The following is a 115,343-nucleotide window of genomic DNA, read 5'->3' on the forward strand; positions in this document are numbered from 1 at the left end:
TGTGGCCATGCGCCCCAATGTAGCGGTCACCGACGGCCCCACCCGCCGCAGCCTCGTCGACCATCCCCCGGCGGGCACGGCGAATATCGCCCTGAGCAGACGTTTTGCATCGATCTGGATCCATGGGCTAGAGTTTCATCTCGGTTCGGAAAGAGCAATCCCCCATAGCTCAATTGGCAGAGCAGCCGACTGTTAATCGGCAGGTTATTGGTTCGAGTCCAATTGGGGGAGCATCAGAAGCCCCGCAGTCGTCTGCGGGGCTTCTTACGTTTCTCCGCCCGATCGCGGGTCGATCGCCCTCACAACGGCTCCGCACGAGGTGCGAGCGCGCGCAGCGCGGCACGCTGAGCCTTGGGGGTGCACCCGAACCATCGCTTGCAGCTTCGGGTGAACGTGCTCTGCTCGGAATACCCGAGTTGCTGCGCGATCTCGGCGACCGACAAGTCGACTCGCGGCAGCAGGTCGATCGCGGTCTCCCGGCGTGAATCGTCCACGAGTTGTTCGAAACTGGTGCCCAGTTCCCGGAGTCGGCGCTGCAGCGTGCGCGGATGCGTCATGAGAGCACCTGCGACCGTCGACAGATCGGCTCGGCCGAGCGGTATCAGTTTCTCGACGAGTTCGTGGACGTGCTCATCGATGTCGAGATGACGATGCTGGCCGCCGAGGAAGCGCTGAGCGAGCGCGTGAGCCTGGTCGTCGCCGCCCTCGATCCGTTGCCGTAGCACGCTCGTCGGGAATGTCAGAGAGTTGAACTCTTCGCCGAAGGACGTCGGCGCCCCGAAATAGTCGAGATAGACGTCGGTGTCGGACATCCGTCGATGCTGGAACGTGACCCGCTCCGGCCGGAAGCGACGACCGGCCAGCATCTCGAACATCCCCAGGATGACCCCGAGCGCCAACTCGTGCAGATGGGCCCGATAGGACAGCCGTGCGAGCGTGATGGTGAAGGTGAACGTCGACGTCCGGCCGGTGGTGAACATGTCCGCTCGGATAGCCGGACTGTAGGTGTGCAGATATTTGATGACCCCCAACAGCCCGGCCTCGACCGTGTCCGCATTGCGAGCGAGCACCGCGATCGGCCCCATCATCTCCAGACTCTGCACACGGGCGACCCGCAGACCGAGATCGGTGATGCCGAGCACCTCCGACGCCCGGCCCACCAGGGCCGTCAACGAGCTGTAGGTGATGAACCGGTTGTAGTCCCCGACGACTCCGGCGGGAACGCCCGCCCACGCCATCAACTCCTCGGCGTCCCCGCCGTGCTGTCCAATCAGTTCCGGGATGTTGATCAGACCAGACGCTCGCACCAGATCACCCATGTCGTCAAGTGTCAAAACATTGTCGCAACATGTCAAGAGTTTCCCTCGGATCGATGTGACGATGGACACGTGAAGCCCAGTCGATCACGACTGTGCAGACACACAGAACCACGAGATCCAGGAGAATCCATGACCACGACATTCGACGTTCCGCTCGCTCTGACCATGCAGACCAACGACACCCCGTGGGCGCGCGACGTCCTCGCTCCGGGCCTGTCGATCCAATTGCCGGTCGCCGACATCGAAGGCGGCTTCCTCGTCGTCAATACGCGCTTCGCGCCCGGTACGGTGCTACCCACCCACCTGCACACCGGAGCCGTCCACGGGTACACGACGAAGGGCAGCTGGCACTACCGTGAGTACGGCGCGGCCTCGATGAACACGCCCGGGTCGTACATCTACGAGCCGGCCGGTTCGACCCACACGCTCGTCGCCAGTACGGAAGAGGTCACCGAAGCGCTCTTCATCATCCACGGAGCGTTCCTCAACTACGACGAGGACGGAAACTACGTCGGCCACTTCGACGCCGCGGTCACTCGCAAGGTGTATGTCGACACGCTCGAACAGCAGGGGGACGAGATCCCCGACTTCGTCATCGGCGGCAACTGCACCTACGGGCGTCGCTGACCGGATCGCCGGGCCGGATCACGAGGAGGAATTGTGACGCACGAGAATATCGCCGCCGCACTCGACCGAGCCGAGCAGTTGTTCGGCGACGCCGAGGCGGTCGTCGACGGCGACCTGCGTTGGACCTATGCGGAGTTGGCCCAGCGAGTGCGATCGTTCGACGGCGCACTGGACGGATTCGGCCTGGCGAAGGGCGACGTCGTGGGAATGCTGGCGCACAACAGTGCAGCTCACGTCGTGGCCTGGCTCGGTGTGCCGCGCAGCGGCCGAGTGCTCAACGAGATCAACACCCGACTCGCGCCCGCCGAGCTCGCATTCATCATCGACGACTCGTCGACGCGGGTGCTCATCGTCGACGATGCGTTCCTGGACGTCGGCCGAACGCTGCTGGCGGAGAGCTCCGACGTGGACCGGCTCGTCTACGCAGGCCGCGGCGAGTGTCCCGACGACTGTGCCAGTCTCGTCGAGATGACTCGATCCGATCGCGAGCCGCGACCGCTCGTCGTCGGCGGCGACGACGTCGCGGGCGTCTTCTACACCGGCGGCACCACGGGCCGGCCGAAGGGAGCACTGCTGAGTCACTCGAACCTGGTGGCCAATGCGAAACACGCGCTGATCAACCTCGGGTACACCGAACACGACCGTTATCTACACGCCGGGCCGATGTTTCATCTCGCGGACGGCGCCTCGACGGTCGCGCTGACCTGGGTCGGCGGCACGCACGTGATCATGCCCGGATTCGCACCGCGCCCGTGGTTGGAACTCGTCGAGGCGGAACGCGTGTCGCGCGCCATGCTGGTCCCGACGATGATCAGCATGCTCCTCGCCGACGGGGTGCCGGACGACATCGACATCAGCTCACTCGACTCCGTGCTCTACGGCGCTTCGCCGATGCCTCAAACGGTCCTCGCCGAGGCGTTCGACAGACTCGGATGCGACCTGTGCCAGGTGTACGGCATGACCGAGGGATCGCCGATCATCACCTTCATGACGCACGAGGACCACCGGCGCGGTCTGACCGACGACGATCCGGTGGCCCGCACCCGCCTTCGCTCCGCCGGACGGCCCGTCGTCGGTGTCGATCTGGAGATCCGGGACGCGGCCGGTGCCTCCGTCCCCGCCGGTCAGGTCGGCGAGATCGTGGTCCGAGGCGCCAACATCATGCTCGGCTACCTCAACCGGCCCGAGGAGACCGCCGAGGTCCTGCCCGGTGACGGGTGGTACCACAGCGGTGACATGGGGTACGTCGACGACGGCGGGTACGTCTTCGTGGTCGACCGCCTGAAGGACATGATCATCAGCGGCGGTGAGAACGTCTATTCCACCGAGGTCGAGAACGCCCTGTACCGTCACCCCGACGTCCAAGAGGTCGCGGTCTTCGGAATTCCGGACCCACGGTGGGGTGAGGCCGTGCACGCGGTCGTTCTGATGCGTTCGGGCAGCGTCACGACGGGAGACGACCTGCGTTCGCACGCTCGCGAGCTGATCGCGGGCTACAAGGTTCCGCGAGTGGTCCATCTGACACCCGATGCTCTGCCTAAATCCGGTGCCGGCAAGATCCTCAAGCGGAACCTGCGAGACCAGTACTCCGGCTCGCACTGATGGGCCACCCGGCACAGCTCACGCAGTCAATGGCCTCGACCTCGCGGTCGAGGCCATTGGTCTTCCCACACGCCACCCGGTGCCGTCGATGGCCCGGCGTCCACTGTTCGGGTGAAATTCCACCGTCGTCGTACCGTTCGTCGAACGATGCGATCGCCCGGTAGTTACCATTTCCCGGGGCTTGTCACACCGTCGATCGCCCCGCCGACCGAAGGTGCCGCCATGATGAACCGTCCGATCCGATGCGCCGCTTCGGTGTTCGCCGCGGCCTTCGCCGCGCTCGGCGTCGCGTCGTGCGGCAGTGACACGGGCACGGCGGCGATGCCGAGCACGGTGACCGTGACCGCGACGACGACCGAAACGATCACCGCGCGGCCGCGGTCCACCGAGCGCGCCGCACCGACGGCGAGCACCACGACCGAGGCCGTCGAGGCGACGACCCGAACGCCCGCTCGGACGACGTCCGCCGACGCGATGAGCGCGTCACGACGCAACGCGGTACAGAAGGGCCGCGACTATCTCGACATGTCGGCGTTCTCGCGACAGGGGCTCATCGAACAGCTCGCCTACGAAGGATTCACTGAGAGCGACGCGACCTTCGCCGTCGACTCTCTGTCCCCGAACTGGACGCAGCAGGCGAAGAAGAAGGCGGCCGAATACATGGAGATGACCGCCTTCTCCCAGCAGGGCCTCGTCGAACAACTCGTCTACGAGGGTTTCAGCCAGGCACAGGCCGAGGCCGGTGCGGCCAGCCAGTTCTGAGACCGTCACGCGCGCGGAGCGATCGGCGCCCCACCGCCGGAACGGATCCACCGGGGACGTGGTCGGCCCGTCGACAACGCCGACATTCCGTGTCGCGACCGTCAGTCCTCGACCGTTCGCGACAGCACCGAGGAAGCGGATCCACCACCGGCGACGTTCGTCCGGCATCGAGTCCGCCCCGGACCCTCGCATGGTCCGACGGCCGCGATCGATCAGGTGATCCCGCCCTCGGTACGCGGCGAGTGACGCCGATCGACGACGATTCCGGTCGACAACCGCGCCACCGCGCCCCTACCCTGGTCACCGTGACCTCACGAATGCAAGGAGTCGTCGGCGCCCATCGCGCCGCATCGAGATGACCGCGCCCCGCAGCCGATCCACGGTGATCGGCCGCTGCAGCGTTCCCTCATCCCCTTGACATCAGAAGGTCATTCGCCATGCGCACCCCCACTCAGAAGCAGATCCTGTCCGCGTTCCGCGGCGCCACCAAGAGCGAGATCTCGAAGGTCACGTTCCCATCCGACTTCGCCGACATCGACTTCAGCCGCCGCGAGTTCTACGGCTGGCGCGACGCGAAGATGCCACGCCGGGCGTATGTCGTCGTCGAACGCGACGACGAGTTCGTCGCCCTGCTCCTCAACCGTTCCGAGGCCAAGCCGCGCCGTCGAGCCATGTGCTCGTGGTGCCGCGACGTCGACATCACCGAGGACGCGCTGCTCTACACGGTGCGCCGCGCCGGAGCACGCGGCCGCAAGGGCGACACGCTCGGCATCCTGGTCTGCGAGGACTTCAACTGTCCGAAGCACGCACGTAAGCTGCCTCCCGCCTATCACAAGGGCACCGACGTCGACGCGATCCGCGAACAGCAGGTCGCCGACATGGAACGGCGTGTGCAGACGTTCGTCTCCGAGGTGCTCTCCACTCAGGAGTGACGCTCTGCCCGCGATCACTGATACGCGAATGTGGTCGCGGGCGGAATCCGTCGCAGGGCGCGCGGCGATCACCGCGCCGCGCGCCCGAGCGGCGTGGTGGTGCGACGAGACGGCATTCCGCCCCTGCTCCCCGAGGGTTGACGCAGCGGAAAACCGGCATCCCCCCAGGGGGATATGCGATACTGGAGGAGCGACACAGAGCCCGTCCGAGAGGAGCACCCGAAATGCCCGACTTCACGCTGTCCGCCACCGTCCCGACGCCGTACGACCAGACCGTCGCCGACGTGCGCTCCGCACTCGCCGACGCAGGTTTCGGCGTCCTGACCGAGATCGACATCAAGGCCACCCTCAAGACCAAGATCGACGTCGACGTCGCGCCGAAGATCATCCTGGGCGCGTGCCGGCCGCAACTGGCCCATGCCGCCCTGACCGCCGACCCACGCGTCGCGTCGTTGCTTCCCTGCAACGTCGTGGTCAGCGCGAACGACGACGGATCGTCACTCGTGGAGATCATGGACCCCGGCGTCATGGAGGAGTTCACCGGAACGGCGGCACTGGGCCCGATCGCGGCGGATGCGCGCACCCGCCTGTCCGGAGTCCTCGACGCCCTGACCTCGACCGCCCGCTAGAGTCGCGACGATGCAACTCCCCGCCGACGACGTCAGACCGATCCTCACCCGCCTGCGCCGCGCGCACGGTCATCTCGCAACGGTGATCCACATGCTGGATGAGGGCGCCGAATGCGAGGACGTCCTGCCCCAACTCGCCGCCGTCGACAAGGCCCTGCGTCGCAGCGGCTACGCGATGGTCGCGACCGGCCTCGAACACTGTCTGACGACCGAACCCGACAACGTCGATCAGGACAAGCTCGAGAGACTGTTCCTCTCGTTCGCGTAGACCCGTCGGAATCCGACTACGGGCGCGATCGACCGAACACGCCCGCGGTATCGGTTCGCGCGCCCCGTCCGACACGGAGCGCGAACCGACGCCCGCGGCGTGAGACTCGAGTCAGCGCGACGAGATCGCGCGATCGCGTCGTTCGGTGGCCAGCATCGCCTCCCGCGCGGCACGCCGACCGGCGCGCGTCGCGCCGAGCGTCGAGGCGCTTCGCCCGTAGCCGACGAGGAACAGTCCCGGCGCCTTGACGACGCTCACATCGTCGTCGGCCATGAGCACACCACCGGTACGTTCCCGAATACCCAGTGGTGCGAGATGTCCGAGCGAGGCGCGGAATCCGGTGGCCCACAGGATCACGTCCACGCGCTCATGAGTGCCGTCGGCGAAGTCGACGCCGTCGTCGGTCAACGCCCGGACCGGTCCGCGCGAGACGAGCACACCCCGGTCGATGGCGTCGAGCACGGCGGGCGAGGTCGGCAGGCCGGTCTCGGCGACGACGCTGCGCGGCCGCAGTCCGGCGCGAGTGCGGGCGGCCACACGCATCTCCACCTCTCGACCGGCGTTCGTGTCGAACGGACAGTCTCGCCACCGCGGCGGCGTCCGCGTGGACCACAGCGTGTCGACGCCGCTCTCGTCGAACAACATGACGAACTGGATCGCCGAGATTCCACCGCCCACCACGAGCACGCGCCGCCCCACGAAGTCGGTCGGCGTCGTGAAGTCTCGGGTGGTGAGCTGACGACCGCCGAAGCGGCCCGGATACCAGGGCACATACGGTCGGTCCCACGTCCCGGTCCCCGACACCACGGCGCCGGCGAGGTACACGCGCGTCGCACCGTCGGGCCCGTCGGCCGTCACTCGGAACCGGGCGTCGCCGTCGTCGACCGTCTCGACCGACCGCACGCGCCACGGCCGCTGCACCTTCAACGACTTCTCGTTCTCGTAGCGGCCGTAATAGCGCTTGACCACCTCCCGCGCCGGCTCCGCCGGATCTGCCGGACCGATTGCCGAATCGGGCAGATCATGCAGTCCGTTGACATGATCGAATGTCAGCGCGTCCCACCGGTGGCTCCATGCACCGCCCGGGGTCGGGTTGGCGTCGAGGACCTCCATGTCCACGCCGGGCGTCAGACCCGCGCGGACGAGGAAGTACGCCGCGGACAAGCCGGCCTGTCCCGCCCCGATCACAACGACCCGTCGGTGTCGCACTGGTGGATTCACGTCGATGACAACTCGCCGACGGGCGCGGTCATTCCTTCACGTCTTGTCGATCACATTCACTGGTGCAATATTTGCACTCGTGCAATACTGCACTAGTGCAAGTTTCTCAGCCATCCCTTCGCGAGCGCCAACGTCTCGAAACGCTGACTCGTCTGCACGATGCGGCCCTCGACCTCGTTCAGGAGAACGGCCTCACCGAGACGACGGTCAGCGCCATCGCCGACCGCGCGGGCGTCTCGCGCCGTACCTTCTTCAACTACTTCGCGTCCAAAGAGGACGCGGTCCTGGGCGCCGGGGCCCCAGCCCTCCCTCCGGACTCCGTCGACCACCTGTTGGACGTCCCGGGCCAGCTCGAACGTGCCGTTCGGATCGTGTTCGCAACCGCGTCGAGCATCCGACACGTCCGGAACAGGCCGGCCGATCGACGCGCTCTCGTGCTCGTTCACCCCGAACTGCAACTCCGTAGCCAGCACCACGCGATCGCAGCCCAAGACCTGATCGCCAAGGCGCTGGCCGAGCGCTACGACGACGGCGACGACCTGGACCGTGCGATGTCGCTCATCATGCTCGCGACCGCGATCATGCGCTTCTCCTACACCCGTGACCCCGATTCGATCGACGACCCGACCCGCCCCGCGGTCGCCGAATCGATCACCGTCTTTCGAAACACCCTCAAGGACCTCACATGACGACCTCCGTAGAGACACGCCCCGCCACGGGCATGTCTCAGAAGAACATCATCCTGCTGTTCATCGGCCTGATGGTCACGATGCTGCTGGCATCGCTCAACCAGACCGTGCTCTCCACCGCGCTCCCGACGATCGTGGGCGAGCTCAACGGCGTCGATCAGATGACATGGGTCATCACCGCCTACATCCTCGCGATGACGATCGTGATGCCCGTCTACGGCCGCATCAGCGACCTGCTGGGACGCAAACCGGTCATCCTGTTCGCCATCACGGTGTTCATCGCCGGATCCGTCGTCGGCGCACTCGCCGGAAACATCATGTGGCTGATCGTCGCCCGTGTCATCCAGGGTCTGGGCGGCGGCGGTCTGATGATCCTCGCGCAGGCGGCCATCGCCGACGTCGTCTCCCCGCGCGATCGCGGGCGTTACATGGGATTCATGGGCGCGGTCTTCGCCGTGGCATCCGTCGCCGGGCCGCTGCTCGGCGGCTGGCTCACCGAGGGACCGGGCTGGCGCTGGGCGTTCTGGCTGAACGTCCCGCTCGGCGCACTCGCCATCGTCGCGACCATCGCCTTCATGCGCATCCCGAAGCCGCAGCACGACGAACGTCCACGCCTGGACTTCGAGGGCATGGCCCTCATCGCACTCGCGACCACGGCGATCGTTCTCATCGGAACCTGGGGCGGCAGCCAGTACGACTGGGTCAGCCCGCAGATCATCGTCCTGATCGTCGCCGCCGTCGTCCTCGCCGTCGCATTCGTGTTCGTCGAGAAGCGCGCTCAGATGCCGATCATCCCGATGCAACTGTTCTCGCGCCGCAACTTCACGCTCACCACGATCGCCGCGCTCATGGTCGGCATCGCGATGTTCGGAACCCTGGGCTACATGCCGACCTACATCCAGATGGTGACCGGCGTCGACGCCACCGTGGCCGGCCTGTACATGACGCCGATGATGGGCGGTCTGCTGGTCACCTCGATCATCTCCGGGCAGATCGTCTCGCGGACCGGCCGCTACAAGGTGTTCACGCTCGCCGGCGCCGTGGTGATCGGCCTGGGTCTGTGGCTCCTGTCGTCGATGCATCCGCAGACGCCGAACTGGCAGATGTGCGTCTACCTGGGGGTGTTCGGCATCGGCATCGGCCTGATCATGCAGATCCTCACCCTGATCGTTCAGAACGAGTTCCCGGGAGCGTTCGTGGGAACCGCCACGGCGGCGAACAACTACTTCCGCCAGGTCGGTGCGACGCTCGGCTCCGCCGTCGTCGGCTCCATCTTCACCTCGCGTCTGATCTCGCTGCTCAGCGACCGCGTCCCGCAGGGCGACGGAGGCGGTCTCGGCGGAGGCGGCGAGAAGAACCTGACGCCGTCGCTGGTCAACTCGTTGCCCGACGCGATCCGAGGCCCGGTCGTCGAGTCGTACAACGACGCGCTGCTGCCGATCTTCCTGTTCTTCGTGCCGCTGGCGGTGATCGCGCTGATCGTCATGGCGTTCGTCGACGAGAAGCCGCTGTCGACCAAGGTCCGCGGCGAAGCGGAGGTCGAAGGACTCGGCGAGGGCCAGGTACTCCCCGAACCGTTCGAGATCTCCGAGCCCGCCACGACGGGAGAGACCGCCGATGAGACGGCGGCCGCGCCCCGCAGGGAGAAGGGCGATCCGGTCGACGCCTGATCGGACCCTGCAGATCGAGCGGAGTCGAGATCCTCACGGGATCTCGACTCCGCTCGTACAGAGGGCTCGATCAGCGTCTCCGCTACGCGACCGCGAGCGCGTCCACCGGCGCGATGGCGACGGCACGGCGGCTCGGCGGCAGCGACGCGGCGATCACCAGGACGACGGTGCAGCCGACGATCGCGAGCAGTGCGGGCAGCGGCAGTCCGATCGCGAATCCGTCGGTCATCCCGCCGACCAGCGACTGCGCTCCCACCGCTCCGAGCACGATCCCGAGCAACAGCCCGAACACGACCGCCGTCCCGGACAGCGCCAACGACTCGAGGGTGATCATCGATCGGATCTGCCTGCCGGTGAAGCCCATCGCCCGCAGCATGCCGATCTCGCGAGTCCGGCCGATCACCGTGAGCGACATCGTGGAGACGAATCCGACCGCGGCGATGATCGCGGAGATCGCGATCATGGCGATCAGCACGGTCGACGTGACCGACAGCACCTGCTCGGCGTGTCGAACATCCGCGGGGGTGAGCCCCTCCCAGCTGTGCACCGATTTCGTGAGCGCCTGCATCCCACCGGCGATCGTCGTCACGAGGGTGACTCCGATGAGCAGACCGATCGTCGATCGGGTGGTGCGCTGCGGATCGCTGACGGCGTTCTTACGGGCGATGACCGCCGACGGAGACCCGCCGACCAGTCGTCCGGCGAACGCGACAAGACCGGGGACGATGCGTCCGGCACCGAGCATGACACCGACGGCCAGCACCGCGGATCCGAAGAATGCGACGACGAAGCCCGACATGCTCGCCTTCTCCCCCAGGTAGCAGGCGCCGATCAACAGCACCACGCCCCCGGCGATGAACGCCGCCGCGGCGAGGTCCCGCAACCACGATCGGACGACACGGGTGGTCCCGGAGACCGCCGCGCCCGACAGCGCCGATCTCGACCCGATGTATGTGGCGCCCACCGCGGTCCCGATCACCGCGAGCACACCGACGAACACCAGCGGAGGCAGGACGTCGTAGTGGGCCACCGGCAGTGTGCCGCGGTGCACGAGGGACACACGAAGCGCCCAGGAACCCGCCACTCCGACGACGACGCCCGCGAGGGCGCCGACCACGGCGACCTTGGCGACCGCGTTGACCAACGAGTCACGCAGCTGCCTGCTGCTGGCGCCGACCAGTCGAAGCAGACTCAGCTCCTTGCGCCGTCCCGCGATCACGGTGTCGACGCCGTTGCTGATCACCACGCCCGCCACGAAGAGTGCGATGAGGATGAACACGCTCGCCACGATGTCGAGCATCAGTCCGACGCTGCCGCCGTTCACGGTCGCCATCGTCCCGAGAATGCTCGACGCGCAGACCAGGGTCGTCGAGTACGTCGCCGACAGCGCACAGACGACGCCGACCGCGGACAGTTCACGCAGAGATCCGACGGTCAGTCGGGAGCTGGTGGCCTTCATGCCGACACCTCCTGCAGATTGATGAGGAGGTCGGAGATCTGCCTCGGATTCAGTCCCCGGTACTCGCCGACGATCCGGCCGTCGGCCAACACCAGGATCCGATCGGCGTACGACGCGGCGACCGGATCGTGCGTGACCATCGCGATCCCCTGGCCGTACTCGCGCGCCGCCGTCGTCAGCAGGGTCAGCACCTCGCGGCCGGTCCGGGTGTCGAGGGCCCCGGTCGGCTCGTCGGCGAGGATGATGGTCGGCCGTCCCGCCAGCGCCCGGACGATCGCCACCCGCTGCTGCTGTCCACCGGACAGCTCCGACGGCAGGTGTCCGAGTCGGTCGCGCAACCCGAGCGCGATCACGAGGTGTTCGATCCACGCCTCCTGATCGGCGGTCGGCTTGCGCCCGGCGAGTACGAACGGCAGGCGGATGTTCTCCTCCGCCGAGAGCGTCGGCACCAGATTGAACGATTGAAACACGAAACCGATGTTGGTACGTCGCAGAATGGTGCGGGCGGTGTCGCCGAGGCCGACGATCGGGTTCTGTCCGAGCCAGATCTGTCCCGACGTCGCCTCGTCGAGACCGGCGACGACGTTCATCAGCGTCGACTTGCCCGATCCGGACGGGCCCATGATCGCGGTGAACTCGCTGCGGCGGATGTCGACGCTGACGTCGCGGAGCGCGTGGATGGGATTGGTCGGGTCCCCGTAGGTTCGGGACACGTTTCGCAGGGTGACCGCGGGAGCGGATACGTTGTTCATGACTGCAACGCTATGGCTCTGACCTGGTCGGACACATCTGTCGCGAGGATGGTCTCGACGTACATCCTGCGATGTACGCGCCCGGACGGTCAGACCAGGTCGTGCTCGTACGCGTACACCACGAGTTGTACGCGGTCGCGCAGCCCGAGCTTGGCGAGGATCCGCGAGATGTGGGTCTTCACCGTCGCCTCCGACAGGAACTCGGCGGCGGCGATCTCCGCATTCGACAGGCCCCGCGCCGCGCACACCAGGATCTCCCGCTCGCGCGGGGTCAGCTCGCCGTACTCCGGACCGGGCCGCGAGGTGCTCCGCGCCCGGTGCCGCTCGAACAGCTGCCGCGTCGCCGAGGCCGCCACCACCTGGTTGCCGTCGGCGACGGCCCGCACCGACGCCAGCAGGAAGTCGGGTTGGGCGTCTTTGAGGACGAAGCCGCTGGCCCCCGCCTCGATGGCCGACGCGGCGGCCTCGTCGACGTCGAAGGTGGTGAGCACCAGGACACGGGGCGCGGCGTCGCCGAGTTCGCGGACCAACGACGCGGTCGCGGTGATGCCGTCCACGCCCGGCATCCGCACGTCCATGAGAATCACGTCCGGCCGATCGCGCGACACCATCTCGTTGAGCCCGAGGGCCGACGAGCACTGTGCGACGACGTCGATGTCGGGTTGGCTCTCCAGGATCATCGCGATGCCGCCGCGGAACAACGGCTGGTCGTCGACGAGGGCCACGCGGATCATGTCCGGGTTCCTTCCGTGTCGGGGATCGTCAGCTGCACGACCCAGGTGTCTCCGGACGGCTCACTCGAGACGGCGCCACCGACGTGCGCCGCGCGTTCGGTCATGCCGATGATGCCGTGACGTGCGCCGCCGGGTGCGAGCGGGGTGTCGGCGACGACGTTGCCGACGGTCAACCGGCATCCGCTCGTCCAATCGTGGTGCACGGTCACCGCGTGCGCGAGGTCGCCGTACTTGAGTGCATTGGTCAGCGATTCGGTCAGCACCGCGTGGGCCACGCGGACGCTCGCTACGGCGACGTCGTCCGCCGAACCGACCTCGGTCTCCTCGATCCGCATGCCCGCCGCACGCATCCGGTCCAGCAGTTGATCCCGGTCGTCGCGGTCGATCTCGCCGGCGGACTCGGTGCTGCGCAGCTGCTCCAGCACCGTCCGGACGTCGGCCAGTGCCTCCCGCGCGGTGTCGGCGATGACGCCGAGCGCATCCCGCGCGGCGTCCGGATTCGCGTCCAGGGTGTACTTCGCTCCCTCGGCCTGCGCGACGACCACCGCCAGCGAGTGCGCCACCACATCGTGCATGTCACGGGCCAGTCGGGAGCGCTCGGCCTGCTCGTCGTACAGGTCGAGGACGCGCCGACGCTCCAGTTCGGATATCGTCTCGCTGACCTCGGCGGCCGCGACGCTCCGACGCTGGTGCCCGACGAAACCCGCGGTCCACCCGCCCAGGACGACGACACCGGTGCCCACCGTGCCGAAGACGGTCGCCCACCCGAGGCCGCCGTCACCGGTCTGAAAGTCGCCGTACGCGTGGGGGAACACGGCGCCGGCGACGAACGAGCCGACCACCGCGACGACGAACGCGCCTCGGCGCACCCGCCGGTCCGGGTGTCCGCCGGCCGTGAAGAACATCGGCGCGTACAGCAGGGACAGCACGGTGATGTGCATGCTCGCGACTTGGATCACGGCCGACGCCACCGCCGTGGTCATCATCACGGTGGGGAGGCGCCGACGCACCAGGAGACCGAGCGCGATGAGCCCGCCGGACACCGCCATCCAGACGGTCTGCCCCTCGCTCGACGCGATGGCCACCAACACGGCCACCGCACCGACTGCGACGTCGAACACGACCGCTGAGCGGCGCAGGCTCGGCGGAGCCAACGGATCTCTCACGTGCCCCGTGTCGGGCTCGAACCGACGAATGACCGCTTTATGAGAGCGGGGCCTTAACCAACTTGGCTAACGGGGCGGAACCAGATTACCGGCACCGGCGTCGCCGCGTTCGTCGGCCCCCGCGTCATCTCACTTCTGCGACATGGCCGCGAAGTCTCGCTCCGACCGACGTTGGGTGTAGCGATACATGCCGCCCACCAGCAGGACGAAGACGATGATGCCGACGATCTGCGCCCCGTCCCCGTAACCGTCGCCGACGATCGAGAGTGGAGCATCCTTGCCGGACGCCGCCACGATCGCCGCGAAGATCACGCCCCAGATGCTCTCACCGACGATCAGACCGGTCGCCAACAGCACGCCGAGCCGTCGCTTGCGTTCGCCATCGACCGCGTCGCGCGCCGCCCACTTGTCGTAGAACACGCCGAGGAACGCGCCGAGCGGGATGATCAGGGTCAACGACATCGGCAGGTAGATGCCCATGCCGACGGCCAGCGGCGGCAGACTGAACCGGGACGTGCTGCGTTTGAGGACCTCGTCGACGAGGATGACGCCGACACCGATCAGCGCGCCGACACCGATGAGCGCCCAGTTGAGGTCTCCGCCGAACACCCCCTTGGCCAGGGTCGACATGAGACCGGCCTGCGGCGCCGCGAGTTCGCCCGGCGCGCCGTCGGGCTTGGTCGCACCGGTGAATCCGAACGCCTTGTTCATCAGACTCAGGATCGGCGGAATGATCGCCGAGCCGAACACCACACCGATGATCAGCGCGACCTGCTGCTTCCACGGCGTGGCGCCGACGAGCTGGCCGGTCTTGAGGTCCTGCAGGTTGTCGTTGGAGATCGTCGCGACGCCGAAGACCACCGCGGCGGTGAACAGGGTGTACGCGATGAGCGCCTGTACCTCGTTCGGATCGTCGGTCGACCCGTGCGTCACCTTGATCAGCAGGGCCGCGCACAGCACCACCAGGATGCCCACTCCGGAGATCGGACTGTTCGACGAGCCGATCAGACCCGCCATGTATCCGCAGACGGCGGCGACGACGAGACCGATCACCAGGACGAACACGATACTGACGATGACGATGCCCGCGAGCGAGTCGGCGATGTGCGAGTCGGCGGCGAAGTCCCACAGCAGCCAACCGATCGGGATCATCGCCAGGATCACGGTGAGGCCGACCCACTGGATCGGGATGTCCCGCTCGGTGACGTCCACCGAGTTGCCGGACTTGCGCGCCTTGGCGCTGGCCATCGCGGCGATGATGCCCTTGAGGATGGGGCCGATGACGGTAGCGAGCGTCCAGACGGCGGCGACGGCGATGGCACCCGCACCGACCATGCGGACGTCGTCGGAGAAGATCTTGTCGACGTAGTCGGCGAGGCCGTCGGTGGGCGCCGAGTTCCACGTGCGGATCGGGAGCAGCACGAAGAACGCGATCACCAGGCCGACGAGCATCGCGATGCCGACGGCCACGCCGACGAGGTGGCCGACGCCCACGAGCGCCAGCGACAGGCTGGCGCCCATCATGGTCGCCCCGGAACCGACCTTGAACGCGACCGACGCCTCGGTCGCCAGGAGTTTGAGCGCGCCGAGTATCGAGAACAGCGCCGAACCCAGCGATCCGACGACGATCGCCCGCATGCCGCCGCGGTTCTGATCGATGCCCCTGTCGTCGACGTCGGACTCGTGATCGGTCGACGCCTCGCCGACCTTGAGCACCTCGGCGGCGGCCACGCCTTCCGGATACGGCAGATCCGATCCGGTGACCAGTGCGCGACGCAGCGGGATCGAATACATGACGCCCAACAGGCCGCCGATCGCACAGACCGCGACGGTGGTCCAGTACGGGAAGCCGCTCCACCAGCCGATCATGATCAGACCGGGCAGCACGAAGACGATCGCCGACAGCGTGCCCGCCGCCGACGCGATGGTCTGCACGATGTTGTTCTCGGTGATCGAATGGTCACGGAAGTAGCGGAGCACCGACATCGAGATGACGGCGGCCGGGATGGCGGTGGCGAACGTCAGGCCCACTTTGAGGCCGAGGTAGACGTTGGCCGCGGTGAACACGAGGGTGATCAGTCCACCGAGGACGACCGAGCGAACGGTGAGTTCGCGCATGGCCGACCGTGCTGCAGAGGGTGCAGACAAAGTTCTTCTCCCAACGGGTAGCGCTCATCGTTCGCGCCGAGGTGCCCGATCGCGAACGAAACACGGTGGATACGTTAATTCCCCGGAGTTCGCGTGCGCAGCCGACACCCGGGTTCGGCAGTTTTTGCCCGATTCCGATCAGCGTCGGGACGACGTCTCAGACACCCGACTCGAATGTCTGCTCCAACAGGCTCCGGCGATACGACTCGAGTGCCACCAGATCGCCGAACAGCGCGTGGTACTCGTCCGGGTCCTTGGCCGCCGACATCCGGCTGACCTTCGACTTGATGTCGGCGATCTGCGAGCCGACCCACACCTCCTGCGACCTGGCCAGGACGCTCGAGATGTACCGGGGGATCTTGTCGTCCTCGACGGGCATCGGCTCCACCGCGAGCTCGGTCACCAGCGGGCTGAAGGCGTCGTCGTCGACGGCGCCGATCACCGCCTCCACCCAGGTGGCGCCGCCGAGTCCGCTGGCCGCTCCCCCGGCTTCGGCGATGGCCTCACGTAGTCGTCGGTACGACGGATCGCTGAAGCACTCGCCGGGCAGCGAGTCGAAGACCGTGCCCGCGACCGCGGGGTACTGCAACGCGGACTTGAGCGCCTCGCGTTGAGCCCACAGGCGCGGGTCGTTCGGCAGCGGTCGAGCCGTCGGCGGAGTCGAGAGCGCCTCGGGGCGGACCCGGCCGCGGGTGGCGCGCCCGTTCTGGCGACCGCGTGTCGACCTGGCCATGCCGCGCACCCGCTGCAGCACCTGACCGACGTCGTCCCAGCCCACCCATCCGGCCAGTTGACGCGCGTACTCGTCACGGAGTGCGACGTCGCGGATCCGCGCGACCACGGGCACGGTGTCGCGCAGGGCCGCCACCCGTCCCTCGGCCGTGTCGAGATCGTGCTTGCGCAGCAGCGCCTTGATCGCGAACTCGAACATCGGGATGCGGCGAGCGATCAGATCGCGGACGGCCGCGTCGCCGGAGCGCTGCCGCAGGTCGCAGGGATCCATGCCGTCGGGTGCCACGGCGACGAAGGTCTGTCCGGCGATCGACTGTTCGCCTTCGAACGCCTTGAGCGCGGCCGCCTGCCCCGCCTCGTCGCCGTCGAAGGTGTAGATCACCTCGCCGCGGAAGTACGAGTCGTCCATCATCAGGCGACGGATCAGGGCCAGATGGTCTTCGCCGAATGCGGTGCCACACGAGGCGACAGCGGTGTGCACACCCGCCACATGCATCGCCATGACGTCGGTGTAGCCCTCGACGACCACCACCTGATGTCCCTTGGCGATCTGCTTCTTGGCCAGGTCGAGCCCGAAGAGCACCTGCGACTTCTTGTACAGCATGGTCTCGGGTGTGTTCATGTACTTGCCGAGCTGATCGTCGTCGAAGAGCTTGCGCGCACCGAACCCGATGACGTCGCCGCCGAGGTTGCGGATAGGCCACAGCAGCCGGCGGTGGAACCGGTCGATCGGACCCTTGCGGCCCATCTTCGACAGTCCGGCCTTCTCGAGTTCGTCGAAGGTGAAGCCCTGCGACTGCAGAGCTCGGGTCATCGTGTCCCAGCCGGCGGGCGCGTAGCCGCAGCCGAACGTCTCGGCGGTGGCCCCGTCGAATCCGCGGCCGGCCAGGAAGTCGCGTGCGACCTGAGCGTCCGGCGTCCGCAACTGCTCGGCGTAGTACCGCTGCGCAGCCGCGTTGGCCGCGACGAGACGGGCGCGTGTGCCGCGGTCGCGATTGGTCGCCGCAGCACCGCCCTCGTAGTTAATCCGGTAGCCGATCCGGTCGGCGAGCTGCTCGACGGCCTCCACGAAACCGATGTGCTCCTGCTTCTGCAGGAACGAATAGACGTCGCCGCCCTCTCCGCAGCCGAAGCAGTGGAAGTGTCCGTGGTTGGGGCGGACGTGGAAAGACGGACTCTTCTCGTCGTGGAACGGGCACAGGCCCTTCATGCTGTCCACGCCCGCACTGCGCAGTGCCACGTAGTCGCCGATGACGTCCTCGATACGCGTCTGCTCACGGATCGCCGTGATGTCGCTATCTGGGATACGTCCTGCCACGACCACCACTCTAGCCTTGCTCCGAATCACTCCGGTCCGTCGCACTCGCGGCGCGAACGCGTTGTGTCGGACCTCGTGTCTACAGTACCTCACAGATCGAACACATGAACGATCCACGGTTGCCGATCGCATCCGGAGATCGCCCGACGAAGGAGGAAGCATGTGTGAATTCGACCCCCGCTGCAGCGGGTCCGATGATCTGATCGGGAATGCCCTCTCCCTGATCGCCCGCGGTTCGTGGGCCGTGACCGGCGTCTACGGCGACGAGACGTCCGCTCCGATCGCGTACACCTCGGGGCTCACCGAACTCGGACGCCCCGAACTCGTGGTGACCGGTGTGGAGCCGGAGTACGCGGGCCCCGTGCTCAACGAGGCGGCGGCACGTGCGGTCCTGACCCCGGACTTCGGCCCCGGCTCTCGGATCGAGCACCTGCGCTCGACCAACGGCTATCCGCTGACCGCGATCGGCGTGATCGACACGTCGGCGCTGCGGATCACCAAGCTGGTGTTCGGCCAGTCGTTCGTCGCGGTCCAACTCGTCTGGCCGGACCGCGACGGCCGTCTGCCCTGGGATCGCGGGTACGACCTCGCTCCGGACGAACAGCCGCTGCTCGGGGTCCCTACTCCCGCAGCAGGAGCCAGATGAGGTAGAGCCCGCCGAGAGTGACCGTCACCGCCCCGACCGGCGGTGACACGTCACCCAGCAGGTGCTGGGCGGTGAGGTCACCGACTGCGAGGACACCCGCTCCGACCAGAGCAGAACCGGTGATGCTCAGGGACGGACTCTTCGTGAGACGGCGTGCGATCTGCGGCGCCGCCAGGGATACGAACGCGATCGGACCGGCGACGGCGGTGACGATCGCGGTGAACACGACGCCCACCAGGACCATCGCGAGCTTCACCCGCTCCACCCGTACACCGAGCGACGCAGCGGTCTCCTCCCCGAGTTCGAAAGCACGGATCGAATGCGCGAGCGGCCCGAGCGCGCACGCGGCGACCGCCGCGATGGCCGTCGTCGCGACCAACGGCGTCCACGTGATCCCGTGGAGACTGCCCGCACCCCAGATCGCGGCGCGCATCGACTCGTCGAGATCGGCGCGAACCGCGAACCACTGGTTGAACGACGACAGGATCGCGCTGATCGCGATGCCGACGATGATCAGGCGAAAGCCCGCCAGGCCTTTTCGGTAGGCGAACAGGAACACCGTCGCCGCGGCGACGACGCTGCCCGCGACCGCACCCGCGGCGAGTTCGCCGAAACCCGCGCCGCCGACCATCAGCACCACGATGACTCCGGTGTAGGCGCCCGCGTTGAGGCCGATGACGTCCGGGCTGCCCAGCGCGTTCCGCGTGAGCGACTGGAACAGCGCACCGCTGATGCCCAGGCATGCGCCGAAGACCACCGCCGCCAGCGCACGGGGAGCCCGCCAGTCGAAGACGAGACGCACCCGTCCCGGCGCATCACCGGTCAGCAGGCCGACGAGGTCCGCCATCGACAGTCCCGTGCGACCGAGCATCATCGACGCGATCACGCACGCACAGATCACCCCGATCACCAGGCAGTAGACGAGGACCGCGCGCGACTTCACAGGTCCGCCCTACGTCGAACCAGCCACACCAGGATCGGCGCGCCGATCAGCGGCATCACCACGCCGACCTGCAGTTCGGCCGGCCATACGACGAGCCGCCCGATGATGTCCGCAAGGAGGAGCAGGCTCGGTCCCACGATCGCCGAGTAGGCGAGTACCCACCGCTGATCGGCGCCCGCGACCAGTCGGACCGCGTGCGGGACCATGAGCCCCACGAACGCGATCGGCCCCGCCGCGGCGGTCGCCGCGCCGCACAGCAGGACCAGTGCGACGAGCCCGGCGACCCGCGCGGTGCCCACGCGCACGCCGATCGATCGTGCGACGTCGTCGCCGAGGGCCAGAGCGTTGAGCGACCGCCCACCGACCACCGCCAGCACGAGCCCGACGGCGATGAACGGCGCGACGAATCCCAGGGTGCCCGGCGGCCGATCGGCGATGGTGCCGACACCCCAGAACCGCACGTGTTCGAAGCGCTCGGGGTTGACCAACGACAAGCTTTGGCTGATGCCGTTGAAGACGGCGGTCACCGCCACGCCGACCAGGGTCAGACGCAATGGGCTGGAGCCTCCCGATCCGCGCGCCGACACCGCCGCGACCAGCAGCGCGGACGCCACAGCGCCGAGCAGCGCCAGCCAGATGAACTGGTCGATCTGAGTGAGGCCGAGATAGGCGACACCGAGCGCGACGGCCAGGCCGGCGCCGGCGTTCACGCCGAGGATGCCCGGGTCGGCGAGCGGGTTGCGGGTGATGGCCTGCATGAGGGCGCCGGCCACGCCGAGCCCGGCGCCCACCAGGACACCGATCAGCGTGCGCGGCACTCGGACGTCGACGACGGTGATGTGGTCGATGCTCCCGTCCGATCCGCGCAATGCGTCCCAGACCGTCGACGGCGGCAGGTGCGCCGATCCGATCGCGAGGCTCAGCACGCACAGCGCCCCGAGGAGAGCCAACGCCACCGCGAGTGCGGCGAACCGTCGAGTGATCACGCCTGCCGCGGATCCGCCCGCAGGGTGATGGCGTCGACACCCCAGCCGAGCGCCACCGAGTCGGCCTGCGCCCATCCGGCCGCCGCGGCGAGCTGGGTGTACCTCTCGGCCGAACGCGGTGCCGCTCCCACGGTCGCGAAGTAGATCAACGCGCGTTCGACCCCGGTGCCGCCGAGTGCGTCTTGCGAGGTCGCCTCGATGAGGACCACCCGGTCGGCGACCTCGTGCAGTCCGCGCAGGAAGTCGACGATCTCGTCGTCGGTGCGGTAGCCGAGGGCGTCCACCGCCACCACCGCGTCGTACTCGCCGACCAGCGGTTCGACGGCACGACCGACGCCGTCTGCGACGACGGCCGCTCCCGGACCACAGAACCCGACGGATCGACCGGCCTCGAACACGGCGAGCCGCCGGATCGCAGGAAGCAGGAAGACTCGACCCGCGCTGCGGTCGACGAGTTCGGCGGACACCCGGGTGTCGTCGTCCGCGACCTCGGCGAACGTCTGTCCGGTGTGCGTCTGCCACGCGGGCCGTCCGGTCGCCACCGCATCGGCGAGGTGCGCCAGGGCGAGGATCTGCTCGGCGTCGACGCCGTCGAACGACTCGGCCGCGTGCTCGTCGGTCACGAGCGTGTCGCCGATCTCGGTGAGTTCGAGAACGCCCGCGCGGTCGGCGACGACACCGCAATCGATCAACACGTCGACCAACGGCCCCTGCTCGGACAGGCTCGCTCGAGTCGGGCGGTCCACGTCGATGTTCTCCAGGAGGCCGCAGCGCAGCGCGGCGCGGACCGCGAACCAGGTGACCGGCGAGGTGACCAACGACGACCTCGGTGCCGACGACTCCTGGTGCGGGACGGCCGACTCGGCCTCGCGCAGGTGCCAGTAGCCGGTGATGTCGACATGGCTCTTCGGGACGCCGAGGCCGCGCGCCGCGTGCTTTCGGACCGGTAACAGCGCGCGGCTCTCCGCACCCGCCCACACGTAGGCGTGCCCGGGCAGCGGGACGACGTCGGCCACCGCTGCGGCCAGCGCCGAGCTGTCGCCGGACGGCGCGAGCACCCAGGTGACCTCGTCGTCCGGACCGAGGGCGAAGTCGCGTCGCGCGCATTCGTCGGAGATCGCCGCGACGATGCGCGCGGGGCCGGCGACGGGACGCTCCGCGAGGAACCGTTCGATCGCCGGTTGCGCGGTCTCGTCGCCGACCAACAGTGTCCAGTCCACGTCGTCCGGGATCACTGTCGATGATTTCGGCCCGACGATCCACAGGTCGTCGCCGGGTCGGGCGTCGCGCGCCCATTTCTCACCTGGACCTGCGGCCGGATCGCCGTCGCTGTGGATCACGAAGTCGAGTGACATCTCGCCGCGGTCTCGGTCGACCTCGATCGGCGTGTAGTCGCGGGTCTGAAGCAGTTCCGACGCCCGCCATCGGATTCCCTGATCGAGTTGGACGGGCAGCACGTCGGTGACGTCGCCCTCGGCCGCGAAGATCACTTTCACGTGATCGTCGAAACCCGGGCTGGCGAACGCGGGCAGCGACAGGCCGTCGCGCTCGAAGGCCCCGAGTTCGGGTCCGCCGAGCCGCACGCGCTGAAGGCGCGGAGTGACTCGACGCGTCCCGAGCACCATCAGTCGCCGCAGCGTCAACGGCAATGGTGTGATCGTGCGCTGAGCCACCGGCTACTGCTTCTTCCCGAACTGCTTCTCGATGATGTCGAGCGTGTCCATCGCCTCGTCGAAGTCGCTGCGCTGGGTCCAGTACGGCAGGTCGTAGGCCTGGTTCTTCTGGAACGACGGCAGTGCCGCCCAGATCGGCTGCTTGCGCATCTGTGCGATCGACGTCACGTCGGCGTTGAACCCGGCCGCGAACAGGGTCGGCTGAGTCAGGACCTGCCCGACCTGTTCGGTCGACAACTCGAAACTGTCCCCGTCCTTGGTGTACGGCTCGTACTTGCCGGAGGCGAACAGCGGCGCGGGTCGGAAGCCGACCTTCGCGAACTCCTTGGGCAGACCGCGATCCTCGATCAGCACGTAGGCTCGCCCGTCGGCGAGCATCGAGAGGAACACCGACTCGCCGGCGGGGACGGTGATGTTGTTCTTCACCTCCGTGATCCGCTTGTCATAGGAGGCGAGCGCGTCGCGGTACACCTGCGGCTCTCCGAACACCTTGTCGGCGATGAACTCGTACTGCGACTGCCATTCGGTGAGATCGTCGCTCACGATGACGGTCGGTGCGATCCGACTCAGCTCGTCGTACGCGGTCGTCGCGTGTTTGAACGGGAATCCCAGACCGCCTGCCACGATGAGGTCGGGCTCCTGCTCGAGAATGGCCTCCATGTCGAAGCCGTCGGCGCTCCACGGCAGGAACACGGTGCCCTGCTCCGTCGCGGCGTCGGCCCACTGCGGCGCGAACTCGCCCTTCTGATCGGTCGACTCGGTGGTGGTCGCGACAACCGGAACGTCCAGGTCGTAGAGATAGCCGGCGAGCGCGTAGTTCAGCACGACGATCCGTTCCGGATTCGCCGGGATCTCGACGTCGCCCTTGATCGTCGGGACGACGCGCGTATCGCCGTCGGACGCGGTGTCGTCGGACGACGAACAGCCGGAGAGAACGAGCACGAGCGCTGCGAGCAGGGCGATGACCGCTGCTCCGGACGCGCGGAGGTGACGCATGAGGAACTCACTTCTCGTCGATAGGTATTAGGCGAGACTAAGCTAATACGTCAGAATGGTCGAGAGAGTCCGAACCTGACACGATCTGGACACCAACCCGACACGACGGACCCGGATCGGCGACGCCGAGGAGGAATCACACATGTACCAGGTGCCGGGTCGGCTCGCGACCACCGTCCCCGAGAACTCGATCCGCTTCTTGGGACACGCCACCCACAGCCATGACGAGCCCCACCTGGTCTACGTGGCGTCGGGGTCGGCACGCTTGACGATCGACGGCGAGCAGGTATGCCTCGACGCCCAGGAATCCGTCTGGCTGGCACCGGGCGTACCGCATTCGGCTCGCTACTCCCCCGGCAGTCTGGTGCTCGGCCCGATGCTGTCGCCGTCGACCCTGCCACCCGAACCGGTGCACCGCCTCGGCCGCGTCGTCGCCCTGACGACGGTCATGACGGCCATCCTCGGTGCGGCGCCGAGCACGCCGGAGGAGATACAGGTGTTCCGCACCGCCCTCGACGACGTGCTGACGCGCCTGAGCGGGCCGTATTTCGCGCTGCCGACGCCGACGCACCCGGTGGCCGCATCCGTGGCTCGAGAACTCGCCCACTCGGCGGAGTCCCTCGACCAGATAGCTGCTCGCCACGGCATAAGCGGGCGGCATCTGCAGCGATTGTTCGTCGCCGAGACCGGCATAGCCTTCCGTCAGTGGCGGGTGCGGGCGCGTCTGAACGTCGCGATCGGTCACCTTCGTGCGGGTCGGTCGCTGACGCGCGCCGCCCATGCCGCCGGCTACGAGACGGCGTCGGGCCTGCGCAAGGCACTGGCCCGGGAGGTGGGCGTCGACGTCGATGACGTACGCGTCTGACCGCGCTACTTCGCCGCCGCCAGTGCGGCGGCCCGCACCGCGACGGCGTTCGCGATGAGGATGTCCGCTGACACCATCCCCGGGAAGTAGTCGGCGAGTGTCGCCCACATGGCGCGGCCCTCGTCGGTCATCCCGCCCTTCTTCAGGCAACCGTGCGCCTGGAGTCGGGCGATCGCGGCGAAGGCCATCGACTGCATCGACAGCAGCATCCACGGGTTGGCACCGGTGTCGACGCCGTCGAGCGCCTCATTGCGGGCAGCGATGAGGTCGTACATCTCCGGGGACGAGCGTCGTACGTCGCGCAGCATCGTGTTGACGTGCTTGGGCGCCTCCAGGCTGATCGGATCGGCCATCCACTCCATGCGGTGATGGAACGCGTCGATCGTCGCGCTGGTGCGCATGTCGAGGTCCAGGACCGGCCCCGGCACGAGCCAGAAGTGTTCGAACAGCATGTCGACCTGTTCGCGCGGCATCGCCTCCACCGCCATCACGTTGCGGTCGAGCACTCCGGTGCGCGGGTCGCTCATACGTCCGGTCGCGAGCAGCCGGAGCAGTTCGTCGCCGCCGCGTGTGGTCAGATACGACTGGATCTCGTCCCGATCCGTCGCGGTCGGGTCGACGATCGCCGACATCGCGATGGTGCAGCCGACGAACGGATTCGGGTGCGATGCGCTGGCGCGGTCACTCGGCGCGAATGCCTGCTCGGCGAGTCCGGATCGGATGAGCAGCGACGGAACGCGGCGCGGGGACACCGGACTGTCGCCGAGCGCGACCAGCGCCGCGGTCGAGTCGGCGGTCAGCATCTCGACGGCGGGCGCCCCGGCAGGCCCGGTCGGCGCCTCCTCCGCCGGGGTCTGGGCCTCGTCGGCCTGCGCCGCGTCGAGGGCCATCCATGCCGCGGTGAGATCGTCGACGACGGGGACGATCGGCGTCGACGGCTCGGGGGCCTGCTCCCGTGCCCCGCGCACGACGCTCGCGATCGGGGTCTCGTCGGTCTCCCCGTCGGCGTCGGCGATGATCGCGACGAGGGTTCCTCGCACCAGTCGCCGAGCGGCGTCGGCGATCTGTCGGGTCGCCAGGGCGAACTCCGTCCCGGCGTGCCCGTCGGACTCCCATTCGCGGAGGATGTCGAGGTCGTCGTCGAGCAGGGCGAACGAGACGTCGGTGGCGCCCGGAACGTGCAATGCGATCCGACGATGGTCGGATGCCTCGACGTCGATCACCGGCAGCGCGGTCTGCCACGCGGCGGGGACACCGGCTCGCTCCATGCGGACCAGTGCGTGCGGGGGCCGCACCACGAGTTCGAGACTGTCGTCGCCGGCCGTCGCGGTCACGATCTTCTCGGCTTCGCCCGGACCGAAGGCGAGGTCGGCGTCGCCGATCTCAAGACCGCCGTCGGCGGTCAGCTCGGTGGTCGACTCCGCGAGACCGTCGGCGGCGGGCAGCCGGACGGCCGGGTCGTGAGCGGCGTCGAGCCCTTCGGCGATGACCGCGACGCGGCGCAGGTCGAGCGCATACGAGTCGCTGACGACGATCTCGTAGGTGCCCAGCAGCGGACCGTCCACTCCGTCGAACGGGTCGGCCGAGGTGATGTAGTCCTCGGCCTGCCACGGATAGTCGACGAGCCAGTCGAGCCGACCCGCGCGGCGGACGCGGACCCGCCAGTGCTTGACGTCGTCGCCCTCGTGGGCGGGCAGGTCCACCAGCGGCCGCTCCCCGTACACGGGATCGCCGTCGCGGGTGGCGATGCCCGGCAGCGGCTCGGGAAGTTCGATGCTCGGGCTCTCGGCGGGACGCACCCGGCGGGTGGTGCCCGGTCGGCCGTCGCGTTTGACGGTCAGTTCACGATGTCCGGACAGATCCAGGATGCGCAGCTGCCATCCGTCCCACGGACCGGCGTGGCTCTCGACGACGTGGACCTTCCTGCGCCCCGTGCCGGTGAACGTCGCATCCTTCGGGACCAGCGCGAGGACTTCACCGGCGGGAAGCGTACGGTGCCGCGACATCACGCGGCCGTCCGGGGCGAACAGCACGATCGGATCGTTCGGCAGCACCACGGGGATCGCGCGACGGGCGCCGTTGTCGAGATTGATCAGAACGCATTCGCGGAGTGCAGACGTCACCGGCACCACGGCGGCCTCGTCGGCGGCGACGAGGACCTGCTCGGGAGCGTCACCGGTCCAGGCACGCCAGCTGGTCGGAGCCGCACCGGACGGGATGACGACGTCGAGGGCGCCTTCGGCCGCGTCGTAGCGCAGCTCCGGGTACGGCGCGACGCACAGTGCGGCCGCCTCCGGGCTGTCGCCGAGGAAGGGGTCGGCGGCGAGTCGTGCGCGCAGGGCCTCCAGGATCGTCGGCGGCAGATCGACGGTCGCCTGGCTCAGATGCTGAACCGACCACGTGTCCGGGTCGGCCACACTCGCCACCAGCACCGCGCAGATGCGAGCGAGAAAGGTGACGGCGATGTCGGGCGCGTGCTCGAGCAGTGCGCGGAACTCCGGCGGGGCCTTCCGCAGACGATGGGAGAAGCCGGGTTCGGTGAGATGGTCGAGGATGACCGTCGCCTGCGGCGCCCGACCCGCCACCACATGCCGTTCGACCACGTCGACGAGCCCGCCGAGCGCGTGCGTCGGAACACCCGCGTGCAGTTCGAGGAGCCACACCAGATCCCGATCACGGAGCGTCTCGATGTCGCGCAGTCCGGCCGCGCGGAACAGGTCGCCGGCGAAGCCGGTGAGCGCGGCTTCGAACGACGGGTCGCGGTCGACTCCGATCGCCTCCGCGAAGCCGTCCCAGAAGTCCGTCTCCTGGTCGCGCAGCGCCGCGTGACCGACGAGGGCCGTGGCGATGAGCGCGGGGTAGCCGGTGATGAGTGCGAAGTGCGCGCCCGCGGGCATCTGCCCCATGAGCGCGCCGAGCCTGCGGTGCACCTCCCGGAAATGCGCCGCGGTCGGATCGGTCTCGATCACGAGCTGCGCCTCGGCGTACCGATTGCGGATCCAAGTCTCGAAGTCGTTGTCCTGCAGGGTCGCCGAACCGGTCATGCGCGCTTGCTCACCACACCTTGTCTCTGGCGTCGCTGGGAGGTGCGACGCCGCCGTGAAGCACATAAGTTACCCCGCAAACCGGGCCGTCCTCGAACCGGGAAGGCACCGGAGTGGGAAGGCTCACGCGGGCTGCGATGCCGTGCCACACTCGAACCCACCATGGACACTTTCTCGCACAACGGACTGACCTTCGACGTGATCGATTCCGGCCCCGTCGACGGCGAGCCGATCGTCCTGCTGCACGGCTTTCCACAGACGGCGACGTCCTGGTCGCGGGTGTCGCCGAAACTGGTCGACCGAGGCTTCCGGACGCTGGCCCCCACACAGCGCGGCTATTCGCCGCGGGCGCGTCCGCGAGGCCGCTGGAACTATCGCATCAGCGAGCTCGCCGCGGACGTCGTCGCCCTGATCGAACGTCTCGGCACGGGTCCGGTGCACGTCGTCGGACACGACTGGGGTGCGGTCGTCGCGTGGTCGGTCGCCGCGGATCGACCCGATCTGGTCCGCACGCTGACAACGGTCTCGGTGCCGCATCCGGGGGCTTTCATTCGATCGTTGTTCCGCAGCAGACAGTGGCTGATGTCCTGGTACATGTACTTCTTTCAGTTGCCGTGGCTGCCCGAGTTCCTGATCACGCGGGCAGGTGATCGGTTGACCCCCGCACTGGCTCGCACCGGCATGAGTGCGGACGAGGCCGCCGTCGTCCGTCGCGAGATCGTCGACGGCGAAGCGCTGACGGGCGGATTGAACTGGTACCGCGCGCTCCTGCTCGGCGGTCCCCGCGGGTTGCGGCGGACGGTGCCCGCTCCGACGACCCATGTCTGGAGCACCGGCGACACCGCGCTGGCCCGATGCGGCGCCGAACTCGCACACGAATACGTCACGGGCGACTACCGCCTCGCGATACTCGACGACGCGTCACACTGGATCCCCGACCAGCATCCGGCCGAACTCGCCAGGATCATCCTGGAGCGGGTGGAATCGGTGTAGCGACCCGGCGCCGCGCGATCGGGCTCAGCCCTGCGGACTCCGCTCGACACCGCAGTCATCCGCGGGTCGCGTCTCGAGGCATTCGGCGAATTCCCGTTGACCGTCGCCCCATTCGGTGTGCGGGCGTTGTCCCGCGTTGACCTGCCAGGTGTATTCGCTGCAGACGAGTTGCGTCCCCGAGGCGTCGTAGGCGAACGCTCCCGTCTGATACCCGTGACAGGGCTGCCCCGCCGCGACACCTGCCTCGGCCAGTGCCGGATTCGGCGCCAGATTCGCATCGCGCGACCACACCGTGCCGTCGGTGCCGGCCAGGCGCGCGCAATAGGCCGTTGCGCCGTCGGCGAACATCGCGGTCGCACCCGTGGAATCGCACCACGAACCTTCGTCGACCACATCGATGTCCGGTGTGGACTCCGCGGTCGTCTCAAGGGTCGGCGGGATGGACGACTCCCCTACAGGAGCACGCCGGGGTTCAGGAGACCGTCGGGGTCGAGCGCCGACTTCAGGAGTGCGGTCAGTTCCATGACGTCGTCGCCGACCTGATCGCGCAGATATCCCTTCTTGAGGCGACCGACGCCGTGCTCGCCGGTGATGGTGCCGCCGAGGGAGATCGCCAGCGCCATGATCTGACCGAAGGCCGCATTGGCGCGAGCGGTCTCATCGGCATCGTTCGGATCGTGGACGATCAGCGGATGCGTGTTCCCGTCGCCCGCATGAGCGATCACGGCGATGACGACACGATTGTCGGCGGCGATCGCCTCGACGCCGTCGATCAGGTCCGGCAACGCGGGCAGCGGGACGCCGACGTCCTCCAGCAGCAGCGAACCCATCCGCTCGACCGCCGGGATCGCGGCACGTCGAGCGTGGGTGAACGCCTCGGATTCGGCGGCATCGGAGGTCGAGAACACCTCGGCCGCCCCGCACGAGGAGAACGCGGCCTCGATCAGCTCCACCTCGGCGGCGCCCGCGGGACCGGGTGCGTCCGACTGCGCCACGAGCATCGCACCGGCCTCCCGATCGAGCCCCATCTTGAGCATGTCCTCGACCGCGTTGATGGACGCCGAGTCCATGAACTCGAGCATGGCGGGACGGATCTGCGAGGTCACTGCCAGCACGGCCTCGCTCGCGGCGCGCACACTCGGAAACGAACCGACCACCGTGCACGCCGACGCCTGCTGCGGAATCAACCGCAGCGTGACCTCGGTGACGATGCCCAGCAGACCTTCGCTTCCGACGAACAACTTCGTCAACGGCAGACCCGCGGAGTCTTTGAGCTGTTTGCCACCGAGCCGCACCGCACGACCGTCCGCCAGGACCACCTGCAGACCGAGGACGTAATCGGTGGTCACCCCGTACTTCACGCAGCAGAGTCCGCCCGCGTTGGTGGCGACGTTGCCGCCGATCGAGCAGATCTCGAACGACGACGGGTCCGGTGGATACCAGAGTCCGTGCTCGGCGGCAGCCGCCTTGACCTCGGCGTTGAGCATGCCGGGCTGAGACACGGCGGTCCGGGTCCCGGTGTCGATCGTCAGGTTCCGCATCTTCTCGGTGGAGATGGTGACGGCGCCGTCGACCGCAGTCGAACCACCGGACAGGCTGGTACCGGCGCCGCGGGTGATGATGGGGACCCGGTGTTCGGCGCACCAGCGCACCGCCGTCTGGACGTCCTCGGTGGTCAGCGGCCGGACCAGTGCGAGCGGTGTGCCCGCATCCGGATCGTTGGCGCGGTCGTATCGATAGGCCGACAGGATGTCGGGATCGGTCACCACCATCCCCGGAGCGAGCGCAGCGGACAGAGTCGACAGGTCGGGGCGCGCAGACATGGAGTCCACGATATGCACGCCGACCACCGCGCGCAGCCGTTGCCTCACATTGCGACTCGCCGTGCGCCGTCGACAACGCCGTTCCCGCGACTCACCGTGTGTTTGAATCGTTACCCGAGAGTCCGGCCGGGGGTGTCGGTCCGAACCGAACGGAGACACACGTGAGATTCCTCAAACGCATGCTGGTCGGACTCGCCGCCGTCGCAACCACCGCGGCGTTGCTGCCCGCGGGTCCGGCCGATGCGGCGCCCCGCGCGACGATCGGCGGCGGCTCGGGCATCGTCATCGCGAACAACGCCCTGTGCACGATGACCGCCGTCGGCCACGATCGCGCCGGACGCCTCGTCGGACTGACCGCGGCGCACTGCGGCGGCGTCGGCAACACGATCCGATCCGAACGCAACCGCGCGGCGGGGGTCATCGGCACCATTGTGACGCGCAGCCCCAGCCTGGACGTCGCGGTGATCCGCTTGGATCCGTCGCGGGTTCACGCCGTCCGCCAGGTCGGCAAGGCACGCATCCACAAGGTCGGCGTCTATCCGCGGCCGCTGTCGAACGTGTGCAAGGCGGGTCGCACCACCGGATTCACCTGCGGACCGACCCTCGTCCACGACGGTCCGGAGACTCTCAGCTACGTCTGCGCCGACCACGGCGACTCCGGGGGCCCGATCATCGTCGCCGGTCGTCTCGTCGGGATGCTGAACGGCGCGTTGCGGATCGCCGGCCCCGGCTCGCCGTCGATCCCCTGCGTCGATCCGGCGATCCCGCTCTACAGCCCGATGATCGCCACGAAGATGACCGACATCCTCCGCCCGCTCAATCAGACGAATTTCGTCGGAGCCGGGTTCCGCGTCCTCTAGGGTCTCCGCGCGATCACCCGATGCGGTCCGGCAGAGGACCGATCGTCTAGTCGGAGAACATGTTCTGGCCCAGCGCGCACGACAGGAATGCGCCGCCACCACGATGCCGAACCACGACGGATCGGGCTGCGCGAGCGCGGGAATGCAGTCGGCGACGAGGCCGTCGTCGTTGTCGGCGTATCGCCGATGCGGCTCGGCGATGAGCGACGTGACTCGGTCGTTGCCGGAAAGCTCCCCGGTGGAGATGCGGCGCGGCACGCCGGTCGAATCGGTTCGGGGGCACTGTAGGCCTTCCGTATCGGTGACTACCGTCCTACATTGTGCCCATGCAGTCGAAGAAGATCAGCACCAACATCCCCGTGACGGACATCGACGAGGCCCGCGAGTTCTACCAGGATTTCCTCGGGCTGCAGACCGAGGAGTTCAACCTGGGCTGGGTGGCCCGGTTCACCGACGTCGAGTCGGGCGCTCACGTCCAACTCGTGACCCGCGACGAGACGGCACCCGTCGACTCGGCCCTCTCGGTCCACGCCGACGACGTCGACGAGGCTTATCGTGAGGCACGCGAACGCGGCTACGAGATCGTGCACCCGCTGACGACCGAGGCATGGGGTGTGCGGCGATTCTTCGTTCGCGCACCGGACGGAACCGTGCTGAACATCGTCGCGCACCGCGACTGAGCTGTCAGTGGCAGTGGGCGATGGAGCAGTTGCAGCTCACATGAGGCCACTCGTTACCCTGGCCCAGTGCAATTCGACGAGATCGTGGCGATCCGACGCCAGAACGCGGCATGGCGACTGCTGCGCGCCGACAACGCACCGCTGGTCCTGTCGTTCCTGGGGCGGGTCTTCGTCGATGACAACATCCGCGAGATCTCCGAGTCCGGTCTGGTCAGCCTGCTCGACGACGAGTTGTACACGCTCAACCAGAAGCTGGGTGAGGGCGCCTTCCCGCGGTCGCCGAAGGCTTATCTCGACGAGTGGGCTGCTCCGTCGGCCGGCTGGCTGCGAAAGTATTACGTCATCGACAGCGACGAACCGCACTACGATGCGACCCCCGCCGTCGAGCGGGCCGTGGCGTGGGTCCGTTCGCTCCGCGAACGCGACTTCGTCGGCACCGAGTCGCGGCTCAACACCGCGTTCGACCTCCTCCGTCAGATGGTCTACGGCACCAACACCGATCCCGAGATCCGGCTGGCCGAGTTGGAGCGTCGTCGCGCCGAGATCGACTCCGAGATCGCCTCGGTGCGGCGCGGCGAGGTCAGCGTCCTCGACGCGACTCGGCGGAGGGACCGCTACCAGCAGTTCGGCGAGGTGTCGCGTGCGCTGCTGTCGGACTTCCGCGAAGTCGAGGCCAACTTCCGGGCCCTCGACCGGCAGATGCGCGAGCGCATCGCCACCTGGCGGGGAACCAAGGGCGAACTCCTCGACGAGGTGGTCGGCAGTCGCACGATGATCGCCGACTCCGATCAGGGGCGCAGCTTCCAGGCGTTCTACGATCTGTTGCTGTCGGCCGACCGACTCGACGAACTCGACGAACTCGTCCGCGAGACGCAGTCGTTCGACGACGTCGCCGACGAACGACTCGCCAACATCCACCACGACTGGCTCGACGCGGGCACCCGGGCCCAGGACACGGTGCGGCGTCTGTCCGAGCAACTGCGTCGATTCCTCGACGACCAGGCCTGGCTCGAGAACCGACGCGTCATGGACCTGCTCCGCAACATCGAGACCTCGGCCTACGCCGTCCGAGACGCGACCGTCGGCGACTTCGGTCACGAGATCGACTCCCCCGCCCCGACCGTCTCCCTGCCGATGGAGCGTCCGATGTATCGGCCGTCCGCCACCGTCGACGTGGCCAGCGACGACATCGAATACGGTGAGCCCGAAGGTGATTCGGACGCGTTGTTCGATCAGATCCACATCGATCCGGCACCGTTGATCGACGGTGTCCGCCGCCGCCTGCGTCGTGCCGATCAGGTGACGCTCGCCGCCGTCCTGTCCGAGACACCGCTGTCGCGGGGACTGGCCGAACTCGTGACCTATCTGTCGCTGACCGATGAGGGCTTCACCAAGATCTTCGACGAGGGCGCCGACGAACGCATCACGTGGACCGACGAGAACGGGCAGCGTCGCGCCGCCCGCGTCCCCCGCGTCATCTACGCCCGTCCCCGCCCCGAGTCGCCCCGTCCGTCCAGCGAGTCCCCCCGTTCGTCGAGCGAAGTCGAGACACCATGAGCCGCACCGTCCCCCGCGACCAGTTGAACCTGTCGCTGGCCGTCACCTCGCTGATGAAGGGGGTCGTGTACCGCGACACGGCGGAGACCACGTGGCAGCATGTGATCGGTCTCGCCGCGCAGGTGAGCGACTACGTTGCGACGCTCGGACTGTCGGTGGTCGTCGACGAGGCCGAGGGCTACGCGTTTCTGCGGTCCCGCACCGACGACGAACTCGCCGATCTCGGCATTCCGCGGCTCGTCGCCCGTCATCAGCTGCCGCTGCACACGTCGCTGCTGTTGGCTCTGCTGCGCAAGCGGCTCGCCGAGCACGACACGAGCGACGCGGGCAGCCGCCTGATCCTGACCGGCGAAGCGTTGCGCGAGCTGCTGACCCCGTTCTTCCCGGTGTCGACGAACGAGGCGCGGGCGGCCGATCAGACCGACACCGCCGTACGCCGCGTCGCCGAACTGGGGTTCCTTCGCCGCATGCCCGGACAGGACGGCGAATACGAGGTGCGTCGAGTCATCAAGGCGTTCGTCGACGCGCAGTGGCTCGCCGACTTCGACGCTCATCTGGCCGAATACGTCGAGATCGCACGGGAGGAGACGCGATGACCGGGCTGTTCGCCGCGACCGAGCTCGAGAGCGCGGAGTCGGCGCGCTCCGGCTTCCGGCTGCAGAAGTTTCAGGTGTTCAACTGGGGAACGTTCGATCAGCGGGTGTGGACGCTCGAGCTGAACGGCGAGAACGGCCTGTTGACCGGCGACATCGGCTCGGGCAAGTCGACACTCGTCGACGCGCTCACCACATTGCTGATGCCCGCGCACCGCATCGCCTACAACAAGGCCGCCGGAGCCGAGTCCCGTGAGCGTGACCTGCGTTCGTACGTGCTCGGTCACTACAAGTCCGAGCGCAACGACTCGTCCGGGTCCTCCCGTCCGGTCGCGTTGCGCGGAATGTCGAACTACTCGGTGATCCTGGGGGTCTTCGCCAACGAGGGGTACGACGAGACGGTCACCCTCGCGCAGGTCTTCTCGATGCGCCACGACAGCGGTCAGCCGGAGCGGTTCTTCACCGTCACCGACCGAGCCATGGACATCACCGTCGACTTCGCCGAGTTCGGGACCGACCTGCGAGCGCTCCGCAAGCGACTGCGGGACGGCGGGACGCGCATCCACGAGCACTTCCCCGAGTACGGCCGCGACTATCGGCGCAGCCTGGCCGTGCGGTCCGAGCAGGCGATGGAACTGTTCCACCAGACGGTGTCGATGAAGGCAGTCGGCAACCTCAACGACTTCGTCCGCGATCACATGCTCGAACCGTTCGATCAGGCGGGTTGGGTCGACACGATGGTCGCCCATTTCGAGGACCTGACCGCCGCGCACGACGCGGTCGTCCTCGCGCGCCGCCAGCTCGACGAACTCGATCCACTGCTGGCCGACTACGCCAAGTACACGAGCCACATCGAGATGTCCGACGAGATGCGGCAGCGTCGCGGTGCTCTCCGCTACTACTTCGCACACAAGCGGTACGAGTTGCTCGAGGCCGAACTCGACGAGTCCAACCGAGATCTCGCCGCGACGCGCAGCGCGCTCGAGGACGTCGACCGGGACATCGCCGATCTCCGGATCGCGTTGCGCGAGTTGGAGATGCGTCAGGCCGGGTTGGGCGGCAACGACATCGCGGCGCTGGAGGCGCAGATCGTCGACGCGCAGCGACAGCGCGAGGAGCGTGCGGCGGCGCACGAGCGGTTCACACGTCTGCTCGACGACTCCGGTCTGGCACCGGTGGCCGACCGCGGACAGTTCGAGCGACGTCGCGGTGAGGTGGCCGACGCCGTCGACGCCCTCGACGCGGAGGTCGCCGACGTCGCCAACGCGATCACCGAGCTCGTCGTGGACCGTCGTCAGATCGACGGTGAAGGACGACGCGTCGCGGGTGAGATCGCCAGCCTGCGAGACCGGACCAGCAACATTCCCGAGCGCAGTCTGCGGATGCGCGAACTGATCTGCGCCGGAGTCGGTCTCTCGCACGAGGAGTTGCCCTTCGTCGGTGAACTCATCGGAGTCCGGCCCGACGAGAGTCGGTGGGAGGGCGCCGCCGAGCGCGTGCTCCGCGGATTCGGTCTGTCGCTGCTGGTGTCGGCCGACCTGTACGATCGGGTCTCCGCCTGGATCGACGCCAATCATCTCGGTGGGCGCCTCGTGTACTTCAAAGTGCCGCAGCGCGTTCCGTCGAGCCATGCGCCTACTCCTCCGGCGAATGCCCTCGCTCACAAACTCGACGTCAAAGACGGTCCGTTCGCCGCCTGGCTCGAACGTCGCCTGTTCGAGCGTGCGCGACACGTCTGCGCGGAGTCGCTCGACGAGTTCCGAGACGCGGACTACGCGGTCACCGCGTCCGGTCAGGTCCGCTCCGGCGGCGGTCGGCACGAGAAGGACGATTCGCAGCGCATCGACGACCGACGCAATTACGTGCTCGGGTGGAGCAACGAACAGAAGGTCAACGCGCTCTTCACCACCGGCCAGCGGGTCCAGGACGATCTCAACCGGATCGACGCCGAGATCACCGACCTCGAGGACAGCCGTCGTCTGATGATGAATCGACGGAACGCGCTGACGGGTCTGGACGCCTACCCGAGCTACGACGCTCTCGACTGGGAGTCGGTCGCCGCTCGCATCGCCGAACTCACCCAGCGCAAGACCGAGTTGGAGCGCTCCTCCGATGAACTCGCCGAGGTCACCGAACTCGTCGCGTCGACACGCGACCAGCTCTCGGTCGCCGATGCCACCCGAGACGGGCTGCGCGACAAGCTCTCCCGCCTGGAAATGGCTCGCGGCCAGGCGGAGCAGACGCGCGACTCCTCGCGGCTCACCGCCGCGGAAGCCGGATCCGAGGAGGCCGCAAGACATTTCGAGGCGATCTCCGAATCGATCGGCGACGTCGACTGGACCGTCGCACTGTGCGGTGAACTCGAGCCCTCACTCGCCGAGTCGTTGACCGACGCCGCCGAACAGCACACGTCGCGCGCGGGAACGTTCGAAACGCGCGCGGTGAACCGGATGTCGGAGTTCAACCGGAGCCACCCGGTCCTGACCACCGAGCTCGATGCCGACATCAAGTCGGCCGAGGAGTACCGCGAGTTGCACCGTCGGCTGTCCGAGGACGACCTGCCACGGTTCGAGGGCGAGTTCAAGGAGTACCTGAACACGAACGCGATTCGGGACATCGCGATCTTCGCTGCGAAGCTCAACAAGGAAGTCCATCTCATCCACTCGAAGATCGACACGATCAACGAGTCGCTGTCGGGCATCGAATACAACCCGGGTCGGTACATCCGTCTCGAGGTGAATCCGAGCGCATCGCAGGAGATCAAGGAGTTCCGCGCCGACCTCCGCCGCTGCAGCGACGGCGAACTGGAGATCGGCGACGAGGAGCAGCAGTACTCGGAGGAGAAGTTCCTCCTGGTCAAGGCGATCGTCGAACGTTTCCGCGGGCGCGAGGGGTTCGCCGACGTCGACCGCCGCTGGACCGCGCTGGTCACCGACGTCCGGAACTGGGTGACGTTCGCGGCATCGGAACGGCATGTCGTCGACGACGAGGAGTACGAGAATTACACCGACTCCGACGGCAAGTCCGGCGGCCAGAAGGAGAAGCTCGCGTACACGATCCTCGCGGCGTCGTTGGCCTACCAGTTCGACCTCAAGTGGGGTGCGACGCGGTCACGCGACTTCCGTTTCGTGGTGATCGACGAGGCGTTCGGTCGCGGCTCCGACGATTCGGCACGGTACGCGCTGTCGTTGTTCGCCAGACTCGGTCTCCAACTGTTGATCGTCACGCCGTTGACGAAGATCTACACGATCGAGCCGTTCGTGTCGGCGGTCGGGTACGTCGAGAACCGCGGGGGCAGCTACTCGCAGCTCCAGTGCCTGACGATCGAGGAGTACCGGGAGTCCCGGAGAGCACGCGAGACCGTCGAGGCGTGACAGACGGTGGCCTCTCGGCGCACGTCCGGTCGATTCGCGACGATGGAGGTGTTTCGTTACCCGATTCGGGTGACGAAACACCTCCATGTCCGACGGGTGGCGCAGGGCGAGCGCCGACGGCGTGGACGCGCGGTTACCGGGTCTCGTCGAGCCGCTGTGCGACGTCTGCCGGGAAGCCACCCGTGGCGACCGGACCCCACCGGGTGGGTGTGATGCGGATCAGCGACTTGTCCTGCAGGCGCATCGCCGCGCGGTATTCGTCCCAGTCGGAGTGCTCGCCGGCGATGCTGCGGAAGTAGTCGACGAGGCCGTCCTCGGCCTCGGGCATGTCGAGGACTTCGGCGGTTCCGTCGACCTGGACCCAGGCGTCGCCGAACTTGTCCGAGAGGACGCACAGACTCACCTGGGCGTTCCGTTTCGCGTTCACGGTCTTCGCGCGCCCCGGATAGGTGGCGATCACGATCCTCCCGTCCTGGTCGACGCCACCGGTGACGGGCGACATCTGCGGCGAGCCGTCGGCGCGCGAGGTCAGCAGGATCAACTGGTGGCGGGTGCGGACGAAGTCCAGGAGTTCGGCGAGTTCGACGGGGGATGCGGTTGCGATGGTGCGTGCCATGGCGTCGAGTCTATTTGCCGATCATGCGGCAGCGCACGACCGCCGTGTCTGTCGTACGCGCACGATACGTTCTCTGCCACGACGAGGCCGTGCCGTATACCGGCCTCGCGCCACGGCATGTGGAAGCCTCGCGTGCCGTGGTCGTATTCGACGCCGACCACGAGGAGCACGACGTGAACGCACTCACCACCGAACAACTCGACCGCGCACGGGGAGCACTCGTCGGCGCCGCCGTCGGCGACGCGCTCGGCGTCCCGTACGAGTTCGCGCCACGCCTGTCGGCACAGACCGAGCCCGTCATGCGCGGGGGCGGACTCGGCGACTTCGCGCCCGGCGAGTGGAGCGACGACACCGCCATGCTCATGGCCGTCGCGCGAGCCGGGGCCGAGCACGGATCTCTCACGACGCAGGCGGCGCTCGACACCGTCGCCGAGGGGTTCCTCGACTGGTTCTCCTCGAATCCGCCGGACGTCGGCAATCAGACTCGACGAGTCCTGAGCGCCGCGCTTCGAGACCGCTCCGCGGAGAGGTCGATCGGCGCGACCATGCTCGGCGCGTCCGACGAGCTACTGCGCTCGGGCGAGCGTACAGCGGGGAACGGCGCCCTGATGCGGACCGCTCCCGTCGCGCTCGCCCACCTCGACGACCGAGACGCTCTCGCTCGGGCGGCCCGCGCCGTGGCGACGCTGACCCACGGTGACGGACTGGCCGGTGACAGCTGCGTGCTGTGGTGCGAGGCGATCCGCATCGCCGTCCTCGAGTCACGGATCGACGTCCACACCGGACTCGACCTGGTACCCGCGGATCGTCGGGACTTCTGGACCGGCAAGCTCGACGAAGCGCGCGAGAACGATCCACGGTCGTTCACACCGAACGGCTACACGGTCACCGCGCTGCAGGCCGCGGCATCATCGATCCTGCACGCGTCCGGCGACGGCGCCGACCATCTCCGTGACGGCCTGTTCACCGCCATCCGGATCGGCGACGACACCGACACCGTCGCGGCGATCGCCGGTGCTCTGCTCGGGGCCCGGTGGGGACGATCGGCGATTCCGCAGAAGTGGCAGGACGATGTGCACGGCTGGCCGGTGATCGACGGTTCCCCGGCCACCGCCGTGCATCTCGGGACGCTCGCGGACACTCTCGTCGCGGGACCGATACCGACCTGTGGATGACGTGGTTGAGCTTTTCGGGCCCACCGCCCACGCTTAGTTCCTGTCCATCAGGGAGTCGACGATGTCCATCGATGCGGAGCGGTCCGGCCGACCGTCCATGAACCCGCGGACGACGGCCGGTGTCGGCGCCCGACCGTCGTCCGCGTCTCATCAGTGACCGCGGCAGCACCGGGAACTCCCGCGCGGACCTCCGACTGTGAGCCCAGTCGATGTGGGCCCCGTCGATGTAGGCCCCGTCGATGTAGTCCCTGTCGAGACCACGAGACGTGCCGCTCCGCGGACGAGTCATACCAGGACACCCGTGACCACCACGCGGGTCGTATCCGTCTGCACGCCTGTGGCCCGCACCACCGAACAGGACGGTCGCGGTTCGTCGTACGACCCGAACTAGGCACGGCGTGTTCCGCCCACTGTGTTCCGCGTCAACCGATCCGCGACCTTACGCAACAGTCACAAACCCGCGCGACAGTAGCCCGAAGTCCCCATCCGAGACCGTTCTCATGACACAGTGAACGCCATGCGATCGACATGCGCGCTGTACATCGACGCCGGCTACCTGCTCGCGGCCGCCGCGACACGGGTCACCGGCACGTCCCTTCGCAGCGGCATCCACGTCGAGTTCGTCAAGCTGATCAGCTCACTGATCGATACCGCGCAGGATCTGTCCGGTGTGCCGATCCTGCGTGTGCACTGGTACGACTCGGCGCGGAACGGCGTACCAGACGCCCGCCAGGAGCGGATCGGCGAGATCCCCCGCGTCAAACTCCGCCTCGGGCGCTTCGGCATGGACGGCGAACAGAAGGGCGTCGATCTGCGGATCGGGCTCGACCTCGTGACACACGCGCGCAACGACGCCTCCGACTTCTTCTTCCTCGTCTCCGGCGACGACGATCTCACCGAGGCCGTCGAGGAGTCGCAGGTCCACGGCATCCAGGTCAGCCTGCTCGCCGTCCCGAATCTCGAAGGAAAGCCGCACGGCGTCAGCCGACACCTCATCCGGGCGGCCGACGACATCTACACGATCGACCCCGCCGCCATCGACGACGCCGTCGTCAAGATCGAGCAGCCGCCGGTCCCCGAAACAGACGACGGGCAGCCCGAACCCGCACTCGTACCCGCGCCTGTGCCCGTGCCGAAACCCGGCCCCAAGCCCGGACCCGCGACCAAGACACCGCTCGATGTCGCCACCGCGGTCCGGCACGTCCCCGAGCCGATACTCGAACCCACCGAGGTCCTCGCGTACAGCTCGTCGACCGGCGCACAGGCCCAGGTGATGCCCGGATACGAGGTCGTCGTCAACGAGGATCTGGTCGACGGGGTGGTCGCGCGGGTCCTCGCATCGTTCCGCGAGAGCGCGACTCCGACCGAGATCCTCGCCCTCGAGCGGGACAAGCCGTCGATCCCCCGAGACATCGATCGAGCGATGCTCCTCGACGCCTCCGACGCCCTGGAGATGTACGACCTCGACGACGGTGTCCGGTTCCGTCTCCGCGCGCGGTTCTGGGAGATGTACAACGGCGCATGACCGACGGACGTCGACGACATGCCGACACCGATCGCACACCCGTGCGAACGTCGCGGGCCGGTATGAGAAGCTGAACGCAAACACATCGAAGCCGATGAGAGGGACTGTTCCATGCCGCCGCGCCGCCGCTCGACTCCTGTGGCCGAGTCATTGACTCCCGACGATCTCACCAGGCTGTCGACGGCGCTGGCCGAAGGGCGACGGGCGACGGTCTACCTGCGTGAAGCCGTCCCCAGCCTCGGACTCGGCGAGGGCGCATCCGCGAGAGTCGTATCGATCGCCGGAAACACGGTGACCATCAGCCCGCGCGGTGTCGACGACGAACTCCCCTATGAGGCCGACGAACTCCGGATCAGCAAGGTCGCTCCCCCGAAGCCGGAACCGGCCGCGAAGGCTCCGGGCAAGAGGACTGCGGTGAAGAGGACTGCGGTGAAGAAGGCGCGGACCGCCGAAGCCGCGACATCCGCACCGACGATCGCCTTCGACGCCCCCGCACCCCGGACCCCCGCACCCCAGACCCCGGCATCCCAGACCCCGGCATCCCAGACCCCGGCATCCCAGACCTCGGCATCACAGACCCCAGCATCACAGACCGCCGGATCCCGGACGCCGAAGTCTCCGGCTTCGACGTCGACGCCGAAGCAGCCCGCGAAGCGCGCCTCGAAGAAGTCGACCCAGTCGGTCACCGTCACGATCTACGGGACCGCCGACAACGAGTGGTCCGTCGCGATGACCCGCGGCGCCGAGAAGCCGCAGCGGTCCCGGTCTGTGACACCCGAGGCGGTCGACGCCGCGGTGGACGCGCTCGGCGACCAGACCTCGCGGACGGCGGTCACCGCGCTGCTCAGTGCGGCCCGCGAGGAGGCTCAACGCCGCGTCGAGGAGCTCAGTCGAGAACTCGAAGCGGCGAAGGAGGCGCTCGCCGCCTTGGAGAACTCGTAGACCCCACTGTCGGCCGAACGGACCAGCGCGGGACAATCTCCTCGTGCCTTCTCGTCCCGCCGTCAGCCGGAGTCTGCTGATCGTCCTCGCACTGCTGTTCACGACAGGATGGGCGACCAATCACTTCGTCGCCATGATGCCCGTCCTCCACGACGACGAGGGGATCTCCGATGCGGCCCTCGAGGGCGCGTTCGCCATCTACGCCGTCGGACTCCTGCCCGGTCTGCTGACCGGCGGTGGACTGTCGGACCGCGTCGGACGGCGGCCCGTCGTCCTGTCCGGCGCGACCGGTGCGGCACTCGGCAACCTGCTCATGCTCGTATGGCACACCGAGCCCGGCGTGTTCACCGGCCGCTTCATCGTCGGACTCGGCGTCGGACTCGCCGTCAGTGCAGGCACCGCGTGGGCCGCCGATGTGGGCGGTACGCGCGGAACCGTGTTCGCCGGCATGACGCTGACGCTCGGCTTCGCGATCGGACCGCTCGCCTCCGGACTCATCGCACAGTTCACCGACGGCGCCGCACTCATCGCACCGTTCGTGGTGACGGTCGTCGCCTCACTGGCGGCGGTGGGAGCCGGGTTCTGGGTCGCACCGACGCGCGGGGACGGGGCCTCGACTCCGGTCGGCGTGAGCGGATCCGACGGGCTCGACCAACAGAAGGAGGCGCCCGCCCGGCGGAACGACAAGAGTCTGGCCCGAGCCCTGTTCACGTCGATTCCGATGTCGCTGTGGGTGTTCTCGGCGGTGTCGGCCTCGATCGTCACCATGGCGGGCCGCATGACCGACTTCTCCGGCCCCTGGGTGCCGGGCGTCGCCGCCGTTCTGGCACTCGGTTCGGGCGTGGTCAGTCAGACCCTCGCACGACGCGGCGGGTGGGGACCGCGCACCGGCGTCGCGGGCGCGATCGCGGTGGCCGTGGGATTCGTCACCGTCGCCGTCGGCGGTTCGGATCCGGTGCCTGTCACATTCCTGATCGCCTCGATTCTGCTCGGCGCCGGATACGGACTCTGTCTGCGCGAAGGTCTGCTCGACGTCGAGACGTATTCTCCGGCGGATCGACGCGGACTCGCGACCGGCGTGTACTACGTCGGGACCTACATCGGATTCGCGCTCCCCCTCGTGCTGCGCGGTGTGGAGCCGACGATCGGCATCATGCCGCCGCTCGCCGTCCTCGCCGTACTGGCGGTCGCCTGCGCGGGCATTCGGGCGGGCCAGATGAAGAGCGGGGTTCTCGACCGATAGTGGTCGCGGCCTTGCCCTTTCGGCGTATCTTTACCGAATGTCCAACGTTCTGGTCGGTATCGTCGCGGTGCTCGTGGGCGCCGCATTCTGTCTCTACGGCATCGTCGCGATGCGCGTGGTCATCACCGTCTGGGGAGCGTTCGTCGGATTCGGCGTCGGCGCCGGTCTGGTCGCGACTCTCGGCGGCGACGGCTTCCTCACCGGTGCCCTCGGCTGGATCGTCGGGGTCGTCGTCGCCGTCGTATTCGGCCTGCTCGCCTACCTGTACTACGCGGTGGCAGTCCTGCTGATCACGGTCTCGGTGGGCTTCGCGATCGGAGCCGCCCTGATGGTGGCGCTCGGCGTCACCTGGAACTGGGTGATCATCCTGGTCGGGGTGATCGTCGGCGCGCTCCTGGCCGCCGCCGCCCTCGCCGTGAACCTGCCCGCCATCATCTTGATCGTCATCAGCTCACTCGGCGGGGCGACGGCGTTCACCGGCGGCCTGATGCTCCTCACGCACACCCTGCACACCGACGACTTCACTCGCCGCGACATCGCGGTCACGATCGACGACAGCTGGTGGTGGTATCTGATCTGGATCGTGCTCGTCGTCGGCGGCATCCTGGTCCAGGCTCGCATGACCACCACCGACCGGAAGCCGCGCGAGCAGTGGTGATCGTGACCTGAGCACACGGCCTAGTCTGTACGGTGATGCCCAGAACCTCGTGGACCCCGCAGCAGACCACACAGATCCTGACCTTCTTCGACAAGGGCAGTCTGTCGCGCGGGCGCGGGTACGCCCAGTCGGGTCTGGTTCATTCGATCTCCTGGTCCGGCGACACGGTGACGGGTCTGTCGGAGGGCAGCGCCGGTCAGACGTACACGTGCAGCGTCACCGCCCGATTCGACGGTGCCCGCGCTCAGGTTCGAGCTCAGTGCACGTGCCCGGTCCAGACATTCTGCAAACATTGCGTCGCCCTGGTCGTCACCGCCTCCGACAGTGCGCCCGGACCGGCCGCGCAGGCGCCGCCCCCGCCGGCGAGTGCCCTCGAACTCAGCCGGTGGCGTTCCCTCGTCGACGAGATCACGGCCGACAAGACGGCGACGCCGACCACGGACGACGGCCCCGAACTGCCCCTCGGCCTGCAGTTCGCACTCGATCTCGACGCTCGGGGGCGACGCCGTATCGTCGCTCGACCGGTCACACACGGTTCCCGGGGCACCTGGGTCACCACGCGTGTCACATGGAAGTCGCTGCTCACGACGCGCAAGGCCGGTTTCCGCCACGATCCGAAAGCCCGGGAACTCCTCGTCGAGATCGGCAACGCGCTCGCCGCCCGCACGCAGAGATCGACGCCGCCGGCCGAACTGTCGCTGTCGTCGGCTCCGGCTCGCGTCTGGCCCCTCCTGAACCGGGCCGAAGGCGCCGGCATAGCGCTCATCGGCAAGAACGGCTGGGGCCAGCCGCAGACGGTGTCGATCTCGAGCATCACGACCGGACTGCACGTCGAGCGTGCGCAGAGGCACCTCAACATCGGTATCCAGACGTTCGTCGACGGTGATCCGGTCGGTGCCGACCGGGTCCTCCTGCTCGGTGCGCCGAAACCGCACGGCGCGGGTGTCCTGCTCGATCGAACCCTCCACCTGGGGCCGCTGCCCGAGCTGACCGCGTCGGAGACGATGCTGCTCACATCCCGATCCCACGTGTCCGTTCCGGCGAACGAGGTCGACGAGTTCCGCGCCAGGCTCCCGGCTCTGGTCGCCGACCGCGCGGTCTCATTCGGCGACGACGTGTTTCCGCCCGAGGACGTCGACGGACCGTATCCGGTCCTGGTGGTCGACTACACCGCCGACGGCGCCCGCACCCGCTGGGAGGCGGAGTACGTCGCCGACGGCGAGTCCGTTCGCGCACGTCACGACGAACCAGCCAATCCGCACCGAGTCCGCCGCCGCGCGGACGAGAACACCATGTGGTCCGCACTCGGCTCCGAGCTCGCGGCCGTCGCATCGACCTACCGCGGCTGGTTCGACACCACCGCCGAACGACTCCTGCGAGGCATCTATCAGTCGTCCGCGCAGGACGAGATCGCGACGCTCGTGAGCATGCGTGAACGACTCGCCGAGACGACGACCGTCGCCGCCGCACTCGAGTTCCTGCCGATCAGCCAGTTTCTGCGCGACTGGTCGCTCGATCCCGTCGAGGCCGCCGTCCTCACCGGCGACGTACTGCCCGCCCTCGTCGACGGCGGACGGGTCCGTGTCGAGGTGGTCGGCGAGCCACCCGACTACCACCGCCCCGAGGAGCCGCCGGTCCTGCACTTCACCGGGGACTCGAGCACCGACTGGTTCGACCTCGCGATCACCCTCGACGTGGACGGCCACCGGATACCCATCGCCGACGTCATCGCCGCGCTCGCCCAGGGCGAGACGCACATGCTCCTCGCCGACGACACCTACTTCCCGCTCGACACACCCGAGCTCACCACCCTGCGTGAGCGTCTGGCGGAGGCGCGTGAGCTCGGCGATCTCGACGGCGACCGCGTCTCGTCGAGCACCATGAACGTCACGCTGTGGGAGGAACTCCTCGAACTCGGCGTGGTCGACGAACAGCTCGCGGACTGGCGTGATCGACTCACCCGGTTGGCGTCCGCGAAGCCGCCCGCGCCGATCGCCCCTCCCCCGGGCCTGGACGCGCGGCTGCGCAGCTACCAGCAGGACGGACTCGACTGGCTCGCGTTCCTCTGGGACAACCGACTCGGCGGCGTCCTCGCCGACGACATGGGGCTGGGCAAGACCATTCAGACTCTGGCGCTGATTCAACGAGTGATCGACGACGACCCGACCGCGCGGTTCCTCGTGATCGCACCCACCTCGGTGGTCGGGAACTGGGCTGCCGAGGTCGCCCGCTTCGTGCCCGGTCTGGACGCGGCGATCGTCGCCTCCACCGAGAAGCGCGCCGGGACGTCGTTGTCCGACCAGATCGGCGGCGCCCGGATCGTCGTCACCTCGTACGCGTTGCTGCGTATCGACTACGAGGCGTTCGCGGCGATCGAATGGTCGGGCATGGTGCTCGACGAGGCGCAGTTCGTGAAGAACCACGCCTCCAAGACGCATCAGGCCGCTCGACGCCTCCCTGCTCGGTTCAAGCTGGCGATCACCGGAACACCGTTGGAGAACCGGGTGATGGAACTGTGGTCGCTGGTGTCGATCGTCGCACCCGGCCTGTACAGCTCGCCGACGACCTTCAAAGAGCACTTCGCCGATCCCATCGAGAAGGGCGAGGCGCCCGAACGACTCTGTGTGCTGCGCCGTCGTCTGCGTCCGATCATGCTGCGTCGCAACAAATCTCAAGTCCTAGCCGACCTGCCGGAGAAGCAGGAGCAGTTGCTGCCGCTCGACCTCGGGCCACCTCATCGCAAGGTGTACGACACCTTCCTCGCGCGCGAGCGTCAGCGGATGCTCGGCCTGCTCGACGACTGGGAGGGCAACCAGATCGAGATCCTGCGCGCACTCACCCAGCTGCGCCAGCTCAGTCTGCATCCCGGGCTCGTCGATCAGCAGCACGCATCACTCGAATCGACGAAGATCTCGTATCTGGCCGAGCAGATACCGATCCTGACCGCCGAGGGCCACAGTGCGCTGATCTTCTCGAGCTTCACCGGTTTCCTGAGACTCGTTGCGGCGCGGTTCGAGTCGGACGGCGTCGAGTACAGCTACCTGGACGGCACCATGTCGGCGGGCAGACGCGCCGAACAGATCGAGCAGTTCACCGCCGGTCACACCGGTGCGTTTCTGATCAGTCTCAAGGCCGGTGGATTCGGACTCAACCTGACCGCCGCCGACTACTGCTTCATGACGGACCCGTGGTGGAATCCGGCCGCCGAGGCGCAGGCCGTCGACCGTGCGCATCGCATCGGTCAGCAACGTGCCGTCACCGTTTACCGCATGGTCTCGACCGGCACCATCGAGGAGAAGGTCATCGACCTGCAGAACCGCAAACGCGAACTCTTCGACGCGCTGATCGACGACGGCGCCGCGTTCTCCGGGAAGATCACCGCCGCCGACGTGCGCGGGCTGCTGGAGTAGCGGATGCGGCGTACCTTCGAGTCATGGCATACTCCGTCGCTGACCTGATCGTCGACACTGTCGAAGCCGCCGGAGTCGAGAGGGTGTACGGCATCCCCGGCGACTCGCTCAACGGATTCACCGACGCACTGCGCGAGCATCCACGGATCGCCTGGCAGCACGTCCGGCACGAGGAGGCGGCCGCCTTCGCGGCATCGGCCGAGGCAGCGATGACCGGCGGACTCGCCGTCTGCGCCGGCAGCTGCGGCCCGGGCAACCTGCACCTGATCAACGGGCTCTACGACGCACACCGCTCGCGAGTCCCCGTTCTCGCGATCGCCGCGCAGATCCCCGGTTCCATGGTCGGCACCGGCTACTTCCAGGAGACGCACCCGGAGAGCGTGTTCGCCGAATGCAGCACCTACTGCGAGACGATCACCTCGGTCGAGCAACTGCCCGCGGTACTCGACATCGCGCTCCGCACCGCCGTCGAAGAGCGTGGCGTGTCGGTCTTGGTAATCCCCGGCGAACTGTTCCTCGCCGAGATCGAACGCCCCGCGCGCGTCACGCGGATCCGGGCCGCCGAGTCGGTGATCCGGCCGAGTGAGGAGGCGCTCGCGATCGCGGCCGCTCAGCTCAACGAATGCGAACGCGTCACCATCCTGGCCGGAGCGGGCGTCGCAGGCGCTCACGACGAGCTCATCGCACTCGCCGACGCGCTGCAGGCGCCGATCGTGCACGCGCTGCGCGGCAAGGAGTTCGTCGAGTACGACAATCCGTTCGACGTCGGGATGACCGGGCTGTTGGGCTTCTCCTCCGGCTATCGGGCCGTGGAGCACTGCGACAGCCTCGTCATGATCGGCACCGACTTCCCGTACCCGCAGTTCCTGCCGTCGAACGCGTACGTGATCCAACTGGACGTCCGCGGCCGCCAGATCGGCCGTCGCACCCGGGTGGATCTGCCGTTGGTCGGGTCGGCGCGCGACACCCTGCCCGCGTTGACGTCGCTGATCCATTCGGGGCGTGACAGTAAGCACCTGTCCAAGTCCGTCGACCACTACCACCGCACCCGCGCGGGCCTGGACGACCTCGTGACGGCATCCGACCCCGGCGATCCGGTGCATCCTCAGTATGTGACCAGACTGATCTCCGACGGTGCCGACGCGGACGCCGTGTTCGTGCCCGACGTCGGCTCGCCGGTCGTCTGGGCGGCGAGGTATCTGGAGATGAACGGGCGGCGACGCCTCATCGGCTCGTTCAGCCACGGTTCGATGGCCAACGCGCTGCCGCAGGCGATCGGCGTCGCATCGTCATGCCCGGGCCGCCAGGTGGTCGCATTGGCCGGCGACGGCGGTCTGTCGATGCTGTTCGGCGAGCTCCTCACGCTCGTCCAGGCCGAGCTGCCGGTCAAGGTGGTGGTCTACAACAATTCGTCGCTGAACTTCGTCGAGCTGGAGATGAAGGCCGCGGGTTTCGTGAACTTCGGGACCGATCTGACCAATCCCGACTTCGCGCGCGTCGCCGACGCGATCGGCATCCGAGGGTTCCGCGCCACCGACTCGCAGGGACTGTCGGAGACCGTCGACGACTTCCTCTCCCACGACGGTCCGGCACTTCTCGACGTCCGTACCGCCCGTCAGGAACTGTCGATTCCGCCGTCGATCTCCGCCGCTCAGGCGAAGGGCTTCGCCCTCTACGCTCTGCGGACAGTCATGTCCGGGCGCGGTGACGAACTCGTCGACCTCGCCGAGACGAATCTACTGAAGCGACTGTTCTGAGCCGGGCGGGGAGCACGGGAGGCACGCCCCGCGGTCAGGCCCCCTCGAGCAACGCCTTCTTCTGCACTTTCCCCATCGCGTTGCGCGGCAGTCCGTCGACCACTCGGATCTCGCGCGGACGCTTGTGAACCGACAGATCCTTCGCGACCGCATCGATGAGATCGTCCGGCCGTTCGACGTCACCGACGACGAACGCGACGATCCGCTGTCCGAGGTCGTCGTCGGGTACGCCGACGACGGCGGCCTCGCGCACTCCCGGATACGAGAGCAGGATGTGCTCGATCTCGCCCGCACCGATGCGATAGCCGCCGGACTTGATCATGTCGACGGACTCGCGGCCGGCGATCCGGTGGAAGCCGTCCGGATCGATGGCGGCGATGTCGCCGGTACGGAACCAGCCGTCGTCGGTCATCACCTCGGCGGTGGCCTCCGGATTGCCGAGATAGCCGTCGAACAGCGTGGGTCCGGCGAGTTCGAGTTCACCGAGGGTCTCACCGTCGTGCGGGGCGAGCCGCCCGTCCTCGCCGCGGATGCGGGTGCTCACACCCGCGATCGGATGTCCCACCCATCCCGGACGACGTTCGCCGTCGGCACGGATCGACACCGTGATGACGGTCTCGCTCATGCCGTACCGCTCCACCGGAGGTTTTCCGGTCAGTTCGGTGAGCTTCTCGAACACGGGAACGGGCAACGGGGCACTGCCCGAGACGATGAGCCGGGCCGACGAGAGGGCACGCGCCGACTCCGGATCGTCGCACACTCGGCTCCAGACGGTCGGCACACCGAAGTAGAGCGATCCGCCCGCCGCAGCGTATGCGGCCGGAGTGGGGCGAACCGTGTGGATCAGCGGGGAGCCGACGCGCAGCGGTCCGATCATGCCGAGGACCAGTCCGTGGATGTGGAACAGCGGCAACCCGTGGACCACGGTGTCGTCGGACGTCCAGTCCCAGGCGTCGGCGAGTCCGTCTATCGATGCGGCGAGCGCTCGCCGGGGAAGACGGACGCCCTTCGGCCGACCCGTGGTTCCCGAGGTGTAGAGGATGATTCCGATGTCCGACGGATCGGGCTCGACGGTCGGCGCGTCCGCTCGGGCGGTGATGTCGACCTCATGGGTTCCGAGCCCCGACTCGATGGCGCACCCCGGTGCGCACAGCCACATCTGCGCGCCGCTGTCGGAGAGGACGTAATCCCGTTCGGCTCGGCCCGCATCGGCGGGCAGCGGCACCACGGGCACCCCCGCCAGCAACGCGCCGACGACCGCGACCACGGTCTCCATGGACGCGGACCCGTTGACCGCGACCACGTCTCGGCCGACGACCGCATCGGCGACGACCGCCGCGGCGCCGAGCAACTCGCCGCGGGTCAGGGTGACGTCCCCGACCCGGACCGCGTTCCGGTCGAGGTCGTCGGTCAGCGATGTCAGCAACGGTCCCTGCACGGATGTCCTCCTACCCGAGGTGCGCCTGCACCTCGGCACTCGACTTGTCCAGGCGTTCCAGACGCCCTTCGGTCATGGATGCTATCTGGTCGACGACGACGCGAATCCGCTCGTCGTCGGTCTGCGCGCGCTTCCAGCGCGCGGCGAAGAACGGATCGAGGCCGCCGGGCGAGGTCACCAGCAGCATCTCGGCGACACGGTGGATGCGCTCACGTTGACGGTCCTGACGGGCGCGATGCCGGGCATCGGAGAAGATGAACCGTAGAGCCAGAGTCTTGAGGACCGCGACCTCGGCGGCCACGTCGTCGGGCACGCACAGATCCGCGTCGTATCGACAGACCGGCCGCCCGTCGACCGCCGCGCGCGTCGACCTCACCGCGGTCGTCGCGAACCGCCCGATCAGCTCGGAGGTGAGCCGCTTGAGCCGCACCGACGAGTCGAGCGAACCGTCGAACTCGCCCAACGCGACGACGATGTCCATCTCGGACAGGCGCTGTGCGGCGTCGACCAGCGGTGCCGGATCGTCGCCGCCGAAGTACTTCATGCCGAGCTGCGCGAGCTCGGTCTGGTCATCGGGAGAACCCAACTGCCGCAGATCGATACGGCCACCGATCACGCCGTCTTCGAGGTCGTGCACCGAATAGGCGACGTCGTCGGACCAGTCCATGACTTGCGCTTCGAGGCACCGCCTGCCGTCGGGCGCACCCGCGCGCACCCACGCCAGGGCTCCCGCGTCTTCGACATATGCCCCGTACTTGGTGCCGGGAGCCGCCCGCGACCACGGGTACTTGAGCGTCGAGTCGAGCGATGCCCGAGTCAGGTTGAGCCCGGCGCTCTCACCGTCGGGCAGCAGGACCTTCGGCTCCAACGCCGTGAGAATGCGCAGGTTCTGCGCATTCCCTTCGAAGCCGCCGTGATCGCGCGCGACCTCTTCGAGTGCCCGCTCACCGTTGTGGCCGTACGGCGGGTGTCCGATGTCGTGGGCCAGACCGGCGAGCTCCACCAGGTCCGGATCGCAGCCCAGCCCCTCGGCGATACCGCGGCCGATCTGGCCGACCTCCAACGAGTGCGTCAGCCGTGTGCGAGGATTGTCGCCCTCACGCGGCCCGACCACCTGCGTCTTGTCCGCGAGGCGTCGCAGCGCCGCCGAGTGCAGCACGCGGGCGCGGTCGCGGGAGAAGTCGCTCCGATGACCTCCGGAGTCGGCGTCGGCGAGCTTGCGCCCTTCGCCGACCATCCGCTCCACATCATGAGCGACATAGCCCGACGAATTAATCGTTCGACCACCCGCGAGTGGATGCCAGATCGAGGATGCGCGAGCGGATCGAGGTGATCTGGCGGGCGGTCAGATCCGGCGACGAGTCGAGCAGCAGCTCGGTGATCTCGTTGAACAGCGGTCCACCCGAGTGCCGCGGACGACGCGGGCCGCGGTCGTCGCGACCGCCCCGATCGTTGCGGTCGAAGCGATCACGGCGTTCGCCGCGATCGCGGTCGCCGAATTTGCCGCGGTTGTCCTCGCGGCGGTGGGCGCGCTCGGCGGCGGGGTCGCCTGCCGGGGCCTCCTCGGTGACCTTCACGTTGGTGGCCTTGGAGCCACGATCGGTGCTCTCGACGTCGAACTCCACGACCGCGCCCGGGCGCAGCAGGTTCTCGTCGATGCTGATGTCGTTGATGTGCAGGAACACGTCGTCCCCGCCGTCCTCCGGTGCCAGGAATCCGAACCCGCGATTCGAGTCGAAATGCACAACCTTGCCGCTGACAGCCACCGCAAACTCACTCTCTGTTGAACGCCCACACCGCGGACCCCTTGCCCGCGCGACGCACACTGCCGTCTACTATGCCTCATCGACCGCCGCCGTCACAGGTGAAACGGCTGGTCTGGGGCGTATCTCTCACTGTCGTCTCGAGTGACCGGCGGATCGGGTGGGCCGTCGACCGTGAGCGGTTCTCCGGCTCGACGTCCGGACGACAGATCCGTGTAAGACGACGACAGTCCGACGACAGATCGGTCGTGCATCGTCGTCGGCATGACTACGACACTCTCGGCTTCGACCGCCGCAACCCGTCAGGGGCCGTCCGCCGATCTCGCGATCGACGCGCACGGTCTCGTCAAACACTTCGGATCCACGAAAGCCGTCGACGGCGTCGACCTGACCGTCCCGACCGGCTCGGTCTACGGCGTGCTCGGCCCCAACGGCGCGGGAAAGACCACCACGGTCAGCATGCTCGCCACCCTCCTTCGACCCGACGCCGGCCACGCGACGATCTTCGGTCACGACGTGGTGGAGGACGCCGTGACCGTCCGATCGCTGATCGGCGTGACCGGCCAGTACGCGTCCGTCGACGAAGACCTCAGCGCCCGACAGAACCTCATGCTGTTCGGCCGGCTGCTCGGCAAGTCGCGGGCGCAGTGCCGGTCGCGCGCGGACCAGCTCCTCGCCGACTTCGCGCTCGAAGAGGCGGCGGACCGTCCGCTCAAGGACTTCTCCGGCGGCATGCGACGACGCCTCGACCTCGCGGCGAGCCTGGTCGACACTCCCCCGCTGCTGTTCCTCGACGAGCCGACCACCGGACTCGACCCGCGCACCCGCGCCCAGATGTGGGAGACCATCCGCACCCTCGTCGCCGACGGCTGCACAGTCCTGCTGACCACCCAGTACCTCGACGAGGCCGATCAGCTCGCCGATCGGATCGCGGTGATCGATCGCGGTCGCGTGATCGCCGACGGTACGGCCGACGAACTCAAGCAGTCCGTCGGCACGAGCACCCTGACCCTCACCCCGATCGATCGCGACCACGCGGTCACCATCGCCGAACTCGCCGAATCGGTGCTCGGCGCCACCGCGACCCTGTCCGCCGAGGCCGGTCGAGTCACCGCGCCGCTGCACCGACAGGATCTGGTCCCCGACCTCCTCATCGCGCTACGTGATCACGGGATCACAGTCGACGAGATCACCGTCTCCAAGCCGAGTCTGGACGAAGTGTTCCTGACCATCACCGGAAAGGCCTGACACCATGACGACCACCGCGCCCACCGCCTCCATCGGCGTCGACGCCGTCCGCGAGACTCGCCGATCGATCTCGTTGACCGACACCGCCGCACAATCGTTCTCATTCGCCCACCGCGGGCTCATCAAGATCGCCCGCAACCCCGAACAGCTCTTCGACGTCGTCCTCCAGCCGATCATCTTCACGCTGATGTTCACCTACATCTTCGGCGGTGCGATCAGCGGCGATATCGCCGGATACCTGCCGGTGATCATCCCCGGCATCCTCGTCCAGACGGTCATCACCGCGTCGATCGTCACCGGAACTCAGCTCCGCGAGGACATGAACAAGGGCGTGTTCGACAGGTTCCGCGCCCTGCCGATCGCCCGGATCAGTCCGCTCGCCGGTGCGCTACTGGCCGACGTGGTCCGCTATCTGATCGCGACCGTCATCACGTTCTCGGTGGGAGTGGCGATGGGCTGGCGGCCCGAACCCGTCGGCGTCCTCGCATCGATTCTGCTGATCCTGGTGTGCAGCTTCGCCGTCTCCTGGATCTTCGCGCTCATGGGCTGCATCATGAAGAAGGCGTCCGCGGTGCAAGGCGTCTCGATGCTCGTCCTGTTCCCGCTGACGTTCATGTCGAACGCCTTCGTCCCCGTCGACACGATGCCCGGCTGGTTGCAGTCGTTCGTGAACGTCAACCCGATCAGCCACATCGTCACCGCGATCCGCGAACTGTGCAACGAGGGACACGTCGGGACGCACGTCGTCTGGAGTCTGGTGGGGGCAGTCGTCATCACCGCGGTGTTCGCACCGCTCGCCGTCCGCGCCTACATCCGCAACGCCAAGTAGACACGGGTCAGCGCTCGGCGAGGAGTTCGGTCGCCTCGTCGAGCGCCCGTCTGCGCGGCATCGCGTCCACCTCGGCACGCAATGCCGTCCAGGCGTCGGCGTCCATCCCGGACAGCAGCGGCGCGTCGACCAGCAGCTCGTGCAGGGCCGGATAGTCGTGTCGTGCACCGAGACGCAGGGCCAGCGCCATGCGCCGGGCGCCGGCCTCGTCGCCGGGCGACTCCAGACAGGTCAGCACACCGGACTCGAAGACGACACCCGCCGTCTGCGGGACGTCGATCCACCCGACGTCGGAGCGATGCTCGACGATGGGCGTCACAAGCTCGGCCAGGTAGACGTGCGCCCGATCGAGCGCGCCGACACGGATCATCCCGGCGACGGCGGCACTGACCACGCCGATCACCCCCGGATCGCGTCGTTCGGTCGATTCGGCACCGACGAGCAGGTCCGCCGACTGCCCCAGCAGCGTCGCGATGTCGTCGTTCGACGCCGTTCCCGACAGTCGCTGGTACTCGCCGAGGACGGTCATCATCCCGGCGAGCGACTCCGGTCCGCCCTGCGGTGTCGGATCGCCGGGCTTCCACCCGTCGGTCAGATCGTCGAGCCGTTCACGCGCCTCGTCCAGCCGGCCGAGAGCCAGCAGTGACGCGACGATGTACGCGCCCACCTGCTGGGCGTCGTCGACGGCCCCGAGTTCGTCGAATCGTTCCACGGTGCGCTCGTAGAGGACCAACGCCTGCTCCCACTGTCCGCGCTGACCCAGCAGGCTGGCCGTGGTCATGTCGGTCATCGCCGCGGTGAACGAGTCCGGCCTTCCCGCCAGACGCGCCACCTCGATGCTGTCGCGCAGCGCACCGTCGAGATCGCCGATGTTCTCCCGGATGTTGAAGCGGATGCTCAGGGCCGCCCACCGGACGAGGTCCGGGCGACCCGGCTGCAGACCGCGCAGGACGATTCGGTAGGCGGCGGGCATCCGTCTGGTCGAGAGCAACGCGACCAGGAAGTCGACCGGGTCGAGGTAGGTCCGGTCCGGTCTGGTCAGGCGACGCAGCATCCACGACGCCCGGGCCATCGAGCGCAGGTTCCCGACGGGCAGGACGTGCGCGGCCGCCACGACAGCGGTCAACTGCCAGGGTTCCCGGAGTCGCTCGTCGTCGCGTCGCGGAATCGGCAACGCGTCGATCACACGCACCGCCCACGCCGCCGCCTCCGCGTGCAGACCGCGGCTGGCCCAGAACACGGCGATCACCGGGAAGACCGTCACGACGGTCTCGACGGCGTCGCCGCGCGGCGCATCGTCCACGGCCTGCCGGAGCACCCACACGAGGTTCTCGACGTCGCCGACGACCTCGGCCACCAGCTCGCGGTCGGGCACCTGACGGTAGCGGCCGCGGACGTCGTCGCACAGATCGCGGGCCCACTCCGACATCGCGGCCACCACCTCGGCGCGCTCGCCCGCGGCGACGAGTTCCGCCTCGCCGAACTCGCGGACCATCTCGAGCATGCGATAGCGGGTGCGTCCGTCGAGATCGTACGCACGCAGCAGAGACTGGTCGCCGAGCGCCTGCAGCGCGTCCATCAGCGCCGCGCCCCGCATTCCGGTGGCTGCCGCCGCCGCGGCGACGGTGAACCCGTTCGGGAACAGGCACGTGCGTCGCAGCGCGACGCGGGCGTCGTCGTCGAGCAGGTCCCAACTCCAGTCGATGACCGCTTCGAGGGTGCGATGGCGGTCGGGGGCCGTGCGGTCCGCCGACCGGAGCAACGCGAACCGCTCGGTCAGCCCCGCTGCGATCTCATCGACGCTCATCACCCGGATGCGGGCGGCCGCGAGTTCGATCGCGAGCGGCAACCCGTCGAGTTGGCCGCACAAGTCGGCGACGGCGGCGGGATCGAGCACGGCGTCCGGACGCACCGATCGTGCTCGTCGAGTGAACAGTTCGGCGCCCGGCGAGTCGTCGCCCGTCGTCGGCAGGACGGGCAGCTGGTACACCTGCTCGGCGGCGATGAGCAGCGGCGACCGACTCGTCACGAGCACGCGCAGGTCGGGCAGCGCGCCGACCAGCGAGTCGACGAGCTGCGCACAGGCGTCGATCACCTGCTCGCAGTTGTCCAGTATGAGGAGCGTGTCGCCGCCGCGTAGCGCATCGCCGAGCCGTTCGGACAGATCCGGCGCGAACGGCCTCGGCAACGACGACGTCCGGACATCCGACTCGCCGACGCCGAGGGCCGCCGCCACCGCGCCGATCAGGTCGGCTTCGGCACGGACCGCGGCGAGCAGGACGACGTGAACCGACGTGCCGCCGGCCGCGAGCCGGTCGCCGACCACCTGCGCGATGGAGGTCTTGCCCACGCCGCCCGGCCCCTGAACCGTCACCACCGAATGGGCGTCGAGCAGATCGGTCAGCGCCGCCACGTCGAGGTCGCGGCCGATCAACGTCTCGGTCTTGGGCCGTCGACGGCTCCGTCGGGTGTCGGCGCCCCCGGACAACAGCCGGGTGTTGAGCTCCGCCGCCTCCTCGCCCGGGTCGGCGCCGAGTTCCACGGCCAGGGTGCGTCGGAGTCGGGCGAATACGGCGAGGGCCTCGGCTGTGCGGCCGGCACCCGCCATGGCCCGCATCAACGCGACGTGCGCGGTCTCATCGAGCGGATCCGCGGCCGCCCGAGCCGACGCGATCTCCTCCGCGACGCGATGATCGCCCGCCGCCAGTGCGTCGTGCATGCGGCGCTCGTCGATCCGAGCACGGAGGCGGTCCGCGTCCGCCCGGACCTCGTCGGGCGGATCGCCTCGGAAGTAGGCCGCGGCCGCCGCCGGATCCCCGTCCGCGAGTGCCTGTTCGGCGAGGACGAGGTCGGTGACGACCACGCCGAGGCGATACCGCCCGTCCGATCCGACGACGTCGACCAACGACCGCAGTCGGGAGAGCTGCGTGTGCAGCGCTGCCTGTGGCGACTTGGGAGTGTCCCCACCCCAGACCTGCTCGATCAGATGATCGCTCGACACCGGTCGCCGCGCGAGAGCCAACGCGGTGAGCAGTCGCTGTGCGCGCACACCGGGCACGGCGCGACCGTCGACGGTGACCGGCCCCAGTAGTCCGATCACCGGCGTGTGACGCTGAGCAGAGGGGTCCGGTGACATCGCTACCAGGGTAGTACGAGCCGACGAGGTCTCTACGACGGCGAACCGTCGCGATCCACGCGCACCCAGACTCCGTCGTCGTCGACGATGCGCGCCTGAACACCGAAGACATCGCCGATCATCGACTCGGTGATCGTCTGCGACGGCGGCCCCTCACCGACCACGCGTCCGGCGGAGAGCACGACGATGCGGTCGCAGAACATGGTCGCCAGGTTCAGATCGTGCAGGGCGATGATCGCGGACGCGTCGGTGTCCGCTACGTGCGCGGCGACCAGTTCCATCAGACTGAGCTGATATTTGATGTCGAGGTGATTCGTCGGCTCGTCGAAGATCATCACCTGCGGCTCCTGGACGAACGCCCGCGCGATCTGCACGCGCTGTCGTTCACCGCCCGAGAGGGAACCGTAGTGCTCGTCGAGCATGCCGTCGATCTCGGTCTCCCGCGCGACCGTCTCGATGATCTTTCGGTCGCGGGCCGAGCCGACCGTCCAACTCCGACGATGCGGTGTCCGCCCCAACTCGAGTACGTCGCTCACGGTCGGGTTCTGATCGGTGGTGGCCGCCTGCTCGACGAACGCCACGCTCTGCGCCACGGTGCGACGAGGCAGCGACCCGATCGCGGTGCCGTCGAGGAAGACCGTCCCCGTCGCGGGCCTGCGCAGGCCCGCGAGCAGCCGCAGCAACGACGACTTGCCCGATCCGTTGGGCCCGATCAGCCCGACGACCTCGCCCGGCGACACCCGCAGGTCGACGTCGGACAGGATCGTGCGACGCCCCGCACTCCAGCCGACTCCGTCGGCGCGCAGAATCATCGGCGCCCCTGACGGATCAGGACCAGTACGAACATCGGCACGCCGACGATCGCGGTGATCACTCCGATCGGCAGTTCGCGCGGAGCGATCACGACCCGGCCCGCGACGTCGGCCCACACGAGGAACAGGGCGCCGATGATCGCCAGGGTCGGCATCATCACGCGGTGGCGGACGCCGACGATCGCACGTGCGGCGTGCGGCAGCACCAGCCCGACGAAGCCGATCGCGCCCGAGACGCTCACCACCACCGCGGTGATCGACGCCGTCACGCACAGCAGCAGCAGACGAGTGCGCGCGACGTTCACTCCGAGCGATGCGGCCGCGTCGTTGCCGAACGCGAATGCGTCCAGCGCCCCCGACGACAGCAGGCAGATCGCCAGTCCGAGGATCGTCGCCGTACCGCACACGGCGACTTCGGTCCACGACGGTGACGAGAGTGAGCCCAGCAGCCAGAACAAGACGCCGCGCGTCTGCTCGGCGTCGGCTGAGGTGTAGACGATGAACGAGGTGAGCGCCGAGAACAGCTGAGTGGCCGCTATACCCGCGAGAACCACGCGGTCGGTGGTCCCGCCCGCCAGCCTCGCCAACAGCAGGACCAGTGCGAATGCGGCCAACGCTCCGAGGAAGGCACCGCCCGCCATGCCGATGACTCCCGCGCCGAATCCGAGCAGGATCACCGAGACCGCACCGACCGAGGCGCCCGAGGACACGCCGAGGACGAAGGGGTCGGCGAGCGGATTGCGCAGCAGAGACTGCAGGACGCCGCCGCACACCGCGAGTCCGGCGCCGCAGGCCGCGGCCAGCACCGACTGTGGGAGCCGCAGCTTCCAGATGATCGACTCCTGCAGCTTCGACAGCCCGGAGCTCCCGCCGAACAACTCGGCGCGCACCGACGACGCGACATCGGAGAATCCGAGGTCCGACGGTCCGATGGTGATGGCGAATCCGATGGAGATCGACAGCAGTACCAGTCCGCCGAGCCATAGGGCGGCGACGGCGGACGGGTGAGACTGCAGTCGCGTCACTTACTCAGACCGAGCTCGCGCAGACCGTCGGCGACGTTCTGGACGCCGTAAGCGGTGCGCAGCGACGGATTCATCTCCGCACCGGTGGCGATGATGTAGCGCTTGTTCTTGACCGCGTCCATCTCGCGGGTCACCGGGTTCGACTCGAGGAAGTCGATCTTCTTCTGCGCCGACTCGCCGGACTGGATGTCGCGGGTCAGGTTGCCGATCACCAGGACCTGCGGATTCCTGCTGGCGACTTCCTCCCAGCTGATCTGCGGCCACTCGTCGCGTGTGTCGTCGAAGACGTTCTTGAGACCGAGCTCGCGGGAGATGACGCCGGGCGCACCGCAGCAGCCGGCCATATAGGGCGACTCCGAGTCGGAGAACCAGTACAGCACCGTCGTGCCCTGCGCGTGCACCGAGTCGGCGGCGGTCGCCACTCGCTTCTTCAGATCCGCGACGACCTCGGCGGCTCTGTCGGAGGTTCCGGTGAGCTCACCGAGCTGGGTGATCTCCTTGTAGACGAGATCGAGCGTGAAATCGGTGCTGCGCGATCCGTCGCCGCCGGTGTCGTCCTTGCCCTCGCAGTCGGACGGTGCGAGGTACGTCGGGACGCCCAACTCGGTGAACCGCGACCGCGGCGCCGTTCCACCCTTGTCGAACGTCGACGAGAACGACGCCGTCACCAGGTCAGGATCCTCGGCCAGGACCGATTCGAACGACGGCCAGTCGTTCGAGATCCGCTTGACCTTGTCGTTCTCCTCAGCGAGGGACGGCAGGACGGGGTCGGTCCACGTCGCCGTCCCCGCCATCCGGTCGGCGAGACCGAGCGACAACAGCGCCTCGGTCGTGCCCTGGTTCAGCGAGACGATGCGCTGCGGCGGCGCGTCGACCGTCACCTGCTCACCGCAGTTCGCGAGCGAGACGGGAAATCCCTCGGCGGTCGAGTGCGGCGACGAGTCGTCCGACGACCCGCATCCGGCGAGGAGTGCGACGGAGCCGGCGAGCGCGACGGCTCCGGCCAGGATTCGGCGAGGGTGAGGCATGGTGTCCTTCGGGCCGCGAGCTGTGGAACGCGAAGCTCGTCTGCGGATCGGCGCGGGAGTGCTCCCGCGCGAGCCAGCAGGTCTTCGGACTCGAGGTCTGCCGCTGTCGGACGTCTTCCCAGGCCGTTACCCAGTGACATGTGTCCGACGCGTCGCTCTCACCGCTGCGCGTCAGTCCCGGACTCGCACCGGGTTCCCTGCCCGACTCGTCGGGCACGCTGGCGAGGCAATCGTAACTTTTCGCCGTGAGACGACTGTGCCCGGGACCACCCGACGGTGGTCCCGGGCACAGTGGAGGTCGGCTACTTCGCCGTCGCGATGCCCAGCGACGGGAAGAAGAAGCACGTGGCATCGCCCTTCTTCACCGTTCCGTAGATGGCGGAGAGGACCGTGCCGGAGCCGGTGTCGACCAGGCCTGCCCTGACTCCGTTATTGGGGATCAGATTCAGCGCGGGCGTCAGCGTGGATTCGATGACCGGCTTGGCGATGGCTGCCAGACCGAGGACGTCGGACTCGGCGATCCGCTTGTTGACCGCATCGAGGATGATGTCGGTGACGCCGCCCATCGGCTCCCCGAGACCGCCCTTGAACGTGTTCACGTTGAACCACGCGACTCTCATCCCGGACTTGTCGCCGGAGTCGTTGATCAGACCGGTCGGCACGAAACCGTAAAGGACTTCCCCCTTCTTCACCGCGTTCAGGTCGATGTCGCCGACCAGCGGGACCTCGACCGTCAAGTCGCCGACGCCCGGGGTGTACGGACCTGCGACGGCACCGCCCGCCGCGAGGGACAGACTGAAGTCAGTGCACAGACCGACAGTCGGTGTGAACGGCGTGATTCCCAACTGGTTGAGAACCTTGTTCGCCGCTTCGATCCCGTCGATGACCGATGCCGCATCCGTCGGCTGTATCGCATCCAGTGCGTTCTTCGCGGCGACGGCGTCGGAGCTGGGCGCGGCGTGTGCCGCGGGTGCGCCGATCGCACCGCCGAGCAACGCGGCGGACGCTGCGACTGCGGCGAGGGCAAGACGAATCTTCATTACGGGCTCCTGTGCCTGGGACGACGTTGGGCGGACACGAGACTCCCATCCGCAACTCCAAACACTGCCTGTTTCTCAGGTTCTTCTCAAGTGCTCCGATGGTCTCGAATCGGTGACGATATCGATGCCTCGCCGAGTGTGGCATAGTGAGGTCGATTACTAGAACACGTTTCAGTATTGCCGACTCGAAGGAGCGCCACCGATGAGCAGGACGCGTCGCGACCCGGGCGCACGTCTGCCCGCGGCGGCCCGGATCCCGGCACCGGAGGTGACCGACGGCCGCATACCGCGTCTCCGGGACCGCGAACCCGCGGTCACCACCGACACCGGCGGTTCCGCGAACGACGCGCTCACCGTCGTCGCGACCCGTCGGCGAGCCGGCGGACAGGAGCAACCGTGACCGAGCAGAGGATCGTCGTCGTCACCGGAGCCTCGCGTGGAGCGGGCAAGGGCATCGCCCTCGCGCTCGGCGCGGCGGGCGACGTCGTGTACGTGACCGGCCGAACGACGACGCCCGGCGCATCCGATCTCCCGGGTACGGTCGCCGACACCGCGGCCGAGGTGACCCGGCGCGGCGGAACCGGCGTCCCGGCGATCGTCGACCACGCCGACGACGCCCAGGTCGCCGCCCTCGTCGACCGGGTCCGCGACGAGCACGGCCGCATCGACATCCTGGTCAACAACGCGATCGCACTGCCGCGCGCACTGACCCGGAAGGGCCCCTTCTGGGAGAAGCCGTTGAACCTCACCGACCTGTTCGACGTCGGCATGCGCTCGGCGTACGTCTGCACGTACTACGCGGCGCCGCTGATGGCGCCCGGCGGCCTCGTCGTCAACACGTCGTCGTTCGGCGGCACGGCGTACATGCACGGTCCCGCCTACGGCGCCGCGAAGGCCGCCGTCGACAAGATGGCGCACGACATGGCCGTCGACTTCCGCCCGTTCGACGTCGCCGTCGTCTCGCTGTGGATGGGACTGCTCAAGACCGAACGGACCGTGGCCGCCTTCGACGCGCACCCCGAGATGTACTCGGGACTCGCCGCGACGGCCGAATCGGTCGAGTTCCCCGGCCGCATCATCGACGCCCTGCACCGCCACCGTTCGCGAATGGAACGCAGCGGCCGCGTGCTGATCGGCGCCGAGGTCGCACAGGACCTGGGCGTCACAGACGTCGACGGCAATCGGCCGCCGTCGCACCGCGCGTTCCTCGGCGACCCGCCGGCCTTCAGCGACGCCGTCGTAGAGTGACCGCGTGAAAGCGCGTATCGAACTCACCGGCATCTTCGTCCACGACCAGGCCGAAGCCCTCGACTTCTACACTCGTCACCTCGGTTTCGTACTGCGTCACGACGAGCCGGCCGGCGCGTTCCGGTGGCTGACCGTGGTCGGCGGCGACACCCCCGACGGCCCGGAACTGCTCCTCGAACCGAACGAGCACCCCGCTGCCCGCGCCTACCAGCAGGCGCTCGTCGCCGACGGCATCCCGTGCGCATCGTTCAAGGTCGACGATGTGCGAGCCGCGTGCGCCGAACTGGCTGCCGCGGGCGTGCGCGTCGTGACCGAACCGATGGAAGCCGGACCCGTACTCGTCGCCGTGATCGACGACACGTGTGGCAACTACATCCAGCTGATGAGCGACGTCAGCTGACGTCGCTCAGCGGGGCCGCGGCTTTCAGCCTCTCCAGTTCCTCGGCGAAGTGGACGATCAGCTTCTCCGGGCTCCGCATGCTCGCCTTGGCGGCGATCACGCCTACGTGGACGACACCGTTGTTCGACAGCACCGTGATGTTCAGGCCCGCTCCGTGCATCACCGGGCCGAACGGATACAGCCCGACCACCTGAGCTCCGATGAAGTAGAGCGGCATCGGCGGGCCGGGGACATTCGAGATGACCAGGTTGTGGATCACCGGATGCTTCTCGGCCAGGCGCATGCCGGCGTAGGCGCGCATCGCCAGACCGAATGTGCGGGGCGCGGCGAACTCGGCCCAGTCCTGCAGAGTGTCCGCACCGACCGCCTTGTGATGCTCTTTGGCGTTCTTGTTCGACTCGGCCATCGCCCTCAGGCGCTCCAACGGGTCGGCGATGTCGGTGCGCAGCCGCATGAACAGCGCCGACACCTTGTTCGCGCCGTTGGCCCGCTTGGACTCCTCACGCACCGACACCGGCACCGAAGCCAGCAGCGGACCGTCGGGCAGCTCGCCGCGCAGCTCGAGATACGAGCGCAGCGCGCCCCCCGCGATCGACAGAACGATGTCGTTGACCGTGGCGCCGGTGGCCTTCCGCACCGCTTTGATGTCGCCGAGCGACAGATCCGCGACGGCCGTCGTCCGATGGCCGTCGATCGTGCCGTTGAACGACGTCCGGGGTGCGGTGAACGGCGGCGCCATCGTCGTCCCCGCCCACGCTCGACCGATGGTCTCGGAGATCAGGCCGATCGACGGCTGCACCAACTTGGGCAGAGAGAACGGGCGACTCAACGTGTCGAGCAGTCCCCGACCGATCAGCTCGAAGCCCCCGGGACCGTCCTCGTTTCGACCCGCGTCGTCCGGTGCCAGGGCGGGCGCATCCGGTTCCAGGCTGCACAGATACGAGATGAGGTTGGCGCCCGACGCGCCGTCGACCGTCGAATGGTGCATCTTGATGATGACGACGACCTTCTCGACGCCGTCGCGATCGACATAGCCTTCGATCAGCAGCGTCTCCCACAGCGGACGCCCGCGATCCATCGGCAGGCCCGCGAAATGCCCGGTCACCTCCATCAGCTCGGCATACCCGGCCGGTGCGGGCAACGCCATCCGGTGCACGTGATGATCGATGTCGAAGTGATCGTCGCGCACCCACACCGGGTGGCTCACGTCGAACGGAACACGACGGAGCCGCCGGGTGAACGGCGGGAGCTTCTTGACACGCTCGGCCAGGATCGCGCGGAACTCGGGATAGGAGTAGCCGTTCGGCATGGTCGACGTGTCGAGCACGATCAGCGCGCACACATGCATCAACTGCTCGGGTGTCTCCAAGTACAGGAAGCTGGCGTCGAGCCCGCTGAGGCGATCCATAGCCCAGGACGATACCCCAGAACTAGAACGTGTTATCGGATCGCACTGTACCGGTCGGTAACATCAGATGTCATGGCAACGCGCTACCAGCACCTCGTCACCGGCGACGCCGTCCGCGCCCGTCGGCAGGGCCTCCCAGCGAGTGGTCGGCCGCAGCCGCTCGACGAGGATCACGGACCGCAGGAACTGACCTCCCGTGAACTCTCCATGCTGACCGGAGCCTTCGCGTTCCACCTCGCCACGGTCACCGAATCCGGTTGGCCGTACGTTCAATATCGCAGCGGCCCAAAGGGATTCATCCACCATATCGGCTCCAATCGGATCGCCTTCGCCGACTTCCGAGGCAACCGTCAGTTCGTCTCCACCGGCAACATCGACGCCGACGGTCGCGTCGCGCTGTTCATCGCCGACTATCCGCTGCGCACACGCCTCAAGGTGTTCGGCCGCGCGGTCGTCAGCGACGATCCGGATCTGCTCGAGTCGCTGCGCCGGGTGCCCGGTGGGCGAGTGTCCGCGGTGTGCGAACGGAGCATCGTGATCGATGTCGAGGCCTTCGACTGGAACTGCTCACGCAGTCTGGTGCCGCAGTACACGACCGAGCAGGTCCGCGAGCGCGTCGAGCCCTACGTCGCACGTATCCGGGAGTTGCAGGACGAGGTCGAGGCGCTTCGGTCTCAGCTGCGACAGTAGCTCGACCGCGGCGGTCTCGACGGCGGCAGTAATGTCGCGGGCATGGCGATCATCTATGAGGCGACCCTCTCCCCCGGCAAGGACGATATGATCCGCCGCCGTCTCGACGAGGTTCCGTGGGGACCGACGGGCGACGTCGAGCGACTGGCGGCGTTCCGGTTCGACGATCCGGCGGGCGCCGTCGGGATCGAGGCGCACATCGTCGCCTGCGGAGGCCGGACCCTGCATGTGCCGCTCACCTACCGAGGCGCTCCGCTCGACGGCGTGACCGCCGTCGGCACGATGGAGCATTCGGTACTCGGCCGCCGCTGGGTCTACGCGGCGGGCGACGATCCGGTCGCCGTCGCCGCCTACCTCCGCGCACTGCGCGGCGAACACGGACCGGCCGACCTCGAACTCCACCGCGGCGACGGCGGCGTCGAAGCACTGCCGACCTCGGTGACACTGTCGGTCCGCGGCACCGCTCCGACCGACGGGGCGCTGCGTCTGACCGGCGACCTCGCCGACCCGGTGACCGGCGACGCGGAGCTGGTGGCGGAGTGGTCGGCGGGTTCGGCCGTCGTGGCCGCGATCGACGCGACCACCCCGTAGACGAGATTCGGGCGGCGCCGACCCGCTGGGTCGACGCCGCCCGAATCCACCGATCTCTAGCGCGTCCGTTCTCGATACAGCCAGGCGCCGAGAACGATCAGCCAGATCGGGATGACGATGCCGAACATCAGCCACTGTCCCTGACCGACCATCATGCCCGCGGCGATGAGCATCAGCACGCCGCTGAACAGCATGACGAACTTCGGGTTCATGAGTCTCAGGCGCCGATCAGCTTGCCGCCGAGATACTCGACCACCTTGTCCAGTGCCACGCGCTCCTGCGTCATGGTGTCGCGCTCACGGATCGTGACCGCTTGGTCGTCGAGCGTGTCGAAGTCGACGGTCACACAGAACGGCGTGCCGATCTCGTCCTGGCGGCGGTACCGCTTACCGATGCCCTGTGCGTCGTCGAAGTCGATGTTCCAGTGCTTGCGCAACTCGGCGGCGAGATCTCGGGCCTTCGGCGACAGCTTCTCGTTGCGCGAGAGCGGCAGCACGGCGGCCTTGACCGGAGCGAGTCGCCGGTCGAGCTTGAGCACGGTGCGAGTGTCGGTGCCGCCCTTGGCGTTCGGCACCTCTTCGTCCGTGTACGCATCGCACAGGAAGGCCATCATCGACCGTCCGAGCCCGGCCGCCGGCTCGATCACGTACGGCGTATAACGCTCGCCGGTGGCCTGATCGAAGAATGAGAGGTCCTCACCCGAGGCCTTGCTGTGCGTCGACAGGTCGTAGTCGGTGCGATTGGCGACGCCCTCCAGCTCACCCCACGGATTACCCGCGAATCCGAATCTGTACTCGACGTCGACGGTGCGCTTGGAGTAGTGCGACAGCTTCTCCGGCAGGTGCTCGTACAGGCGCAGGTTGTCCGGGTCGATGCCGAGGTCGACGTACCACTGGAACCGGGCGTCGATCCACTGCTGGTGCCATTCCTCGTCCTCGCCCGGCTTGACGAAGAACTCCATCTCCATCTGCTCGAACTCGCGGGTGCGGAAGATGAAGTTGCCCGGCGTGATCTCGTTGCGGAAGCTCTTGCCGATCTGCGCGATGCCGAACGGCGGCTTGCGCCGCGACGTGGTCATCACGTTCTTGAAGTTGACGAAGATGCCCTGCGCGGTCTCCGGGCGGAGGTAGTGCAGGCCCTCCTGGTCGTCGACCGGACCGAGGAACGTCTTGAGCAGACCGGAGAACGCCTTCGGTTCGGTCCACTGCCCCTTGGTGCCGCATTCGGGGCATGCGATCTCCGACATCGGGACCGTGTCCGGGTCGTCGATGTTCTTCTTGAGCGCGTAGGCCTCCTGAAGGTGATCCTGACGCTGACGCTTATGACAGTTGGTGCACTCGATCAGCGGGTCGGTGAAGACCTCGACGTGGCCGGAGGCCTCCCACACTCGACGCGGCAGGATGACCGACGAGTCCAGGCCGACGACGTCGTCACGCGAGGTGACCATGGTCCGCCACCACTGACGCTTGATGTTGTCCTTGAGTTCGACGCCCAATGGACCGTAGTCCCAGGCGGAGCGGGTTCCGCCGTAGATCTCACCGCAGGGATACACCAGACCGCGCCGCTTGGCGAGGTTGACGACAGCATCGACTTTGGACTGGACAGCCACGGTTAACTGATCTCCACGAACTAGGGGTCAAGGGTTCTCGTACAGGGTAGTCGGTGGCCGACGCATCGCGCTGCCCGCATGCGTGCGGTGCGAACAGGGACGCTTCTACAAAATGAAAACCAATACAGATAAGATGTCGTCATGGCGACCCCGACCGCACCAGCAGAACTCGTCGACGACCACGCCGCGCACTCCGCGGCCGGCGACCTCCTGCGCGCCCTGTCCGCGCCGGCTCGCGTCGCCATCGTGTTGAGCCTGCAGAACGGCGCGATGTGCGTCCACGAGTTGGTCGACGCCCTGCACCTCAATCAGCCTCAGGTGAGCCAGCATTTGAGTGTTCTGAAGCGTTCTGGTGTGGTGGTGGGTACACGTCGCGGACGCGAGATCGAGTACGCGCTCGCCGACGACCACGTCGCGCACATCGTCGTCGACGCCCTCGTGCACGCCACGGAACGGCGGGAAGGAAAGCCATGACCACGAAACCGGCGCGTCCCGTCACCGGGCAGCGGTCCACTAAGCAGCGTGCGGCGATCGCCGACGTCCTCTCAGCCACCGACGACTTCCTCTCCGCACAGCAGCTCCACGACAAGCTTCGCGATCGAGGCGAGTCGATCGGTCTGACCACTGTCTACCGGAATCTGCAGGCGCTCACCGAAGCCGAGCAGATCGACGCGATCTGGGACGGTTCCGGCGAGACCCGATACCGACACTGCTCGACGGGGCACCACCATCACCTGGTGTGCCGCGAATGCGGCAACACCGTCGAGGTCCAGGCAGACCCCGTCGAGCGATGGGCCGCCAAGATCGCCGCGGAGAACGACTTCTCCGACATCTCGCACACCGTCGAGATCTTCGGGACGTGCGCGGAGTGCTCAAAGTAGAGATCATCGGACTCCGGGATGCGACCTGCCGAGAAAGTCAGGCCTGATTCGCGGGCCGAAGGGTGATCTTCCCTTCGGGTCTACGGCGTGATTCGCCGACGGCTCGGACCGGACAGTGATGCGGCACGCCTTGTTCTTGCCGGTCTTGTGCTTACCGCGCCGCAGGTGAAGTCGTCGGACGTGCCCTGGCGGCACCCACAATCCATCGAACTGCAGCGCGTCGACACAGTTCAGGACACCTCCGTCCCGATCCGCCGATGCGGTCGTCTCGTCACGCAGCCGTGCCGCGAACCACCACGGCCGCAATCGGACCAGGTCGCCACCTGCGAGCATCCGCTCGATCATGCGGTCGTCGAAGCCGATCGCGACCAACTGCTGTTTCGTGTAGACCCCCGAGTCGTTCACACAAGGTCTGACGCACCGCCCGCCGCCCGAGTCCCACGACTCGCCGACGCATCGCGGCCCCCTCGGAAACTCAGGTCGAATCCGCGCGGCAAAGGGAAACCTTCCCCTTCAGCGCCCGATACCGACTGATTCTCCGGATAGGCCGGGCGATGCTCACCGGCAATGCCATCGTCAACCAGATGTTGACGACTACGGTATGTCAACTTACGGTTGACGACATGGTTGAGAACACTCCACTGAATCCACCGGTCCGCCTCGACGACATGATCGACGCGATCACGAAGACGCACGACGATCCACTCGAACAGCTCGGCGCGGCAGTGCTCGCCGCCGACCACCTCGGCGAGGTGGCCGATCATCTGATCGGGCACTTCGTCGATCAGGCCCGTCGTAGCGGCTCGTCGTGGACGCAGATCGGCGCCGGTATGGGCGTGAGCAAGCAGGCCGTGCAGAAGCGCTTCACCCCGAAGGATCCGGGCGCCGCGAACGACCTCGACCCGGCTCAGGGCTTCAACCGCTTCACTCCCCGCGCCCGGAACCTGCTCGCCGAGGCCCACAACATCGCGAAGGCGTCGGGCTGCGCCGAGGTGACTCCCGCACACATCGTCCTGGGGCTGCTGGCCGACTCCGAGTCGCTGGCAGTCGTCGTGCTCACACGGCTCGGGCTCGACACCGAGGCCCTCGGCGACTCGATTCGCGTGTCACTCTCGCCCTCGGACGACATCCCGGACCTACTCCCTTACGACGCCGGCGCCCGTAAAGCCCTCGAGTTGACGTTTCGCCACGCGCTTCGCCTGGGCCACGACTACATCGGTACCGAACACATCGTCCTGGCCCTCTACGAGGTGGAGAACGGATCGGGTCCACTGTCGAGCACGAGTGTCACCGCCGAACGGTTCGAAGCCGAACTGGTCGAGATCCTGGCGCAGTACGCCGTCGTACAGGACGGTTAAGCGCTGCCGAATCGTCGGTCACGCTTGGCGTACTCCAGGCAGGCGTCCCACAGATCGCGGCGGTCGAAGTCCGGGAACAGCTTCTCCTGGTAGACCATCTCGGCGTAGGCGCTCTGCCAGAGCAGGAAGTTCGAGAGCCGCTGCTCCCCCGACGGACGCAGGAACAGGTCGACGTCCGGCATGTCGGGCTCGTCGAGGTACTTGGCGAAGCTCGTCTCGGTGACGCGATCGGGATCGATCTCCCCGCGGGCCGCACGGCGGGCGAGTTCTCGGGCGGCATCGACGATCTCGGCGCGGCCGCCGTAGTTCACACACATGGTGAGGGTCATGACGGTGTTGTCCTTCGTCAGCTCCTCGGCGATCTCGAGTTCACGGATCACGCTGCGCCACAGCCGCGGACGACGTCCCGCCCACCGGACGCGGACGCCCATCTCGTTCATCTCGTCGCGGCGGCGGCGGATCACGTCCCGGTTGAAGCCCATCAGGAACCTGACCTCTTCGGGGCTGCGCGACCAGTTCTCCGTCGAGAACGCATACGCGGACAGCCACTTGACGCCGATCTCGATGGACCCGCAGACCGAGTCCATCAGGACGGCCTCACCGCGCTTGTGGCCCTCGGTACGGGGCAGTCCTCGTTCCTGCGCCCACCGTCCGTTGCCGTCCATCACGAGGGCCACGTGATTCGGCACGAACTCGGCGGGGATCGCCGGCGGCGTCGCCCCGGACGGGTGCGGGTCCGGTGGACGGATCGACGTCGGTGCGGCGGGAGCGGTGCGGGAGAATCGTGCCATCAGACGGCCTGGTCTTCCTGCGCCGTCACGTGGCGGTGCGGCGCGTGTCGTTCGATGAGCGGCAGGGTGCGGAGCTGACGCTCCAGATGCCATTGGAGATGGGCGGCGGTCAAACCCGTGGCCTGGCGTCGTTGTGAATCGGTCGCGGCGGAGACGTCGTCCCACTTCCCGCGGGCGAGGGCGTCCATCACGTCGAGGACGCCCATCGACGGTGTCGCCGCACCCGCCGGTCGACATCGCACGCAGACGGCACCGCCCGCGGACACGTGGAACGCCCGGTGCGGTCCCGGATCGGCGCATCGCGCACAGATGTCCAGGGCGGGCATCCAGCCCGCCGCCGACATCGCTCGGAGCAGAAAGGCGTCGAGGATCCACTGCCGGTCGCGGCGATCCTCGGCCAGGGCCGCCAGTGCACCGACCGTCAGACGATGCAGTTGTTCGGCGGGGGCACGCTCCTCGCCGGCGAGTCGCTCAGCGGTCTCCAGGACCGCGCACGCCGTCGTATAGCGACCGTAGTCGGCGGTGATGCCGTCGGAGAACGCGTGCAGACTGTGCACCTGCGTGATCACATCGAGATTGCGTCCGGGATAGAAGTGCACATCGACGTGTGCGAACGGTTCCAGACGTGCACCGAACTTCGACCGGGTCCGTCGCACTCCTTTGGCGACCGCGCGCACCAGCCCGTGCTCGGCGGTGAGGAACGTGATGATGCGGTCGGCCTCGCCCAGCTTGTGCTGACGCAGCACCACCGCTTCATCGGAATAGAACCTCACCGAGCCATTCTCTCACCACACTCCGACAACGGTCGGATCGACTCGCGTCAACCCCCGACGAACTCCGACAACGCCGCGGCGACCCGCTCAGGCTGGTCTTCGGGCAGCAGCGTCCACGAATCGTCGATCTCGACGAGCCGCGCGTCGCCGAACTCCCCCGCCATCCGCCGCGCGTGGCCGATCGGCATCATCGGATCCTCGACCGCCCAGAGCAGCAGCACCGGGCGATCGAACGCCACGACGTCGCGATGCCACGCGTCCAGTGTCGCCTTCGACGGCGTCCCCGTCACGAACTTCGCCAGATCGCGGCGCACGGCGGCGTCCCGTAGCGCGGGCGCGAACCAGTCGTCCATCACCTCATCGGGGATCCGCCTCTTCGACAGCGCCCCGTACGCGCGTTCGCTGTGCCGGAACAGGGCGGTGCGGGTCGACTGCATGAGCAGCCATGCGCCGCCCGGGATCCGGCACAGCGCGGCGGCCGGTCGAGCGGGCTTCGGCGGAAAGTTGTCGTACGCCTCGCACGAGGCCAGAACCAGCCGCGCGAGGCGTCCATCACGCCCTTCGGAGACGATGAACTGACCGCCGCCCCAGTCGTTGAGGACGAGTGTCACCTCGCGCAGGTCGAGGGCGTCGAGGAAGTCCCCGATGATCGCCGCGACCCCCGACTGGGTGAGGTCGGCGTCGCGCCTCATCGGACGTCGATGTGCTCCCAACGGCCACGTCGGCGCGATGCAGCGGCAACCGTCGAGCAGTGGAATCACCTTGCGCCACTGCGTCTCGTTCATGAGGAGACCGTGACCGAACACGAGCACCGGTCCGTCGCCACCGGTGTCGGTGTAGTCGATCGGTCCCGCGGGCAGATCGATGGTGGGCATGCCTGGACCGTGCGCCTTGTGTGGCGAGATGTCAAGGGGGTCTGGACGAGCGGGGGCTCGACTCCGCTCGACCGGCGGAAGGGTTCTCGACCGGCCGGAGGGTCAGAAGCCCAGGCGGCCCAGTTGCTTCGGATCGCGCTGCCAGTCCTTGGCGACCTTGACGTGCAGATCCAGATACACCTTGGTGCCGAGGAGCCGTTCGATCTGGGCGCGGGCGACGGTGCCGACCTCTTTGAGTCTCGACCCCTTCTTGCCGATGATGATGCCCTTCTGGCTGTCGCGTTCCACGAACAGGTGCGCGAACACGTCCACCACGTCGGAGCCCTCGCGCGGCACCACTTCTTCGATCACGACGGCCAACGAGTGGGGCAGTTCGTCACGCACGCCTTCGAGGGCGGCCTCCCGGATGAACTCGGCCATGAGGACCTGTTCGGGCTCGTCGGTGAGTTCGCCGTCCGGATAGAACGCGGGGCCCTCCTCACACAGTGAGACCAACACGTCGCCGAGGGTGTCGAGCTGCCGACCCGACTTCGCCGAACACGGCACCACTTCGGCGTCCGGGCCCATGAGTTCGGCGAGCGCCATCAGTTGAGTCGCCACCTTCTCCGGCCCCACCCGGTCGATCTTGGTGACGACGCCGACCTTCTGGGTCTTCGGCGCGATGGTGTTGATCTGTTCGACGATCCGCCGGTCGCCCGGGCCGATCGCCTCATCGGCCGGAATGCACACGCAGATCACGTCCACCTCGGAGTAGGTGTCCTGCACCAGGTCGTTGAGTCGCTGACCGAGCAGGGTGCGCGGCCGGTGCAGGCCGGGCGTATCGACGAGGATCAGCTGAGCGTCGGGCCGGTTCACGATCCCGCGGATCACGTGGCGGGTGGTCTGCGGACGGTTCGAGGTGATGGCGACCTTGTCGCCGACGAGCGCGTTCGTCAACGTCGACTTCCCCGTGTTGGGTCGGCCGACGAAGCAGACGAAGCCCGAACGGAACTCGGGCGGCGGCGACGTGAGGTTGGTCAAGCGGACTCTCCTATCGATGTGTCTGTGCTTGCGGGCAGCGGGTCGTCCTCGTTCCAGTCGGCACGCGCGTCGCCGGAGGACTTCTGCTTCGCGCGGCGTACGACGACGGTCGTGATGCGCTGTCGCCCGGACGCGGTGGGCCCGCCCTCCGCGGTCATCTTGAGTCCGTGGGACTTGACCTTGGCGCCCGGCAGCGGAACCCGGCCCAGGCGCAGTCCGAGGAGTCCGCCGACGGTCTCCACTTCGTCGTCGTCGATCTCGATGTCGAACAACTCGCCCAGATCCTCCACCGGCAGCCGGGCGGAGACGCGGTACTTGTCGTCGCCGAGCTTCTCGATCGGTGCGACCTCGTCGCGATCGTATTCGTCGGTGATCTCGCCGACGATCTCCTCGAGGACGTCCTCGATGGTCACCAACCCGGCGATGCCGCCGTATTCGTCGACGAGCAACGCCATGTGATTGCGTTTGGCCTGCATGTCTTCGAGGACGTCGTCGAGCGGCTTCGAGTCGGGGACGAACTCGGCGTCGCGCATCACCTCGCCGACGGTGAAGCCGGCGATCGGCAGCTTGGGCAGCATCTTCTCGACGAGATCCTTGAGGTAGACGACACCGACGATGTCGTCGGGGTTCTCGCCGATCACCGGGATCCGCGAATGCCCCGACCGGACGGCCAGGCTCATCGCCTGGTTCGCCGACTTGTCGTTCTCGATCCAGATCATCTCCGGCCGCGGCACCATCACCTCGCGAGCGTTCGTGTCGCCGAGTTCGAACACCGACTGGATCATGCGGCGCTCGTCGTCGTCGACCACACCGCGCTCCTGCGCGAGATCGACCACCTCGCGGACTTCGACCTCCGTCGCGAACGGTCCGTTGCGGTACCCCTTGCCCGGGGTCAGCGCGTTGCCCATCAGGATGAGGATGCGGGTCACCGGTCGCAGCAGCACACCGAGCCCGGTCAGGACCGGCGCGGAGACCATCGAGATCGAGTAGGCGTGCTGGCGGCCGAGAGTGCGTGGTCCGACGCCGATCGCGACGTACGACACCACGGTCATGGCGAGGACGGCGACCGCCAGACCCCATCCGGTGCCGAGCGCGTCGATCGCGACGACGGCGACCAACGCGATCGCCGCCGCCTCGCACAGCACTCGCAGCAGCACGGCCAGGCCGACGTACGTGGCCCGTTGTTCGAGCACGGTCCGCAGACGTCGGGCGCCCGCCCGCTGCTCTTTGAGCATGTCGTCCACGCGCGCCGCCGATACGGTCTGCAGCCCGGAGTCGACGGCCGCGAACACTCCGGCGAGCACGATGAGAACGACTGCCGCGCCGAGAAAGACGATGTCGCGGGTCACGAGATCAGTTCCCGGTTCCGTCACCGGAGAACCCGGTGTTGCGGAGCAGCCGTGCGTCCCGCTCGGCCTGCGCCTGCAACCGGACTCGGTCGTCACGTGCGGAGTACCAGTCGACGATGATCTGGCCCTGCAGCCCGAACATCTGCTTCTCCTCGTCCGGCTCGGCGTGATCGAAGCCGAGGAGGTGCAGCACCCCGTGGACGGTCAGGACGCCGAGTTCGTGCTCGAAGCTGTGTCGTTGGCTCTTGGCCTGCTCGGCGGCGAACTCGGGGCAGATCACGATGTCGCCGAGCATCGCCGGACCCGGATCGGCCGCGTCGGGTCGACCACCGGGGGTCAGCTCGTCCATCGGGAAGCTCATCACGTCCGTCGGGCCCGGCAGATCCATCCACTGCACGTGCAGGTCGGCCATGGTCTGCGAGTCGACGAGCGTGATCGACAGTTCGGCTCCCGGGTGGACCTCCATCCGGTTCATCGCGAAGCGGGCGGCTTCGATGACCAGTTGCTCGGGGAGTTCGACTCCCGACTCGTTGAAGAGTTCGATGCTCATCGGCGGCGTCCTCCGTCGGTGCGTCGCAGTCCCTCTCGTCGAGCGGCTCGGTTGCCCGCGGCGTGTCCCGTCGCCGACGCTCGCCCCTGTGCTTCTTCCGCACGCCCGTACGCGTCGACGATGTCGGCGACGAGACGATGACGGACGACGTCGGAGCTGGTCAGCTCGGCGAAGTGGATGTCGTCGATACCGTCCAGGATGCGGGCCGCCGCACGCAGGCCGCTGGTGGCCCCGCCCGGCAGATCGACCTGGGTGACGTCACCGGTGACCACCATCTTGGCACCGAACCCGAGCCTGGTGAGGAACATCTTCATCTGCTCGCCGGTGGTGTTCTGCGCCTCGTCGAGGATGATGAAGGCGTCGTTCAGAGTTCGGCCGCGCATGTACGCCAGCGGCGCGACCTCGATGACCCCGGCCTCCATGAGCTTCGGGATCGCCTCGGGGTCCATCATGTCGTGGAGCGCATCGTACAGTGGGCGCAGATACGGGTCGATCTTCTCATTCAGTGTTCCCGGCAGGAAGCCCAGCCGCTCTCCCGCCTCGACGGCCGGACGCGTCAGAATGATGCGCGAGACGTCTTTGCTCTGGAGCGCCTGCACGGCCTTGGCCATCGCGAGGTACGTCTTGCCGGTGCCGGCGGGACCGAGCCCGAACACGATCGTGTTCTTGTCGATCGCATCGACGTAGTGCTTCTGATTCAGTGTCTTGGGACGGATCGTCTTACCGCGCCGCGACAGGATGTCCAGGCTGAGGACCTCTGCGGGCGACTCGTCGATCGCCGTCGACAGGATCGACAGGCTCTGGCGGACCAGGTCCGGGGTCAGCGTGGTTCCCGACCGCACCACCCTCACCAGTTCGGCGATCACGCGCTCGGAGGCGGCGACGTCGGCCGGTACGCCCTTGAGTGTGATCCGGTTGCCGCGGACGTGGATGTCGGCGGGCAGTTGCGCTTCGAGGGTCCGTAGATTGACGTCTGTCGCGCCGAGCAGGCCGACCGCAAGGTCCTGCGGCACCTCGATTCTCGAGCTCGTCACCGCGGCGGCCGGGTCGCGGCCATCGTCACTCACTGAATACGTCACTCCTCGACGTTCGTCTCGTCCCCGCGTGTGCGGGGGCATCTGCCATAGTATCGCCGTCGCGCGATGCCGCCACGGAGTTAAATCCCCAGCACCCGCAGCGTCTGCCGCGTCGCGGCCGACCGCGGGTCCACGAAGGCGTCGTGTCCGCCGTCGGCCACCTCGTACAGCGCCGCCGACTGGCCGCGGGAGAGTGCGTCATCGACATAGCGACGGCTCGCCTCCAGCGGGACAGCCTCGTCCTGCACCGTGTGAATCACCGCGACGGTCGAGCCGAACGGCTCCTGTGTCGACGGAGACGCCTCCCGGTAGCGCTCCGGGATCTGCGCGAACGGCGCGCCCATCAACTCGACGACCGACGGACGGTCCCACCCGCCGGTCTCGGTGAAGTCCAGGACCGGCGACTGCGCGACGACCGTCGGGAAGGCGAATCGCCGTGTGGCGCCGCGCAGGCGTGCCGCCGCGTAGACCGCCAGCTGTCCGCCGGCCGAATGTCCGACGATGGCCGCGTGCGCGTGGTCGACGACTGTGCCCGCCGCCTCGATGTGCTCGGAGACCCGGCCGTCGAGCGCTCCGATCGCGTCGACGACGTCACGGCCGGTGGTCGGCCAGCCGCCGCCCGGCTCACCGACCCTGCGGTATTCGATGTTCCACACCACGACGCCGCGGCGCGCGAGCATCCGCGCGACACCGGTGTAGACGACCAGCGAATAGTCGGTCGACCAGTATCCGCCGTGAACCATCACCACGACCGGCGCCGGAGCGTCTCCGAGGTCGGCGGCGTCGGGAAGGTAGAGGTGTCCGAACGTGCTGGCGTGGTCGCCGTAGGGGATCTTCACCCGGCGCGCGCTCACCTGGCCCAACGCCCTGTGACGGCTCCCAGGGCACCGAGTGCCACGGCACCCGCGGCAGCGGTCCGCAGCACCTCGGGGCCGAGGACCACGGCTTCGCCGCCCAACGCGGTCAGATCCGCGATCTCGACGTCGTCGAGTCCGCCTTCGGGGCCGATCACCAGGACGATCTCGCCCGCGCTCGCGAAGTCAACGGATGCGAACGGCGTCGCTCCGTCCTCGTGCAGCAGGGCGACGACGCCGCCGTCGCCGACCACCTGCGAACACTTGTCACGCACGTCGGTGGTCGTGGCCAGGTCGGTGACCTCCGGGATCCACGCCCGACGCGCCTGCTTCGCCGCCGTCGCGGCCGTCGCACGCCATTTCGCGACGCCGCGTTCGACCTTGGACCCGGTCCACCGCGACACGCAGCGCGCGGCCTGCCACGGCACGATCGCGTCGACGCCCGCCTCGGTCATGAGGTCAACGGCGAGTTCGGCTCGCTCGGACTTCGGCAGCGCCTGCACGACGGTCACCAGTGGTTTCGGCCGGGTGACGAACTCGACACGACCTGCGCGGACGGTCATCCGCTCCTTGCCCGAGACGTCGACCACCTCGCAGTCGGCGAGGTTCCCGCGACCGTCCCCGAGGATCACCGACTGTCCGCGCTTGATGCGGGTGACGGTCACCGCGTGGCGTCCCTCCGAGCCGGACACCGTCGCGGTCTGTCCCGCGGGCGGTATCTCGTCGACCCAGAAGAGCGGCGGGGTCATCGGCCTGCGAAGGCGTTGCGCAGCTTGGAGAAGAGTCCGCCCGAACCGGCCGACCTCGAGCCCGCGCTGACGAGCTCGACGTCGTCGCCGATCGCCTCGCGCAGTTGTTTGAGCAGATCGGTCTGGGTGGAGTCGAGCTTGCGGGGCACCACGACGTCCAGGTGCGCGTGCAGATCTCCGCGGGTGCCGGTGTTCAGGTGCGGCATGCCGTGTCCGCGGACCTTGACCACCGATCCCGGCTGAGTGCCCGACTCCACGGTGACGGTCGCGACGGTGTCGAGGACCGTCGGCACCTCGATCTCGGTGCCGAGCGCGGCGTCGGCCACGGGCACGCGGATCGTGCAGTGCAGGTCGTCGCCGTCGCGCACGAAAGTGTCGTCGGCGGCCTCGCTGACCTCCACGTACAGATCGCCCGCGGGGCCGCCGCCTGGGCCGACCTCGCCCTGACCGGTCAATCGGACGCGCATGCCCTCCTGCACGCCTGCCGGAATCTTCACGGTCAGCGTGCGCCGGGAACGGACGCGGCCGTCGCCGCCGCATTTGAGACAGGGGTCCGGGATGGTCTCGCCGTCGCCGTGGCATTCGGGGCATTCGCGGACGGTCATCACCTGACCGAGGAACGACCGCTGCACGGCCTGGATCTCGCCCGCGCCCTTACAGGTGGCGCAGGTGACCGGGGTGGAGTCGCCGCGGGTTCCCGAACCGGTGCACGAATCGCACAGCACGGCGGTGTCGACGGTGATCTCCTTGCGGGCGCCCTCGGCGATCTCGTCGAGGTTCAGCGTGACGCCTACCAGCGCCGCCTCACCCGGGCGGACACGCCCGCGCGGACCGCGGCCGCCGCCGAAACCGCCGCCGCCACCACCCCCGAAAAAGGTCTGAAAGATGTCACCGAGCCCTCCGGAGCCGAACGGGTCGCCGCCGAAGCCGCCCTGGCCCGGGCCTGCGAGCGGATCTCCGCCCGCGTCCACGACGCGCCGCTTCTCCGGATCCGACAGCACCTCGTAGGCGGTCGTCACCTCTTTGAAGCGGTCCTCGGCATCCGGATTGACGTCCGGGTGCAGTTCGCGGGCGAGTTTGCGGTACGCACGCTTGATCTCTTGATCGGTCGCTCCCTGAGCGACGCCGAGGGTTCCGTAGTAGTCACGAGCCACAGTGAGTACAGTCCTTCACTTCACGTTTTTCTGTCGGTCGGCCGGTCTCAACGGTCGGCGAGCACTTCGCCGACGTATTTCGCAACTGCTGCCACCGACGCGATTGTTCCCGGATAGTCCATCCGGGTGGGTCCCACCACACCGACGCTGCCGAACACAGTGCCCGAAGCACCGTACCCGGTCGACACGACCGACGTGTTGCGCAGGTTCTCGGTATTGGTCTCCTCACCGATCTGAACGGTGACCTGTCCGGTCCGCTGAGTGTGCGCGAGAAGCTTGAGGACCACCACCTGTTCCTCGAGCGCCTCCAGTACCGTGTCCATTCCCCCGGTGGCCGGGGTGAAGTCGGCGGCCGACCGCGCCAGATTCGATGTCCCGCCCAGCAGCAGGCGGTCCTCCCCGCGTTCGACGAGAGTCTCGACCAGCACGGTGGCGATGGTCACGACGGGTTCGCGCAACTCCGACGGCGCCTGCGAGGCGAGTTCGGCGACGGCGACCGACGCGTCTTCGAGTCGTTGTCCGTCGAGCGCTCGCGAGAACATCGTCCGCAGACTCGCGAGCGTGTCGTCGTCGATCGCCTCGCGCAGCGTCACCATGCGCTGTTCGACACGCCCGGTGTCGGTGATGACGACCAGCAGCAGACGCGACGGGCTCAGCGCCACCACTTCGAGGTGTCGGACGCGGGCGGTCGAGAGGACCGGGTACTGAATGACCGCGACCTGCCTGGTGAGCTGGGCCAGGAGCTTGACGCTACGGCGCAGGACGTCGTCGAGGTCGACTCCGGAGTCCAGGACCGACAGGATGGCGCGTCGTTCGGCCGACGACAGCGGTTTGATCTCGCTGATCCTGTCGACGAACAGGCGGTATCCCTTGTCGGTGGGTACCCGGCCGGAACTGGTGTGGGTCTGAGTGATGTAACCCTGTTCCTCCAGAACAGCCATGTCGTTTCGGACCGTGGCGCTGGAGACGCCGAGGTGGTGGCGGTCGACGAGAGCCTTCGACCCGACTGGTTCCTGACTGGCGACGAAGTCTGTGACAATGGCGTGGAGAATCTCGAAGCGGCGGTCGTCGGTGGTCGACACGGGCGTCTCCTCGCACAGTTTGCATACAGTGATCTACGACCATCTTACGAAACCGGCGGAAAGACCAGGCGCACGATGATCTTCAAAGGGGTACGCGAGGGCAAGCCCTACCCTGATCACGGCCTGTCACCGCGCGAATGGGCCAAGATCCCGCCGCGCCAGTTCCGCCTGGATCAGCTCACGACGGTCACGACCGTCCTCGCACTCGACAAGCTGCTGGCCGAGGACTCCACGTTCTACGGGGACCTGTTCGCCCACATCGTGCAGTTCGAGGGCGTCATGTATCTCGAGGACGGTCTCCACCGCGCCGTGCGTTCGGCGTTGCGGAACAGGACGCTGATCCACGCGCGCCTGTTCGACCTCGACGATCACCTCGCCCGGTTCGGTTCGGTCCCCGGTGCAGACACATCCGGGCTGGAGACGACCGCGCCGATCGCACCGGTCTCCGCACCGCTGCCCGTCCACCCGCGTCGCGTGCGGGCCACCGGCGCGCATCGCCTTCCGGACTAGCCCCGGCTCCGGCAAGACCCCACGCCTGCTCACCCCAGGATGGTCACCCCAGGATGTCGCGCACCACACCGTCGGCGAGCAGCCGACCGCGGTCGGTGAGGACATAGGCGTTACCGGCCGTCCGCAACAGACCGGACACCACCGCGACGTCTGCTCGGGCGCGTTCGCGCTCGTCCAGGAACGACGCCGCCAGCCCCTCGCGCATCCGGAGCCGGAGCATGACCGCCTCCGTGTGCGCATCGTCGACGGTGAGGATCTCCTGCCCGCCGATCGGCAGCAGTCCTTGATCCAGGGACGCCGAATACGTCGCCGGGTGCTTCTGGTTCCACCATCGGACGCCGTTCACGTGCGAGTGCGCACCCGGGCCGACCCCCCACCAGTCGTCGCTGCGCCAGTACATCTCGTTGTGCCGGCACGCCGAGTCGAGCTCCGGCAGCCCCGAATCGGTGTTCGCGCGCGCCCAGTTCGACACCTCGTACCAGGTCATGCCCGCCTCGGACAGTCGCGCGTCGAGCATCTCGTAGCGGGCGGCGAGCACGTCGTCGTCGGGCATCGGCACTTCGCCGCGACGGACCTTGCGCGCGAACGCCGTTCCGTCTTCGACGATCAACGCGTACGCCGACACGTGGTCGATCGGCACCGACAGCACGGCGTCGATCGAGGCCGCCAGGTCCTCGTCGCGCTCGCCCGGCGTCCCGTAGATCAGATCCAGGTTCAGATGGTCGAAGCCCGCGGCCGCCGCCTCCCGGGCCGCAGCGAGCGCCCGCCCCGGCGTGTGCGTTCGGTCGAGCACCGAAAGCACATGCGGCGCAGCCGATTGCATACCGAGGGAGATACGGGTGAACCCCGCCTCGTGGAGAGTGGAGAAGAACTCCGGAGACGTCGACTCCGGATTCGACTCGGTCGTCACCTCGGCACCGGACGCGAGGTCGAAACTGTCGCGCACCGCGCCGAGGAGGGCCGCGAGTCCGTCGCCGCCCAGCAGCGACGGTGTGCCGCCGCCGACGAAGATCGTGGAGACCTTCCTCACAGGAGACAGCAGGGACGCGGCCCGATCGAGTTCGGCTCGCACCCCCTCCATCCACGACTGCGGAGAGGACGAGGATCCCAGCTCTCCCGCCGTGTACGTGTTGAAGTCGCAGTAGCCGCATCGGGTCGCGCAGAACGGGACGTGCAGGTAGAGCCCGAGCGGACGCGCCCGATCGACCTCACCCATCGCCGCCAGAGCCTGATCGGAGAGCGGTTGCGGGGCCTGTCGATTCACCACCTCACCATGATGGCCTACCGTGCGCCTTCGCATCCCCTCGCCCGGCCGTACGCCTTAATCCTCGCCGTGAGAAAAAATAACCGCAAGTAGACGCGTTGTGGCAGGCGTGGCATGATGGTCGACGTGACTATCTCCGGAGTGTTGCTCGTTCAGCGGCGACACATCGACCTCAAGCGCGTCAACAGCGCATTCTGTCGGCTCTGACCGACGGTCGTTCCGGCATTCCCGCTGTATTCAGCGAGCCGAGTTCACGTCACCTTCACCCCTGAGTTCCAGCCCAACGTCGTGCTGCGCGTCTGCGCACGCATGCCATCAGGAGATCCGATGACGCTCACCTCCACCGAGTCGGCCGATCAGGCCGCCGAGGCCCCGGCCGCCGCGCCGCGCAAGCGCGCCCGGCCCACCAAGCGCAAGTCCGAAGGCCAGTGGGCCCTCGGGTACCGCACCCCGCTCAATCCGAACGAGCAGTCCAAGCGCGACGACAATCCGCTCAACGTGCGGCGGCGCATCATCGACACCTACCAGCACGTCGGCTTCGACGGCATCGACAAGGCCGACCTCCGCGGCCGCTTCCGTTGGATGGGCCTGTACACCCAGCGCGCCGACGGATACGACGGCACGTACAGCCACGACGACTACGCGGATGTCATCGAGGCCCCGTACTTCATGATGCGGGTGCGCACCGACGGCGGCCAGCTCACGATTCCCCAGGTCCGCACCCTGGCGGGGATCTCGCGCGACTTCGCACGCGGCACCGCCGACGTCACCGACCGCCAGAACCTCCAGTACCACTGGATCGAGATCGAGAACGTGCCGGAGATCTGGCGTCGTCTCGAAGAGGTCGGCATGGAGACCACCGAGGCGTGCGGCGACTGCCCCCGCGGCATGCTCGGCTCCCCGCTCGCGGGTCTGTCGGTCGACGAGGTCCTCGATGCGAGTCCCGCGCTCGCCGAGATCAAACGTCGGTACATCGGGAATCCCGAGTACTCGAACCTGCCGCGCAAGTTCAAGACGGCGATCTCCGGTCTGCAGGACGTGGTCCACGAGATCAACGACGTCAGCTTCGTCGGCGTGAACCACCCCGAGCACGGACCCGGCCTCGATCTCTGGGTCGGCGGCGGACTGTCGACCAACCCGATGCTCGCTCAGCGCCTCGGCGCGTGGATCCCGCTCGACGAGGTCCCCGACGTCTGGGAGGGCGTCGTCGCGATCTTCCGCGACTACGGCTACCGTCGCCTGCGCTCCAAGGCACGCCTGAAGTTCCTGCTCAAGGACTGGGGTCCGGAGAAGTTCCGTCAGGTGCTCGAGGACGAGTACTTGAAGCGCAAGCTGATCGACGGTCCGGCTCCGGAGGCACCGAAGCAGCCCCTCGACCACGTCGGCATCACCAAGCAGAAGAACGGGAAGTACGCGGTCGGCTTCTCCGCCGTCTCGGGTCGGCTCTCGGACACCGTCCTCGACGCCGTCGCCGACGCCGCCGAGGCCGCGGGCAGCGACAGCGTCCGGTTCACGCCGTACCAGAAGCTCGTCGTCGTGAACGTCGACGAGGACAAGGTCCGTCAGCTCGAAGACGCACTGCTGGCCGTCGGCCTGCAGTCCAAGCCGTCGAACTGGCGCCGCAACCTGATCGCCTGCACCGGCCTGGAGTACTGCAAGCTCTCCTTCACCGAGACCCGCAGCCGCTCGCAGAACCTGGTGCCGGAGATGGAGGCGCGTCTGGCCGAGCTCAATGCCGAACTCGACGTGCCGGTCACCATCAACTTCAACGGCTGCCCCAACTCCTGCGCCCGCGTGCAGGTGGCCGACATCGGTCTCAAGGGTCAGCTCATCGACGAGGGCGGCACCCCGGTCGAGGGTTTTCAGGTGCACCTGGGCGGCAGCCTCGGATTCGACAGCGGCTTCGGCCGCAAACTGCGACAGCACAAGATCTACGCGCACGAGGCCACCGACTACATCGAGCGCCTGGTCCGCAACTTCATCGACGACCGCACCCCGGGCGAGCGTTTCGCCGAGTGGACGGTCCGCGCCGACGACGAGAAGCTGAGGTAGAGGCATGACTGTGGATCTCGACTCCGCTCGATCGACAGAGAAGGACATCGACGAACTCCGCGCGATCGCCGAGGCGGGCGCCGCCGAACTCGGCCCCGACGCCGGTGCGGCCGAGCTCCTGCGCTGGACGGCGCAGACCTTCGGCACCGAGTTCATCATCGCCGCCAACATGCAGGACGCGGTCCTCATCGACGTCGCCGACAAGGCGATCACCGACAAGGACACCGTCGGCGGCAGGCTGAAGGCCCTGTTCCTGGACACCGGGTACCACTTCGCCGAGACACTCGGCACACGCGATGCGGTGACCAGCGTGTACGACCTCGAGTTGCTCAACGTGACGCCCGAGCAGACCGTGGAGCAGCAGGACGAGCTCGTCGGCCGGAATCTGTTCGCGTCCGATCCCGGCGAGTGCTGCCGCCTGCGCAAGGTGGTGCCGCTCAAGGCGTCGCTCGCACCGTACCGTGCCTGGGTCACCGGCATCCGTCGCGTGGAGGCGCCCACCCGCGCCAACGCACCGCTCATCTCGTTCGACGAGGGCTTCGGGCTGGTCAAGATCAACCCGCTCGCCGCCTGGACCGACGAGGAGTTCCAGGAGTACATCGACGCGAACGGCGTCCTCGTCAACCCCCTGGTCGACGAGGGCTACCCCTCCATCGGGTGCGAGCCGTGCACCGTCAAACCGAAAGCCGGAGAAGATCCGCGCAGCGGCCGTTGGGCCGGGCGCACCAAGACAGAATGCGGGTTGCACGCGTCATGACCATCTCTGATAAGACCTCCCTCGCACCGCTCGACCGCGCCGCTCCCGTGGCCGCCTCGGCAGACGAGTTCACCACCCTCGACGCCCTCGAGTCCGAGTCGATCCACATCTTCCGCGAGGTCGCGGGCGAGTTCGAGCGTCCGGTGATCCTGTTCTCCGGCGGCAAGGACTCCACTCTGCTGCTGCACCTGGCGCTCAAGGCGTTCTGGCCGGCACCGCTCCCCTTCTCGCTGCTGCACGTGGACACCGGCCACAATCTGCCGGAGATCATCAAGTTCCGCGACGAGATCGTCGAGCGTCACAACCTGCGCCTGCACGTGGCGAAGGTCGAGGACTACCTCGCCGACGGCCGCCTCACCGAACGTCCCGACGGCATCCGCAACCCGCTGCAGACCATCCCGCTGCTCGACGGCATCACCGAGAACCGTTTCGACGCGGTGTTCGGCGGCGCGCGCCGCGACGAGGAGCGCGCCCGCGCCAAGGAGCGGATCTTCTCGCTGCGCAACGCGTTCGGCCAGTGGGACCCGAAGCGTCAGCGTCCCGAGCTGTGGAACCTGTACAACGGTCGCCACGCCCCGGGCGAGCACGTACGCGTGTTCCCGCTCAGCAACTGGACCGAGCTGGACGTGTGGCGCTACATCGCCCGCGAATCGGTGCTTCTGGCGCCCCTGTATTACGCGCACGAGCGCGAGGTCTACGAGCGTGACGGCATGTGGATGACGTCCGGCCCGTGGGGCGGACCCCGCGAGGGCGAGACCGTCGAGACCCGCATGGTGCGTTACCGCACCGTCGGCGACGGCTCCACCACCGGCGCGGTGCTGTCCGAGGCCGTCGACAACGAAGCTGTTCTGGCCGAGGTCGCGGCGTCGCGCCTCACCGAACGCGGCGCCACTCGTGGTGACGACCGCGTCTCCGAGGCCGCCATGGAAGACCGCAAGCGTGAAGGATATTTCTGATGACTGCATCGAATGCGGGGCTCGCCCCGGCCGCCCCCGACCTGCTCCGCATCGCCACGGCGGGCAGCGTCGACGACGGCAAGTCGACTCTCGTCGGCCGCCTGCTGTTCGACACCAAGTCGGTGCTCGCCGATCAGATCGACGCCGTCACCAAGGCCTCGGTCGACCGCGGCATGGACACGCCGGACCTCTCGCTGCTGGTGGACGGTCTGCGCGCCGAGCGTGAGCAGGGCATCACGATCGACGTGGCCTACCGCTACTTCGCGACGCCGAACCGCTCGTTCGTTCTGGCCGACACACCGGGCCACGTCCAGTACACCCGCAACACGGTGTCGGGCGCGTCCACCGCGCAACTGGTGATCCTGCTGGTCGACGCGCGGACCGGCGTCGTCGCACAGACTCGCCGCCACGCCGCGGTCATGGCCCTGCTGGGCGTTCCGCGCCTGGTGTTGGCGGTCAACAAGATCGACCTCGTCGACGATGCCGCCGAGGTGTTCGCGCAGATCTCGGCCGAGTTCAATCAGGTCACCGCGGCCCTCGGCTACCGACCCGAGCAGGTCCAGGAGATCCCGGTCTCCGCCCTGCACGGCGACAATGTCGCGATCAGGTCGGAGAACACTCCGTACTACGACGGCCCGACCCTGATCGAGCACCTGGAGACGGTCCCGAACACGATCGACCGCACCCCGGTCGGTCTACGGTTCCCGGTCCAGTACGTGATCCGTCCGCGCACCCCCGAGTACCTCGACTACCGCGGATACGCCGGTCTGATCGCCGCCGGGCGCGTCTCGGTGGGCGACGAGATCGTCGTGCAGCCGTCGGGCATCCGGTCGCGGATCGCGAAGATCGACACCGCCGACGGCGAACTGCAGACCGCGCACACCGGCCGCAGCGTCACGCTGCTGCTGACCGACGACGTCGACGTCTCGCGGGGCGATCTGATCGCGTCGGTCGCCGATGCACCCGAGCCTGCTCAAGAGTTCTCCGCGACGGTGTGCTGGCTGGCCGAGAAGGCACTGCGTCCCGGTGCGCGACTGCTCCTCAAGCACGGTACGAAGACCACGCAGGTCATCATCTCCTCATTGGACGCCCTGTTCGACGAGCAGAACCTCGCGGTGTCGGATGCTCCGGAGTCGGTCGAGCTCAATCAGATCGGCCGCATCTCGATGATGACGGCCGAGCCGATCGCCGCCGACGACTACCAGACCGACCGCGAGTCGGGCAGCTTCCTGATCATCGATCCGCAGGGCGGCAACACTCTCGGCGCCGGACTGATCGGTGACGCCCTCGCACCGCTGCACCTGTCCGAGGCCGTCGCGGTCTGATGAGTTCTGCCCGCTGGTCGAGTGACGACGCTGCGAGCGTGCGAACAGCGACCGCGCGTCGGGAACGCTGCACGGCCGACGGGGGCGAGCACATGGCGGCGGCGAGCACTCTCGTACTCGCCGCGCACGGCAGCCGAGACCCGCGTTTCGACGCCACCGCTCGCCGGGTGGCCGACGCCGTCCGCGTCGCGCTGCCCGGTGTGCGGATCGAACTCGCCTACCTCGATCTGAACGAGCCGTTGATCGGTGACGTGCTCGCCCGTCTGACCGGCGACGCCGTCGTGGTTCCGCTGCTGTTCGGCAATGGTTTCCACGGCAAGATCGACCTGCCGGGGATGCTGGCCGCCGCCCGCTCGACGAATCCGTCACTGTCGGTCCACCAGACCGACGTGGTCGGTGTCGCCTCGCCCGTGCCCGCCCTGGTCGACCGTCTCGCCGAGGCCGGTCTGTCCGGCGACGACGGTGTCCTGATGATCGCCGTCGGCTCGTCCGATCCGTCGTCGGACGCCTCGATCGCCGCGCGCGCCGACGAACTGTCCGCGACGCTGGGGCGCCCCGTGGAACTGGTGTTCGCGACACGCATCGGGTGTGACGGCGCCGTCGTGCGCCAGGCCGTCGACCGGCTGCTGGCCCGCGGATGCTCCCGCGTGGCCCTCAGCCCGTTGTTCCTCTCCGCGGGGCTCCTGACCGAGCGCGTCGAGCGCGTGCTCGACTCCCTCGCCGCCCCGGCGATCGTCGCGGGCCCGGTGGGTGCGCATCGGGCGCTGATCGCCTCGATCCTGGCGCGGTACTCCCGCCACGACGCCGTCGTACCGGCTTGACCGGTGGTTCCGATGTCGGGTGTGGACATCGGAACCACCGGCCCAGGCGTGCCTCAGTCCTGTTCGAAGACCCCGTCCAGATACTCGCCGATGTCGTCGACGGCCGTCCTGCCGAGGCCGGTGGCTCCCGCGAGGTTCGCGACGAAACCGTGCACCTGACCGTCGTACCGGCGGGCCTGGACGTCGACGCCCGCATCCGCGAGACGCTGGGCGTACACCTCGCCCTGATCGCGCAGCGGGTCGTACTCCGCGGTGACGACGAATGCCGGTGCGACACCGGCCAGATCGTCGACGAGCATCGGCGACGCCCGCCAGTCGGACGGATCGGAGGGATAGTTCTTTCCGAACCAGCGCAGCAGATCCTTGGTCAGGAACTTGCCCTCGCCGTTCTCCTTGAGCGACGGATACGGTCGGGAGATGTCGGTGGCCGGATAGATCAAGACCTGCGCGGCCAGGCCCGGACCGTTGTCACGGGCGTCGATCGCGACGCACGCCGACAGGTTGCCGCCCGCGCTGTCGCCGCCGACCGCGATGCGCGACGGGTCGCCGTTCAGTTCGGCGGCGTGTTCGCCCACCCAGCGGGTGACGGCGATCGCGTCGTCGGTGGCGGCCGGGAACAGGTTCTCCGGGCCCTTGCGGTAGTCCACGGAGACGACGACCGCACCGATCTGGTCGCACCACACCGAGCACGGACCGTGCACCGATTCCGGAGAGCCGACGACGAACCCGCCGCCGGGGAAGTACACGAACACCGGGAACGGACCGTCTCCGGTCGGCGTGTACACCCGCACCGCGATGTCGCCCGCGGGCCCGGGAATCGTCCGTTCGGCGACGTCCGCGACCTCCACCGGAGCGATCCCCGAACGCGTGCTCATCCGGTCGAACGCGATACGGGCGTCCTCCACCGACATCTCGTGCATCGGACGGCCTTTCGCGATCGCATCGAGGAAGGCCTGGGTGGTCGGGTCGATCGGCATACGGTGTCCCCTTCGGGTGGGTCGGTTCGAGTCCGCTCCCAGTCTGCCGCATCTCCGACGCCCGCCGGACACCACCGGCCCGACGTCGGAATCGACGGCTCAGTCCAACTGCGGCACCTTGGTCGCCCGCGCGTAGATCGACTCCCCCACTACGAGTCCGAGAGCGTTCTGGTCGCCACGAGTGATCTGGGCGAGGAACTCCTCCCCCGTCGCCGCGGCCTTCAACTCGACGCGGATCTCGAAGCCGAGATTCACCACGCGGAGCACCTGCGCCTTGACCACGCCGGTGTCGAGTGAGGAGTCCGGTCCCGGGAAGACCATCTCGGGAGTACGTCCCAGACGGATGTCGTGCGGCCGGACGAGTTCGCCGTTGAGTTTGGACACCGAGCCGAGGAACGATGCGACGAACACGTTGTCCGGGTGGTCGTACAACTCGTCGGGTGTGCCGATCTGCTCGATGCGCCCCTTGTTGAGCACGGCGATCCGGTCGGAGACGTCCAACGCCTCCTGCTGGTCATGAGTCACCAGGACCGTCGTCACGTGCACGGTGTCGTGCAGGTTCCGCAGCCATTTACGAAGGTCCTCACGCACTTTCGCGTCGAGGGCGCCGAACGGTTCGTCGAGCAGCAGCACCTGCGGATCGACGGCGAGAGCCCGCGCCAACGCCATCCGCTGACGCTGGCCTCCCGAGAGCTGCGCCGGATACCGCTTCTGGAAGACGGTCAGACCGACGATGTCGAGCAGCTCGTCGACCTTGGCCTTGATCTCGTTCTTCGGCCTCTTCCGGATCTTCATGCCGAAGGCGATGTTGTCGCGGACGGTCAGGTGTTTGAACGCCGCGTAGTGCTGGAACACGAAACCGATGTCCCGCTGCTGAGGCGACGCCTTCGACACGTCCCGGCCGTTGATCTTGACCGTGCCCGAGTCGAGCGTGTCCAGACCGGCGATCGACCGCAGGAGGGTCGACTTGCCGGAGCCGGACGGACCGAGCAGCGATGTCAGCGAGCCCTCCGGAATGTCGATGGACACGTCGTCGAGGGCAGCGAACTCGCCGTAGCGCTTGTTGGCGCCGATCACCGAGATGGACATGTCAGTTCTTCTCCTCTTCGACGATCGACGCACTCGCGTCGGCCACCCGTCCTTGAACGCGTCGTTCGATGATGGTCATGGCGACGAGCACGACGACCGCCACCAGCATGAGCAGAGTCGCGGCGGCGTACGCGCCGAACTCGTTGTAGTCGTCGGTGTACCGCGAGGACACCAGCAGGGTCAGGGTCTGGGAGACGCCGGGGAAGTTCGACGACACCATGGTCACGGCGCCGTACTCGCCGAGGGCGCGAGCGACGGTCAACACCACGCCGTACGTCAGGCCCCAGCGGATCGCCGGCAGTGTGACCCGCCAGAACGTCTGCCATCCGGTGGCACCGAGGGTGGCCGCGGCCTCCTCCTGTTCGGTGCCGATCTCCCGCAGCACCGGCTCCACCTCGCGGACCACGAACGGCAGGGTCACGAAGATCGTCGCCAGGACCATGCCCGGCAGACCGAAGATCACGCGGAAGCCGAGCGATTCGATCCCGCCGAACCACCCGTCGACACCCCATAGAGCGATCAGCGCGACGCCGACGACCACCGGCGACACCGCGAACGGCAGATCGACGACGGCCTGCAGGAGGCCCTTGCCCCGGAACCGCCCTCGGGCCAGGGCGAGTGCGGTGACGATCCCGAAGATCACGTTGATCGGGACCACGATCACCACGATCAGCAGCGTCAACTGCAGTGCGGAGATCGCCGCGGGTGTGGTGATCCACTCCCAGAACTGGCCCAAGCCGTGCTCGAACGACCGCCAGAAGATCAGCGCGACCGGCACGATGAGCAGGACGAACAGGTAGATGAGCGCGATTGCGCGCAGGCCCAGTCGGGTCCGTTTCGACACGATCATTCCGAGCCCTCCCGACGGGTCTGGATGCGTGAGACGATGCGCAGGGCGAGCAGGGCGACGAAGGCGATGACCAGCAGCGCCACTGAGATGGCGGCCGCGTTCACCGGCTGGTCGACCTCGATCTCCTGCTGGATGTACTGCGAGGCGACCTGCGTCTTGCCGGGGATGTTGCCGCCGATGAGGACCACGGAGCCGAACTCGCCGATCGCCCGGGTGAACGCCAGTCCGGCACCGGTGAGGATCGACGGCAGGAGTGCGGGAAGCACGATCTTGGTGAAGATGATCCGGTTGTCGGCGCCGAGGACCGCGGCCGCCTCCTCCACGCTCTGATCGAGTTCCATCAGCACCGGCTGCACCTGGCGGACGACGAACGGCAGGGTGACGAACGTCAAGGCGATGACGAGTGCTGGCTGCGTCGCCGAGAGGTGGAGGTCGATGGGGCTGTTCGGCCCGTACAGGGACAGCAGCACGAGGCTGGCGACGATCGTCGGCAACGCGAACGGCAGGTCGATGATCGCGTTCACGAAACCCTTGCCGGGGAAGTCGTCCCGCACCAGGACCCATGCGATGATCGTGCCGAAGACCACGTTGATGAGCGCGACGACGACGGACACGACGATCGTGATGCCCAGGGTCTGCAGGGCGGGCTTGGCGACGATCGCGTCCCAGAAGCCCGCGGGACCGTCGTCGAACGACTGGGCGACGATCGCCGCCAGCGGAAGCAGGACGATCAGGCTCAACCACAGTCCGGCGACGCCCACCGTCAGACCGGTGCTCGACCGCCTGACTCTACTGCTCACCACCGGATCATCGGTGGACTCTGCGATGCTCAACTTCCCGACTCCTCGTCGTAGATCGCGGTGATCGCACCGCTCTCGCCGAACAACTCCTTGTCGACGGTCTTCCACCCGCCGAGGTCCTCGATCGTGGTCAGCCGTCGGATGTCGCCCGGAAAGTCCGCGCGGGTCTCGGCCATCACGCCCGGATCGGTCGGGCGGAAACCAGCCGCCGCCCACAACCGCTGAGCGGGCGGAGAGAACAGGTAGTCGACGAACGTCCGGGCCGCCGCACGATCGTCGCCCGTGTTGACGACGGCGACCGGATTGTCGATGCGGAACGTGTCCGCGGGAACGATGTAGTCCACGCGCTGCGACTTGGGTGCCTCGCCGTTGCGTCGGGCCAGCATGATCGCCTCGTTCTCGTAGCTGATCAAGACGTCGCCCTGTCCCTGCTGGAACGTCGTGGTGGCCTCGCGACCCGACTTCGGCTGCACCTTGATGTGGTCGCGCACCAGCTCGCGGACGTAGTCCAGACCGGCCTGCGGGTTCTCACCGCCGTCGCTCGTCGCCGCGTACGGGGCCAGGAGGTTCCACTTGGCCGACCCAGAGCTTCCCGGGTTCGGCGAGACGACCTCCACGCCGGGCTTGAGCAGATCGGCCCACGTGTGGATGTTCTTCGGGTTCCCCTGACGCACGACGAGCGCTACGACCGATCCGAACGGCACCGACTTGTGCGGATGCTGGTCTTCCCAGTCGTCGTCGACGACACCGGCCTTCACCAGGCGAGTCACATCGGGAGCGACGGAGAAGTTGACGACGTCGACCGGCATGCCGCGCGCCACTTTGCGCGACTGGTCGCCCGAGGCGCCGTACGACTGGGAGAACCCGATGTCGCGGCCTTCCGGCGTCTCCCGGAAGGCGGGGATGATCTTGTCGAAGCCGGGCTTCGGCGTCGCGTACGCGGCGAGGTTCACATGCCTGCTGCCCGACGAGATGTCGATGCCTCCGGGTTCGTCCGTCGAACCGCCTCCGCACGCGCTGACCGCCACGGCGAGGGCCGTGGCGACGGCGACGGCGCCGAAGATCCGGCGCGGACGCCGAGCGCGTCGATGGGTCTGTTCCGATTTCACTCGATGACGCTAACAACGTTACGACCTGCTGCTCAACGCAGAACGCGATTGCGCTCACGGTGATTACAACTGTGGTGTTCACGTCCGACGGTCGAACGGCGGGTCGCACCGCCGCTCCCTGTGGGTGGAGCCGACGAGCATGACCGACGAGAGCCTCGGCTCAGCGCAGGATGAGCCAGGCGATGAGGACGAGGATGAGCAGCGCGACGAGCGCAATGGTCACTTTGGAACGGAACATGCCTAAATACCCAATCCGTGATCGTCGCCGACGTCGCGTCGGGAGAACACTGAGAAGATCTTGCCGACGAGGCGGTTCACGACGACGGCGATCAACGTCGCGATCGGAATCGCGACGACGAGGAACACCACCAGTTGGGGGATGAAGGGCAGCCCGGTGAGCCATTCCTCCACCGAGTCCCACCAGGACAGCAGTCCACGCATGAGTTCACCTTACTCGCCGGTCGTATCGAGCCCGCGCCGTGCCAGCAGGGGCCCGATCTGCGCGTCACGGCCGAGCATGCCGGCGTGGGCGGCCACCGGATCGACGCTGTCGCCGCGGGAGAGCACGGCGTCGGCGAACGCTCGACCGAGGTCGCGGTCGAGCCCGCCGCCGGCGAGGAACCACTGCTCGGTCTCCGCGTCGAGGACCTCCGACCAGATGTACGAGTAGTAGCCGGCCGAGTAGCCGCCTGCGAACACGTGGTTGAAGTACGTGGTCCGGTAGCGCGGCGGGATGAGGTCCGAGTCCAGGCCCGCCTCGGCGAGTGCCCGTTCCTCGAACGCCTGCACGTCGGCGGGGATCTCGTCCGGCCCCAGCCGGTGCCAGGCGAGGTCGAGAGCCGACGCCGCCAGGTATTCGATCGTCGAGTGCGCGGTCTCGGTGGCCGTCGCCGCACGCACCGCGTCGAGCAGGGCGGCGGGAGCCGGCTCGCCGGTCCGATGATGCCGGGCGTATCCGGCGACGACCTCCGGATGCAGGGCCCACATCTCGTTGACCTGCGACGGGAACTCCACGAAGTCGCGCGGAACCGACGTACCCGACTGCGATACGTAGTCGACGTCGGAGAGCAGTCCGTGGATCGCGTGCCCGAACTCGTGGAACACGGTGACCAGCTGGTCGAGGTTCAGCAGGCACTTCTCGCCTGCCTCGGGTCTGGTCAGATTCGACACGTTGACGATGATCGGCGACGTGCCGAGGCTGTTCGACTGGTCGACGATGTTGTTCATCCACGCCCCGCCCCGCTTGGACGGGCGGGCGAAGAAGTCGCCGAGGAACAGACCGACGCCCGCGCCGTCGCGGGACACCTCCCAGACCCGCACGTCGGGATGGTATCCATGCAGATCGGGGCGCTCGGTCATGGTCAACCCGTACAGGACGTTCGCCGCGGCGAACACACCGTCGCGCAGCACCGATTCCAGCTCGCAGTACTGCTCGAACTCGTCGATGTCGACGTCGCCGCCGGAACGCTGATCCGCGGCGAGGGCGAAGGTCACGTCCCACGGTTCGAGTCGCGCGCCGCCGGAGATGCGATCGAGTTCGCGTCCGCCGGCCGCCATCGCGGCCTCACCGAGGCGGGCCAGCAGGTCGGCCGCGGCCTGCGGGCTCGGTGCGGTCTGCTCGGCGAGCACGAACTCGGCGTGATCGGTGTAGCCGAGCAGACGTGCTCGGCGCGCACGCAGCTCGACGATCTCGAGGACCGTCGCCCGGGTGTCGAACTCGTTGTCGCGGGCGCACCGGGAGATCGACGCCTCGAAGACCTTGCGGCGCGAGTCGGCGTTCGTCAGCTTGGCGACGCTCCCCTGACTGCTCGGCAGCTCGAGGGCGACCAGGAAGCCTCCGTCGTGCCCGGCGTCGGTCGCCGCGCGTCGGGCCGCGGCGATCTCGCCGTCGGACAGCCCGTGCAGGTCGGTGAGGTCGGTGAAGAGGACCGCCGAGGCGTTGGTGTCGTCGAGGAGCCGCTGACCGAAGTCGGTCGTCAGGGTCGCCAACCGTGACGACCACTCCCGCATCTGCGCCTGCCCGGCTTCGTCGAGGGCGGCGCCGGCGCGGACCGCGGCCCGATATCGCTGCTCGGTGAGACGTCGCTGCGGCTCGGTGAGCCCGGACTCCTCGCGGGAGGCGTGAACGGCTTCGATCCGTGCGAAGAGTCCGGCGTTCATCGCGATCGCGTTGCCGTGCTCGGTGAGCCGGACGGCCAGTTCCTGCGCGATCTGTGCGCGCTGCGGATTGCTGTCGGGCCCTTCGAGATTGAAGAAGATCCCGTTGGCGCGGGCCAGCGCCCGACCGGAGTTCTCCAGCGCCTCGATCGTGTTCGCGAAACTCGCGGGGTCGGTGTTCGACGCGATGGCGTCCACCTCGGCGAGGTGTTCGGCCAGGGCGACGTCGTAGGCGGGCAGGAAGTCGTCGTCGGAGATCGACGCGAAGTCGGGCAGCCCGTACGGCAGGTTCGAGGAGGCCAGGACCGGGTTCACGGCTACTTCCCCTTCGGCTTGTCGCCGAGTTCGTCCGTCGACAGCGCGGCGACGAACGCCTCCTGCGGGACCTCGACGCGACCGATGGTCTTCATGCGCTTCTTGCCCTCCTTCTGCTTCTCCAGCAGCTTGCGCTTACGGCTGATGTCGCCGCCGTAGCATTTGGCGAGGACGTCCTTGCGGATGGCGCGGATGTTCTCGCGGGCGATGATCTTGGAGCCGATGGCGGCCTGCACGGGAACTTCGAACTGCTGGCGCGGAATCAGTTCGCGCAGCTTGTTGGTCATCTTGTTGCCGTAGCCGTACGCCGAGTCCTTGTGGACGATGGCGCTGAAGGCGTCGACGGCCTCGCCCTGCAGCAGGATGTCGACCTTGACCAGATCGGCCTCCTGCTCGCCCGCCTCCTCGTAGTCGAGGCTCGCGTAGCCGCGGGTGCGCGATTTGAGGGCGTCGAAGAAGTCGAAGATGATCTCGGCGAGCGGCATCGTGTACCGCATCTCCACCCGGGTCTCCGACAGGTAGTCCATCCCGCCGAGATCGCCGCGCCGGGACTGGCACAGCTCCATGATCGAACCGATGAACTCGCTCGGCGCGATGACGGTCATCTTGACGACCGGCTCGAAGACGTGGCGGGTCTTGCCCTCCGGCCAGTCGGAGGGATTGGTGACGACGACCTCGGAGCCGTCGTCCATCTCGACGCGGTAGACGACGTTGGGCGCGGTCGAGATGAGGTTGAGATCGAACTCCCGCTCGAGGCGTTCGCGGGTGATCTCCATGTGGAGCAGACCGAGGAAGCCGCATCGGAAACCGAAGCCGAGGGCGACCGACGTCTCCGGCTCGAATGTCAGCGCCGCATCGTTGAGCTGCAGTTTCTCCAGTGCTTCGCGGAGCACCGGGTAGTCGGAGCCGTCGACGGGGTACAGGCCGGAGTAGACCATCGGACGCGGCTCGCGGTATCCGGTCAGCGGCTCGTCGGCACCGTGGCGAGCGGAGGTCACGGTGTCGCCGACCTTCGACTGGCGGACGTCCTTCACACCGGTGATGAGGTAGCCGACCTCGCCGACGCCGAGCCCCTTGGACGCCTTGGGCTCCGGGGAGACGATGCCGACCTCGAGGAGTTCGTGGGTGGCTCCGGTCGACATCATCGCGATCTTCTCGCGCGGAACGATCTTGCCGTCGACGACACGCACGTACGTCACGACGCCGCGGTAGGTGTCGTACACCGAGTCGAAGATCATGGCACGGGCCGGAGCATCGGAATCGCCGACCGGGGCGGGGATCTGGCGAACGGCCGCGTCGAGGAGTTCGGGCACGCCGACGCCGGTCTTCCCCGACACGCGCAGGACGTCCTCCGGCTCGCATCCGATGATGTGGGCGATCTCGGCCGCGTACTTGTCCGGGTCCGCGGCGGGCAGATCGATCTTGTTCAGGACCGGGATGATCGTCAGATCGTTGTCCATCGCCAGGTACAGGTTCGCCAAGGTCTGGGCCTCGATGCCCTGCGCGGCGTCGACCAGCAGGATCGCACCCTCACAGGCTTCGAGCGCACGCGAGACCTCGTAGGTGAAGTCGACGTGACCGGGGGTGTCGATGAGGTGGATGACGTAGTCCTCGCCGTCGACGGTCCACGGCAGCCGGACGTTCTGCGCCTTGATCGTGATGCCGCGCTCACGCTCGATGTCCATGCGGTCGAGGTACTGGGCGCGCATGTCGCGAGCCTCGACCACACCGGTCAACTGCAGCATGCGGTCCGCGAGCGTGGACTTGCCGTGGTCGATGTGCGCGATGATGCAGAAGTTCCTGATATTGGCGGGATCAGTGAACGTCGTGTCGGCGAAGCTGGGAATCGAACTCACTCCTTGCGGCGGCAGGGCCGGCTCGAACCGGCACAGGTCACCCTCTAGTTTCGCACGCCCGCGTCGCGCACGACGATTCACCAGGGCGCGAACACCGGTAACCTCGATGCCTGTGACCGATTCCGTCATGGTGACAGCCGACTCCGTCGCCGCCGACCTCGTGGTGCCCGACGATCCGCAGGGTCTGATCGTGCTCGCGCACGGGGCGGGCAGCGATCGCCGGTCCGTTCTGCTCGGGGTGCTCGGCGACGCGCTCGCCCACGGCGGATTCGCCGTCGCGCGCATCGATCTGCCCTACCGGCAGCGGCGACCGAAAGGACCGCCGTCCCCGTCGAAGGCGGCCGTCGACCGGGACGGGATCCGTGCCGCCGTCGCCGTTCTGCGCGAGCGGGTCGACGTCGACGGTCCGGTGATCGTCGGCGGCCAGTCGTACGGCGGACGGCAGGCGTCGATGGCCGTGGCCGACGACTCCCGACTCGCCGACGGACTGCTGCTGACGTCCTATCCGCTGCACCCTCCGGGGAGACCGGAGAAGGCACGCACCGAACACCTGCCCGACATCGTCGTGCCGACGTTGATCGTGCACGGCCGATCGGACGCGTTCGGCACCTCCGACGAGTTCGCGCGGGTGCTGCCTCTGTTCGGCGGCCCCGTCCGCCTGGTGGAGATCGACAAGGCCGATCACGGTCTCAAACCCGAGCGCAGCGGTGTGGGGTCCGCGACCGCCGACGCGGTCGGTCAGTGGCTCGCTCCGCGGGCCGACGAGTTCAGGACGCGACGATGAGACGGTTCACCGAGCGACCGACCGCCGATCTCGCGCGACGGATCGCCTACGCACCCGATCTGGACGGTGCCGCCGATCCCGGTGAGATCGTCTGGACGTGGGTGCCGTTCGAGGAGGACGAGACCAGGGGCAAGGACCGACCCGTCCTGGTGGTCGGCCGCGACGCCGACCATCTCCTCGGACTGATGCTGTCGAGTCAGGACTATCACCGTGACGAGGCCGACTGGCAGTCGATCGGCTCGGGCGCATGGGACCGCGAGCATCGGGAGAGCTTCGTCCGCCTCGACAGGGTGCTCGTCGTCGCCGAGCACGGCATCCGCCGCGAAGGCGCGATCGTCGAGAAGGGTCGCTTCGACGCCGTCGCCGACACGCTCCGCGCCCGGTTCGGTTGGCACTGAGCCGTAGGCGGGGTCGGCGCGCTCGACGAGCCGCCACCGGCGAAATCCCCTGTCGGCGAAATCCCACTGTCGGCGAAATCCCCCTGTCGGCGGAGTCCTACTGTCGGCGAAACCTCTGTGTACGACGTCGGACCGCACGCACGACGTTTCCGACGCGGGTCTTCAACCGGACCGGTGGATCGACGATGGCCGACACCTTGACCCACTGCGCGATGGCGTCGAGTCCCGCGTCGAACGCTTCCGCGTCCGCGACCGGCGGTGTCGCCGCACCGCTGGGCGCCACCCGCAGGTCGTCGACGGTTCCCGAGACCGGGTAGCCGCCGTCGACGACGGCTGCGACGAGCTCGTCGGAGTACTCGGCGACCCAGGCGAGCTGGTCGGCTCCGAGCCCGATGGGCGCTCCCCCGTCGAGGTCGGACATCACCTGGTGGATGAGGACGTTCTTCACCAGTCGCTCGTATCGATCCCATGGCACGTCCGTCGGCTGCAGCCGGGTGTTGAGCCGACGCAGGAACTCCGTCTGAGAAGCCGACAGCGAACTGTTGTCGCGGACGGGCGGCTCCGGCAGGGCTGCGGGGTCGACGTCGACGACGCGCAGGAAGCGCTCCCACAGTCCGTCGCCGTCGGCGGCCGACGCTTTGGCGGGGACCGTGACGATGTGCACGCGCTCGGGGCCGACGACCGCCGACCAGTCGGCGAGTATTCGCCGATAGTCCTGGAACTCCCAGAACGGCTCGTCGCCGGGGTTCTCCGGGCCCGCACTGATGGACGCTACGAACTCGTCGAGAGTCGCGCGACGTTGGTTCTTCACATTCTCCTGCCACACCGACGGCACCTGACGTCCGAGGTCGCGGACGGTGAGGATCGCGTGGACCTCGTCGGCGAACGAGAGATCGTCGACGAGCCCGCGGATCCGTTCGGGCCCCGCGTTGGCGAACAACTCGTGCGAGACCAGCGACCGCTGCGGCCACTGCCTCATCTGCTCCACCATCGCGGGCCATGCACCAGCGTGTTCGGGACGAGCCCAGTCGAGGTATCGCTCGGGCTGCAGGTGGGTCGCGGCGTGAAAGTGGTCGTCCATGCGGACGCCCGGATACAGCAGTCCGGCGGCCATCGCGTGGTCCCGATTGCGCCAGAGGCGACCCTGGATATGCGTGGTGCCGGTCTTGGGGAGACCGACGTGGACGTAGACGACAGACATGGGCGCGACCCTAGTACACCCGCACCGGACGGACAGTGCACACGCACCGGACGGGCTCACCTGCGATACTGACGGCCGGCGTCGACGACCTCGCGGGCGTTCGTCCCGATTTGGGTGGTGCCGGGGTCGCTGGTATCGTTGACCGCTGTTGCGCTTTCCTGCCGACCGGGTTCGGTCGCGGAGCGCTGCCCGAAACACAGCACGGACGGCCGCGGTGGCCGCTGACATACGATGAGTAAGGAAATCGCGTGGCAAACATCAAGTCGCAGATCAAGCGGAACAAGACCAACGAGGCGCGTCGTCAGCGCAACCAGTCGATCAAGTCGGCGTTGCGCACCGCCCTCCGCAACTTCCGCGAGACCGTCGCCTCGGGCGACAAGGAGAAGGCCGACGAGCAGCTCCTCGCGACCAGCCGCCAGCTCGACAAGGCCGCGTCGAAGGGTGTCATCCACAAGAACCAGGCCGCCAACAAGAAGTCGGCGATGGCTCTCGCAGTCAACAAGCTCTGATGACCGGCGGGCCGGTACGGTCCGCGCCGGAGCATAGATCTTCATAGCAGTACGGAATCAACCCCGACGGTGTCCACGCGGCCGTCGGGGTTGATCGCGTCTCTGGTTCGACCGACCCGCATCGAATCGGGGGAAGCAGCGCAGCAGCGGCTACCGGCCGCGGCGCGGCCGCAGCTGCGCGACCTGGGCCACCGCGTGTTCGAGGGCGTAGTCCATATCGGCCGCCTGCCCCTTCACATCGCCGTTGAGCTGGGCGACGACGAGCATCGCCTTGCCGATCGACTCGGCGTCCCATGCGCGCGCCTGTCCCTGGATCTTGCCGACGCGTCCCGGCGGCATCCCGAGTTCGGAGGCCACCGAGTACTTGTCGGCACCGCCCATCGACCGGACACGCGCGATGCCGAACACGGCTTCGGCGAGCGCGTCGGCGAGCAGGACTCGCGCCGTCCCGTGATGCTGCGCCCACGCCAGCGACTCCATCGCTCCGGCGACATCGCCGGTCACGGCCTTGTCGGCGACCTCGAAGCCGGTGACCTCGGCGCGCCCGGTGTAGTAGGTGCGGACCGCGGTCTCGTCGACCTTGCCGCCGGTGTCGGCGACCAGCTGACGGCACGCCGCCGACAGCTCACGCAGATCAGATCCCACCATGTCGGTCACGAGTTCGACGACGGCCGGGGTCACCCGCACGCCGAGTTCACGGAACTCGGCGCGTACGAAGTCGGCACGCTCATTCGGCCATTTCGGTGCGACGCAGGAGAACTCTTGTGCGCCTTCCTTCTTGAGCAGTCCGACCATCGACTTCTGCCGTCCGCCCCCGGAGTGGATGACGGCCATCGTGATGCCCTCGGGCACCGACTTCGCGGTGGCGACGATGAGCCCGGCCGGTTCCTTGCCCGCGGCGTCGGCGGCTTCGATCACGACGATCCGCTCGTCGGCGAACAACGACGGGCTCAGCAGCTCCGCCAGTTCCGGTGCGGTGACCTCCCCGGCGCGGACACGGGTGACGGGAACATCGACTCCCGCGTCACGCGACTTCTCTGCGCTGATCCGCGAGATCACCCGACCGGTCAGGAAATCGTCGTCACCCAGGAGTAGAAACAACTGATCGCTCACGAGTCCATCCTCGCATCAGGGCCCGACATACAGAAGCAGGACCCCATTGCTCGGTGCCACCCGCGGGTACGCAGGTCGCCAGAGCGCGGCGGTCGTGTCCGTCGGCCTCATCGTCGAGCGTTCCGCGCGGATCGCCCGTACCGAAGTGCGATCGCCGCTCCGGATCCGACCGCCACCAGCACTCCCGCCGCCGCGAGTCCCGGTACCTCCGGGGACGCCCACCCCGGACCCCCGAGACGATCGGCGACGCCGATCAACCAGCGGACACCCGGGCCGGTGAACCTCACCAGCAGTTCCGCGACGACGCTGTTCGGTCCGTAGCGGGGTCCGAGCGCGCCGACCGCGGCGGCGAGGGTCCCGGCGATGCCGACGAACGGAATCACCGGCGCGGCGAGGATGTTCGCCGGAATCGTGAAGACGCTGACCCGATCGCTGATCGCGATCACGAGCGGAGTCGTCAGAATCTGAGCGGCTACGGTCATCGACAGGAGTGCCGCGACCGACTCCGGCACTCCCCTGTTCGTCATCGCGAACCTGATCGGCACCGACCACAGGACCAGGCCGAGCGTCGCCGCGACCGACAGCGCGAACCCTGGAGCCAGCGCCATCTCCGGCCACCACAGCACGACGACGATCACCGCCGCGCCGAGGGCGGGAAGCGCCTGCGATCTCCTCGACGCGAGGCCCGCGGCCAGGCCGACTCCACCCATGACGGCCGCACGGAGCACACTGTCGGTGGGCCGCACGAGGATCACGAAACCGATCACCGCCACCACGCCGACAGCGAACACGACCGGTGGCCGCGCGCCGAACGAACGGACGCACAGCAGCACCGCACCGACCACCAGGACCAGATTGGCACCCGATACGGCGACGAGGTGCTGCAGACCGGAGGCCTTGAAGTTCTCCTTCGTCGACTGGTCGAGGCCGCCGGTGTCCCCGAGGATCAGGCCGGGGAGAAGTCCGCCCGCGCGGCTGCCGAGGGACCGGGCCGCCGTCTCGCGCAACCGAAGCCGTACCTGGCCGGCCGCCCGTTGCCACCACGGCGCCTCGCCGACTCTGCGCAGCGAACCCGCCGCCGCCAGTTCTGCGGCGACCAGCCGCTCGCTCCCCGGCGAACCCGCCTGCCGCACCCGCACACGCGTCGACAGCCGTTCACCGGGAAGAAGATCGCCGACGTCCGACGCAGCGCTGAGCCTCGCGGCCACCGGCCGTTGCGAGCGCCCGGAGACCGCGACCACGTCGACCGCGACCGTGAAGCGCTGCCCGCCGGCGAAGAAGACCGGATCGCCGGCGACGACCATGTCGACGACGGGCTTGCCGACCGCGTCACGGATCGGTGCATCGTCGACGGCGACGATCCGCAGCACGACGCACGCACCGGCGGCAGCCGCGATTCCACAGATCCCGAGCACGGTCACGGCCGCCTCGCGCCGTCTCGCGTCCCGGGCCCACCACCCTGCGACCACACCGCCGACCACGAACACGGAGGTCAGCACTGTCGTCAGGCCGGTCGGCGCGACCAGTGCCAGCGCCGTCGTCGCCCAGCAGGCCGCGGCGGGTGCGGCCAGCCGGAGGTCGATCATCGGCCGACGGTGACCAGCGGTCGCAGCTTGGCCAGTCGGCCGTCGCCGATACCGTCGACCTCCGCCAGTTGGTCGACCGAGGAGAACGAACCGTTCGTCTGTCGCCACGCCAGGATCGACTGCGCGGTGACCGGCCCGATCCCGGGCAGCGCGTCGAGTTCGGCTTCGGTGGCGGTGTTCAGATTCACCAGACCCGTCCCGTCTGTCGGCGCCGTCGCCGCGGTCGACGCACCGGGCCCGGCCTGCCCACCGCTGCTGGACACGACGGCCGACCGGACCTGCCCGTCGCCGGACCGGCCCACCAGGATCTGGTCGCCGTCGCGGACGATCTGCGCGAGGTTCAGACTCATCGTGTCCGCGCCGGGACGGGCGCCGCCCGCCCGGGCGAGCGCATCGGCGACACGCGAATCCGGCGGCATCCGCACCAGACCGGGCTCATGAACCAACCCGACGACGCTCACGACGACTTCGATCGGCCGGTCGTGTGTGCTCGACGCCGGGGACTCGACCGACGCGGTCGGCGGCGGGGCCGATTCGATCCCCGCGTCGAAGGCGACCAGCGGCGTCGTCGGCTCGTTCTGGCGCAGGAGTGAGTAGCCGGCGAAGCCGCACGCCACGAGTCCCACGAGGATCAGACCGATCGCGGCCGGCGGCAGCATCAGCCACCGACGGCGCGGCGCCTCCCACTCGTCGTCATCGTCGTCGGCGGGCGGATCGTCACGGCCGCCGCCGTCGTCGTCGAGACAGTCGAAGTCCTCGCCGCGGCCGGTCCACGCCTGTCTCCCCCGCCTGGTGTCGAGCCAGTCCGGCATACCGGTGGCTCCCCACCGGTCGACGGCGGAGTCGTCGTCGTCCGCGTCGTCGTCCGCGTCCGGCGGCGAACCCGCCGCCGGTTCGACGAACAGTCGTGACAGTCGCTGTGCCCCGGTGTCGCGGTCCCGGCCCGCCCGCAGTTGGTTCCCCATGTCCGGACCGTAGGTCCGCCGGGGACTTCACGACAGGGAGGAACGACGGAATCGGCGATTCTGTGGAGAACTCCGGATCGCTCCACAGGACGACGTGCGGATACGTACGGCGTCAGTCGAGCGGATCGAGCCCGTGCGCGAGCGAGACGCCGACGGCGCCGGGCCCGACATGCGTGCCGAGAACCGGCCCCAGATCGACGGTCAGGGTCGAGACCACGTCGTCGAGGCGACGAGTCACCGTGTCGAGGACCTCCGATGCCAGATCGGGGTTCTGACAGTGTTGGACGCCGATGGTCACCGGTTCGCCGTCGGCGACTTCGACGGCCGCGTCGATCATCTTGGCCATGGCCTTCGTCATGGTGCGGTGCCGCTCGCGCAGCGCGAGCAGACCGTCGGACATGTGCAGAATCGGCTTGATCGACAGCGCCGATCCGAGAAGGTGCCCGGCGATGCCGAGTCGGCCGCTGTTGCGGAGGTTGTCCAGGCTGTGCACGCACAGCATCGACTCGGCGGTCGCGGCGGCACGCACCGTCGCCTCGTACACCTCGTCGCGGGAGGCTCCGGCTTCGGCGGCCTGCACGGCGGCCATCGTCGTCAGCCCGAGCGACACCCCCACCGAGCGGGAGTCGACCACGCGGATCGCACCGTCGAGTGCGTCGGAGGCCAGGCGCGCCGCACTCCATGTGCCCGACAGGCGACGGGACATGTGCACCGCGACGACGCCGTCGCCCCCACTCCGATCGAGTGCCTCTTCGTAGGCACGCCGCAGATCGGCCAGACTCGCACCCGAGGTGGTCACCCCGGGCATGGTCACGACGTCGGACGGAACCGAGTCGACTCCCTCGAGATACTCGATGCCGTCGTCGAGAGACAAGTGCAGCGGGACCTGCGCGATGCCGTGCGCGTCGGTCAGTGACGCGGGCAACCGCGATGACGAATCGGTGACGACGACGACAGGCATTCCCCTAGGTTAGCCTGCGCGTTTCACACACCTCGATCCCGTCCAGAAAGCGCTGCATCCCGGACTCCAGCAGCACCTCGGCATCGTAGGGATAGCCGATCTCCATGATCGCGTTCAGGTGCGGGCACCGGTCGGCGGGAGCGATCCTCCGCAGGTCCCCGGCGCGCAGATCCATCCACTGGTCGTTGGTCACCCCGGTGTCCGCACGATCGGCGAGTTCGGGTTCGAGCGTCGCTCCGATCCCACGCACCAGCGTGACCAGACCGAGGTAGTCGGTGAACGCCCGCACCGGATCGAGGCCGGCACCGCGTAGACCGCCGAGCATCCGCTCGGTCATCGGCATCGCGTGCGGCATCGCCGCAGGCCGGGTCATCGACAACGCACCCGCGAACCACGGGTGAGCGACCATCGCGCGCCACAGAGCGCGTGCCGCCCCTTCCAGATCCGCCCGCCACGCCCCGGTCTCCGCCGGAAGCTCGATCTCGGCGAAGACTGCGTCGAGCATCGCGACCTCGAGGTCCTCGCGACTGGGGGCGTACCGGTACACGGCCATCGTCGGGATGCCCAACGCGGCGGCGAGTCGACGCATCGACACGGCCCGCAACGACTCCGCGTCGGCGATCGACACGGCCGCGGCGACGACCCCCTCGCGAGTCAGGATCGCCGGATCGACGCCGTCGGGGGCGCGCACCACGCTGCCGCGGCCCGGCGTCGACTCGACGAGCCCGTCCGCCTGCAGCAGCGCGAGGACTCGACTGGCGGTGGCCATCGCGACGTTGTGGTCGCGCATGATGGCCCGGGTCGACGGCACCGGATCGCCCGGACGCAACCCGCCCTGGGCGATACGCGTCCGCAGTCCGTCCGCGATCCGCTCGGCGCGCGTCACGGCGACCACCACGGAAGCGCACTAGTGCACTTTTGACGAATAACCACGACAACACCGTATCGCAGAGCGATCGATACGGCGTACGTTCGCACTATGAAAACACTCGATGTACTCGTCAGCGGCGCCTCGATCGCCGGACCCGCCGCCGCACTGCTCCTCACCCGCCAAGGTCATCGCGTGACGGTGGTCGAGCGCGCACCCGCACTGCGCTCCGGCGGTCAGACCGTCGATCTGCGAGGAGCGGGACGAACCGTGGTGGACCGGATGGGACTGACCGCGGCCACCGATGCCCGGCTCCTCGACCAGCGCGGCATCGCCGTCGTCGACGCGCACGGTCGACGACGCTCGGCTCTGCCGGTCGAAGCCTTCGACGGCAACGGCATCGTGTCCGCGCACGAGATCCTGCGCGGCGACCTCGCCGAGACGATCGTCGCGGCGGTGCCGGACAGCGTCGAGTACGTCTGGAACGACACCGTGACCGCGATCGATCACGACGTCGACCGCGCCGTGGTCTCGTTCGAGACGTCGGCCGATCGCGCATTCGACCTCGTCATCGGTGCGGACGGTCTGAACTCCGCGGTCCGCCGCGCCGCATTCGGACCCGACGAGCACCACCTCGCCCCGATCGGGCTGCGCTACGCGTGGTTCACCGCGACGATCGATCAGGACCTCGACGGCTGGTACCTGATGCACAACGCAGTCGGTGGTCGGGTCGTCTCCTGCCGACCGTCGCGAGTCGACGGCACCGTCAAGGCGTCGCTGGCCGTCCGCGGCAGCGACGCCGCGCCTCTCACCGCGCCGGAGGATCAGTGGCGGATGCTCGAGGAGGCGTTCGACGGTGTCGGGTGGGTGGCGCCGCAGCTGCTCGCTCAGATGCGGCACGCCACCGACTGGGCGTACGCGGACCTCGCCCAGGTGCGGATGACGAGTTTCGCTCGCGACCGGGTGGCCCTCGTCGGCGACGCCGGACACTGTCCGACACCGTTGACCGGTCTGGGCACGACGCTCGCGCTGGTCGGTGCGTATGTCCTGGCGGGCGAGATCTCGCGCGCGGACGACGTCGCGGCGGCCCTCGCCTCCTATGAACACGTGATGCGCCCGTTCGTCGCTCGCGCCCAACAGTTGCCGCCCGGCGGGGCGAGCGGATACGCGCCGTCGTCGCGTATCGCGGTCGAATTGAGCAGGTTCACCTACTGGTCGATGAACAAGTGGCCCATGCGGCGCCTTCTGGCCTCGCAGTTCGCCAAGGCCGACGGCATCGACCTGCCGGACTACCGGATCACGGCCGGGTGAGCGCCGCCTGCACCACCGGCGCGACGATGTCGGCGATCTGTGCGTGCACCGCGCGGCTCCAGTGGATGCCGTCCGGGTTCATGACGGCGTCGACGTCGTCGTACGCGGCCGCCGTGACGTCGTAGAAGGCGGTCGTCACCGGGATCGAGTGCTCGCCCGCCCACCGGGTGATCGCCGTGGTCAGCGGTACCCGACCGGGATGCGCGTGACCGTAATACGGGCTGTCGTGCGTCGACGGCAGGCACACCACGATCGGCAGATCCGGACGCAGATGCGCCACCGCGCTCCGGACCTTCTCGAAGTAGTCGATGGAGACTCGCGGGGGCAGCGCCATCGGCCAGCCCAACGGAGACAACCGCGGCTGCAGCCACCCGTACGCGTCGCGGACCCGCTGACGCAGCGCGGCCGGACGCAGATAGCGGATCTGCTCGCGGATCGCGGTCGGCATGGGCGAGGGCAGCGAGTCCATGCCGCCGTACGCCAGGACCAGCACGTCGGCGCGGGGCAGCGCGGCCCAGACGCGCGGATCCTGGGTGAGCGCCCACCAGACGTCGCGGCTGGTCCAGCCGATCCGGGCGAACAGTTCGACGTCGTGTCCGAGGTGCTCCCCGACCAGGTTCGGCCAGATCCTCGGGTCGTCGGCGGCCAGGCCGCCGGTCTCGTCGTAGTACGCCAACGAGTCGCCGAGCACCATGATCGAACCCACGGAAGAGATCCCTTCTACTGGATCGCCGACTCGGCGGACGCGTTCCACACGTCCAGACGCCAGATCGGATCGTCGGCATCGGTCGCCGAGTGCCCGGACAACTGCACCCACGCGGTGTTCGCCAGCCCGCCGAGCACCGGCCAGTCGCCGACCGGCAGCCCCAGCAGGACGGCGGTCAAGGCGGCGATGCACCCGCCGTGCGCCACCAGGACCACGGGCGCGTCGGGATCGTCGCCCCGCCCCCAGTCGTCGAGGCCCGCGACGAGTTCGGCGACGACGGGCGCCATGCGTTCGGCGACGTCGACACGGCTCTCGCCGTGCGGCGGCGGCCACGTGGCATCGTCGCGCCAGAGTCGGCGGGCGCCGGGCATGGCCGCGTCGACCTCGGTGTGCGTCATGCCCTGCCAGTCGCCCAGATGCGTCTCACGCAGCCGTGCATCGGTCGTCACGTCCTGTCCGGTGACCGCGCCGATCGCCTGGGCGGTCCGGTGAGCCCGCCGAAGATCCGACGACAGGATCACCAGCGGCGACCGGGTCGCGATCGCCGCACCAGCCGCCTCGGCCTGTGCTTCACCGAGCTCGCTCAGTTCGGTGTCGAGCTGTCCCTGCATGCGCTGGGACGCGTTGTACACGGTCTGCCCGTGTCGTAGGAGGACGAGCCGGCGAACGCGCGGCGTGAGCCGTTCGACGCTGGAGTCCCCGGGGTCGGGCTCGCCCCTCATTCGTCGGCGCCGGCGAGCCGGTCGGAGTCGCCTGCCGGCCGCTCGGGCGTCTCGATGCCCTCGATGTCGATCAGCGGACAATCCTTCCAGAGGCGCTCGAGGCCGTAGAAGTCGCGCTCGTCGTCGTGCTGGATGTGCACCACGAGTTCGCCGTAGTCGAGCAGTGCCCAACGTCCCTCGCGCGTGCCCTCCCGGCGCAGCGGCTGGTGTCCGGCCTCCCGGAGCTTGTCCTCGACCTCTTCGACGATCGAGTTGACCTGACGCTCGTTGTCCGCCGAGCCGATCAGGAACACGTCGGTGATGACGAGCTGCTCGGAGACGTCGATCGCCGCGACGTTCGTCGCGAGTCGGTCGACGGCGGCGTGCGCGGCGATGGTCGCCATCGCGATGGATTCTTCAGTCGCGCTCACTGGGTTCCTCTCGGTACAGACCGTGCTTGGCGATGTACTGGACGACGCCGTCGGGCACCAGGTACCAGACGGGACGTCCGGCAGCGGCCCGCACACGACAATCGGTGGACGAGATCGCCAGCGCGGGGATCTCGATCAACTGCAGTGCCCGTGCGGGGCGCGTCGCCAGATGTTCGGTCAGATGTTCGACGTTCAGTTCGTATCCGGGCCGCGACACTCCGATGAAGTTCGCCAGCTCGAAAAGGTCTTCCCAATCATGCCAGGTCAGGATGGTCTCGAGTGCATCGGCTCCGGTGATGAAGTACAGCTCGTCGTCTGGGAGTGCTCGCCGCAGGTCGCGCAGGGTGTCGACCGTGTACGTGACGCCTTCCCGCTCGATGTCGACTCGACTGACCGTGAACTGGGGGTTCGACGCGGTGGCGACCACCGTCATCAGGTATCGGTGCTCGGCCGGACTGACCTGCCGGGACGGGTCGGACGCGTGCTCACCCTCTTTCTGCCACGGTCGGCCCGTGGGAACGAAGATCACCTGGTCGAGCTTCACTCGATCCGCGACCTCGCTCGCCGCGACGAGGTGACCGTTGTGGATCGGGTCGAAGGTGCCGCCCATGATGCCGATGCGGCGGGCGCGCGCAGTCTCCGATGACATGGGCTGTGAGTTTACCTTCGCGGCGGAGTGGAGCCGTGATCGGCACCGCCGTCGGGGTCGGCCCGCGTTCGCGTCACATCCGGTGACAGACCGGCTCTCACACCGGCAGCAGGTCGGCGATCACCCGCCCGAGCTGGTCGGCGTTGCGGCACTCGTACATGTCGACCTCGGCGGCGTACACGCTCGCCGACGAGTCGCCGGAGTCCCAGGCCTGCTTCCGTTCGGGGTTGAGCCAGTACGCGTTGCGGACCCGCTCACGGATCTTCGCCAACGCGTCCGCGCGTGCCGGCCGGAAGTTGTTCCGCGCGTCGCCGAGGATCAACAGGGCGCTGCGATGGGTCAGGGAGTCGAGATACGTCTCGGCGAAGCCCTTGAGCATGTGCCCGTAGTCGGAATGGCCGTCCCGCGTGCTGATCTTCGCCTCGTGCAGCATCTCGGTCATCCGCTGCCCGAACTGCGTGTCGTCGTTGCCGTGCGCGAAGAAGTCGGTGACCTCGTCGACGGTGTCGACGAAGGCGAATACGCGAACGTTCGAGAACTGCTGGCGCAGCGCGTACACGAGCTGGAGGGTGAACTGGCTGAAGCCCGCGACCGACCCGGACACGTCGCAGATGATGATCAGCTCGGGCTTACCGGGCCTCGGCTTGCGCCGCCTCAGTTCGATCGGCACTCCCCCGGTCGACATCGAGGCGCGCAGCGTGGCCCGCACATCGACGGCCGCATGCTTGTTGCGGCGACGGCGGAACTCCAGCTTCGCGGCCAGCAGCCGCGCGATCGGGTCGATCGTGCGCCGCATCTTGATCATGTCCTGCGCGTTGGCGGAGAAGAAGTCGATGTTCTCGGGCAGCTTCGGCACCGCGTACTGCGACACCGCCTCGCGCCCGCGGACTTCCGCCATCCGGCGCTGCGTCTCGGTGGTGACGGCGTCGGTGAGTCTGCGCGTCGCGTCGCGGGCGGCCTGTCGGTTGAGCGCGTCTGTTCCGGCACGCTCACCGTCGCGTCCCCCGCCGGCCATCGCCGCGGCGATCCGCGCGATCAGCGTCTGCGGTGAGATCTGCGACATCGCCTGATACACCGAGTACGACTCTCCGCGCGCCGACTCGTACCGTCCCATCTCGGCGACGATCGCCGCCACGAGCTGATCGAAACGGCCGTCGGCGTCCGCGTCCGGGTCGGCGAGGATGTCGGCGACCGTCTCGCGCATGGCCTCCACGTCGACGTTCCCGTCGTCGTCGCGCGGCACCTCGAAAGCGGCAAGTCGCGCGGCGTTGCCGAGCGGGAACCACAACTCGAAGCACAGGTCGAAGGTGTCGCGGTGATTGTGGTCGGACAGCAGGGTCGCCGCGAGGCCCTCCCGCAACGACTCACGGTCCAGGAGGTCCAGAACGGTCATCGCCTGCCCGGCGTCGATCAGATTCGACGGTCCGACGGTGATGCCGCGTCCGCGCAGATCCTCGACGAATCCGGTGAGCGTGTCGACGACCCGGTCGGCACCCGCCATGCCGATCAGCCCAGCTTCAGTTCGCGGATCGCCGTCGTCACATCGGGACGGTGCTTGAGCACCACGCCGAGGGTCTTCGCCAGCAACGACTCATCGAGGCGTCCACCGGACACGGCCTCCTCGCCGGTCGTCATCGCGAGCAGCGTGTTGCCCCAGTCGATGGTCTCGGCGACCGACGGCTTCTTCTTGATGTCGAGCCCGCGGAGGACGCCGACGACGCGGACGAGTTCCTCGGCGACCTTCTCCGGCAGATCCGGGACACGCGAGGCGAGGATCTCCCGTTCGAGGGCGGCGTCCGGGAAGTCGATGTACAGGTACAGGCAACGGCGCTTGAGCGCCTCCGACAGTTCCCGGTTCGCGTTGGAGGTGAGCAGCACGATGGGCCGCCGGGCCGAGGTGACCGTACCCATCTCCGGGATGGTGATCGCGAAGTCGCTGAGCACCTCCAAGAGCAGTCCCTCCATGTCGACGTCGGCCTTGTCGATCTCGTCGATCAGCAGGACCGTCGGCTCGGTGCGCGAGATGGCCGTGAGCAGCGGACGAGCGAGGAGGAACTCTTCGGAGAAGATGTCGTTCTTGGTCGCATCCCAATCGCGGCTGCCCGCGGCCTGGATCGCCAGGATCTGCTTGGCGTGGTTCCACTCGTAGAGGGCGCGCGCCTCGTCGATCCCCTCGTAGCACTGCAGGCGGATCAGTTCGGCGTCGGTGGCCTGCGCGATCGCGCGAGCGAGCTCGGTCTTGCCGACTCCCGCGGGCCCCTCGACGAGCAGCGGTTTGCCGAGGCGATCGGCGAGGAAGGTCGTCGTCGACGTGGCGCCGTCGGCGAGATAGCCGGTCTGCGCCAGACGAGCAGTGACGTCGGCGGCGTCGGCGAAGACGGGGACGATGTCGGCGGCGCTCATGCGGGACGCACCTGACCGTCGCCCCACACCAGCCACTTGGTGGAGGTGAGTTCGGTCAGACCCATCGGGCCGCGAGCATGGAGCTTCTGCGTGGAGATGCCGATCTCGGCGCCGAAGCCGAACTGCTCGCCGTCGGTGAACGCGGTGGACGCGTTGACCATCACCGCGGCGGCGTCGACTCGCGCGGTGAATTCGTTGGCGGCCTGCAGCGACTTGGTGACGATGGCCTCGGTGTGCCCGGTGCCGTACACGGCGATGTGCTCGATGGCCTCGTCGAGACCGTCGACGATCTTCATCGCGATGTCGAGGGAGAGGTATTCACGGTGCCAGTCGTCCTCGGTGGCCGGTTCCATGCCGTCCTCGTCGCCGTGGATCACCACGCCCTGCGACTGCAGCGCGGACATCAGCGGGGCGAGCGCCTCGGCGGCGATCGCCTTGTCGATCAGCACCGACTCGGCGGTGTTGCACACGCTGGGACGACGGGTCTTCGCGTTGAGAATGATCCGCGTGGCGATGTCGACATCGGCGTCGGCGTGCACGTACACGTGACAGTTGCCGGTTCCGGTCTCGATGGTGGGGACTTTGGCGTCGCGGACGACGGCCGAGATCAGTCCCGCGCCGCCGCGCGGAATCACCACGTCGACCAGCCCACGTGCCTGAATGAGCGCGGTGACGCTGTCGTGGCTCGCGCTGGGCAGCAGCGCGACGGCGTCGGGGCTGACGCTGCTGCGTGTGAGGACCTCGCGGAGCACGCCGACCAGAGCCTCGTTCGACATGGCGGCCGACGACGAGCCGCGCAGCAGGACGGCGTTACCGGACTTGAAGGCGATGCCGAATCCGTCGACGGTCACATTGGGCCGTGCCTCGTAGACGAAGCCGACGACGCCGAGCGGCACCCGCACCTGACGCAGGTCGAGTCCGTTGGGCAGAGTCTTGCCGGTGACGACCTGGCCGATCGGATCCGGCAGGGAGGCGACTTGGCGCAGTCCGTCGGTGATCCCGGCGATCCGCTCGGGCGTCAGACGGAGGCGGTCGACGAGCGAGGCCTCGGTGCCCGCGATCTCCGCTCGGCTCACGTCCTCGGCGTTGGCGGCGAGGATCGTGTCGGCCGCCGCATCGACCGCATCGGCGGCGTCGCGGAGGACGGCGTCCTTCTGCGCGGTGGTCAGCGTCGCGAGACTCCGGGAGGCCTTCTTCGCGGCAGTGGCCAGAACGGTGACGACCGCGGTGACGTCGGTGGCGGTTGATGCGCTCATGAACTCAGGTTAGCGTCAGCCGCCGACGTCCCGTCGACGGGCAGGGTCGCGGTGAACACCGCTCCCGTACCGGGGCCGTCGCTCGCCGCGGTCAGTGTTCCCCCGTGCGCTTCGACCAGAGCGCGGGCGATGGTCAGTCCGATGCCGCTGCCGCCGTCGCCACGGGCTCGGGCGTCGTCGGTGCGATAGAAGCGGTCGAACACGTACGGCAATCGGTCCGCGGCGATCCCGTCACCGGAGTCGGCGACGGCGAAGACGATGCGGTCGACGTCGACGCGGGTCGTCAGGGTGACCGTCCGACCCGCGGGCGAATGGCGGCGGGCGTTGTCGAGGAGGTTGCCGAGAACCTGGCCGATGCGGGCCGGATCGGCGCGGAGCGGGGCGTCGTCGCCGTCGACGGTCAGCGCGACGTCGGCCTCGGCGTACGACGGTCCGGCGATCGCCGCCGCGGCGTCGGCGAGCGACCGCGCGCCGGTCGGTTCGAGACGGATCGCCTCGAGACCCTCCTGCATGCGCGACACGGCGCCGATGTCCTCGGCGAGCCTGCCCAGACGCCGGGTCGCCGCGCGCAGCACCGCGAGGGTGTCGGCGTCGGCGGCGCGCACGCCGTCCTCGATCGCCTCCAGATGGGAGTCGACGGTCGCGACCGGCGTTCTCATCTCATGGCCGAGGTCGGCGAGCATGCGGCGGCGGACCGACTCGGTCTCGCCGAGACGACGAGCCAGTTCGTTGACGGCGGTGGCGAGGGCGTCGAACTCGCGGCCGAGACCGCTGCCGTCCACACGGGTGTCGTATCGTCCTCCGGCGATCGCCGCCGCGGACGAGACGAGCCGTCGTACCGAGCGCTCCATGCGGTGCGCCATCCACCAACTCGCTCCGAGGGCCACGACGACGGCGACCGCGGCGGCGGGCAGCAGTGCACGCAGGAGGGTGCCGCGCAGCGCCATCTCGACATGACCGAGCACATCGGCGTCGGTATCGAGTCCCGCGAGCCGGAGGTGATGGTGAAAGACGCCGGGCGCGATCACCACGACCACGACTCCCGCGGTGAGGAAGCACACCACGACCACGAGGAACGACGCGACGAACAGGCGGGCGCCGAACCCGAGTCGGCGGCTGTCGACGCCGCGACGCGACGCCCGACTCATCGCCCGTCTCCCATCCGGTAGCCCACGCCGCGGACCGTCCTCACGTACCGACCGCGGACGGCGTCGTCGCCGAGCTTTCGGCGCAGATGACCGATGTGCACGTCGACGAGATGATCGGCGCCGTCCCACCCGGTGCGCCATACGGCGCCGATCAGACCGCTCCGCGTGACGACGACCCCGGGGTCGGCCGACAGCACCGCCAACACGTCGAACTCGGTGCGGGTCAGGTGGATCGGACGACCGCCGACGGTCACCTCGCGTGCGGCGACGTCGACTGCGAGGTCGCCGAACACCCGTAGTCCACGGGTCGGCGACGGCGGGCGCGGGCCGCCGAGTCCGGCACGTGGACGACGGATCCGCGCCTGTATCCGGGCCGACAGCTCACGCGGGCTGAACGGCTTCGTCATGTAGTCGTCGGCGCCGACGGACAGACCGATCAGAGTGTCGACCTCTTCCGTACGCGCCGTCAGCATCACGACGTACGCGTCGGAGAACTCACGCAGCCGCCTGCACACCTCGACGCCGTCGAGTCCGGGCAGCCCGAGGTCGAGGACCATCACGTCCGGGTCCACACCGCGCGCCAGGTCGATCGCCGCGGCGCCGTCACCGGTCACCGTGGTCTCGAATCCGTCGCGCTCGAGATACGACGCGACGAGTCCCGCGAGGTCGGGTTCGTCTTCGACCACCATCGCGCGCAGTTCGCGGACTGCGCCGGTGCCTTCGTTCATGGACTCCATCATGGCCAGCCGTCTCGGGGCGCGTCGTGGCCGACCGCCGCCCGGCGAGACTTCTTGAGGAGATCTTGAGGTGATCTCGGAACGAACCCGGCGGTGCGCCGACCACACTCGACGGCACCGACCGTGCCGCCGACAGAAGGCAGAACCCATGAACATCCGCCCGATCGCCACAGGTGTCGCCGTTCTCGCAGCAGTCGCCGTCATCGCGGGCTGCTCCGATTCGACCGACTCGTCCCCGCACTCGGGACACGACATGTCGTCGATGTCGGCTCCCGCGTCGGCGAACACCTCGCGGCCGGCGCACAATGCCGCCGACGTCATGTTCGCGCAGATGATGATCCCGCACCATCGGCAGGCGGTGACGATGAGCGAGATCCTCCTCGCCAAGCAGGGCGTTCCGTCGGACGTCCGCACACTGGCGACGTCGATCAAGGGCGCCCAGGCCCCCGAGGTCGAGCAGCTGACCGGCTGGCTGACGGAGTGGGGCGAGCCGACGCAGACCGAGATGAGCGATCACCGCATGGACGGCATGGTGTCGGAGGCGGATCTGACCCGGCTCGAGGACGCGGTCGGCGCCGAAGCCGCCGCACTCTATCTGCGCCAGATGATCGGCCATCACGAAGGCGCCGTGGACATGGCGAAGACCGAGATCGCGAACGGCGAGAACACCGACGCCGTGGCCATGGCGCACAGCATCGTCGCCACTCAGCAGAAGGAGATCGACCGGATGAGGACGATGCTGGAGTGAGGCCTGTCGGCCGCCGTCCCGCGGCGTCTCGTCCTCAGCATCCCGCCAACGCCCGTTCCAGCACGCGACGCGACGGATCGTCGACAGGCAGACCGTAGGCCGCCAGGACGGTCACGACCTGGACCGCGTACTGGCAGGCGAAGCCGTCCAGCGGCGGCATCCAGGCCGCCGGTTCGGCATCGGATTTGTCCATATTGCTGGGGCCGTCCACCGCGAGCAGGTTCGACGGATCGTTCGCGAACCGGGTGCGCCGCGTACTCGACCAGTCCTTCGCGCCGAGATCCCAGGCGTACGACAATGCCACCACATGATCGATCTGGACCGCCGCGGACGAGCGACCGCGCTCGAAGACGATCTGCCGACCGGTGTACGGGCTGATCAGCACCCCTGAGGAGACGGCGCGCGGACACGAGGCGATCGGCACGCGTCCGGTCACCTCGAGATCTCGGGCGAGTATGTCGTTACGGGTGTCGCAACCGTTTCCCGCGCCCGGAGCGTCGGAGGCATCGGTCCACGCGGAACCGAACGTCCCGCGGTCGTAGGCGGTGTCGTGCGGAGGCCGCTCCGGAAGCACGGACAGCGCGGCGAGCGCGGCCCGCGCCTCCCGTACTCGTTCGGGTGCGACCGTCCGCGCGGTCTCCGGCAGCCCGACGCTCACCGCGACGACGATCGTGAGGACGGCGAACGCCGACAGCCCGGACCACTGCTTGGCCGTCAACCGTGCGACGCCGCGGCGTCGTCGCGCGGGCCAGTCCCTCCACCGCATCGCATCCTCCCCTCAGGGTTAGACGCACGAGTCGGGGGTACGGTTCCATCCGGTGTCGCGAGGTGTCGACGCCGGTTCTCGCGAGCGGCCTGGAAAGAGC

109 protein-coding genes, 2 tRNA genes and 1 riboswitch (1 of these 112 running past the window's edge) are annotated in these 115,343 nt (G+C 68.1%); of the genes, 46 read left to right on the plus strand and 65 right to left on the minus strand.

What is annotated here, in order from left to right:
- On the minus strand, positions 1–9 hold the beginning of the coding sequence (locus BKA16_RS17700; protein WP_183371910.1) for a hypothetical protein. Its footprint begins 678 nt before the window's first position; 9 of the gene's 687 nt are visible here — the first part of the coding sequence; it begins with the start codon at positions 7–9; its stop codon lies off the left edge, out of view.
- 149 nt (positions 10–158) lie between these two features.
- Between BKA16_RS17700 and BKA16_RS17705 the strand changes: the two genes are divergently transcribed.
- Positions 159–231, plus strand: a tRNA-Asn gene (locus BKA16_RS17705).
- 68 nt (positions 232–299) lie between these two features.
- Here BKA16_RS17705 and BKA16_RS17710 read toward each other — a convergent pair.
- Positions 300–1,319, minus strand: coding sequence for an AraC family transcriptional regulator (locus BKA16_RS17710; RefSeq protein WP_183371911.1), 1,020 nt, complete (start codon positions 1,317–1,319; stop codon positions 300–302).
- Positions 1,320–1,448: 129 nt separating this feature from the next.
- On the opposite strand from BKA16_RS17710, the gene BKA16_RS17715 reads away from it, so the two are divergent.
- The 6 genes from BKA16_RS17715 (at position 1,449) to BKA16_RS17740 (ending at position 6,139) form a co-directional block, all read left to right on the plus strand.
- On the plus strand, positions 1,449–1,946 hold the full coding sequence (locus BKA16_RS17715; RefSeq protein ID WP_183371912.1) for a 2,4'-dihydroxyacetophenone dioxygenase family protein: 498 nt from the start codon (positions 1,449–1,451) through the stop codon (positions 1,944–1,946).
- Positions 1,947–1,979: 33 nt separating this feature from the next.
- Positions 1,980–3,548 (plus strand): long-chain-fatty-acid--CoA ligase, encoded by a 1,569-nt coding sequence (locus BKA16_RS17720; RefSeq protein WP_183371913.1) that lies wholly within the window; start codon positions 1,980–1,982, stop codon positions 3,546–3,548.
- Positions 3,549–3,770: 222 nt separating this feature from the next.
- A complete protein-coding gene (locus BKA16_RS23945) occupies positions 3,771–4,310 on the plus strand; it encodes an Ltp family lipoprotein (protein WP_183371914.1) in 540 nt (179 codons plus the stop codon).
- A 437-nt stretch (positions 4,311–4,747) separates the two neighbouring features.
- The gene (locus BKA16_RS17730; protein WP_183371915.1) at positions 4,748–5,242 is read left to right on the plus strand and encodes an FBP domain-containing protein; all 495 of its coding nucleotides are present in this window, start codon (positions 4,748–4,750) and stop codon (positions 5,240–5,242) included.
- A 224-nt stretch (positions 5,243–5,466) separates the two neighbouring features.
- Complete coding sequence (locus tag BKA16_RS17735) at positions 5,467–5,871, plus strand: DUF302 domain-containing protein (protein ID WP_183371916.1); 405 nt, start codon at positions 5,467–5,469, stop codon at positions 5,869–5,871.
- Between the two features lie 10 nt (positions 5,872–5,881).
- The gene (locus BKA16_RS17740; RefSeq protein ID WP_183371917.1) at positions 5,882–6,139 is read left to right on the plus strand and encodes a metal-sensitive transcriptional regulator; all 258 of its coding nucleotides are present in this window, start codon (positions 5,882–5,884) and stop codon (positions 6,137–6,139) included.
- Between the two features lie 111 nt (positions 6,140–6,250).
- Here BKA16_RS17740 and BKA16_RS17745 read toward each other — a convergent pair whose 3' ends face one another.
- Positions 6,251–7,327, minus strand: a complete 1,077-nt coding sequence (locus BKA16_RS17745; protein WP_343067491.1) for a flavin-containing monooxygenase — start codon at positions 7,325–7,327, stop codon at positions 6,251–6,253.
- 128 nt (positions 7,328–7,455) lie between these two features.
- On the opposite strand from BKA16_RS17745, the gene BKA16_RS17750 reads away from it, so the two are divergent.
- The gene (locus tag BKA16_RS17750) at positions 7,456–8,049 is read left to right on the plus strand and encodes a TetR family transcriptional regulator (protein ID WP_183371919.1); all 594 of its coding nucleotides are present in this window, start codon (positions 7,456–7,458) and stop codon (positions 8,047–8,049) included.
- Positions 8,046–9,719 carry an MDR family MFS transporter gene (locus tag BKA16_RS17755; RefSeq protein ID WP_183371920.1) on the plus strand — a complete coding sequence of 558 codons (1,674 nt, stop codon included), beginning with the start codon at positions 8,046–8,048 and terminating at the stop codon, positions 9,717–9,719. The genes BKA16_RS17750 and BKA16_RS17755 overlap by 4 nt, the downstream gene beginning before the upstream one ends.
- An 82-nt stretch (positions 9,720–9,801) precedes the next feature.
- Here BKA16_RS17755 and BKA16_RS17760 read toward each other — a convergent pair whose 3' ends face one another.
- From BKA16_RS17760 to dnaG, 7 genes are all read right to left on the minus strand, one after another.
- Positions 9,802–11,178 carry an ABC transporter permease gene (locus tag BKA16_RS17760; protein ID WP_183371921.1) on the minus strand — a complete coding sequence of 459 codons (1,377 nt, stop codon included), beginning with the start codon at positions 11,176–11,178 and terminating at the stop codon, positions 9,802–9,804.
- On the minus strand, positions 11,175–11,930 hold the full coding sequence (locus BKA16_RS17765; protein ID WP_183371922.1) for an ABC transporter ATP-binding protein: 756 nt from the start codon (positions 11,928–11,930) through the stop codon (positions 11,175–11,177). Before BKA16_RS17765 ends, BKA16_RS17760 begins: the two co-directional genes overlap by 4 nt.
- An 89-nt stretch (positions 11,931–12,019) precedes the next feature.
- Positions 12,020–12,664 (minus strand): response regulator transcription factor, encoded by a 645-nt coding sequence (locus BKA16_RS17770; RefSeq protein WP_183371923.1) that lies wholly within the window; start codon positions 12,662–12,664, stop codon positions 12,020–12,022.
- The gene (locus tag BKA16_RS17775) at positions 12,661–13,830 is read right to left on the minus strand and encodes a histidine kinase (RefSeq protein WP_183371924.1); all 1,170 of its coding nucleotides are present in this window, start codon (positions 13,828–13,830) and stop codon (positions 12,661–12,663) included. Before BKA16_RS17775 ends, BKA16_RS17770 begins: the two co-directional genes overlap by 4 nt.
- Position 13,831: 1 nt before the next feature.
- Positions 13,832–13,906, minus strand: a tRNA-Ile gene (locus BKA16_RS17780).
- A 53-nt stretch (positions 13,907–13,959) separates the two neighbouring features.
- The gene (locus BKA16_RS17785; protein WP_183371925.1) at positions 13,960–15,948 is read right to left on the minus strand and encodes an OPT family oligopeptide transporter; all 1,989 of its coding nucleotides are present in this window, start codon (positions 15,946–15,948) and stop codon (positions 13,960–13,962) included.
- A 187-nt stretch (positions 15,949–16,135) separates the two neighbouring features.
- A complete protein-coding gene (gene dnaG / locus BKA16_RS17790) occupies positions 16,136–18,028 on the minus strand; it encodes a DNA primase (RefSeq protein WP_183371926.1) in 1,893 nt (630 codons plus the stop codon).
- A 160-nt stretch (positions 18,029–18,188) separates the two neighbouring features.
- On the opposite strand from dnaG, the gene BKA16_RS17795 reads away from it, so the two are divergent.
- Positions 18,189–18,674 (plus strand): DUF4262 domain-containing protein, encoded by a 486-nt coding sequence (locus tag BKA16_RS17795; RefSeq protein WP_183371927.1) that lies wholly within the window; start codon positions 18,189–18,191, stop codon positions 18,672–18,674.
- Here BKA16_RS17795 and BKA16_RS17800 read toward each other — a convergent pair.
- Genes BKA16_RS17800 through BKA16_RS17815 form a run of 4 tightly spaced genes read right to left on the minus strand, consistent with a single transcriptional unit; the run spans position 18,649 to position 23,272 of the window.
- The gene (locus BKA16_RS17800; RefSeq protein ID WP_343067493.1) at positions 18,649–19,617 is read right to left on the minus strand and encodes a FecCD family ABC transporter permease; all 969 of its coding nucleotides are present in this window, start codon (positions 19,615–19,617) and stop codon (positions 18,649–18,651) included. The two genes, BKA16_RS17795 and BKA16_RS17800, sit on opposite strands and share 26 nt — an antisense overlap.
- Positions 19,614–20,603, minus strand: a complete 990-nt coding sequence (locus tag BKA16_RS17805; protein ID WP_343067494.1) for a FecCD family ABC transporter permease — start codon at positions 20,601–20,603, stop codon at positions 19,614–19,616. The genes BKA16_RS17800 and BKA16_RS17805 overlap by 4 nt, the downstream gene beginning before the upstream one ends.
- Positions 20,600–22,276 (minus strand): siderophore-interacting protein, encoded by a 1,677-nt coding sequence (locus BKA16_RS17810; protein ID WP_183371929.1) that lies wholly within the window; start codon positions 22,274–22,276, stop codon positions 20,600–20,602. The genes BKA16_RS17805 and BKA16_RS17810 overlap by 4 nt, the downstream gene beginning before the upstream one ends.
- A gap of 3 nt (positions 22,277–22,279) precedes the next feature.
- A complete protein-coding gene (locus BKA16_RS17815; RefSeq protein ID WP_183371930.1) occupies positions 22,280–23,272 on the minus strand; it encodes an ABC transporter substrate-binding protein in 993 nt (330 codons plus the stop codon).
- Positions 23,273–23,414: 142 nt separating this feature from the next.
- On the opposite strand from BKA16_RS17815, the gene BKA16_RS17820 reads away from it, so the two are divergent.
- Complete coding sequence (locus tag BKA16_RS17820; protein ID WP_183371931.1) at positions 23,415–24,137, plus strand: helix-turn-helix domain-containing protein; 723 nt, start codon at positions 23,415–23,417, stop codon at positions 24,135–24,137.
- A gap of 5 nt (positions 24,138–24,142) precedes the next feature.
- Here BKA16_RS17820 and BKA16_RS17825 read toward each other — a convergent pair whose 3' ends face one another.
- Positions 24,143–27,181, minus strand: coding sequence for a hypothetical protein (locus tag BKA16_RS17825; protein WP_183371932.1), 3,039 nt, complete (start codon positions 27,179–27,181; stop codon positions 24,143–24,145).
- A gap of 162 nt (positions 27,182–27,343) precedes the next feature.
- Between BKA16_RS17825 and BKA16_RS17830 the strand changes: the two genes are divergently transcribed.
- On the plus strand, positions 27,344–28,174 hold the full coding sequence (locus tag BKA16_RS17830; RefSeq protein WP_183371933.1) for an alpha/beta fold hydrolase: 831 nt from the start codon (positions 27,344–27,346) through the stop codon (positions 28,172–28,174).
- 24 nt (positions 28,175–28,198) lie between these two features.
- Here BKA16_RS17830 and BKA16_RS17835 read toward each other — a convergent pair whose 3' ends face one another.
- Both BKA16_RS17835 and BKA16_RS17840 read right to left on the minus strand, forming a co-directional pair.
- Positions 28,199–28,522, minus strand: a complete 324-nt coding sequence (locus tag BKA16_RS17835) for a hypothetical protein (protein ID WP_183371934.1) — start codon at positions 28,520–28,522, stop codon at positions 28,199–28,201.
- 104 nt (positions 28,523–28,626) lie between these two features.
- Complete coding sequence (locus BKA16_RS17840; protein ID WP_183371935.1) at positions 28,627–29,997, minus strand: FAD-binding oxidoreductase; 1,371 nt, start codon at positions 29,995–29,997, stop codon at positions 28,627–28,629.
- 161 nt (positions 29,998–30,158) lie between these two features.
- Between BKA16_RS17840 and BKA16_RS17845 the strand changes: the two genes are divergently transcribed.
- From BKA16_RS17845 to BKA16_RS17865, 5 genes are all read left to right on the plus strand, one after another.
- Positions 30,159–30,857 carry a S1 family peptidase gene (locus BKA16_RS17845; protein WP_343067495.1) on the plus strand — a complete coding sequence of 233 codons (699 nt, stop codon included), beginning with the start codon at positions 30,159–30,161 and terminating at the stop codon, positions 30,855–30,857.
- Between the two features lie 326 nt (positions 30,858–31,183).
- On the plus strand, positions 31,184–31,537 hold the full coding sequence (locus tag BKA16_RS17850; RefSeq protein WP_183371936.1) for a VOC family protein: 354 nt from the start codon (positions 31,184–31,186) through the stop codon (positions 31,535–31,537).
- A gap of 66 nt (positions 31,538–31,603) precedes the next feature.
- Positions 31,604–33,094 (plus strand): DUF3375 family protein, encoded by a 1,491-nt coding sequence (locus BKA16_RS17855; protein WP_183371937.1) that lies wholly within the window; start codon positions 31,604–31,606, stop codon positions 33,092–33,094.
- Entirely contained in the window at positions 33,091–33,690 is a 600-nt protein-coding gene (locus tag BKA16_RS17860; protein ID WP_183371938.1) for a DUF4194 domain-containing protein, read from the plus strand. Before BKA16_RS17855 ends, BKA16_RS17860 begins: the two co-directional genes overlap by 4 nt.
- Entirely contained in the window at positions 33,687–37,061 is a 3,375-nt protein-coding gene (locus tag BKA16_RS17865; RefSeq protein WP_183371939.1) for an ATP-binding protein, read from the plus strand. The genes BKA16_RS17860 and BKA16_RS17865 overlap by 4 nt, the downstream gene beginning before the upstream one ends.
- A 133-nt stretch (positions 37,062–37,194) precedes the next feature.
- Here BKA16_RS17865 and BKA16_RS17870 read toward each other — a convergent pair whose 3' ends face one another.
- Complete coding sequence (locus BKA16_RS17870; protein ID WP_183371940.1) at positions 37,195–37,677, minus strand: PPOX class F420-dependent oxidoreductase; 483 nt, start codon at positions 37,675–37,677, stop codon at positions 37,195–37,197.
- Between the two features lie 89 nt (positions 37,678–37,766).
- Here BKA16_RS17870 and BKA16_RS17875 point away from each other — a divergent pair, with 89 nt between their 5' ends.
- From BKA16_RS17875 to poxB, 7 genes are all read left to right on the plus strand, one after another.
- Entirely contained in the window at positions 37,767–38,852 is a 1,086-nt protein-coding gene (locus BKA16_RS17875; RefSeq protein WP_343067496.1) for an ADP-ribosylglycohydrolase family protein, read from the plus strand.
- Positions 38,853–39,369: 517 nt separating this feature from the next.
- Positions 39,370–40,377, plus strand: coding sequence for an NYN domain-containing protein (locus BKA16_RS17880; RefSeq protein ID WP_183371942.1), 1,008 nt, complete (start codon positions 39,370–39,372; stop codon positions 40,375–40,377).
- 138 nt (positions 40,378–40,515) lie between these two features.
- Positions 40,516–41,319, plus strand: coding sequence for a DUF6319 family protein (locus BKA16_RS17885; RefSeq protein ID WP_343067497.1), 804 nt, complete (start codon positions 40,516–40,518; stop codon positions 41,317–41,319).
- A 43-nt stretch (positions 41,320–41,362) separates the two neighbouring features.
- Positions 41,363–42,562: an MFS transporter gene (locus tag BKA16_RS17890; RefSeq protein ID WP_343067498.1), complete on the plus strand. Its 1,200-nt coding sequence runs from the start codon at positions 41,363–41,365 to the stop codon at positions 42,560–42,562.
- A 37-nt stretch (positions 42,563–42,599) separates the two neighbouring features.
- Positions 42,600–43,220, plus strand: coding sequence for a TM7S3/TM198-like domain-containing protein (locus BKA16_RS17895; RefSeq protein WP_183371944.1), 621 nt, complete (start codon positions 42,600–42,602; stop codon positions 43,218–43,220).
- A gap of 35 nt (positions 43,221–43,255) precedes the next feature.
- A complete protein-coding gene (locus BKA16_RS17900; RefSeq protein ID WP_183371945.1) occupies positions 43,256–46,630 on the plus strand; it encodes a DEAD/DEAH box helicase in 3,375 nt (1,124 codons plus the stop codon).
- Between the two features lie 23 nt (positions 46,631–46,653).
- A complete protein-coding gene (gene poxB / locus BKA16_RS17905; protein ID WP_183371946.1) occupies positions 46,654–48,387 on the plus strand; it encodes a ubiquinone-dependent pyruvate dehydrogenase in 1,734 nt (577 codons plus the stop codon).
- Positions 48,388–48,421: 34 nt separating this feature from the next.
- On the opposite strand, the gene BKA16_RS17910 is transcribed toward poxB, so the two are convergent.
- The 3 genes from BKA16_RS17910 to BKA16_RS17920 are packed head-to-tail and all read right to left on the minus strand — an operon-like array spanning position 48,422 to position 51,591.
- Positions 48,422–49,825 (minus strand): AMP-binding protein, encoded by a 1,404-nt coding sequence (locus BKA16_RS17910; protein ID WP_183371947.1) that lies wholly within the window; start codon positions 49,823–49,825, stop codon positions 48,422–48,424.
- 10 nt (positions 49,826–49,835) lie between these two features.
- Positions 49,836–51,101, minus strand: coding sequence for a deoxyguanosinetriphosphate triphosphohydrolase (locus tag BKA16_RS17915; protein ID WP_387996110.1), 1,266 nt, complete (start codon positions 51,099–51,101; stop codon positions 49,836–49,838).
- A complete protein-coding gene (locus BKA16_RS17920) occupies positions 51,097–51,591 on the minus strand; it encodes a cold shock domain-containing protein (protein ID WP_183371949.1) in 495 nt (164 codons plus the stop codon). The genes BKA16_RS17915 and BKA16_RS17920 overlap by 5 nt, the downstream gene beginning before the upstream one ends.
- A gap of 261 nt (positions 51,592–51,852) precedes the next feature.
- On the opposite strand from BKA16_RS17920, the gene BKA16_RS17925 reads away from it, so the two are divergent.
- Both BKA16_RS17925 and BKA16_RS17930 read left to right on the plus strand, forming a co-directional pair.
- Positions 51,853–52,836 (plus strand): ATP-binding cassette domain-containing protein, encoded by a 984-nt coding sequence (locus BKA16_RS17925; RefSeq protein WP_183371950.1) that lies wholly within the window; start codon positions 51,853–51,855, stop codon positions 52,834–52,836.
- A 4-nt stretch (positions 52,837–52,840) separates the two neighbouring features.
- A complete protein-coding gene (locus BKA16_RS17930) occupies positions 52,841–53,665 on the plus strand; it encodes an ABC transporter permease (RefSeq protein WP_183371951.1) in 825 nt (274 codons plus the stop codon).
- A 7-nt stretch (positions 53,666–53,672) separates the two neighbouring features.
- Here BKA16_RS17930 and BKA16_RS17935 read toward each other — a convergent pair whose 3' ends face one another.
- The 5 genes from BKA16_RS17935 to BKA16_RS17955 all read right to left on the minus strand — a co-directional run bounded on the left by BKA16_RS17935 (position 53,673) and on the right by BKA16_RS17955 (position 60,706).
- Positions 53,673–56,801, minus strand: a complete 3,129-nt coding sequence (locus tag BKA16_RS17935) for an ATP-binding protein (protein ID WP_183371952.1) — start codon at positions 56,799–56,801, stop codon at positions 53,673–53,675.
- 32 nt (positions 56,802–56,833) lie between these two features.
- Complete coding sequence (locus BKA16_RS17940; RefSeq protein ID WP_183371953.1) at positions 56,834–57,613, minus strand: ABC transporter ATP-binding protein; 780 nt, start codon at positions 57,611–57,613, stop codon at positions 56,834–56,836.
- Complete coding sequence (locus tag BKA16_RS17945) at positions 57,610–58,638, minus strand: iron chelate uptake ABC transporter family permease subunit (RefSeq protein WP_183371954.1); 1,029 nt, start codon at positions 58,636–58,638, stop codon at positions 57,610–57,612. Before BKA16_RS17945 ends, BKA16_RS17940 begins: the two co-directional genes overlap by 4 nt.
- Entirely contained in the window at positions 58,635–59,666 is a 1,032-nt protein-coding gene (locus tag BKA16_RS17950; RefSeq protein WP_183371955.1) for an ABC transporter substrate-binding protein, read from the minus strand. The genes BKA16_RS17945 and BKA16_RS17950 overlap by 4 nt, the downstream gene beginning before the upstream one ends.
- A 57-nt stretch (positions 59,667–59,723) precedes the next feature.
- Positions 59,724–59,904: riboswitch (cobalamin riboswitch) on the minus strand.
- Between the two features lie 64 nt (positions 59,905–59,968).
- Entirely contained in the window at positions 59,969–60,706 is a 738-nt protein-coding gene (locus tag BKA16_RS17955) for a hypothetical protein (RefSeq protein ID WP_183371956.1), read from the minus strand.
- Positions 60,707–60,908: 202 nt separating this feature from the next.
- Between BKA16_RS17955 and BKA16_RS23950 the strand changes: the two genes are divergently transcribed.
- Genes BKA16_RS23950 through BKA16_RS17970 form a run of 3 tightly spaced genes read left to right on the plus strand, consistent with a single transcriptional unit; the run spans position 60,909 to position 62,354 of the window.
- Positions 60,909–61,106: a hypothetical protein gene (locus BKA16_RS23950; RefSeq protein ID WP_183371957.1), complete on the plus strand. Its 198-nt coding sequence runs from the start codon at positions 60,909–60,911 to the stop codon at positions 61,104–61,106.
- Positions 61,103–61,954: an SDR family NAD(P)-dependent oxidoreductase gene (locus tag BKA16_RS17965; RefSeq protein ID WP_183371958.1), complete on the plus strand. Its 852-nt coding sequence runs from the start codon at positions 61,103–61,105 to the stop codon at positions 61,952–61,954. The genes BKA16_RS23950 and BKA16_RS17965 overlap by 4 nt, the downstream gene beginning before the upstream one ends.
- Before the next feature lie 4 nt (positions 61,955–61,958).
- Positions 61,959–62,354 carry a VOC family protein gene (locus BKA16_RS17970; protein ID WP_183371959.1) on the plus strand — a complete coding sequence of 132 codons (396 nt, stop codon included), beginning with the start codon at positions 61,959–61,961 and terminating at the stop codon, positions 62,352–62,354.
- Here the strand turns inward: BKA16_RS17970 and BKA16_RS17975 are convergent.
- Positions 62,347–63,762: a WS/DGAT/MGAT family O-acyltransferase gene (locus BKA16_RS17975; protein WP_183371960.1), complete on the minus strand. Its 1,416-nt coding sequence runs from the start codon at positions 63,760–63,762 to the stop codon at positions 62,347–62,349. The genes BKA16_RS17970 and BKA16_RS17975 overlap by 8 nt on opposite strands.
- Positions 63,763–63,834: 72 nt before the next feature.
- Here BKA16_RS17975 and BKA16_RS17980 point away from each other — a divergent pair, with 72 nt between their 5' ends.
- Together BKA16_RS17980 and BKA16_RS17985 are read left to right on the plus strand one after the other, a co-directional pair.
- Entirely contained in the window at positions 63,835–64,452 is a 618-nt protein-coding gene (locus BKA16_RS17980; protein ID WP_183371961.1) for a pyridoxamine 5'-phosphate oxidase family protein, read from the plus strand.
- Positions 64,453–64,494: 42 nt separating this feature from the next.
- The gene (locus BKA16_RS17985; protein WP_183371962.1) at positions 64,495–65,043 is read left to right on the plus strand and encodes a maltokinase N-terminal cap-like domain-containing protein; all 549 of its coding nucleotides are present in this window, start codon (positions 64,495–64,497) and stop codon (positions 65,041–65,043) included.
- Between the two features lie 56 nt (positions 65,044–65,099).
- Here the strand turns inward: BKA16_RS17985 and BKA16_RS17990 are convergent, their stop codons facing one another.
- Positions 65,100–65,255 carry a hypothetical protein gene (locus BKA16_RS17990; RefSeq protein ID WP_183371963.1) on the minus strand — a complete coding sequence of 52 codons (156 nt, stop codon included), beginning with the start codon at positions 65,253–65,255 and terminating at the stop codon, positions 65,100–65,102.
- Between the two features lie 5 nt (positions 65,256–65,260).
- A complete protein-coding gene (locus tag BKA16_RS17995) occupies positions 65,261–66,652 on the minus strand; it encodes a glycine--tRNA ligase (protein WP_183371964.1) in 1,392 nt (463 codons plus the stop codon).
- 141 nt (positions 66,653–66,793) lie between these two features.
- Here BKA16_RS17995 and BKA16_RS18000 point away from each other — a divergent pair, with 141 nt between their 5' ends.
- The 3 genes from BKA16_RS18000 to BKA16_RS18010 all read left to right on the plus strand — a co-directional run bounded on the left by BKA16_RS18000 (position 66,794) and on the right by BKA16_RS18010 (position 68,891).
- On the plus strand, positions 66,794–67,126 hold the full coding sequence (locus BKA16_RS18000; RefSeq protein WP_183371965.1) for an ArsR/SmtB family transcription factor: 333 nt from the start codon (positions 66,794–66,796) through the stop codon (positions 67,124–67,126).
- Positions 67,123–67,533, plus strand: coding sequence for a Fur family transcriptional regulator (locus BKA16_RS18005; RefSeq protein ID WP_183371966.1), 411 nt, complete (start codon positions 67,123–67,125; stop codon positions 67,531–67,533). The genes BKA16_RS18000 and BKA16_RS18005 overlap by 4 nt, the downstream gene beginning before the upstream one ends.
- 623 nt (positions 67,534–68,156) lie before the next feature.
- The gene (locus tag BKA16_RS18010; protein ID WP_183371967.1) at positions 68,157–68,891 is read left to right on the plus strand and encodes a Clp protease N-terminal domain-containing protein; all 735 of its coding nucleotides are present in this window, start codon (positions 68,157–68,159) and stop codon (positions 68,889–68,891) included.
- On the opposite strand, the gene BKA16_RS18015 is transcribed toward BKA16_RS18010, so the two are convergent.
- From BKA16_RS18015 to hrcA, 11 genes are all read right to left on the minus strand, one after another.
- Positions 68,888–69,682, minus strand: coding sequence for an isoprenyl transferase (locus tag BKA16_RS18015; protein WP_183371968.1), 795 nt, complete (start codon positions 69,680–69,682; stop codon positions 68,888–68,890). The two genes, BKA16_RS18010 and BKA16_RS18015, sit on opposite strands and share 4 nt — an antisense overlap.
- On the minus strand, positions 69,682–70,455 hold the full coding sequence (recO, locus tag BKA16_RS18020; RefSeq protein WP_183371969.1) for a DNA repair protein RecO: 774 nt from the start codon (positions 70,453–70,455) through the stop codon (positions 69,682–69,684). Before recO ends, BKA16_RS18015 begins: the two co-directional genes overlap by 1 nt.
- A 47-nt stretch (positions 70,456–70,502) precedes the next feature.
- Positions 70,503–71,330: an alpha/beta fold hydrolase gene (locus BKA16_RS18025; protein WP_183371970.1), complete on the minus strand. Its 828-nt coding sequence runs from the start codon at positions 71,328–71,330 to the stop codon at positions 70,503–70,505.
- A gap of 102 nt (positions 71,331–71,432) precedes the next feature.
- Positions 71,433–72,350 (minus strand): GTPase Era, encoded by a 918-nt coding sequence (era, locus tag BKA16_RS18030; RefSeq protein ID WP_183371971.1) that lies wholly within the window; start codon positions 72,348–72,350, stop codon positions 71,433–71,435.
- Entirely contained in the window at positions 72,347–73,699 is a 1,353-nt protein-coding gene (locus tag BKA16_RS18035) for a CNNM domain-containing protein (protein ID WP_183371972.1), read from the minus strand. Before BKA16_RS18035 ends, era begins: the two co-directional genes overlap by 4 nt.
- A 4-nt stretch (positions 73,700–73,703) precedes the next feature.
- A complete protein-coding gene (gene ybeY / locus BKA16_RS18040) occupies positions 73,704–74,249 on the minus strand; it encodes an rRNA maturation RNase YbeY (RefSeq protein WP_183371973.1) in 546 nt (181 codons plus the stop codon).
- The gene (locus BKA16_RS18045; RefSeq protein ID WP_183371974.1) at positions 74,246–75,316 is read right to left on the minus strand and encodes a PhoH family protein; all 1,071 of its coding nucleotides are present in this window, start codon (positions 75,314–75,316) and stop codon (positions 74,246–74,248) included. Before BKA16_RS18045 ends, ybeY begins: the two co-directional genes overlap by 4 nt.
- An 89-nt stretch (positions 75,317–75,405) precedes the next feature.
- Complete coding sequence (locus BKA16_RS18050) at positions 75,406–76,179, minus strand: alpha/beta fold hydrolase (protein ID WP_183371975.1); 774 nt, start codon at positions 76,177–76,179, stop codon at positions 75,406–75,408.
- Positions 76,176–76,928, minus strand: coding sequence for a 16S rRNA (uracil(1498)-N(3))-methyltransferase (locus BKA16_RS18055; RefSeq protein ID WP_183371976.1), 753 nt, complete (start codon positions 76,926–76,928; stop codon positions 76,176–76,178). The genes BKA16_RS18050 and BKA16_RS18055 overlap by 4 nt, the downstream gene beginning before the upstream one ends.
- A complete protein-coding gene (gene dnaJ / locus BKA16_RS18060) occupies positions 76,925–78,082 on the minus strand; it encodes a molecular chaperone DnaJ (protein ID WP_183371977.1) in 1,158 nt (385 codons plus the stop codon). Before dnaJ ends, BKA16_RS18055 begins: the two co-directional genes overlap by 4 nt.
- A 47-nt stretch (positions 78,083–78,129) precedes the next feature.
- Positions 78,130–79,164, minus strand: a complete 1,035-nt coding sequence (hrcA, locus tag BKA16_RS18065) for a heat-inducible transcriptional repressor HrcA (RefSeq protein ID WP_183371978.1) — start codon at positions 79,162–79,164, stop codon at positions 78,130–78,132.
- 75 nt (positions 79,165–79,239) lie between these two features.
- Between hrcA and BKA16_RS18070 the strand changes: the two genes are divergently transcribed.
- Complete coding sequence (locus BKA16_RS18070) at positions 79,240–79,674, plus strand: type II toxin-antitoxin system VapB family antitoxin (RefSeq protein WP_183371979.1); 435 nt, start codon at positions 79,240–79,242, stop codon at positions 79,672–79,674.
- Positions 79,675–79,717: 43 nt separating this feature from the next.
- Here BKA16_RS18070 and hemW read toward each other — a convergent pair whose 3' ends face one another.
- Entirely contained in the window at positions 79,718–80,890 is a 1,173-nt protein-coding gene (hemW, locus tag BKA16_RS18075; RefSeq protein ID WP_246372440.1) for a radical SAM family heme chaperone HemW, read from the minus strand.
- Between the two features lie 165 nt (positions 80,891–81,055).
- Here hemW and BKA16_RS24340 point away from each other — a divergent pair, with 165 nt between their 5' ends.
- From BKA16_RS24340 to BKA16_RS18100, 6 genes are all read left to right on the plus strand, one after another.
- Complete coding sequence (locus BKA16_RS24340; protein ID WP_382425414.1) at positions 81,056–81,145, plus strand: putative leader peptide; 90 nt, start codon at positions 81,056–81,058, stop codon at positions 81,143–81,145.
- A gap of 120 nt (positions 81,146–81,265) precedes the next feature.
- Entirely contained in the window at positions 81,266–82,990 is a 1,725-nt protein-coding gene (locus BKA16_RS18080) for a nitrite/sulfite reductase (RefSeq protein ID WP_183371981.1), read from the plus strand.
- Positions 82,991–82,994: 4 nt separating this feature from the next.
- A complete protein-coding gene (locus tag BKA16_RS18085; RefSeq protein WP_183371982.1) occupies positions 82,995–83,747 on the plus strand; it encodes a phosphoadenylyl-sulfate reductase in 753 nt (250 codons plus the stop codon).
- Positions 83,744–84,703, plus strand: a complete 960-nt coding sequence (cysD, locus tag BKA16_RS18090) for a sulfate adenylyltransferase subunit CysD (RefSeq protein ID WP_183371983.1) — start codon at positions 83,744–83,746, stop codon at positions 84,701–84,703. The genes BKA16_RS18085 and cysD overlap by 4 nt, the downstream gene beginning before the upstream one ends.
- Entirely contained in the window at positions 84,703–86,028 is a 1,326-nt protein-coding gene (locus BKA16_RS18095) for a sulfate adenylyltransferase subunit 1 (protein ID WP_183371984.1), read from the plus strand. The genes cysD and BKA16_RS18095 overlap by 1 nt, the downstream gene beginning before the upstream one ends.
- A gap of 38 nt (positions 86,029–86,066) precedes the next feature.
- Entirely contained in the window at positions 86,067–86,849 is a 783-nt protein-coding gene (locus tag BKA16_RS18100) for a sirohydrochlorin chelatase (RefSeq protein ID WP_343067499.1), read from the plus strand.
- Positions 86,850–86,902: 53 nt separating this feature from the next.
- Here BKA16_RS18100 and BKA16_RS18105 read toward each other — a convergent pair whose 3' ends face one another.
- The 8 genes from BKA16_RS18105 to lepA all read right to left on the minus strand — a co-directional run bounded on the left by BKA16_RS18105 (position 86,903) and on the right by lepA (position 96,131).
- Positions 86,903–87,826, minus strand: a complete 924-nt coding sequence (locus BKA16_RS18105) for an alpha/beta hydrolase (protein WP_183371985.1) — start codon at positions 87,824–87,826, stop codon at positions 86,903–86,905.
- A gap of 99 nt (positions 87,827–87,925) precedes the next feature.
- Entirely contained in the window at positions 87,926–88,915 is a 990-nt protein-coding gene (locus BKA16_RS18110) for a sulfate/molybdate ABC transporter ATP-binding protein (RefSeq protein WP_183371986.1), read from the minus strand.
- A gap of 1 nt (position 88,916) precedes the next feature.
- The gene (gene cysW, locus BKA16_RS18115) at positions 88,917–89,765 is read right to left on the minus strand and encodes a sulfate ABC transporter permease subunit CysW (RefSeq protein ID WP_183371987.1); all 849 of its coding nucleotides are present in this window, start codon (positions 89,763–89,765) and stop codon (positions 88,917–88,919) included.
- On the minus strand, positions 89,762–90,568 hold the full coding sequence (gene cysT / locus BKA16_RS18120; RefSeq protein WP_343067618.1) for a sulfate ABC transporter permease subunit CysT: 807 nt from the start codon (positions 90,566–90,568) through the stop codon (positions 89,762–89,764). The genes cysW and cysT overlap by 4 nt, the downstream gene beginning before the upstream one ends.
- Positions 90,569–90,594: 26 nt before the next feature.
- Positions 90,595–91,674, minus strand: coding sequence for a sulfate ABC transporter substrate-binding protein (locus BKA16_RS18125; protein WP_183371989.1), 1,080 nt, complete (start codon positions 91,672–91,674; stop codon positions 90,595–90,597).
- Positions 91,675–91,914: 240 nt separating this feature from the next.
- Complete coding sequence (locus BKA16_RS18130; RefSeq protein WP_183371990.1) at positions 91,915–92,115, minus strand: hypothetical protein; 201 nt, start codon at positions 92,113–92,115, stop codon at positions 91,915–91,917.
- A 9-nt stretch (positions 92,116–92,124) separates the two neighbouring features.
- Complete coding sequence (locus BKA16_RS18135; protein WP_183371991.1) at positions 92,125–94,146, minus strand: M3 family metallopeptidase; 2,022 nt, start codon at positions 94,144–94,146, stop codon at positions 92,125–92,127.
- 2 nt (positions 94,147–94,148) lie between these two features.
- Complete coding sequence (lepA, locus tag BKA16_RS18140; protein ID WP_382425425.1) at positions 94,149–96,131, minus strand: translation elongation factor 4; 1,983 nt, start codon at positions 96,129–96,131, stop codon at positions 94,149–94,151.
- On the opposite strand from lepA, the gene BKA16_RS18145 reads away from it, so the two are divergent.
- Entirely contained in the window at positions 96,109–96,786 is a 678-nt protein-coding gene (locus BKA16_RS18145) for an alpha/beta hydrolase family protein (protein ID WP_183371993.1), read from the plus strand. The genes lepA and BKA16_RS18145 overlap by 23 nt on opposite strands.
- A complete protein-coding gene (locus tag BKA16_RS18150; protein ID WP_183371994.1) occupies positions 96,783–97,184 on the plus strand; it encodes a type II toxin-antitoxin system PemK/MazF family toxin in 402 nt (133 codons plus the stop codon). The genes BKA16_RS18145 and BKA16_RS18150 overlap by 4 nt, the downstream gene beginning before the upstream one ends.
- A 97-nt stretch (positions 97,185–97,281) precedes the next feature.
- Here BKA16_RS18150 and BKA16_RS18155 read toward each other — a convergent pair whose 3' ends face one another.
- Positions 97,282–98,385, minus strand: a complete 1,104-nt coding sequence (locus BKA16_RS18155; RefSeq protein ID WP_183371995.1) for a sulfotransferase family protein — start codon at positions 98,383–98,385, stop codon at positions 97,282–97,284.
- A 248-nt stretch (positions 98,386–98,633) separates the two neighbouring features.
- Here BKA16_RS18155 and rpsT point away from each other — a divergent pair, with 248 nt between their 5' ends.
- Positions 98,634–98,894 (plus strand): 30S ribosomal protein S20, encoded by a 261-nt coding sequence (rpsT, locus tag BKA16_RS18160; RefSeq protein ID WP_183371996.1) that lies wholly within the window; start codon positions 98,634–98,636, stop codon positions 98,892–98,894.
- 150 nt (positions 98,895–99,044) lie between these two features.
- On the opposite strand, the gene holA is transcribed toward rpsT, so the two are convergent.
- From holA to BKA16_RS24205, 5 genes are all read right to left on the minus strand, one after another.
- Entirely contained in the window at positions 99,045–100,007 is a 963-nt protein-coding gene (gene holA / locus BKA16_RS18165) for a DNA polymerase III subunit delta (protein WP_183371997.1), read from the minus strand.
- Positions 100,008–100,114: 107 nt separating this feature from the next.
- Positions 100,115–101,593, minus strand: coding sequence for a ComEC/Rec2 family competence protein (locus tag BKA16_RS18170; protein WP_183371998.1), 1,479 nt, complete (start codon positions 101,591–101,593; stop codon positions 100,115–100,117).
- Positions 101,590–102,558 carry a helix-hairpin-helix domain-containing protein gene (locus BKA16_RS18175; protein WP_183371999.1) on the minus strand — a complete coding sequence of 323 codons (969 nt, stop codon included), beginning with the start codon at positions 102,556–102,558 and terminating at the stop codon, positions 101,590–101,592. The genes BKA16_RS18170 and BKA16_RS18175 overlap by 4 nt, the downstream gene beginning before the upstream one ends.
- A gap of 112 nt (positions 102,559–102,670) precedes the next feature.
- A complete protein-coding gene (locus BKA16_RS18180; protein ID WP_183372000.1) occupies positions 102,671–103,519 on the minus strand; it encodes a DegV family protein in 849 nt (282 codons plus the stop codon).
- Between the two features lie 4 nt (positions 103,520–103,523).
- Entirely contained in the window at positions 103,524–104,417 is an 894-nt protein-coding gene (locus BKA16_RS24205; protein ID WP_343067500.1) for a GntR family transcriptional regulator, read from the minus strand.
- Between the two features lie 81 nt (positions 104,418–104,498).
- On the opposite strand from BKA16_RS24205, the gene BKA16_RS18190 reads away from it, so the two are divergent.
- Positions 104,499–105,698 carry an FAD-dependent monooxygenase gene (locus BKA16_RS18190; RefSeq protein WP_183372001.1) on the plus strand — a complete coding sequence of 400 codons (1,200 nt, stop codon included), beginning with the start codon at positions 104,499–104,501 and terminating at the stop codon, positions 105,696–105,698.
- Here the strand turns inward: BKA16_RS18190 and octT are convergent.
- From octT to BKA16_RS18235, 9 genes are all read right to left on the minus strand, one after another.
- Positions 105,685–106,404, minus strand: coding sequence for a diglucosylglycerate octanoyltransferase (octT, locus tag BKA16_RS18195; RefSeq protein ID WP_343067501.1), 720 nt, complete (start codon positions 106,402–106,404; stop codon positions 105,685–105,687). The genes BKA16_RS18190 and octT overlap by 14 nt on opposite strands.
- Positions 106,405–106,418: 14 nt before the next feature.
- The gene (locus BKA16_RS18200; RefSeq protein ID WP_183372002.1) at positions 106,419–107,126 is read right to left on the minus strand and encodes a histidine phosphatase family protein; all 708 of its coding nucleotides are present in this window, start codon (positions 107,124–107,126) and stop codon (positions 106,419–106,421) included.
- On the minus strand, positions 107,123–107,536 hold the full coding sequence (gene rsfS, locus BKA16_RS18205) for a ribosome silencing factor (protein ID WP_183372003.1): 414 nt from the start codon (positions 107,534–107,536) through the stop codon (positions 107,123–107,125). The genes BKA16_RS18200 and rsfS overlap by 4 nt, the downstream gene beginning before the upstream one ends.
- Positions 107,523–108,185 carry a nicotinate-nucleotide adenylyltransferase gene (gene nadD, locus BKA16_RS18210; protein ID WP_183372004.1) on the minus strand — a complete coding sequence of 221 codons (663 nt, stop codon included), beginning with the start codon at positions 108,183–108,185 and terminating at the stop codon, positions 107,523–107,525. Before nadD ends, rsfS begins: the two co-directional genes overlap by 14 nt.
- A gap of 97 nt (positions 108,186–108,282) precedes the next feature.
- Entirely contained in the window at positions 108,283–109,686 is a 1,404-nt protein-coding gene (locus tag BKA16_RS18215; RefSeq protein ID WP_183372005.1) for a vWA domain-containing protein, read from the minus strand.
- 5 nt (positions 109,687–109,691) lie between these two features.
- Positions 109,692–110,588, minus strand: coding sequence for an AAA family ATPase (locus BKA16_RS18220; protein ID WP_183372006.1), 897 nt, complete (start codon positions 110,586–110,588; stop codon positions 109,692–109,694).
- On the minus strand, positions 110,585–111,844 hold the full coding sequence (locus tag BKA16_RS18225) for a glutamate-5-semialdehyde dehydrogenase (RefSeq protein ID WP_183372007.1): 1,260 nt from the start codon (positions 111,842–111,844) through the stop codon (positions 110,585–110,587). Before BKA16_RS18225 ends, BKA16_RS18220 begins: the two co-directional genes overlap by 4 nt.
- Complete coding sequence (locus tag BKA16_RS18230; protein ID WP_183372008.1) at positions 111,841–112,992, minus strand: sensor histidine kinase; 1,152 nt, start codon at positions 112,990–112,992, stop codon at positions 111,841–111,843. The genes BKA16_RS18225 and BKA16_RS18230 overlap by 4 nt, the downstream gene beginning before the upstream one ends.
- Positions 112,989–113,681 (minus strand): response regulator, encoded by a 693-nt coding sequence (locus tag BKA16_RS18235; RefSeq protein WP_183373162.1) that lies wholly within the window; start codon positions 113,679–113,681, stop codon positions 112,989–112,991. Before BKA16_RS18235 ends, BKA16_RS18230 begins: the two co-directional genes overlap by 4 nt.
- A gap of 196 nt (positions 113,682–113,877) precedes the next feature.
- On the opposite strand from BKA16_RS18235, the gene BKA16_RS18240 reads away from it, so the two are divergent.
- Positions 113,878–114,477, plus strand: coding sequence for a DUF305 domain-containing protein (locus BKA16_RS18240; RefSeq protein WP_183372009.1), 600 nt, complete (start codon positions 113,878–113,880; stop codon positions 114,475–114,477).
- 34 nt (positions 114,478–114,511) lie between these two features.
- On the opposite strand, the gene BKA16_RS18245 is transcribed toward BKA16_RS18240, so the two are convergent.
- Positions 114,512–115,243, minus strand: a complete 732-nt coding sequence (locus BKA16_RS18245) for an HNH endonuclease family protein (RefSeq protein WP_183372010.1) — start codon at positions 115,241–115,243, stop codon at positions 114,512–114,514.
- Between the last annotated feature and the right edge of the window lie 100 nt (positions 115,244–115,343).

The organism is Gordonia humi, from assembly GCF_014197435.1.
In the GTDB taxonomy this organism is placed as follows: Bacteria; Actinomycetota; Actinomycetes; order Mycobacteriales; family Mycobacteriaceae; genus Gordonia; species Gordonia humi.

Coding starts and splice junctions, on each gene's coding strand:
- BKA16_RS18220 (WP_183372006.1), bottom strand. CDS start 110,588: ATGAGCGCCGCCGACATCGTCCCCGTCTTCGCCGACGCCGCCGACGTC.
- BKA16_RS18145 (WP_183371993.1), top strand. CDS start 96,109: ATGCCTGTGACCGATTCCGTCATGGTGACAGCCGACTCCGTCGCCGCC.
- BKA16_RS17895 (WP_183371944.1), top strand. CDS start 42,600: ATGTCCAACGTTCTGGTCGGTATCGTCGCGGTGCTCGTGGGCGCCGCA.
- BKA16_RS17740 (WP_183371917.1), top strand. CDS start 5,882: ATGCAACTCCCCGCCGACGACGTCAGACCGATCCTCACCCGCCTGCGC.
- BKA16_RS17715 (WP_183371912.1), top strand. CDS start 1,449: ATGACCACGACATTCGACGTTCCGCTCGCTCTGACCATGCAGACCAAC.
- BKA16_RS18080 (WP_183371981.1), top strand. CDS start 81,266: ATGACGCTCACCTCCACCGAGTCGGCCGATCAGGCCGCCGAGGCCCCG.
- ybeY (WP_183371973.1), bottom strand. CDS start 74,249: ATGAGCATCGAACTCTTCAACGAGTCGGGAGTCGAACTCCCCGAGCAA.
- BKA16_RS18200 (WP_183372002.1), bottom strand. CDS start 107,126: ATGAGGGGCGAGCCCGACCCCGGGGACTCCAGCGTCGAACGGCTCACG.
- BKA16_RS17935 (WP_183371952.1), bottom strand. CDS start 56,801: ATGTCACCGGACCCCTCTGCTCAGCGTCACACGCCGGTGATCGGACTA.
- BKA16_RS17840 (WP_183371935.1), bottom strand. CDS start 29,997: ATGTCTGCGCGCCCCGACCTGTCGACTCTGTCCGCTGCGCTCGCTCCG.
- BKA16_RS17990 (WP_183371963.1), bottom strand. CDS start 65,255: ATGAACCCGAAGTTCGTCATGCTGTTCAGCGGCGTGCTGATGCTCATC.
- BKA16_RS18175 (WP_183371999.1), bottom strand. CDS start 102,558: ATGGGGAACCAACTGCGGGCGGGCCGGGACCGCGACACCGGGGCACAG.
- BKA16_RS18055 (WP_183371976.1), bottom strand. CDS start 76,928: ATGACCCCGCCGCTCTTCTGGGTCGACGAGATACCGCCCGCGGGACAG.
- BKA16_RS18095 (WP_183371984.1), top strand. CDS start 84,703: ATGACTGCATCGAATGCGGGGCTCGCCCCGGCCGCCCCCGACCTGCTC.
- BKA16_RS17860 (WP_183371938.1), top strand. CDS start 33,091: ATGAGCCGCACCGTCCCCCGCGACCAGTTGAACCTGTCGCTGGCCGTC.
- BKA16_RS17865 (WP_183371939.1), top strand. CDS start 33,687: ATGACCGGGCTGTTCGCCGCGACCGAGCTCGAGAGCGCGGAGTCGGCG.
- cysD (WP_183371983.1), top strand. CDS start 83,744: ATGACCATCTCTGATAAGACCTCCCTCGCACCGCTCGACCGCGCCGCT.
- BKA16_RS17730 (WP_183371915.1), top strand. CDS start 4,748: ATGCGCACCCCCACTCAGAAGCAGATCCTGTCCGCGTTCCGCGGCGCC.
- BKA16_RS18150 (WP_183371994.1), top strand. CDS start 96,783: ATGAGACGGTTCACCGAGCGACCGACCGCCGATCTCGCGCGACGGATC.
- BKA16_RS17940 (WP_183371953.1), bottom strand. CDS start 57,613: ATGATTCTGCGCGCCGACGGAGTCGGCTGGAGTGCGGGGCGTCGCACG.
- BKA16_RS17850 (WP_183371936.1), top strand. CDS start 31,184: ATGCAGTCGAAGAAGATCAGCACCAACATCCCCGTGACGGACATCGAC.
- lepA (WP_382425425.1), bottom strand. CDS start 96,131: ATGACGGAATCGGTCACAGGCATCGAGGTTACCGGTGTTCGCGCCCTG.
- BKA16_RS23950 (WP_183371957.1), top strand. CDS start 60,909: ATGAGCAGGACGCGTCGCGACCCGGGCGCACGTCTGCCCGCGGCGGCC.
- BKA16_RS17975 (WP_183371960.1), bottom strand. CDS start 63,762: ATGGATCGCCTCAGCGGGCTCGACGCCAGCTTCCTGTACTTGGAGACA.
- BKA16_RS17760 (WP_183371921.1), bottom strand. CDS start 11,178: ATGAAGGCCACCAGCTCCCGACTGACCGTCGGATCTCTGCGTGAACTG.
- BKA16_RS17830 (WP_183371933.1), top strand. CDS start 27,344: ATGGACACTTTCTCGCACAACGGACTGACCTTCGACGTGATCGATTCC.
- BKA16_RS18245 (WP_183372010.1), bottom strand. CDS start 115,243: ATGCGGTGGAGGGACTGGCCCGCGCGACGACGCCGCGGCGTCGCACGG.
- BKA16_RS18025 (WP_183371970.1), bottom strand. CDS start 71,330: ATGCCCACCATCGATCTGCCCGCGGGACCGATCGACTACACCGACACC.
- BKA16_RS23945 (WP_183371914.1), top strand. CDS start 3,771: ATGATGAACCGTCCGATCCGATGCGCCGCTTCGGTGTTCGCCGCGGCC.
- BKA16_RS17930 (WP_183371951.1), top strand. CDS start 52,841: ATGACGACCACCGCGCCCACCGCCTCCATCGGCGTCGACGCCGTCCGC.
- hemW (WP_246372440.1), bottom strand. CDS start 80,890: ATGGGTGAGGTCGATCGGGCGCGTCCGCTCGGGCTCTACCTGCACGTC.
- poxB (WP_183371946.1), top strand. CDS start 46,654: ATGGCATACTCCGTCGCTGACCTGATCGTCGACACTGTCGAAGCCGCC.
- BKA16_RS17880 (WP_183371942.1), top strand. CDS start 39,370: ATGCGATCGACATGCGCGCTGTACATCGACGCCGGCTACCTGCTCGCG.
- BKA16_RS17785 (WP_183371925.1), bottom strand. CDS start 15,948: ATGCGCGAACTCACCGTTCGCTCGGTCGTCCTCGGTGGACTGATCACC.
- BKA16_RS18000 (WP_183371965.1), top strand. CDS start 66,794: ATGGCGACCCCGACCGCACCAGCAGAACTCGTCGACGACCACGCCGCG.
- BKA16_RS17870 (WP_183371940.1), bottom strand. CDS start 37,677: ATGGCACGCACCATCGCAACCGCATCCCCCGTCGAACTCGCCGAACTC.
- BKA16_RS18235 (WP_183373162.1), bottom strand. CDS start 113,681: ATGGTGGTCGAAGACGAACCCGACCTCGCGGGACTCGTCGCGTCGTAT.
- BKA16_RS17795 (WP_183371927.1), top strand. CDS start 18,189: ATGTGTGAATTCGACCCCCGCTGCAGCGGGTCCGATGATCTGATCGGG.
- BKA16_RS18190 (WP_183372001.1), top strand. CDS start 104,499: ATGAAAACACTCGATGTACTCGTCAGCGGCGCCTCGATCGCCGGACCC.
- BKA16_RS17835 (WP_183371934.1), bottom strand. CDS start 28,522: ATGTTCGCCGACGGCGCAACGGCCTATTGCGCGCGCCTGGCCGGCACC.
- BKA16_RS17985 (WP_183371962.1), top strand. CDS start 64,495: ATGGCGATCATCTATGAGGCGACCCTCTCCCCCGGCAAGGACGATATG.
- nadD (WP_183372004.1), bottom strand. CDS start 108,185: ATGTCATCGGAGACTGCGCGCGCCCGCCGCATCGGCATCATGGGCGGC.
- cysW (WP_183371987.1), bottom strand. CDS start 89,765: ATGATCGTGTCGAAACGGACCCGACTGGGCCTGCGCGCAATCGCGCTC.
- BKA16_RS17950 (WP_183371955.1), bottom strand. CDS start 59,666: ATGCCTCACCCTCGCCGAATCCTGGCCGGAGCCGTCGCGCTCGCCGGC.
- BKA16_RS18005 (WP_183371966.1), top strand. CDS start 67,123: ATGACCACGAAACCGGCGCGTCCCGTCACCGGGCAGCGGTCCACTAAG.
- BKA16_RS17955 (WP_183371956.1), bottom strand. CDS start 60,706: ATGAAGATTCGTCTTGCCCTCGCCGCAGTCGCAGCGTCCGCCGCGTTG.
- BKA16_RS17735 (WP_183371916.1), top strand. CDS start 5,467: ATGCCCGACTTCACGCTGTCCGCCACCGTCCCGACGCCGTACGACCAG.
- BKA16_RS18085 (WP_183371982.1), top strand. CDS start 82,995: ATGACTGTGGATCTCGACTCCGCTCGATCGACAGAGAAGGACATCGAC.
- BKA16_RS17825 (WP_183371932.1), bottom strand. CDS start 27,181: ATGACCGGTTCGGCGACCCTGCAGGACAACGACTTCGAGACTTGGATC.
- BKA16_RS17925 (WP_183371950.1), top strand. CDS start 51,853: ATGACTACGACACTCTCGGCTTCGACCGCCGCAACCCGTCAGGGGCCG.
- BKA16_RS18010 (WP_183371967.1), top strand. CDS start 68,157: ATGGTTGAGAACACTCCACTGAATCCACCGGTCCGCCTCGACGACATG.
- BKA16_RS18170 (WP_183371998.1), bottom strand. CDS start 101,593: ATGATCGACCTCCGGCTGGCCGCACCCGCCGCGGCCTGCTGGGCGACG.
- BKA16_RS24340 (WP_382425414.1), top strand. CDS start 81,056: ATGGTCGACGTGACTATCTCCGGAGTGTTGCTCGTTCAGCGGCGACAC.
- BKA16_RS18155 (WP_183371995.1), bottom strand. CDS start 98,385: ATGTCTGTCGTCTACGTCCACGTCGGTCTCCCCAAGACCGGCACCACG.
- BKA16_RS18225 (WP_183372007.1), bottom strand. CDS start 111,844: ATGAGCGCATCAACCGCCACCGACGTCACCGCGGTCGTCACCGTTCTG.
- BKA16_RS18070 (WP_183371979.1), top strand. CDS start 79,240: ATGATCTTCAAAGGGGTACGCGAGGGCAAGCCCTACCCTGATCACGGC.
- BKA16_RS17710 (WP_183371911.1), bottom strand. CDS start 1,319: ATGGGTGATCTGGTGCGAGCGTCTGGTCTGATCAACATCCCGGAACTG.
- BKA16_RS18015 (WP_183371968.1), bottom strand. CDS start 69,682: ATGGCACGATTCTCCCGCACCGCTCCCGCCGCACCGACGTCGATCCGT.
- BKA16_RS17900 (WP_183371945.1), top strand. CDS start 43,256: ATGCCCAGAACCTCGTGGACCCCGCAGCAGACCACACAGATCCTGACC.
- BKA16_RS18105 (WP_183371985.1), bottom strand. CDS start 87,826: ATGCCGATCGACCCGACCACCCAGGCCTTCCTCGATGCGATCGCGAAA.
- BKA16_RS18240 (WP_183372009.1), top strand. CDS start 113,878: ATGAACATCCGCCCGATCGCCACAGGTGTCGCCGTTCTCGCAGCAGTC.
- BKA16_RS18215 (WP_183372005.1), bottom strand. CDS start 109,686: ATGGCGGGTGCCGACCGGGTCGTCGACACGCTCACCGGATTCGTCGAG.
- BKA16_RS17755 (WP_183371920.1), top strand. CDS start 8,046: ATGACGACCTCCGTAGAGACACGCCCCGCCACGGGCATGTCTCAGAAG.
- BKA16_RS18110 (WP_183371986.1), bottom strand. CDS start 88,915: ATGTCCATCTCGGTGATCGGCGCCAACAAGCGCTACGGCGAGTTCGCT.
- BKA16_RS17820 (WP_183371931.1), top strand. CDS start 23,415: ATGTACCAGGTGCCGGGTCGGCTCGCGACCACCGTCCCCGAGAACTCG.
- BKA16_RS17770 (WP_183371923.1), bottom strand. CDS start 12,664: ATGATCCGCGTGGCCCTCGTCGACGACCAGCCGTTGTTCCGCGGCGGC.
- BKA16_RS18180 (WP_183372000.1), bottom strand. CDS start 103,519: ATGCCTGTCGTCGTCGTCACCGATTCGTCATCGCGGTTGCCCGCGTCA.
- BKA16_RS17815 (WP_183371930.1), bottom strand. CDS start 23,272: ATGCGTCACCTCCGCGCGTCCGGAGCAGCGGTCATCGCCCTGCTCGCA.
- BKA16_RS17765 (WP_183371922.1), bottom strand. CDS start 11,930: ATGAACAACGTATCCGCTCCCGCGGTCACCCTGCGAAACGTGTCCCGA.
- BKA16_RS18130 (WP_183371990.1), bottom strand. CDS start 92,115: ATGCGTGGACTGCTGTCCTGGTGGGACTCGGTGGAGGAATGGCTCACC.
- BKA16_RS18230 (WP_183372008.1), bottom strand. CDS start 112,992: ATGAGTCGGGCGTCGCGTCGCGGCGTCGACAGCCGCCGACTCGGGTTC.
- BKA16_RS17980 (WP_183371961.1), top strand. CDS start 63,835: ATGGCAACGCGCTACCAGCACCTCGTCACCGGCGACGCCGTCCGCGCC.